The following is a 115,343-nucleotide window of genomic DNA, read 5'->3' on the forward strand; positions in this document are numbered from 1 at the left end:
GAAATTCGTCGCGATTCCGACCACGTCGGGTACAGGGTCCGAAGTGACTTCTTTCGCGGTCATTACGGATAAGCGGGGCGGCAATACGAAATACCCGTTGGCCGATTACGAGCTCACCCCGGACGTGGCCATTATCGATCCGGAGTTCGTCTACAGCTTGCCCAAGCATGCGGTCGCGGACACCGGCATGGACGTGTTGACGCATGCGATCGAAGCGTACGTCTCGGTTATGGCGAACGATTATACGGACGGCCTTGCGATCAAGGCGATCCAGCTCGTGTTCGAGTACTTGCGGCCGTCTTACGAATCCGCGAACCCGCTCGCCCGGGAGAAGATGCACAACGCATCGACGATCGCCGGCATGGCGTTCGCCAACGCCTTCCTCGGCATCAACCACAGCCTCGCGCACAAGTGGGGCGGGGAATTCCATACGGCGCACGGCCGGACGAACGCGATCTTGATGCCGCACGTCATTCGGTACAACGCGACGCTGCCGACGAAATTCGCCGGATTCCCGAAATACGACCATTACGTCGCCGACAAGCGTTACGCCGATATCGCTCGCGTTCTCGGACTGCCGGCCCGTACGACGCAGGAGGGCGTCAACAGCTTGATCGATGCGATTCGCAAGCTGAACCAGGCGCTCGGCATCCCGGAGAAGTTCCAAGATCTCGGCGTCGTGGAGCCGGTCGTCTTCGAATCGCGGGTCGACGCGTTGGCGGATCGCGCTTTCGAAGACCAGTGCACGACGGCGAACCCGAAGCTGCCGCTCGTCTCGGAGCTCGCGGACGTGTATCGGAACGCGTATTACGGAAATTTCTAATGGATATAGACGCCCCGCAGCCGAAAGCTGCGGGGCGTCGCTCGTCTAGACGTATCTCTCGGCGATCGCATCGATCTCCCGACGGATGCGTTCCCGCGCCGAATCGACGACCGAGAAATTCATCGCTTGCCCGTAGATGCGTTCCAATTCGTCGTGAAGCGACTTCGCCGTCGCCAAGTGCCCGATCGACTCCTTCATCTTAGAGGAATATCGTTGCTTCAAGTCGCGTATAGCGTCCGCGTGCGCTTCGTCCGTTCCGGGCTTGATGCAGCGCGCGTACATATCCAGGATTTCATCGGATTCCCGTTCGGGAAAATACTCGTGCGGCGCCGTGCTGTCGAAGATGGCGAAGCCGAGCTCCCGGACGATGACCATGTCCAAGCTGTTCGGGTCGAAGCCGCAATGGTAGATTTCTACATCGTAACCTCGCTCCGTCGCGGCCGCCGCGACCTTCTTCAGCAGGGTCGACTTGCCGGAGCCGGGTCTCCCCTTGATGAGTATTCTACGCTTCAGCCCTTCGGTCAAGTTCGGTACGAAGTCGACCGCGCCGGACGGAGTGGCAGCCCCCAAAAACCGGCGGTCGACGCGGCTTTTCTTCCCGGTTCCGCTGTTCGGGAACAATGAACCGATGTATTCCCGGGTCAGCCGATCCGCTTCCTCGAAATCCATATTTTCGATATAAATCTTTTCCCAGTCGTCATGGATTCGCAGCGCTTCCGCAAAGCCGGCATACGCGCGGTCGTACGCCAGTTTGATCTGATCGTTCAACGCTTCGATTTCGCTTCTCCGGTCGGCCAGCGCGGACGCGTCCCAGGCTTCCCCGAGATTCACGTACTGCTCGACCGCACCGGGAAGCCGGGGTTCGACGACATGAGGCGACGTGCCGTCGACGATGCCGACGCCAAGCCCGGGCGCGACGACGCCGTCGAGCGAATCGTTATCCGACGCGCAGTGGATGTACCAGACGTCGTGACCGGAACGAACCATGGCGTCGCCGACGGCGCGGATGACGCCGGATTTTCCCGTACCGGGGCCGCCTTTCAGAATATACAGACGCCGAAGGTCTTGCAGCGACGAGTCGAATAAGTTGGCGAAGCCCTTGGCGGTATTGCCGCCGCAATAAAAATGCAAAATGTTCCCTGACATCGCGAACATCACACCTCTCCTATAGGCAAATGTAATGCTGACATAGCACATCGTATTGCGAGCGCTGCCAATTGGTGCCCAATTTTCACGAAACGAACATAAATTCCATACTTTCATTACACTCGCCGGAAGCGTTCATATCGTTCACACTCCGATTACAATAATCTCTGAACGTTTACAATATTTAGCACTTAGAACACAGACAAACGACTGCCTTCTGCTGTACGATAATTTCGCAAACAACAAAAATCGTCAAGAAACGAGGTTTCTAGCAGAGGGAAGTGAACGATGAAAAAGATGTCGAAGAAACTTTCGCTGTTGGCCTTGATCGGCACGGTCGCGGCGGCCGCGACGGCCTATTCGTTCTGGCCGCCGACGGCCAAAGTCGAAAGCGCCGAAATCGAAGAAGGCGTCCGCGCGAAGTTTCGAGCCGAAGGCTCGCAGATCGAAGTATACGCCGATCAAGCTTGGCAGCCTTACTTCGCGAAGGGGGTCAACCTCGGCGCGACTACGCCCGGACATTTCCCCGGAGAACTCGCCGTCACGAAAGAAGAGTACATGCGATGGTTCGGCATGATTCAAGAGATGGGAGCGAACGTGATCCGTGTTTATACGATTCTAAAGCCGGAATTTTACGAGGCATTGGTCGCATACAACGCGAAGCGCGACGGAGATCCGTTGTTCTTCATCCAGGGCGTGTGGAGCCCGGAGGAACAGTTGATCGAGGGTCAGGACGCGTTCGAGCCGGACGTGAAGCGGCAATTCGAGCAAGAAATCAGGGACGCGGTAGGAGCCGTATACGGCAAGGCGAAGCTCGAGCCCGATCCGCATTCGGGGAAGGCGAGCGGCACGTATATTTTTAACGCGGGACCGTATTTGATGGGATGGATTCTGGGCACTGAATGGGATCCCAAGATGGTGGATCGGACGAACCGGCTGCATCCCGACGTCCCCGCGTACGAAGGCGTACACTTCCGAAGCAAACCCGAAGCCAGCCCCTTCGAACGTTGGTTGGCCGAGATGGTCGATATCGCGGCGCAATCCGAGCGGGAGCACGGGTGGCAGCATCCGATCGCCTTTTCCAATTGGGTGACGACCGATCCGCTGGAGCATCCCGGCGAGCCGTTATTCGAAGAAGATCTCGTCTCCGTCGACCCGCTCCATGTCGAAGCCGTCGATTGGGGGGCCGGATATTTCGCTTCCTACCACGTATATCCGTACTATCCGGATTTCTTCGCGTTCGACGCTACGTATCAGACGATGACCAACGACGAAGGAGAGATCGATAGCTACCTGGCGTACATACATCGGCTGAAGCAGCATCACCGAGAGCTCCCGATCATGATTACCGAGTTCGGCGTTCCGGCGTCGCAGGGCGTCGCGCATACGGGTCTGCTGGGGCGCGACCAGGGCGGTCATAACGAAGCGCGCCAAGGCGAGATCGATCGCGAGTTGTTTCGGCACATTCACTCCGAAGGCTATTCCGGGGCGATTCTGTTTACGTGGCAGGACGAGTGGTTCAAGAAAACGTGGAACACGCTGCAGTACGACGTTCCCGACCGCAGAGCATATTGGTACAACGCGCTGACGAACGAAGCGTTCTTCGGCGTGCTCGGGATGTACCCGAGCAAGGCGGAGACGATCCTGATCGACGGAGACCCGTCGGATTGGGAACGATTGAAGGACGGAGAATGGAAGAGTTTAGAGATGGAAGCGGCCGGGTTCGAGGACATCCGGGTTTCCCACGACGAAGGGTACCTGTACCTTCTGCTTCGATTGTCCGAGCCGTTCGATCCCGCGAGACAGACCGTCTATATCGGATCGGATACGCTCCCCGGCGGCAACCGGCACGCGGAGGAGCTGCGAGGTTTGACGCTGGACGAAGGGTTGGAGACGGTCGTGGAGCTGTCGGGAGAAGAGGCGGGACGCATTCGAATCGCTTCCAATTACGATTTCCATACGCGGCTCTATCGCCACGCCGGGATGGAGCCGGTCGATCCGCAGGCGCTTCGGGACGACTCGGGGCTGTTCCATCCATGGCGTCTCGTGGTGAGCTACAAGCTGGAATATCCCGATTCCCGATTCGAGCATCCGTTCAAGGACGTCGACGTCGGCGAACTGATCCGGGGGACGAGCGACCCGGAAGATCCGGACTACGATTCCAAGGCGATGTGGCAAACCGACGGAGAGGTCGTCGAGCTCCGAATCCCTTGGATGCTGCTCGGGTTCGCCGATCCCAGCTCGCTGCAGGCGATCAACTACGAAGACGTCAAGAACGGCAAGCTGGGAACCAGCTTCGTCGACGGCGTGCTGTTGTTCCCTTGGATCGCGGACAATACGACGGGCGAGCTCATCGGCATGCCTTCAGGCTCGAACGCGGAGCCGTATCCCGTTTCGACGCTCCCCCTTTATAAGTGGGAGGGGTGGGAGGACGTCGACGTGAAGTATGTGGAACGGCCGAAACAAAGCTATTACCTCATGCAGGAAGCTATGAAGGAAGTGAATACCCCCGTTACGGAAGGAGCTCCATAGGTGTATACGAATTTGAATGCAGCCGTCTATTTCTTATATGGCTTAATCGCCGTCAACCTCGTCCTTGCTTTGGTCCTGTACTGCGTGAAGCTGCATCACATTCGAATCCGCAAGACGCGGGAGAGGTTCCACAGGAAGTTCCGGGATTATCTCGTTTACATTCAAACGAATGTTGCGGGCGGCGAACGGCTGCGCACCCCGCCGATGAAGATGAGCGCCGTCGAGTCGAACGCGCTGCAGGATCGGTTGAACGACATGATCGAGGCGCTGTCGGGCGAACCGAGAGATCAGCTGATCGAGTTATGCGAACGATTGGGCTTCGTCCGCGCTCACTTGAACCGGCTGCGCGGGCGAAGTTATCGCGAGCGGGTGGACGCCGCGTATCATCTAGGCTGCATGAGGGCGAAGGAGGCGGTTCCGGCGTTGTTGGAGATGCTGCGGCATCATCGACTCGACTCGACGTTGTTCGTCATCGCTCGCGCCGTCGCGAAGTGCGCGCAAGACGCGAAGGATGTGAAAGAGATGTTACGGATCATGACGACGAAGGGGAAGAGCTTCCCCGATCTGCTCGCGGATATCGTCGAGGAAGCGCGGATCGACCGAACGGCCTTGTTCGCCGAATTGCTGCAAGAGCCGCATCCGTCGCTCGTTCGCATCGCCTTCGCCGGTTTGAACGGCGCGTCGAACCCGAACCTCGCGGCGGCCGTCTACCGCTGCATCGACTCCGAGCACGCGGACATTCAGGAGAAAGCGATCGAGCTGTATCTGAAATCGTCCGCGATGCTGCCGAAGCACGTCGTCGCGCGATTGCTCGAACATCCGAGCGCGAACGTACGACTCCTGACGGCCGGCGCCTTGCGCGATCTGTCGCAGCCGACGTATGCGGACGCGATGCGTTCCTGCCTCCTGGACACGGATCCGCGCGTCGTAGCCGCCGGAGCGGAAGGGCTGCTCGGGCTCGGGTTACCCGGCATGGAGCTGTTCTGCGCTTCCGCCTGGGAACAGCGGGAGAGAGGAGAAGGCACCGCCTTGCAAGATCGAATCGAGGAGGAGCTCGCCGCGTTGTCGGAGCGGCTCGATACGCTCGACGGCCTGACCCGGTACAACGCATTGCTGTACGCATACGAGAAGACGTTCGGCAGAAACAAAAGAATCTATCGCGTCGTGTAGTCCAGTCGTCCGAGGAAAAGAGGGGAAAATACCAACGTGTGGAACGATCTATTTCGCATCATCGAATACTATTTGCAGCAGAGCGCATGGTTGAACGGATTGCGAGATTTCTTATTCGCCTACAGCGTCTTCGCGGTCCTATACGTTATCGTTATTACCGCGATTTACTTTCTCATTTTCGGCCTGTCGATTCGCAATATGTTCGCGCTGAAGCGAGGAATCCGCTATAACCGGGTGAAGAAGCTGTCCGGTTCGGGGCATGTGCCCGCCGTTTCTTTGTTGGTTCCCGCTTACAACGAGGAGCTGACGATTATCGAAAACGTCCGATCGCTCTTATCCCTCGATTATCCGGAATACGAGGTGATCGTCATTAACGACGGCTCGAACGACGACACCTTCCGGACCATGATCGAGCAGTTCCGGCTGGAGCGCATTCGCCCGATGCTGAACCATCGAATCAAAACGGCGGACATTCGAGGCGTCTATCACAATCCCGAGTACCCGTTCTTGTATTTCATCGATAAAGAGAACGGAGGCAAGGCCGATTCGCTCAATGCCGGTATCAATCTATCCCATTACGACTTGATCTCTACGATCGACGCGGACTCGCTGCTCGAGAAGGACGCCTTGACTCGCATCGCCAGGGTGTACATGGAAAATCCCGAGGATACCGTCGCGGTCGGCGGGAACGTGCGCATCGTCAACAGCTGCACGGTCGAGGGCGGCATCGTGAAGAACATTCGATTCCCGAAGCGGCTGCTTCCCGCGCTGCAGAACGTCGAATATTTGAAGGCATTCTTAGGCGGAAGAATCGGGTGGAGCGCCATTAACGGCTTGATCATCGTATCCGGCGCCTTCGGCGTGTTCCAGAAGGACAAGGTGATCGCGGTCGGCGGCTATCGGGGGGGCTATCCCGGCGAGGATATGAACATCGTCATCAAGCTGCACCGGTACTGCCTCGAGAACGACATCCCGTATCGGGTCGCCTTCTGTCCGGACGCGGTCTGCTGGACGCAAGCGCCGGATTCGTACCGCATTCTGAGCAGCCAACGGAAGCGTTGGGGCCGAGGAAACTTGAAAAATATGATCGAGGAAGGCGTCCACATGGCTTTTCGTCCGAGGTACAAGGTGTTCGGTCTGTTGACGTTGCCTTATAACATCCTCTTCGAGACGTTAAATCCGTATATTCGCATTTCCGGACTGCTGGCGATCGTAGGGTATACGCTCTTAAGCATGACGGATTGGACGACGCTGGCGATCTTCGCCCTCGTGAACTTCTTCTGCTGCTTCCTGCTCAGCCTCGGCGCGCTGCTGATCGAGGAGACGACCTTCAGCCGGTATCCGACCGTCGGCGACCTGAACAAGATGCTCTTATACTCGTTCTTCATGTTTCTGGGGTACCGACAGATCGGCGTGTGGTGGAGGCTCATGGGGCACATCGACTTCTTCCGCAACAACAACTCGTGGGGAACGATGGTGCGAACGAACTTTAATAAATCCTGATCCGTGGAAGGTAGTGACATCGTATGACCGTGATGGTTCAAGATTCCGTTCATCAATTTAGCCGGCAGCTGTATCGCCTGACCCGAGAAGGGTACGCCAAGAACGAAGCGTGCGGGGTGATGCTGGCCGCATGCACGAATTCAAATCCAAGATTTCTAGTCCAGCTGCAGTCGTATTTGGCCAAGCACGAGCCGGAGCTGTCCACCGAATGTTATTACGACGAACCATCCCGAGTGCTGGGCGTCGTATTGGAAGGGCGGAGCTTGGCAAGCACGCATTACTTATCCTTAGTGTGCAAGGAGTTTCTCGAGCATCACCGCCTGTTGGACGGGCATCTCCTCGTCGCCGCCTTCCCGGAAGCCGGCGAACCGGAGGAGTCGATCGTGTCGCAGCTCGTGGCGGCGGCGACCCAGACGAGAGGGAGAAGCAGGGAAATCCGAATTTTTCTCGAGCAGCCGGCGAACCGGAGCGCTTCGTCGATTCTGCTCGCGGACACGGAGGAGACGAGCCGGGAGTTCATTAAGCTGCGCCTGGAGCTGAAAGGGTATGAAGTATACGAAGCTAGGGACGGCTCGGAAGCGTTGGAAAAGTTCTCGATGTTCGCGCCCGACGTCGTCATTACCGAGCTTAATTTGCCGGTGCTCGACGGGTATCAGCTCATCGGCCGGATTCAAGAGGAGACGGACAAAGACGGCAAAGTGATCGTACTGACGGATAAGCAGACGACGAAAGACATGAACCGCGCCTTCGAGATGGGGGCTTCGGATTACGTCACGAAGCCGTTCTCGATCTCCGAATTGGAGTGGAGGATCCGAAAGCTGCAATTTTCGTAATCTTAACGTTACTATTCTAACGAATCGAAAGGTGGAACTTCTATGATGTATTTCAACCGTTTGAAGGACCGACTGCAAAATAAAACCGCCAAGGTCGGCGTCGTCGGACTCGGCTACGTCGGGCTGCCGCTGAGCATGGAGATGGTGAAGGGCGGGTTCATCGTCTTCGGCATCGACACGGACGAACGCAAGGTGGACTCGCTGCGACGGGGGAAGTCGTACATCCAAGACGTGCCCGACGCGGCGGTGGCCGACGCGGTGAACGCCGGGATGTTCTTCCCGACGTCGGCGTACGACGTCATGAAGGAGCTCGACATGATCAGCATTTGCGTGCCGACGCCGCTGAGCGAAAATCAAGACCCGGATACATCGTTCATCAAGAGCGTCGTTCACGAAATCAAGAAGCATATGCAAAAAGGGACTTTAATCGTGTTGGAAAGTACGACGTACCCCGGCACGACGGAGGAGCTGATCCAATTCGAGCTGGAGGCGCAAGGCCTTACGGCGGGCAAGGATTTCTTCCTGTGCTTCTCGCCGGAGCGGGTAGATCCCGGAAATCGCAATTACAACACTTATAACACCCCGAAGGTGATCGGCGGCACCACGGAGGCGTGCAAGGAGCTCGGCGTCCTGCTGTACGGACACGTCGTGAAGACGGTCGTTCCGGTGTCGAGCCCGAAGGTCGCGGAGATGTCGAAGCTGCTGGAAAACACGTTCCGAAGCGTCAACATCGCCTTCGTCAACGAGCTGGCGATGATGTGCGACCGGATGGAGATCGACGTCTGGGAAGTCATTCGCGCCGCCTCGACGAAGCCGTTCGGATTTATGCCGTTCCACCCCGGCCCGGGCATCGGCGGCCATTGCATCCCGCTCGATCCGATGTACTTGTCGTGGAAGGCGAAGGAATATCGATTCTACAGCAAGTTTATCGAGCTGGCGCAATCGATCAACGACAATATGCCCGAGTACGTACTCACCAAGACCGCGCAGGTGCTTAATAAGTACGCCAAGTCGATTCGAAATTCGAAGGTGCTCATCCTCGGCATGGCGTATAAGCCTGACGTAGACGATCTGCGCGAGTCGCCCGGTCTCGAGGTGTACGAGCTGTTCCGAGGTAGCGGAGCCTTCGTTGACTACTACGACCCTTACGCCACCTCCTTCAAGGACGAGCGCGGCGCCGTCGTAACCTCCGTCGCGTACGATCCGGCGGCGTTCGCCCGGTACGACTGCATGGTGTTCATCACGAATCACCGTTGCTTCAGCTACCATGAGCTCGCCGCGCTGGGCGTGCCGATCATCGATACGCGCAACGCCTTCGCCGGCATTCAATCGGACAACATCTACAAATTAGGCACGGGCATCAAGTCGTCGGAAGCGAAGCTGGCCGTCGGCGTCTGATCCTAAGATAGAGACATAACGGAGAGGAGAACCAAAATTTATATGTGCGGAATCGTAGGTTACATCGGAAAGAGGGACGTGCAGCCGATTCTAGTGAACGGGCTGAGCAAGCTGGAATATCGCGGATACGACTCCGCGGGCATCGCGGTACTGGAGCCCGGGGGCTTGGAGGTTCGAAAGGCGGAAGGAAGGCTTGCGAATTTGGACGGCAAGCTGAAGACGATGCCCGTGAGGGGAACGATCGGCATCGGCCATACGCGGTGGGCGACGCACGGGGGACCGTCGGACGCGAATTCGCATCCGCATACCGATATGTCGGGAGCTTTCTCCATCGTACATAACGGCATTATCGAAAATTATCTCGAGATCAAGGAGGAGCTCGTGCGCAAGGGCGTCTCGTTCGCCTCCGAGACCGATACGGAAGTGATCGTCCACTTGATCGCCGATTTGTATGACGGCCAACTCGTCTCTACCGTTCGTCGGGTCATTCGCAAGCTTCAAGGCGCGTACTCCTTAGGCGTCATCACGCAGCACGAGCCCGACAAGCTGGTAGCCGTCCGGCAGGCGAGCCCGCTCGTCATCGGCGCCGGCGCAGGAGAAAACTTCATCGCCTCGGATATCTCCGCCATTCTCGAGCATACGAAGGATGTGTATATCCTTGAGGACGGCGACGTAGCGACGCTGACGCTAGACCGCATCGACATCGTGAAGGGCGACACCGGAGAACCGGTCGACCGGAAGCTCCATCGAATCGATTGGGACGAAGAGCAGGTGCAAAAGGGTCCGTACGAGCATTACATGCTGAAGGAAATTCACGAGCAGCCGTTGACGCTGCGAAATACGATGGCCGGCCGCATCGACGGCGGGAATCGGATCGTCTTGCCGGAGATCCCGTTAACGGAACAAGAGCTTCAGAGAATCGAGAAAATGTACATCGTCGCCTGCGGGACCGCTTATCACGCGGGGCTCGTCGGCAAGTTCGCGATCGAGTCGCTCACCCGGATCCCCGTCGAGATCGACATCGCATCCGAATTTCGCTACCGAGACCCGATCGTGTCGGACAACACGCTCGTGATCGTCGTCAGCCAATCCGGCGAGACGGCGGATACGATCGCCGCGCTGCAGGAGAGTCAACGCCGCGGAGCGAAGGTGCTCGCCGTCACGAACGTCGCCGGCAGCACGATCGCGCGCCAAGCGGATTACGTCCTCGCCACGAAGGCGGGACCCGAGATCGCGGTCGCTTCCACGAAGGCGTATACCGCTCAGCTGCTGGCGTTCGAATTGCTGGCGCTGTACTTCGCGCAGACGCTTCGCACGCTGGACGACGAGACGCGGTCGTCTTTGGTCGACGGCATAAAGCAGCTGCCGCACCAGGTGGAGAAGCTGCTTGCGAACGCAGACGAGATCAAGTGGTTCGCGGAGTCGATCCTGGATCGGCGCAGCGTATTTTTCATCGGGCGAGGACTGGATTATGCGGTGGCGCTGGAAGCATCGTTGAAGCTGAAGGAAATTTCGTACATTCATTCCGAAGCGTATGCGGCGGGGGAATTGAAGCACGGCAGCCTCGCGCTGGTCGAGGAGGGAACGCCGGTCATCGCGCTCGTCACGCATCAACAGCTGTTCGAGAAGACGGTCAGCAATATTAAGGAAGCGAAGGCTCGCGGGGCGCGCGTCATGGGCGTGACGGTCGACGGCAACGTGGAGCTGCTCGACAGCGTGGACGAAGCGTGCTTCATTCCTCGGACGCATCAACTGTTCGCGCCGATTCTGGCCGTCGTTCCGATGCAGCTGCTGTCGTATTACACTTCGTTAGCGTTAGGCAACGACATCGATAAGCCAAGAAATTTAGCGAAGAGCGTCACCGTCGAATAACGGCGAGCTCGGTGAATTTCCGTACGTTCGTTCGAAAACGACGTTTCGCGCTTGGCTTACTCGTTGCCGCCGTTTCGCTCGCTTCGCTGATCGCCGCGTTCGTCTCGAACGGGGACCGGCGCCCTCCCCTGCAGAAGGGGACTTGGATCTGGGACGCGGCGTCCGTCGTCGAGCAAGCGGAAGACATCTTGCATTTTTCGAAACGAAACGGCGTCACCCACATCTACTTGTACGTCGACCGGGAGAACGTTTCGCCGGGCGAGTACGCTCGGTTCATTGCCCAAGCAGGGAAACAAGGCATCCGAGTGGAGGCGTTGGCCGGCGATCCGTCCTGGGGATGGAGGGAGAAGCGGGAGCACCTTCAATCGTTCCTGGAATGGGTCGCCCGCTATAACACCGACGTCGACGAGGAAGCCCGCTTCAGCGGCATTCACTTGGACATCGAACCGTACTTATTGCCCGAATGGGAGACGGACGCGCCGCGCCTCCTCGAGGAATGGCTCGCCAATCTGGATTACGCCGCTCGGGAGGCTCGCCGGATCGGGGGCTTGGAGGCGTCGGTGGACGTACCGTTTTGGATTCATGAAATCGAAGTCCCGGGATACGAACGATTTTCCGTCGGCGCCTGGATGTTCAAGCGGTTCGACACGGTCGTGCTGATGGACTACCGAGATCGCGCGGAAGGGTCCGACGGCATCGTAGCCCACGCGTCCGCGATGGTGGACGAAGCGACGTCGGCGGACAAGGCGGTCGTCGTCGGCGTGGAGGTCGCGCCGAACGACGAGGCCGAGAAGACGACGTTCCATGAAGAAGGAATCGAGACGATGGAACGGGAGCTGGAGAAGACGCGGCGACATTTCCAGAATTACCGCGGCTTCCGGGGAACCGCGGTTCACGGCTTTCCGGAATGGATGTCCCGCGAACGAAAAGGAGAATGAGGATGAGAACGTATGCGATTGTTTTGGCGGCCGGCAAAGGGACCCGGATGCAATCCGATCTTCCGAAGGTGCTTCACCGCGTCGGCGGCAAACCGATGATCGAACATCTGGTCGATAAGCTGGAACACATGAACGTAGACGACATCTTCGTCGTCGTCGGCTACCGCGGAGAGCTCGTGAAGGCGCAGCTCGGCAGCCGAGTCACGTACGTCGAACAACGCGAGCAGCTCGGAACCGCGCACGCCGTCCGGCAAGCGGCGCCGTTGTTGAAAGGCAAGCAAGGACAGACTCTCGTCCTCTTGGGCGACACGCCGTTGCTCAAGCCTTCGACGATGGAACGATTGATGAAGCTGCAGCGTTATACGCGCTGCCCCGGCGTCGTCTTGACCGCGCTCGTCGACGATCCGACCGGATACGGACGAATCGTCCGCGATCCGTTCACGGGCCATGTCGCCTCGATCGTGGAGGATCGCGACGCGCTTCCCGAGCAGCGCCGGATTCGCGAGGTCAACACCGGCAATTTCTGCTTCGACAATCAGAGTTTATTCCGCGCGCTGCCGGGCATCCGCAATCGGAACGCGCAGCAGGAGTATTACTTAACGGATATCGTCGCCGCCCTGCGGAGGACGGGAGCCGCGAACGAACGGCCGCCGCTCGAGTCGTTGACGTTGATCGACCCGACGGAAGCGATCGGAATCAATACCCGCGCCCAATTGGCGGAAGCGGAACAAGCGCTGGGCGGTCTGATGCAGGCGGTCGTCTAACGAAGGAGGAGGAGAGGTATGGGAACTTATTTCGGAACGGACGGAATCAGAGGCGCGGCGAATACGGAGCTCAGTCCGGAGCTGGCGTTCCGCGTCGGCCGATTCGGCGGGTACGTCCTGACGCGGGAGAAGCAGGACGGACGGCCCAGGATCGTAATCGGTAAAGACACCCGCATCTCGGGCGACATGCTCGAAGCCGCGCTCGTCGCCGGCTTGCTGTCGATCGGCGCGGACGTGCTGCAGGCCGGCGTCATCCCGACGCCGGGGGTCGCGTACTTAACCAAGACGTACCATGCGGACGCGGGCATTATGATTTCCGCATCCCACAATCCGCTCGGGGATAACGGGATCAAGTTGTTCGGCCCGGACGGCTTTAAGCTATCGGATCGGCTCGAGGCCGAGATCGAAGCGTTCCTCGCGGCGGATTCGGAAGCCGATCGGGCCATCGGACTCGCGCCTCGCCCGGTCGGGGGCGACATCGGCACGCTGCTGTCCTTCCCGGAGGGCGCGCAGCAGTATATCTCGCATCTCCGGTCGACGGCTCGGCATCGGCTCGACGGGCTGCGCGTCGTGCTCGATTGCGCGAACGGCGCGGCTTCGGCGCTGGCGCCGCGGTTGTTCGAATCGTTGGGCGCGGAAACGATCCCGTTGGCGAACGAGCCGAACGGCTTAAACATTAACGAGGGCTGCGGGTCTACGCATCCCGAATTCATTCGGAACGCCGTATTGGAGCGGAAGGCGCATCTGGGTCTCTCCTTCGACGGGGATGCCGATCGGTTGATCGCCGTCGACGAGAACGGCGGCATCGTGGACGGCGACCGCATCTTATACGCGCTGGCTCAGTCGATGGGGAGCTCCGGCCGATTGCGCGGGAATACGGTCGTAACGACCGAGATGAGCAATTTCGGGTTCGGGAAGGCGTTGCAGGACCGGGGCATCGACGTGGTCAAGTGCAAGGTGGGCGACCGGTACGTTATGGAACGGATGCTCGGCGGCGGCTACAATCTCGGCGGCGAACCGTCCGGTCATATGATCTTGCTCGATTACGCGACGACCGGAGACGGCATGCTGGCGGCGGTGCAGCTGTTGGATGTCATGGCGTCCGAAGGCAAGCCGTTATCCGAGCTGGCCGCAGGCATGACCGCGTACCCGCAGCTGCTGTTGAACGTCCCGGTGCAGCAGAAGCGCAAGCTCGCGGACAACGAAAACATTCGGAAGGCGATCCGGGAGACGGAGCGCCGGCTGGGCGGCGCCGGGAGAGTGTTGGTCCGTCCTTCGGGCACCGAGCCGCTCGTTCGGATCATGGTCGAAGGACCCGACGAACGGGAGCTGTCGGCGCACGCGGAGCGCATCGCGGAGACGATCCGGCGCGAACTGGCCTACAGCGCGGTGTAGCGGATATGAAACTACATATTATCGCGGGAACGCTGTTGGTCGGGCTCGTCGCCGGAATCGCCGGAGGCATCGTCTACGCCTCCGAAAGTCGCGACGGGGGCGGTGGCGCCGCGGCGCCCTTCGTCGAGTCGCCGCTGCCGGGCGGGGGGCTGCAGGTGCCGCATAACGAGAGGTTCCATCTGTCTACCGATCAGAAATGGGTGTATTCCGAAGGTCATCTGTCGGATTTGATTCGTCTGCAATGGACGGAGGACCGCGCGAAGCCCGCGCTCGCCTGGGCCGACGAGAAAGGAATGGACAAGGCGGCCATCGTCGCGCATGCGAAGGCGAACGACCCGAACCAGGCGGATCACAATCATATTTCGATCGAAACGACAATGTCGCCGGACGGCGAACAGGCGAATCAGCTGTTCACCCGTTTCGAAATTCCGTTCGATCAGGATGTGGCGGACATTCGGACGCATTCCTCGAACTTCAACGTCGTCGACGGTATTCTCCGCGTCGCCGGCTCGGAAGGCGTGACGCGCGACTTCCAGTTCGCGAAAACCGAGAAGGGCAACGTGACGACGCCCCGATGGGCGATCCGCTCCGATGCGACGGAGGAGAGCGGGGCGGACGCCGGCTCGAATTTCCATATCGTCCGCTATTCGGACGCGGGGGAGGCGCTGGATACGCCGTTGTTCATCGCTCGGGACGCCGGGAACGTCGGCATCGGAAATACCGACCCCGCGTCGAAGCTGGACGTGGACGGAGACAGCATTCGCATCCGCCGAGCCAAGACGCCCGCATCCTCTTCCGCGGAGGGGAAGGTCGGGGAATTGGCTTGGGATAACGGATATTTATACATTTGCGTCGCGGAAAACACGTGGAAGCGGGCCGCGTTGGAATCTTGGTAATCCGGAACGGAAAACGGTCTACGGCGGGTATCTCGCCGTAGACCGTTTTCGTCGTTCATTCGCGTCGCTTCAGTCGATACGTCTCATAGGCCAGCTCGACCAACTCTTCGCGAGCCATCTCGTACCGGTACCCGGGCCGTCGGTCTTCGTAGCCGGCGTTCGCCATCGCTCCGATCCACCCCTGCGCCCAATCGGAAGCGCCCGGCACGGCCGCGTTCCGATCTTCCGCGAGACCGATCGTCTTCGCCATGACGCTGAACGCTTCTTCGACCGTGATCATGCCGTTCGGTTCGAACGTTCGATCGCCTCTTCCTTGAACGGCCCCGATCCGGCGGGCGGATTCCACCCAACCGTAGAACCATTGCCGCGGCGATACGTCGCGGAAGGCGGCCTCCGCCGGCCTTTCCAACGTCGCTTCCGTATACCCGGCGATTCTGGCGGCGATCGCGGCTACCTCCGCGCGCGTCGTCGGCTTTCCGAAGCCGGTCGTGCCGTCGGGATAACCGGTCATGATGCCCGCATCCCGCAGTTCGCGGAACTGCCGTTCCATCGTTTCTTCCTCTTGCTGCAGCATGGCTTGGTAAGAATCATAAGTATGAACGGCGACGCCCCCGAAGCCGGGATGGTCCGCATAATGCCGGCGGATCGCTTCCAGCTGAACGTTCATGTAATGGACGTTCTTCCCGCTGTACGTGACGAATTCCGGAATCCGCTCGCCGTCGGGCGGCAGCGTTTCGGCTCCGACGTAAGCAAGCTTACCGACCTTGCCGGCGTATTCGACGTCGATCGAGGACAGCTCGATTTGCGCGTCCGCGGTATCGCGGTAGGCCATTATGGAAACGGAGTCGACGAGGTCCAGAATATGATGGCTTAACGGCTTCTCGACGCCGTTATAGTCGACCGTTCTCGGCCGATGACTCGAGGCGTACCAGAACGGAATCGCCGCGTTCAGTTCCATCTCGGCCGGAACCAATTGTCCGGCCGTATCCAATAGACGCAACAGCTGCGCGCCGATGCCGGCCGGATCGTCGGCATATTTCGGCAGCGTATAAGGTTCGACGTCGAGCTGGATGCCGTCGAACGGAGTAGACGGGTGACGCGCGTTGAAGTCGAGCACCTGCGAGATGTGCCGAATCGCGGCGGGATGATGTTCCGTAAGCGCCCATGCGGACTCGCCGGCAAGCGCGAACACGCGGATGCCCTGCGCATGGGCGCGTTGGATTAGGTCGGCGTATTTCGGTTCGGCCCCGGCCAGCGTCGTTCTAGTGCCGACGAACAGGACGTTCGCGTCGACTTGCCGGGAGAAGCGGAGAAGCCGTTCCCTTCGTTCCTGCGTCGAGACGGACGCGTTATAGTCCCACGCCCACATCGCCGTGACGGCGTCGGGCTCCGCTTGGGTCGGACGGACGAACATCGTCGCCGCCATCAGTACGGCGACGGACAGAATCATTGTCGGTTTCATGACTTCCCTCATTTTCACGAAATATAGGCCTATTCTTAGGACGAAATCGGCGGCCAAAGGTTGCGCTGCATGAGCAAACTATCCCGCGAGCGCGGGCGCTCGCCCCTTTCCTCCGCCGAAGCGGCAATCGGGCCATTGCCGGTTGCGGGACAGCGGCCGCAACAATACCATTGTAGGGAGAATACAACGGGAGTCGTCTTCGAGGGGAGTGGTCGACATGTCCAACGACAACGCGCGCGAACTGATTCGCTCCGGATCGCTCAAGTTTCGCAGCGGCGATTACGAGCAAGCGCTCAAGCTGTTCCAACAAGCTGCGCGATCCGACCCCGACAGCGCGGAGGCGCATGCTTGGCTGGCCGCGGTCCACGGGCGCCGGATCGAAGCCGCGGTCAGCATGACGGAGAAGATTAAGCTGCTCTCGTTATTGGAAGACGAGCTTGCCGTCGCTCTCCGACTCGATTCGACGCTGCCTCTCGCCAGAAGAATGAACGGCGCCATGCTGCTGAACACGCCCGACATGCTCGGCGGGGACCCCGCAGCGGCCGTCGACGAGTTCCGCTATTGCATCGATCGCGGCATGGACGATGCGGACATCTGGGTGTCGCTCGCCGAATGTTATGCGAAGACGGGTTTCCCGGAGCAAGCGGTCGAGGCGTTGGAAACGGCGTTGAAGCGCGAGCCTGGCCATGAACGGGCGACGGCGTTATTGAACCGCGCGAGAGGCGGTTCGGCATGAGAGAACGGATTCCGGACGGCATCTACGAATCGCTGTGGAGCTGGGTCGAAGCGTCGCGTTCGATGAAGCTTCCCGGCTATGAGCTGCAGGACGTCATCTACGGGGAAGACACGGTTCGCCTCGATCGGGCGATCGGATTGGACGCGCACCGCCATCCCAACTTCGACGTCGACGCCGTTACCGCCGAGAAGGCGTTCGTCGGGGTATTGCCCGGCGGGCGGTATTGGGTGTCAGACGAGGGGACGATCGCCGTCATCTCCCCCGACAATAAGCTGATCTGGGATGTGTCGATGCAATATCGTCTGCCGCGGAGCAGACATCCGATTTTCCAAAAGCCCGATTTGCCCCCGGCCGCTTCTTCGGCGGACACCGTGGCCGTCTTAACATATGCGTTCTACGACAATTATTACCATTGGCTGGCCGAAGTATTGGCCCGCATCCATCTTCTCGATCAAAGCGGCGTTCGCGTCGACAAGTATATATTCAACGACTTCGGAACCGCCGGATTCCACGCGGAGACGCTGGCGGCGCTCGGGATCGGCGAGGACCGGATCATCCGGAGCCGGAGCGGCATGCACTTGAAGGCCGAGCGCCTGATCGTCCCTTCGTTGGAGATGTATTCGCTGCTGCCTTACGTTCCGAATTTTCCGCCGAAGTGGGCGGTTCGGTATTTGCGATCCAAGCTGATGGAGCCGGGTCCCGTCGACCCGGTCGGTTCGAACGGACGCGAACGGCTCTATATCAGCAGAGAGGACGCCCGAATTCGCAACGTCGCGAACGAGGCGGAGGTCGTTGAGATGCTGGGGTCTTACGGCTTCAAGGCCGTTACCCTCGGACGCATGACCGTAGCGGAACAGGTCCGGGCGTTCGCGTCGGCCGAAACGATCGTCGCGCCGCATGGAGCGGGTCTTGCGAATCTCGTCTTTAGCCGGCCGGGCATCCGTCTGCTTGAGTTGTACTCCCCGAACTATGTGAACCCGTTGTATTGGTACCTAAGCAACCAGGTAGGGGTCCGATATTTTTACTTGATCGGCGAAGGCGAGCGATTGCCGATCGGATCGGGGGCGGTGGACGTCGGGTACCGCGTCGAATCGATAACGGTAAATCTAGCAGCGCTGGAAGCGATGTTGAAACGTATGTGCTTATAAGGGGAACGCCGTTAGGCGTCTATCGGATCGTTCGGAGCTTCGGAGGCTCTGTTCGAAGCCGCCTTGACGAATCGTCTCGGCGGTTTTTTCTTGCTTTCTGGCAGGAATCGACCGCCGCGGCGCAGAAGAACGCAATGAAGGTATCGGACAAATGAAGGACTCGCGAAAGCGGAAAGAAGGCGAAGCGGATATGAAAATCGTCGTATTGGACGGATATACGTTAAATCCCGGAGACTTGGATTGGAGCGGACTCCATGCGTTGGGCGAGGTGACGGTCTACGACCGTACTCCGGCGGAGCTGGTCGTCGAGCGCGCCCGCGACGCCGACCTGGTGTTAACCAATAAGACGCCGCTGCGCGCGGAGTCGCTCGAACGGCTGCCGAAGCTGACATACATCGGCGTGCTCGCGACCGGCTACGACGTCGTCGATGTCAGCGCCGCGGAGTCGCTGGGCATGACGGTGACGAACGTCCCGAATTACGGCACGGATTCCGTCGCTCAGTTCGTCTTCGCCCTCATTCTCGAGTTGACGAACCGGGTCGGATTACATAACGATTCCGTTCATGGCGGAGCGTGGAGCGCAAGCCCGGACTTTTGTTATTGGCGGTCGCCGTTAACGGAGTTGGCGGGGAAGACGCTCGGAATTATCGGCGTCGGGCGGATCGGGAGCCGTACGGCGGAGATCGCCGCCGCTTTCGGCATGAAGGTGAAGGGGTACGTCCCGCGGACGAAGACGTTGCCCGCGGGGTCGCCGATCGAGCTCGCCGATATGGACGAGGTGCTGCAATCGTCCGACTTCCTCAGCCTGCACTGCCCGTTGACCGACGACACCCGGGAGCTCGTCAACCGAGCGACGATCGCGAAGATGAAGCCGACCGCGTTCGTCATTAATACGGCTAGGGGAGCGCTCATCCGCGAAGTCGACTTGGCCGACGCCTTGCGCGAAGGCCGACTCGCCGGCGCCGCGCTCGACGTCTTGACTCGGGAGCCGCCGGAGGCGTCTCCGCTGTTCGGGCTGTCGAATTGCGTCATCACGCCGCATATCGCTTGGGCGAGTCGGGAAGCGCGAGCGAGGCTGCTTCGCCAAGCCGTGGACAACGTACGCGGCTTCTTGGACGGAGCTCCGACGAATGTCGTTCGGCCGGCCGGCGCGAAATAGCGACTTCACGAAGGTGCGGGACCCCCATAAACCGCCCTCTTCCTACGAATCGTATAGGAAGAGGAGAGGTTGCATGTTTAAGAGATTCGAGAAAGTGTACGGCATCGACTTAGGCACGTCGAATACGGTCATCTTCGAAAGAGGAAGAGGCGTCGTGCTGAACGAACCGTCCGTAGTCGCATACCGGGAGAATAGCGGGGAAGTGTTGGCCGTCGGCGCCGAAGCCCAAGCGATGATCGGTCGGGCGCCTCCGCAGGTGACGATCGACTATCCGCTGAGGAACGGCGTCATCGCCAACTTCGACATGACCGGAAGCATGCTGAAACATTTCATGAACAAGATCCAGGGACGCTCTTCGTTATGGCGCGGATCCCAGGTATACATATCCGTTCCTTGCGGCATTACGAACGTGCAGAAGCGCGCGGTCGAAGAGACGATCGTGCACAAAGGGGCGAGGAAGGCAAGCGTCGTGGAGGAGCCGCTCGCGGCGGCGATCGGCGCGGGACTTCCGATTCACGAACCGCTCGGCCACCTCGTGCTCAACATCGGAGGAGGCACCTGCCAAGTCGCGATTCTGTCGCTGGGCGGCATCGTAGCCAGCCATACGATGCGCCGCGCGAGCATGTCGCTCGACAGAGACATTATGGATTACGTCAAACGCAAGCATAACCTGGAAATCGGCGAACGAACGGCGGAGGACGTCAAAATCCGAATCGGAACGGCCGCCCCGGACGGGGAGGAGCGTTCGTTGGAAATTCGCGGTCGCGACGCGATCGACGGGATGCCTCGTTCGGTTCGCTTAGTCTCGGGCGAAATTCATGCGCTCGTCGAGGATTTCGCGGAAACGCTCGTCGATGCGATCCGTTCGACGATGGAACAATGCCCTCCCGAGCTCGCCGGGGATGTCGTTGAACAAGGGATCTTGCTGTGCGGCGGCGGCGCATTGTTAGAAGGTATCGATCAACGGATTCGGGAAGAAACGGGCATTCCGGTTTATGTCGCGGATCGCCCGCTGGAGTGTACCGCGATCGGCACGGGCCAGCTGTACCCGTACGAAAAATAAAGTTTTCGAACGAAATAGGAGCCGCCCCCGGTCATGAACGACTTCGGGGCGGCTCCTTCTTTTACGCTTGATGCGCCAGCGGTTTCGGCGATCGGCGTTTCTTCTCTCCGTTCGCGACGAAGACGCCGGTTACAATCAGCATTCCGCCGACGATTTGCGAGGCGCGGATCGCATCGCCCAAGACGAAGTACGCGACCACGATGGCGACGAACGGCGGAATGTTCATAAACATCGAGCTTGCGGAGGCGCCGACCGCGGAGATGCCTTGATTCCACCAGAAGCCGGCCAAGCCTTGCCCGAAGATAGCGACCAACGACAAGACGATCCACATGGAGGCATGGAGGCTGACATGCAGGTGACCTTGGCTGGCTTCCCATACCGCGGCCGGGGTCATGAGCAGCGTGCCGATCACCGTCGCCAAGATGGTGATGTCATAAGAGGGCATCGTAAGCGACAGCTTCCGAATGAACAATAAGCTCACCGATAACGCCAACATGGCTAGAAGCAGGATGAGATCGCCGCTCGAAACCCCGAACGCGCCGCCTTCGCCGAGCAGCACGATGAAGACGACCCCCGTCAGCGCGAGTCCCGCGCCGGTCAGCTTCCGAGCGGTAACGGCTTCCCCGAGGAACAGCCTCGCCAGAAACGTCGTGGCGATGGGGGAGAGCGCGATAATGAGGGACGCGTTGCCCGCCGTCGAGGATTGCAAACCGATAAAGTAGAAAAATTGATTGAATAACGTGCCGAATAAACCGGCGAACAACAATACCAGCCATTCTCCCTTGGTGGGGCGACGCATCTTCCGATGGATCATCGCGATCGACAGCAGAAATAAAGATGTCAGCACCAATCTGGAGTAGGACAAGAAGATCGGGGAGAAATCCCGTAACAAATAAGCGCTCGCCACGTAATTACAACCCCACAAGAGCGAAACCGCGAACAACTTCAAAAATACGATCCGGTTGGACACGAAACCAAGTCCTTTCTTGACGCGATACCCCTAAGGGCACACGCAACCGCCTCATCGTCCTCAATCGAGGGGCAATGCCACTCCTATATATTACCTGATCCATTCGGAAGGGCAATAGCTTAAAAAATGTACATTACCTTCGAAAGATACGTCAACTTTCCCTTCGCGGATATTGCTATAGTAGGGATGTGAAACGACGCAGCGGAACGAAAGGAGCCGAATCGGCGATGATGGACAGGGTAGGCGTGTTGACGGACGAAGTGTCCGACCGCTTGGAGGAAGCGCTGGATTGGGCTAGGGAGCAAGGGCTTGCTCATGTGGAAATTCGGGTCGTGAACGGGCGCAACGCCGCGAATCTTACCGACGAAGAGGCGAGAGCGATTCGCCGGGAGGTCGAGGCCAGGGGCTTGTTCGTCTCGGCGTTGGCGTCGCCGTTGTTCAAGTGCGCATTGGATCCGGGAAGACCCGTAGCGGCGGGAGATACGTTCGGCAATGCGGAAGAGGACGTGGAGGCCCACTTCAAGAAGCTGAACCGCGTGATCGAGATCGCGAAGCTGCTGGGCACGAGGCGAATCCGCATCTTCTCCTTCTGGAGAGAGGAGCATCCGGAGCGCCATACGGAGGAGATCGTCCGCCATCTGAGGCGGGCGGCAGGCGTCGCGGGGGAAGCGGGCGTAGAACTCTTATTGGAAAACGAACCATCCTGCAACGGCGGCGTCGCCGCGGAAGTGGCCGCGCTCGTCCGTTCGGTCGATTCCCCGGCGCTGCGCGCGCTGTGGGATCCGGGCAACGAGGCGTACGCCCAGAGAGAAGCCTATCCGGCAGGGTATGCGTCGGTCAAGGATTGTCTCGGCCATGTGCATTTGAAGGACGCTTACGTCGGACCGGAGGGGACATCGCGCTGCGTTCCGTTGGGCTCCGGAAACGTGCGGGTCGTCGCGCAGCTGAAAGCGCTCGCGGCGGACGGATACGACGGCTTGTTTACGATCGAGACGCATTTCGTCCCCGACGGCGGGAGCCGCATGACGGGCACGCGGATGACGTTGGACGCGCTGAAGGCGCTGCTGAAGGAGGTGTAGACCGATGGCGCAATGGCGGTTCGGGCTCATCGGCTGCGGCGGCGTGGCCGACATGCATATGGAAGCCATTCGACAGATCGAGGACGCCGTCCTCGCCGTCGTGTCGAGCCGATCCGAGAGCAAGGCGAAATCCGCCGCGGAGAAGGCCCGCTGCGACTGGACGACCGATTATCGCGAGCTGCTTCGCCGAACCGACGTCGACATCGTATGCGTGACGACGTCGAGCGGAAGCCACGCCGCGATCGGACACGAGGTGCTTGCGGCGGGCAAGCATCTCGTGCTGGAGAAGCCGATCGCCATGACCGCGAAGGACGCGCGCGCGCTGGCGGAAGACGCCGAGTCGCGCGGACTGACCTTGTCGGTCATCTCCCAGCGAAGGTTCGAAGCGAACAACCAGCTGATTAAGCGCGTGCTGGATGAAGGCGCCTTGGGCAGACTGCTGCTGGCGGAGGTGACGCTTCCGTTCTATCGGAGCCAAGCGTATTACGACAGCGCCGATTGGCGGGGGACGATCGCGGAGGACGGCGGCGTACTGATGAATCAGGCGATTCACTGCTTGGACTTGCTGCTCTGGTTCGCCGGCGACGTCCGCACCGTGTACGGGAAGACGGCCACGATGACCCACCGGATGGAAGCCGAGGATATGGGACTCGCGATCTTGACGTTCGAGAGCGGCGCCTTCGGCACGGTGATGGCTTCGACGAGCATTCGGCCCGGGTACGCCGCGGCGATCTCTCTCTACGGCGAGGAGGGCACGATTAAGCTGGAAGGCACCTCGATCGTGCGGTGGTCCGTCCCCGGCTGGGACGAACCGAACTGGACGCGGGAAGAATCGTACGGGGGCGTGTCCGATCCCCGGAGCATCGTCTCGGATTATCATCAAAGTCAGCTGATCGACGTGATGACGTCGATCGAGACGGGCATGAAGCCGTTGATTACCGGATGGGACGGATGGCGCGCCGTGCGCCTGGTCGAAGCGATCTACGAAAGCGCCGCGGCCGGCGCGGAAATCGATATCGGGAAGGAAGGCGGTAGCAGATGATGAAATTCGCGGCGTTCAGCGGCGTGCTCATCGAGCACAGCATTCAGGAAGCGATGCAGCTGACCAAGAAGCTTGGGATGGACGGTATCGAAATCGCGGTACGGGAACCGCATCTCTCGGCGGGAACCAGCTTGCCGAGAGTGAAGGAGATTCAGGCGCTCTCTCGAAGCTTGGATTTGGAAATCCCCGTGTTGGCGGGTTACGTCGGAGGCTTCTCGGATGCAAGCGACAGCGAAGCCCGGAAGAGCTTCGACGAGTTCAAGCGGCTGCTCGACATCGCCGATCATCTCGACGCCGGCATGATCCGCATCTTCCCCGGCGGGCCGAACGCGTTCCTGGCGAACGAGTATCATTACGCCAAGGCGGCCCATTGGGTGAGCTTATGCGCGGAGGAAGCAAGGAAACATCAAGTGCGGGTGCTCATGGAAATCCATAACGATTCGCTGGTCGAAACCGCGGAGAGCAGCCTGCGGCTGCTTCGCATGATCGAGAGCGACAACGTCGGCATGATCCATGACGCGGGCAATATGTACATCACGGATACCGATTACGGGCGGGATTCGGTACTGCAGCTGGGGCGCTACTTATTCCACGTGCACGTGAAGGATGAACTTCGCGTCGCGGAGGTCGGGGCGCCCGGGACGTTCACGAGCACGACCCGCCACGGCCAGGAGAAGTTCTTGCAGAGCCGGATGGGGGAAGGCGGAGCCGATCACCGGCCGCTCTTCGAGGCGCTGGTCGAAACCGGCTATTCCGGTTGGGTGACGCTCGAATGTCACGCGCCGTTCCCTCCGTACGAACGATTGGAGCATGATTTTCAATTCGTCCGCGGGCTGTTGTCGTCTTTGCGAGTCGCCCCGTAAACTTCTTGCCGGAGCGTTCCGGCTATGCTAGTTTACAAGAAAGGCGATCGATAGGCGGTGCGGAGAAGCGATGGACGAGAAGAAGGGAATCTTGTATTTTCAAACCCGAAGCCAATTGAACCATGAGTTTCCTTTCAAAATTTTCCGTTACTCCAGTCATTTGTTAAAGCAGTCGCTGCATATGCACGATTACGTCCAGCTCGCTTACGTACGCAAGGGGATGTGCCATCATCGGATGATGAGCAAGTCGCTCACGGTGAGCCAAGGCGAGCTGTTTATCATTACGCCCGGCACGGAACACAGCTTCAGCGCCATCGAGGAGAAAGACTTCGAATTAGTGCTGATCGACTTCGCGCCGAGCGTGCTGGACGGCTTGCTCGGACCGATGAAGGACGCCTTGGAGCCGTATTTGACTCCCGGCGGCGCTTCCGCCGCGCATTCCTGGCTGCACGTCGGCAAGACCAAGCAAACGCTCGTTCTTCAGCTGCTGCAAGAGATGCAAGAGGAATACGAAGCGAAGGAGCCGGGGTTCGAATATTCGATTCGGCTGTCGCTGGTCAAGCTGCTGATGGTCGTCGAGCGCGAGTACCGCAAGATCGGCCGGCGGCCGCCGAACCGGATGGCCGCGGCGGCGGACCGGCAGCCGATCGAAGAGGTGCGCCGATACATCCACGATAACTACAGCCAGGACATTCCGCTCGAGCATGGCGCATATCTCGCGAATATGGCGCCGGCCTATTTCAGTCATGTGTTTAAGAAGGAGACGGGCCAATCGTTCATCGATTACGTGAACGAGGTCCGGATCGAGCGCGCGATGGAGCTCATCCGCCGCGATTCGCTCACGATTACGCAAATCGGCTTTCAAGTCGGATATCGGCACTTGAGCCACTTCATACGAACGTTTAAGAAGCGAACGGGAATTACCCCGACGGAATACAAGAAAACTTTCGGAAGCTTGACCCCATCCAATTAAGAAAGAGGGAATCCTCCATGACTTCCACTCCGATTCGCGTCGGCATTATCGGCCAAGGCCGCAGCGGCCGCGACATTCACGGCAAGCTTCTCGTGCAGCTGCCGGAGCAGTACCGCATCGCGGCGATCGCGGACTCCCTTCCGGACCGCCAAGCGCGCGCGAGAGAAGAGTTCGGCTGCAATCCATACGCGACTTGGGAGGAGATGATCGAGCGCGAGCCGTTGGATTTGATCGTGAACGCGTCTCCGAGCCATCTTCATTTTCCGATTACCCTCGAGTTGTTGAACCGCGGCTTCAACGTGCTGTGCGAGAAGCCGCTGGCGAAATCGCCGGAAGAAGTCGACGAGCTCATCGCGGCGTCCAAGCGTTCGGGCAAGCTGTTGGCCGTGTTCCAGCAATCCCGGTACCACCCGGCGTTCCAACAGATTCGGAAGGTGATTGATTCCGGCGTGTTGGGCCGCATCGTCCAGATCGACTTCAGCTTGAACGGCTTCGCTCGCCGATGGGACTGGCAGACGCTGCAAAGCAACAACGGCGGCAACTTGATGAATACGGGACCTCATCCCGTGGATCAGGCGCTTCAGCTGTTCGGAACGGATGCGATGCCGCAGATTACTTGTATCATGGACCGCGCCAATACGTTCGGCGATGCGGAGGACTACGTCAAGCTCCTGATGCGAGGGCAGGGACGGCCGACGATTGACATCGAAATTTCGTCGTGCTGCGCGTATCCGCAGGATTCCTTCAATATTCAAGGCACGAACGGCGGATTGCACGGCACCGCGGATCGCTTGGAATGGAAATATTTCAAGCCCGAGGAAGCGCCGCCGCAGCAATTGATTCGGGAGCCGCTCATTTCGGCCTCCGGACTGCCCGCGTATTGCAGCGAGACGCTGACCTGGCACGAAGGCGACTGGACGATGTCGCTTCCGGAAGGGCAGAGCTTGTTCGGATACATGACCGAGCGGCTGTACTTGATGCTTCATGGCGCGCTGACGGCGGGCGCCGAGCTGGAAATTACGCCGGAGCAGGTGCGCCAGCAGATGCGGGTCATGGAAGAATGCAGACGCCAAAACCCGCACATTTACAGCGCCTGACCGATGACGATCAACATGCGCAGCGCGTTATTAATCGGCACCGGCGGATTCGGGAACGTTCATTTGCGCGAGCTGACCCGTCTCGAGGACGAAGGCGTCCTCCGGCTGGCCGCCGCGAGCGACGTGCGCGTTCCGGAACAATCGGCGAAGCTGATCGCGGATCGCGGCCTACGGGTGTATAGCGATTACCGGGAGATGCTGGCCGCGGAAACCGGCGCGGACTTCGTCATCGTCTCTACTCCGATCCAGCTCCACGCCCCGATGTGCTGCGACGCGATGGAGGCGGGCTACCACGTGCTGCTCGAGAAGCCGCCGGGCGCCACGATCCAAGACGTCGACGCCATCGCGGAGACGGCACGACGGACCGGCAAGCTGTGCGCGGTCAACTTCTTCGCTCCGTCCCGTTCGGCGCTCGAGCGGATCGTAACGATCGCGGCGTCCGGCGACGTCGGCCGGATTCATAGCATCAAGGGGCTCTCGCTCTTGACGAGAACGCATGCGTACTTCAACCGCACCCCGTGGGCCGGGAAGCTCCGAGCGAACGGCGCCGTCGTATTGGACGGCGCGTTCCACAATCCGGCCGCGCACTTGCTCTACAGCATGCTGAAGTTGGCGGAGCTCGTATCGGGTCCGGACGGAACGGGGAGCGGCGCCGATCCGCTCCGCGTCGCGGCGGAGATGTATCACGCCAATGCGATCGAGAGCGACGACACGACCTCGATGCGCATCGAGCTTCGCGACGGAACGACGCTTTGCTTCTACGTTACGTTGTGCGCCCGCCGAGCCGAAACGCAGCGCATTCGGCTGGAGGGAACCGAAGGCGCGATCGAGTGGGATTACCAGGATCAAGTGACGGTATGGAGCAAGGGGGAAACGCGGAGCTTCGATTGCGGCGAAGGAAGCGTCCTCGAGCGTCGGTACCGGAACTTGATGCGGGCGATCGAAGGGGTGGACGACCGCTTGGACGTCTCGATCGAATCCGCCCGCCGATTTACGCTAGCCGCGAACGGCGCCTTCGAATCGGCTGGGCGCATCCGAACGGTGCCGCCGGCATTCGTGGTTCGGTCGACGGACGCCGATCAGCCGGGTTCGTACATTGAAGGGATCGAAGCGACGTTGAAGGAGGCTTTCGCCGCCGGGAAGCTGCTTTCGGAGACGGGGGCGCCGTGGGCGGAGCCGTCGACGCCATTCGACGTAAGCGATTACCGGCATTTTCCTCAGCGCTTTCGTTTTTCCGAATAACGACGATTCAAGGTCTGCTGCCGACGCGCGGCAGGCCTCTTTCCTATACCGTTCCTTAGGAAATGGAGGATGAAGAAATATGAAATTTTACGTCAGCGTGGATATGGAAGGCATCGCGGGGATCGCCCTGCGAGAACAGACGATGCGAGGGGAACCGTTCTACCAGGAAGGGCGGCATCTATTGACGGAGGAAGTGAATATCGTCGTAGAAGCGCTGGTTCAATCGGGCGCGACCGAAATTATCGTGAAGGACGCCCATGCGACGGGCTTTAACTTCTTGTACGATCGGCTGCACCCCGCCGCCTCCTACGTCCTCGGCCCGGTTCCGATGTCGAACCGATTCGCGGGGGTCGACGAGACGTTCGCCGGGGCGCTGCTGCTCGGCTATCACGGGATGGCGGGAACGCCGGGAGCGATACTCGACCATACGTACAGCACGGCGGACGTGTACGGGTTGGAACTGAACGGCGCCCCGATCGGGGAGATCGGCGTCGACGCGCTGTTGTTCGGGCTGCGCGGCGTGCCGGTGGTGTTCGTCTCCGGCGACGATAAAACCTGCGCCGAGGCGGAACGCCAATTGGGTACGGTCCGAACGTACGAAACGAAGAAGGGGTTGGGCCGGCATTCGGGCTTGTTGAAGGCGCCGAGAAGGGTGCACGAAGAGATCGGCGACGCCGTGAAAGAAGCGGTCGTCCGCAGAGCGGCCTGCAAGCCTTATACGATTCAAGGACCGTACGAGATGAAAGTCGAATATACGAGCACCCGTCTCGCGGACGGCCGGTATTGCGACGAGATCGACACGTTCCGCGCGGACGGCCGGTCGGTGCTGCTTCGCGACGACGACCTGCTCCGACTGCTGTCGAGAACGTTCGGATAAGGCGGTCCCAGGCGTTCCGCAACGCTCCTTAGAAGGATAATAGTTTCCCAGTAAAGTTTAGCATTGCCCCGTATATCCCCGGCGTCGTTCGATCTACCATTAGAGAAGATCGCGAACAGGCAGACGAAGCGACAGATCGATCGGGAGGGGAACGATGGCACCACATCAGACGCTGTACATCAAGCTGCAGGAGCGTTGGAAAATCAAAGCGTTCGACCGGGCGGAAGACATCCCCGGCGCCGTCCACGAAGCCGGCTTCGAGGAATCGGGCTGGTTGGAAGCGGCAGTGCCGGGGGACGTGCATTCTACGCTGCTTACCCACGGCGTTATCGAAGATCCTTATTATTCGACCAACGACCAGGCTTGTCGATGGATCGAACGGAAAATTTGGGTATACCGGTTGGAATTCGATGCGCCGGATCATCGGGACTTCAGCAGTACGCTCCTTCGCTTCGACGGTCTCGACACGCTGGCCGAGGTGTTCGTTAACGGGCAATCCGCGACGGTGTGCGAAAACATGTTCGTCCCCGCCGTCGCCGAGCTGACCGGAAAGCTGAAGGATCGCGGCAACGTCGTCGTCGTTCGCTTCGACTCGGTCGTCGCGTATGCCGAGAAGCAGGACGTGTCCCGATTCTGGTCCAAGGTCAATTACGAGCGGATTTGGCTGCGCAAGTGCGCGTGCAACTTCTCGTGGGATTGGAGCCCGCGCGTCGTGACGGTCGGCATCTGGAAGGACGCATGGTTGCAGCAGATCCGCAAGGCGAAGATCGAGCACCTGTTCTTCCGGACGCTGTCGATCGGGCCCGACGTGGCGGAGGTGGCGGTCGATGTTGAGGTCGGCCGGTTCGATAACGGGGAGTCCCGTCTTACCGCTGAAATTCTGCTCGAAGGCTGCGATCGGCCGGACCGTTACGAGGTCGAGGTCGTCGACGAACGAGCGACCCTCCGATTCCGCGTGGATGAGCCCGAGCTTTGGTGGACGTTCGATCATGGAAATCCGTTCTTGTATGAGCTTACCGTCCGATTGAAGGCGGATGGGCGGATCGTCGACACGGCCGTCGAAGAGGTCGGCATTCGCACGATCGAAGTCGCGCTCCGCTCCGAGACCGGAAGTCCCCGGTTTACGTTCGTCTTGAACGGCAAGCCGATCTACGCGAAGGGCGCGAACTGGATCCCCGCCCACAACTTCATCGGCGCGATCCGGGACGAGCGGTACGCGGATCTGATCGCGCTCTCCCGCGAAGCGAACATGAATATGCTTCGGGTGTGGGGCGGCGGGGTATACGAGAAGGCGGCGTTTTACCGCGAATGTTCGCGGCAGGGATTGCTCGTCTGGCAGGACTTTATGTTTTCCTGCAGCGAGGTGCCCGATTACGACGCGGGGTTCATGGCGAACGTCCGCGAGGAGATCGTCGCGAACGTGAAGATGCTGCGCAGCTATCCGTGCGTCGCGATCTGGGCGGGCAACAACGAAAACCAAGCGATTCACAGCGAGAAGATGTATTACCGCGGCGACTACCGGTTTTACGGAGAGAAAATTTTCCACGAGCTCATCCCGGAACTTCTGGAGTCGTTGGACGCGACGCGATTGTATTGGCCGAGTTCTCCTTGGGGCGGCAACGACGCGAACAGCTTCGACGAAGGGGATACGCACAATTGGGCCGTATGGGCCGGCGACGTGTACCCGCGGAAATACGGCGAACCGTCGAAGATGGACGTGTCGCCGTACGGCATCTCCTATCGCCGGTACGCCGAGGACACGTCGAAATTCAGCAGCGAATTCGGCATTCACGGAAGCACGGTGAAGGAGACGCTTCGCCGGAACATCCCGGAATCCGAATTGTATTACGGCAGCTTCGAATTGGATTACCGGAACAAGGATTACGAGCCGGAGAAGGCGGACATCACGATGGCCGGCTACTCGGGACTGCCGACCGACTTGGATCAATATATCGACTTTTCCATGCTGTGCCAAGCCGAAGGGTTGAAATTCGGCGTCGAGCATTTCCGCCGGAGAAAACCGGAAAACAGCGGCTCGCTCATCTGGCAGCTGAACGATTGCTGGCCGGGGATCAGCTGGAGCTTGATCGACTATTACTTATTTCCGAAAGCGTCCTATTATTATGCTCGAAGGTTTTACCAGCCGATCCTGCTCTCCTTCAAGGAGGAGGAGGGGCGAATTTCCGTTTGGGCGACGAACGACAGCTACGAACCTTACGAGGATACCGTGACCCTGAGCGTGCAAAATTGCTTCGGCAACGCGACATATGAGTGCGCTTACTCGGTCCGCGTCGAACCGAACGGCTCGAAGTCGATCGTCGAGTTCGCTCCTGAGGAGATCGAATGGCGGTTCGGCGTCATCGACAAACGCAGCCACTTCATCGCGATTCGCAGCGCGAGAGACGACGTATACGACAACCACTTCTTCTTCGCCGAGCAGAAGCAGCTGCGCTTCGCCCCTTGCCGGCTGAAGGTGTCGATGGAAGAGCGGCCGGGAGAGATCCGGATTACCGTCGCGACGGATCGATTCGCCCGCTTCGTGAAGCTGGAGTGCGGAATCGATCATACGATGTTTTCCGACAATTACTTCAATCTGGCGCCTGGCGAGAAGAAGACGATCTTCGCGGCCAATCGCAAGGGAACGCCCGTCGCTCCCTCGGATATTCGCGTCGGCGCATTGAACGGAAGCAAAGCTCGCTAAGGGCTTGCCCAATATGACGATAAGGAGCCGTGTCATGAGCAACAGTTTCTTGATTCACGATATGATCCGGATCTGTCCGCAAACCGGCGAGGCGTTGGAGGAACAATCGACGCCTGCGGTGGGCCGAGAGCAGTCGATCGGCCTTGTCTCGCCTCGGAACGGGTACGTATCCTTCCAAATCATCGTAGGGCTCGACGGCGCTACGGACGCCGACATTCGAATCTCGGCCGAGCCGTTGAAGGGCGAATTCGGCGAGATCGAAGCCGAAGAATTCGTCTATTACGCCGAATGGTATCACCGCGTGAAGGGGAAGTATTATCCCGATGCGCTCGTGCCGCTGGAGGAAGGCGCCTCTTCGCCGCGAACGTTCTCCGCGATCGTGAAGAAGAACGATGTGCAAGATCAAGCGTATGCCGCCTGCTGGGTAGATCTGTTCGTTCCTTCGGATATTCAACCGGGCGAATACCGCGGGGCGATCCATGTGACGACGGCGGCGGGGACCGGTACGCTCGATATTCGCCTTACGGCGCTTACGACGGTCGTGCCGAACGAATCGTATATCGTCGCCGATCTGAATAGCTACGCGGACAATATTTCCAAGCGGATGGATTACTTGCGAAACAACGAGCATCGATACGAGGACGGCACGTATAACGAGGTGGAACGCCGCTTTTTCCGAATGGCTCACGAGCACCGCTGCTTGCTGCATTACTTGCCGTACCAGCATTCCGGGAAAATTCCGTCCGCGTTCATTCCGGAGGTGGAAGGACGAGGCAAGAACATTCGGGTGAAGGACTGGTCGCGGTTCGACGAACACTTCGGCTCGTATTTCGACGGGTCCGCGTTCGAAGGAACGAAACGAGGACCGATCCCGCTGCCGTACAGCTATTTGCCGTTTAATTTCCATTGGCCCGCGGATTACGTCAAGTTCGGGACGAAAGGGTACAAGACGGAATTCGCGACGATCCTGGAAGAGTTCCATCGGCACTTCACCGAGAAGGGTTGGCTCGGAACGAAGTTCGAATTGTTCCTGAACCATAAGAAGCGTTATAAACTGTTCCCGTACGACGGCGACGAGACGAGATTTATGTGGGACGAGAAAATCAACGATATTTTCTACGATCTTGCGAAGGACGTGTTAGAGAGGAAGGACGGGGCGCAGTTTATTTTCCGAACCGATTCCAGTTGGAGTTATGGTCACCATTATGAAAAATACGCCGATTTGATCAAGTTGTGGGTCGTCAATCAGCAAATTTTCTCTTGGTTTCCGGAAGGCCTGGGCGTGCTTCGCGAGGCCGGCTGCGAGGTGTGGACGTACGGTACCGCCGCATCCATCCATGAACCGCTGCTCGCGTCCGCGATCGCCCCGCTTACCGCCGTGGCCAGGGGAGTGGACGGGTTCGTGTATTGGGAGAGTACGTTATGGGGCGACCGTTGGTACGAGACGCCCGATTCGAACGGGAGCACCGCGCTGTTTTACCCGGGGGACCGGTTATTCGGGCTGTTAGGTCCGATGCCGTCGATCCGCCTCAAGACGCTCCGCAACAGCGGGCAGGTCGCGGATTGCGCGGAGCGGTGGATCCGCGAGCAGCCGGAGGTTCGCAGGAATGCGATTAGGGACGCGTTCGCCGACGCGTTCGACGTCGAGCCGGACGCCTGGTGGCCGGGCCGGCCGGCGTTCGCGACGCTGCCTCCGCACCAATGGGAGGACCAGATGTTCAGCGATGCCCCGAAGGCCGTGCTCCACAAGGGGAAGGCCCCGGACGCGTTCGACGACATGAAGCGAAAGCTGTGGGGAATCTTAGGATAAGGGGAATCGAGCCATGAAGCGAAGCACGTATTCTTTACTGGAAATCGCAAGGATCGGGGCATTGTTTCTTCAAGGGGATCAGCTGGAAGACGTGATGCCGCCCGAACGCCGCGAATACCCGCTTCGGGTCGCGAATTCGCCGAATCCGTTCGCCGTCGGCGACGAGATCGACTTCGTGGAAGATCACTTTAACGCTTTGAAGAGAGTGCTGCTGCTGACCGAACGAATCGATCCCCGTCGCTCGCCGCTGACGGCGCTTTGGATTCGCCGTCCGGAACAGCCGACGCACGGCGAGGTCATGGTCGCCGGATCCGGCTTACCGCGGGAAGGGTCGCATATTCAGGAGCTATGGCCGGAAATCTTGCGCGCCTTCTCCGGGCTTCCGACTCGTTGGGACCGCGAAGGCGGGACGACGGTGTATTATCCGATTCGCAATTCGGATGAAGACCTCGTCGGCGTATTGGAAGTTTCGGATAACGTTCCGGAGTTTTTCGTTTAGTCCGAACATAATCAGCGATCTATTATCGGAAAACGTCGAGCGATGGTAGGCTCGGCGTTTTTTCGTTGTGCCGAGAGGACGCCTAAGACCCGGCGTCGAATAGGTAGAACATCGGAAAGAAGATAAGAATCCCATGGATAGTTTACATTTACCGCATAGCGGCGGAGGGACGACAATAAGCAAAATGGATGGAAGGGATCAGCTTCGATTCATGCCGAACGTATGAGAAACCGACAGGAGCGTGAGACGATGGTTCGGGTACTGGTCGTTGACGACGAAAAGGAAATTCGCAAGGGTCTGGTCACGCAGCTCCCGTGGGCGGAGTGGGGCGTCGACGAGGTGTCGGACGCCGACGACGGGGATACGGCGCTTGAGCTTGCGAGACGCTGCCGACCCGATCTTATCGTCACCGACATCCGGATGCCGCGCATGAGCGGTCTTCAATTGATCGAGGAACTGGTGCGCGCCGGCTACGACGGAAGCTTGATCGTCATTAGCGGCTATGACGACTTCCACTACGCGAAGGACGCTTTCAAGATGGGGGTGTCGGATTACTTGCTGAAGCCGATCAGCAAGGACGAATTGTCCAAGGCCGTGGCGTTCGCGCTCCAACGGATGCGCGAACGGCAAGCCCTCGAGCAGAACCGCAGCATGGTTCAGCAAGGGTATGAATCGGCGATACCGAAAATCCGGGAAGAACTGCTTCGCGAATTGACCGAACAGCCTTACCGCGACAGCCAAGCGCTGCGCATCGAGCATAAGCTCGAGCAGTTGAAGCTGAGCTGGCTGCTCCAATCCCGGCTGCGGCCGGTCGTCTTCGGCATCGATAGTTTGAAGGCGATTGCAGGGACCGAATCGCCGTCGGATAAGGACGCTCTGCTTGCGGCCATGGGCGAGCGGTTAGAACTCATTTTCCAAGAGAAGTCGCCGATACGTTACGTTCTGTTTCGGTCCCGAACGGACGATTGGATCGCGTTGTTCGGAGAAGACGAAGGGAACGGCTTCGCGGACGTCGACGCGTTATCCGCGGAGGCCTGCGCGAAGGTGAGCGAGATGCTTCACATTCGGATCAGCCGAGGCTGCGCCGACGAATCCGGCACCGTTCGGGAGCTGTACGAGGTGTGCCGCAGAGCCGTAGAGCGATTGGCGCACTACAAAGTGCGCGGCATTTCGGCAGGTTCGGACGAGGAGGAGCCGGACGGCGACGAACGGCTCGGCGATCCGCTCTCGAGCGCGAAGGGGATCGTGGAGCTGATGAAATACGGTACGCAGCAGGACGTGCGCGAGGCGCTCGGAGGCTTTCCGAAGCTGGTCAAGTCCTGGAATGTCCGCCATCCGAAGGATCTACAGCAGCGAACGTTCGAGTGGCTGCTCGACGTATTCCGAACCGCGCAGCGAACGGCCGGTTGGCGGGAGAACGCGTGGGAGAGAAATCCGATCGTGCTCTGGGAGCATCTGGAACGGTTCGATACGCTGGAATCGCTGCAGCAGCAGGTGATCGATCAGCTGCTGAAAGCTTCGGAGAGCATTAAGGTGCAATCCGATTCAAGAAGTCAGATCGTACATGAAGCGATGCGAATTATTAAGCAGCGATTTCAGGAAAATTTGACGCTGCAGACGGTGGCCGAGCAAGTGCATGTGACGCCGGTGTGGCTCAGCAAGCTGTTCAAGAAAGAAACCGAGATGAACTTCTTGGAATTCATCACTGACGTTCGGATGCAGAAGGCGGCGGAGCTGTTATCCGACCTGACCTATAAGGTATATCAAATCAGCTTCCTCGTCGGCTACCAAGACCCGGTCCATTTCTCCAAACTGTTCAAGCGGAAATACGGTTGTACGCCGCAGGAGTACCGAAACAGCAGGGGGAATCAGCATGCCTAAGGCTCCCCTTCTCGATCTGGGTCGATTCTCGATCCGGTATCAGGTGATCCTCTTGTTTTTCTTGATCATCGCGCTTCCTTTTATATTTATCGGTTATTTCTCTTATTCCAAATCGGTCCAGGCGATCCAGAACGTCAGCTCCCTGATTTCTAAGGAAATGATGGACAAGAACGCGAACAATTTGGATAACTATCTCGATTTAGTAGACCGCGCGCAGAACGACATTATGTATTCGCCGGACATGCAGCATTTGCTCAGCATCGAACCGGCCGACAGCTTGGAGGAGATGGAAATCGCTTCCAAGCTGATCCAATATTCCACGGATCTGAGCAGCAACGCGCATGCGTACTCGATTCGCATCTTCCCGATCGAGCCTTCCCGGTATCCGACCTTCACGCATTCGATCTATCAGAATGTCGACGTGGAGAAGGAAGAGTGGTTTCGGGACGGGGGCGCGATGAAGTCCCCGTTCTGGCAGCTGTTCCTGCCGAGCGACAACCCTTACCTGTACAAGGAGCCTATTCTTTCCTTAATCAAGCAAATTTACGGTTTAAATAAGACGCAACCGCTCGGCTTCGTCGCGGCCGACATTAAGGTCAGCACGCTTAGCGACTATCTGGCTCCCGTCATCATGATGGATCAACAGCAGGTTATGCTGATCGACGAGCAGGGGACGATCGTCTACCATCAGGACCAAACGCTCATCGGTACGTCCGTCGCTTCGTCCGCGTTGAGCGAATATCTCCGGAAGAGACCGGGAAGCGACGTCACGATCGCGATCGACGGCGACGAATATATGGTGACGTCCGCGACGCTGGCGCACAACGGGTGGAAGCTCGTCAGTCTGCTCCCCGTATCGTTGTTAACCCGGCCGATCTCGGGCATCGAACAAATCAGCTTCCTGTTTCTCTTCTTTTATTTCGGACTTTCCGTCTTTACGGTCGCTTATTTGACCTCCCGCTTCACGAACCCGATCCAAAAGCTCGTACAGGCGATGCGCATGGTAGAGCGGGGGGATTTGCTTCCCAGACTTCCGCAAGTGAAGCGGATGGACGAAATCGGTTGGCTGTACCATGGGTTCGATAACTTGGTACAGCGCATCGATCAGCTGGTGCAGAACGCGGAGAAAGCGGCGAAAGATAAGAAAGAACTGGAGTTTCAAGTGCTCACGCACCAAATTAATCCGCACTTCCTATACAACACGTTGGAGGCGATCCGCTGGAAAGCGGAAAGCCGGAAGTCCGACGACATCAGCGAGATGGTCCGGTCGCTCGGCAATTTGCTCCGGTTAAGCTTGAACGACGGCCGCGAGATGTCGACGGTGGAACGGGAGATCGAGCATGTAAAAGCATACGTGAGCCTCCAAACCGCTAGGCAGGATACGTCGATCCGCATCGTCTACCTGATCGACGAAGAAATCCTCCAGCTGCCTTGCTTGCGATTGTTGTTTCAGCCCCTGGTGGAAAACGCGATCAAGCACGGCACACGCTTCGCGGGTGAAGGGGAGACGGTGAAAGTCGTCATAACTGGTCGCATGGAATCGTCCGTGCTTCGATTCGAAATTATCGACAACGGTCCGGGCATTCCCAAGGAGGTGCGGGCCGCATTGCTATCGCCGGAAAACGAGACGTCTTCGCAGCGGAAGGGCGTCGGCCTGCGCAACGTTCACGAGCGGTTGACGATCTATTTCGGCGAAAGATACGGCCTGCGCATTCGGAACGGCGACGAAGGCGGTACCGTCATCGAGCTGACGCATCCGGTTCTAAACGGCGAGTCGACCGCTTCCGAAGCATCGGCATAACGAGTAAGGCACCCGAACATCGTTCCGGGTGCCTTCTTTATTTTATGTTTAAGAATCACCTAGTAAAAAACAACAATGCGTCGTACAAAGCAACGAGGGCTAGACGATATAATGGCAACAAATAGGACGGAGGAGAATCGGATTGAAAACTAATGCACTTGCGGACATCGAAACCGTACCATCCATTGACCCTGGACGCAAAGTCCGTAAAAATTCCTTCTGGACGAAAGTAAAAAAACAACATGTTTTATTGTGGATGTCCGTTCCGATCATGGTTCATCTTGCCGTCTTCCAATTCGTTCCGTTATGGGGCTGGTTGATGGCCTTCAAGGATTACAAGATCGGCAGGAGCATCTGGAGCGCGGAATGGGTAGGATTGAAGCATTTCGAAATATTGCTTCAGCACGATCAATTTTTGCAAGCGCTTCGAAATAACTTCGCCATGAACGTCATGCAGCTGGTCGCCGGCACCGTCTGCGCCGTCGGATTGGCCGTCGTGCTGAGCGAGCTGAGGAGCAAGTGGTTCGTCCGCGTCGTGCAGACGATGACTTACTTGCCGCACTTCGTCTCGATGGTCGTCGTCGCCAACATCTTCGTCATGCTGCTCTCTCCCGATCGAGGGTTGCTCAACGACTTGCTGGTGAAGCTGGACTGGATCGACGAGCCGATCTTCTTCTTCGGCCAGGCGACATGGTTCTGGGTGCTGCACACGATCATTCTCACCTGGAAGGGCTTCGGCTGGAGCGCAATCATCTACTTAGCGTCGATCGCCGGCATTGATCCAAGCTTGTACGACGCGGCTCACGTGGACGGAGCGAACCGGTGGCAACGCGTCAAATATATCGTCATTCCGTGCATCATTCCGACGCTCGTCCTGCTGACGATCCTCAGCATCGGCAACTTGCTCACCGGCGGATTCGAATCGCAATTCCTGCTCGGCAACGTCATCACCGCGGAATATTCCGAAGTCATCTCGATCGTGGCGCTGCGTCTCGGCCTTAATCAAGGCGACTTCTCCTTCGGTACCGCCGTCGGCATCTTTAACTCCCTCGTCAGTCTTACGATGGTGTTGATCGTGAACGCCATCGCCAGAAAATATCAAACCAACCTCTTTTAAACGATTGGAGCGAATGCATCTATGCCAATTCATCGGACTAGGGGAGAACTGGCCGTCGACGTATTGTTCTACGTTTTCCTAAGCGTCGCCGCCTTTACTACCGTTTATCCTTTCATTTACTTGCTCGTCATTTCGCTGAACGAGACGCAGGATGCGCTTCGAGGCGGATTGTACTTCTGGCCGAGGAAATTTACTTTTGAAAACTATCTCTATGTCTTCGAAAACCAGAGACTCGCCAGAGCTTCGTTAAACTCCGTCCTTAGAACCGTCATCCAAACCGTCTTGTCCGTCTTCGCCTGCGGGATGCTCGCCTACGTGCTCAGCCGCAAGACGTTCATGTTTCGGAAGGCGTTCAGCCTCACGCTTGTCGTTACGATGTACGTGAGCGGCGGGCTCATTCCGACGTACCTCTTGATCAAGAATCTCCACTTGTTGAACACGTTCGCCGTATACATCGTGCCCGGCCTCGTCAGCGCATTCTACATTTTCATTATGCGTACGTTCTTCGAACAGCTGCCTGACGGTCTCGTCGAATCGGCCTATATCGACGGCGCGAACGACTTCAGCATATTCACCCGAATCATTATGCCGATCAGTCTTCCGGTCCTCGCGACGGTCGCGCTCTACGTCGCGGTAAGCGAATGGAACGCATGGTTTGACAATTACTTGTATAACAGCCGGAACGAAAATCTTGCGGTCTTGCAATACGAGCTGCAGAAAATGATCCAGGTCGTCGAGAACACGACGTCGGGGGAAGAAGGCGAGCCCACGTCGCGGGTCATCTCGCCGCTGACGATCAAGTCTACGCTCACGATTCTAGTCACCGTTCCGATCCTGCTCATCTACCCGTTCCTGCAAAAATATTTCGTCAAGGGCTTGACGCTCGGCGCGATGAAAGATTGATTTCACAGCCGTTTCCGTCTAGCATGGTACGGAAGCTGCTTTGAGATAAATACTATAATCATTCGGAGGTCGCAAACGTATGAGGAAAAGAAGCAGGTTCAATGTACTAACCGCTCTAACGCTGGCTGGCATCCTGTTGGCCACGGCGTGCTCCAACGGAAATTCCGGCGAAGAACCGGCAACCCCGGAGCCCGAGAAGCAAGCGGAGCAGCCCGCGCCGACGACGCAGGAGCCGGCGAAGGAAGAAGAACCCGCAAGAGAGCCCTTCACCTTCACGATGAACATGGACAATCCGAACATCAACTGGGATAACGAAGTCGCCGCGGAAATTACGAAGCGCACCGGCGCGACGATCAAGTGGGATATCATTACCGGCGACTTCCGCGAGAAGATGAACGTATGGCTCGCGGCCGGCGACTACCCCGAAGTGATCAACATTCACGACAACACGCTGCAAATGTATATCGAAGCCGGCGCCGTTCTCGACCTGACCGATTTGATCAAGGAGCACGCGCCGAACATTCAGAAAGCCTTCAATAACGACCTCTCGATCCTGCAGCATCCGGACGGTAAAATCTACGGCTTGCTGCAGCCGCCGACGCAGGAGGTCAGAAGACTCAATGATAAAGGTTGGATCGCGATTCAAGCCGCTGCATTGAAGGAAGCGGGTTATCCGGAAATCAAGACGCTCGAAGACGTCAGGAAGGTCGTCGTCGACTATATCGCGAAATATCCGGAAATCGACGGCGGCAAGACGATCGGCTTCTCCAACTACGGCGCGGCCAACCAGCTGTATAACATCTTCGACACCGCAGCGCGCAGCTATGCCGGCTTCCCGACGACGGCGCAATACTTCGTCGACGATCAGAACAACGCTCGCCTGCGCTTCTTCGAGCCGGGCTACACGGACTTGTTCAAATTCTTCAACCGAATTAACAAAGAAGGCTTGTTCGATCCGGAGTCGCTCGTTCAGACGCAAGAGCAATTCACGACGAAGTGCTCGCAAGGCCGCGTCGTCGTTATCTTCGGCGGCGGCGGCGATTGCAACGGCACGCTGGAAGCGAACGGCATGGAAGACCGTTCTTACGTATACTTCGATATCGTTGCGCCGGGCAAGACGAAGCTTCAGAACGAATTTTCCAAAAATCCGAGCGTCGGCGGCGACATGTGGCTGTCGATCACGAAGAACGCCAAAGATCCGGTACGCCTGATTCAATTCTATGACGACATGTATAAGCTGGAAAATCAAATTTTGGTCGGTTGGGGTATCGAAGGAAAGTACTATACGGTAGAAAACGGGAAGCGCACGGTCACGGACTGGTTCATCCAGTATACGAAAGATAACCCGAGCACGTTCTATGAGGATCTCGGCATCGGCTACGCGCGCCCGCTGTCCACGAACTACGCATCCGGCTTCACGCTCTCCGACGGCGACTTCGCGATGTACTCGAGTTCGGAAAGCTGGGTTTCGAAGCGCACGAGTCAGACCGTTAACGACACGTATGCGAAGTACGGCGCGAAGACGGCTGCCGACTTGTTAATTAAGGGTCAACAGAAGGCGTACAATTTCGCGACCTCGAAGTGGACGGACGAAATCAAGACGTTCAACACGGAAGCGATCGCGGAGTGGGGCAAGGCGCTCCCGAAATTCATCCTCGAGAAGGATGAGTCGAAGCTGGACGGCATCTGGGCGGAGCTCGAAGCGACGCTGAAGGGCAAAGGTCTCGACAACCAAAACGCGGAAGTGACGAGAATCTACCAAGAGCACTTGGCGACGCTGAAATAATCGCAATTGGAAGGGGCTGTTCCGGCACGATCCGGAACAGCCCCTTCGCTTCCTTATTCGCCTTCCGGGAGCCAGTGATGGTGCGTCGGCAGCGCGCAGCCGACGAACTCGTTGTCTTCGAGAAGGAGATCCCGCGTATGTTCTTCCATGCAGATGCCGATCGTTCGATCCCGCGGCGCCTTCTCGAACGAAATCCGGTTCGCGACAAGCTCGACATGATGCGTATGACCGCGAATGCGGATGCCGACATAGCCCATCGCTTCCGAGCCGTTGTCCTCGATCGTGTTCCATTCGACGCGATTGTAATTAGCCGCCATCGGGTCCCCTTCGTTGCGGAAGAAGATTCCGTAGTAGCCGTTGTGCGAAAGCCGGTTGTACCGAATCACGTTCCGAACGTCTTTATGGCCGATCGAAAGACCGTTCGAGCGGTTGCCGACCGCTTCGTTGTGCTCGACGACGCTGTCTTGGACTCTCCAACAGAGGAAGATGCCGTCCATGCCGTTCTCGTTAAAGACGCTGTCCCGGATCAGCGTATCGACCGTGCCGCTCCCGGGATGAATCCCCTTGCCGCCGTTGCGGACGCATTCGCAAGCGAGCACGCGAACCCCCGAACAGTGCTGATAGCTGATCCCGTCCCCGTTATAGTCCTTAACCGTGCAACCTTCAATCACGACGTTACGGGAACCGTACAGGTAGATCCCCGCGTTGCGGCACCCATCCGCGAGCGTGTTGCTCGTGTTCCCCTCCACGATCAGGTTCCGAATTTCGATCTGCTCGCAACCGTTCGCGCCGATGACCGAGGTTTGCGTCGTCGCGATGCCGCCGTGCGCCAACAGGACGGTGGAATTGATTTCGCGGTCGAGATGAAGCGTATTCCCTTCCTTCGCCGTGACGACGGCGACCGTATCTCCGAAGCCCATGCTTGCGGCGGCTTTGCGAATCGTAATCGTCTGGCCGACCTGGAATGCATCCGGGCGCTCCACCGTTATTTGCCGTTCGTGCAAATCGGCGTCGGCCGCGAGCGGCGAGACCCGTTCTTCGGATTGACGCAGCACCGTCTCGCCCGGAATGCCCTCCAGCTTCACATGAGAGCGCAGATGGATCGCGGTTTCGATCTGGAACGCGCCCCTCCCGATCCGAACCGTGCCTCCGCCAAGGTAAGACACATAGTCGATCGCGGCTTGGATGTCCCGGTTGGCCTTCCCCGGAGGGCTGTCCGGCGACTCGACGACCGTTACGATGATTTTCTCCATAACGTTCCCCTCGCTTCGTTATACAAGTTCTTATGCCATGTTCAGTCTATCATCGACGGATTTCCCATAGCGATGAGGCAATTCCAACGTTTACTATGAGGATTTTATACATTATGTATTGGATAAAAGTCGCTTAGTATAAATTAAAATCGGCTTGTAGGAGGGGGAGAACGATTCGCTATACCATGGAGATGTTCTCGTAATGCCCGGCGATCTAATATACAATTCAGATAGGGGAGTGAAAGCGATGAAAAAATTAGTTATCAACGGTAAAATGTACACGAAACGCGGGATTCTCGATAACGGAAACCTGTTGATCGACGAAGAAGGTCGGATCGAAGCGGTCGGCGGACCGGAGGTAGCCGCAGGCTGCGGCGAAGCGTCGATCCTGGATGCTCAAGGAATGACCGTTCTTCCAGGCTTCGTCGACGTCCATGTTCACGGCGGAGCCGGGTTCCATACGATGAAAGGAACTTATGAAGATCTGAACGGGATGAGTCGGTTTCATGCGGCCCACGGCACGACGTCGTTCCTCGCGACCACGAACACGGATTCGAAAGAAACGATCGTACGGGCGCTGCGAAATTGCGCCGTCTCGGCCGAGCGGGGGCTGGCAGGGGCAGACCTGCTCGGAATCCATTTGGAGGGTCCATATTTAAGCGCCGCCCGCGCCGGAGCCCAAAACAAGTCTCAATTATGCGCTCCGAACGTGGAAGAGCTTCAACGTTTCATCGATGCGTCGCAAGGTCTGATTCGTCTCGCGACGCTCGCTCCGGAACTCGACGGCGGCATGGAAGCGGTGGAGATGCTGTCGAAGGCGGGGATAACGGTATCGATCGGACACTCCGACGCGACGTACGCACAAGTGTTGGACGCTATTGGGAGAGGAGCTTCGCAAACGACTCACCATTTCAACGGCATGAGCCCGTTGCATCATCGGGAGCCCGGCGTCGCCGGCGCCGGACTCCTCTGCCGGGAGCTGACGACGGAGCTGATCGCCGACGGGATTCACGTGCACCCCGCGGTCGTAAAGCTTCTGTTCGAAACCAAGGGCCCGGATCGCGTATGCATGATTACGGATGCGGTGTCCAGCGCGGGATTGCCCGACGGCGACTACGGCGACAGAACGATGAAGGACGGTCAAATCTGGTTGAAGGACGGCTCGAGCCTCGCCGGAAGCTCGCTGACGATGATCGCGGCGTTGAAGAACGCCCTTCGGTTCACCGGATACCCGCTCGAACGACTGTTGCCTTCCTTCACGGCGGTTCCGGCGCGGCAAGCCGGCGTCTCTCACCGGAAAGGGGCGCTTGAGGCCGGGAAGGATGCGGACTTTTTGATCCTGGATGAAGCTCTCTCTCTCGTGTCGACGTTCGTCAAAGGCAATGAGGTCTATAAAGCAACTAACGCGTGAAATACATAAGGAGTTCATCATTTCTTACGGAAAGGCGTGATTGTCATGTCGGTCGGCGTATTAGCTCATCTGTTCGGAAGCTTGCCTATAAGACAACTGGCCACGGAGGTGTCCGAGGCCGGATTCTCCCATGTACAGCTTGCGTTGTGGAAGGCGATCAGCGACGTCGATTTCTCCGAACCGGGGAAGCTGAGCCCTGGGTTAGCCTCGTACATCGGAGAAGAGTTCGCCAAGCGAGGCGTCTCGATCTCCGTGTTGGGATGCTATTTGCACCTGTACGACCGCGACGTCGAACGGCGGCGCGCAAATCTCGCGCGGTTTAAGGAGCTGCTTCGGTATGCTCGTTCGTTCGGCTGCAGCATCGTTGCCGCCGAGTCGGGAACGCTGCCGGGGGGCGATTACAACGAACAGGATTGGAAAGCGATGCGGCACGCGCTGGAGGAGCTCGCCGAGGAGGCGGAACGGTGGGGCGTCTTCGTCGGCATGGAGCCGGCGAACGGCCATCTGATCGGAACGGCTTCCGAATTGAACCAATTGCTCGAGGAGGTGCCGTCGCCGAACGTCGGCGTCGTGATCGATCCGGGAAACCTGTTGACGGAGGACAACTTCGCGGCGCAGGACGACGTAATCCGGGAAGCCTTCGATTTGCTGGGAGATCGGATCGTCGCGGCCCACGCGAAGGATCGGTTCCTGTCCGAAGACGGCAAGCTGCTTACGGCGTCCCCGGGATACGGACGGATGAATTACGAATTATATTTGGAACTGCTTCATCGATATAAGCCTTACGCGCATATCGTCATGGAGCAGGCGACTCGAGACGAGATGGCCGATTCCAAACAATATATCGAACGAATCCGCGCGGGTTACGAGAAACCGATAACGAAATAAACCATCTTGGGCTGCTCCCGCGTTACGTCGATGGAGGCAGCCCTTTATTCGTTCATACGGGATAAGGCGGACGCATATTCCGGACGGCGGTCTCATAAAGAGACAATACAATCCCGAGAGGAGGTTCCAAGATGAGCGCGAAACCCTCGAACGGCCGTACTGCGCTCGTTACGGGCGCAAGCCGAGGCATCGGCAGGGGCATCGCTTTCTCCCTTGCCGAAAGCGGATACGACCTTGTCATCACTCATCTGAATGAACCGGAGGAAGCCGACCGAGCGGCCAGCGAAATCCAAACGGTGCACGGCAGGAAATGCACCGTACTCCAATCCGATCTATCTTTGCCGGGCGCGCCGGATGCGCTCGCCGACCGAGCGATCCGATCCGCGGGACGAATCCATGTTCTCGTCAATAATGCGGGCGTTACGATGTTGTCGAAGCTCGTCGAGATGGAGACGGAGAAGCTGGACTATCTCATAAACTTAAATTTGAGAGCCCCGCTGTTGATGATGAAGGCGATCGGCCGGCACATGAAAGACCAAGGCATCCGCGGGAACATCGTCAACATCGCCTCGACTCGGGGCGAACGCGCCTATCCGCTGGACGCGGTGTACGGCGCGACGAAGGCGGCCTTGCTGCGGGCTACCCAGTCGGTCGCCTTGGAGCTGTCGACCCATGGCATTCGAGCGAATACCATCGCGCCCGGGGCGATTCAAGTCCGTGAAGGAATCCATGCGCGTAACGAGCGGCTGGCCCGGAACATTCCGCTGCAGCGCATGGGCACGCCGGACGATATCGGAAAGGCGGTCGCATGGCTCGTGTCCGACGAAGCTTCCTATATGACCGGCGCAACGCTGCGGATCGACGGCGGCTTGATCTTGCCCGGAATGCCGGAAACCGGGAGCGCCGCGGACGGCGGATGGGGGAGAGTCGATTAGCGACCTTAATTATTAAGGAGGGAAATTCATGTCCTTAACAATAACGGACGTACGAACGATCGTCACGGCGCCGGACGGGATCAATCTTGTCGTCGTGAAAATCGAAACGTCCGAGCCCGGGCTGTACGGACTCGGCTGCGCCACGTTCACCCAACGTTACCTCTCCGTAAAATCGGCGGTAGACGATTATATGAAGCCGTTCCTGATCGGGAAGGACCCGCAGCGCATCGAAGATGTATGGCAGTCCGCGATGGTCAGCTCGTACTGGCGCAACGGCCCTGTATTGAATAACGCGTTGTCCGGCGTCGATATGGCGCTCTGGGACATTAAAGGCAAACTGGCGGGCATGCCCGTGTACCAATTGCTCGGAGGGAAATGCAGAGAAGCCGCGGCCGTGTATCGTCATGCGGACGGACGGGACGAGAAAGAAGTCGAGGAGAACGTAAGGCGGTATATGGCGGAAGGGTATCGATATATCCGTTGCCAGATGGGCTCGTACGGAGGGAAAGACCATAAGATCGTCTCCCCCGAAGGCGCGCTCCCCGGCGCGTACTTCGACCCGGACGCATACGCGCGTTCGATCCCGCGGATGTTCGAGCATCTGCGGCGCGAGCTCGGCGACGAAATCGAACTGCTCCACGACATTCACGAGCGAGTCGCTCCGATCGAGGCGATCCGCATGGCTAAGCGGCTGGAACCGTACCGGTTGTTCTTTTTGGAAGACGCCTTGCCTCCCGAGCATCTCGATTGGTTCCGCAGCATTCGAGCGCAATGCGCCACGCCGCTGGCGATGGGGGAGCTGTTCGTACACCCGCAGGAGTGGACGCCGCTCATCGTCAACCAACTGATCGACTTCATTCGATGCCATATCAGCGCTATCGGCGGGTTGACTCCCGCGAGAAAACTTGCGGCGCTGTGCGAGGCGTTCGGCGTACGCACCGCCTGGCACGGTCCGGGCGACGTGTCCCCGATCGGTCACGCCGCCAACGTGCATCTCGATCTCGCGACGCCGAACTTCGGAATACAGGAGTGGAGCGGCTTCTCGGAACGGATGAAGGAAGTGTTCCCGGGTTGTCCTGAGGTTCGCAACGGATACGCCTACGCGAATGAATGCGCGGGGTTCGGCATCGAGCTCGACGAAGCGTTGGCGGCTCGATACCCTTGCCGTAACGTATTGCCCGCGTGGACGTTGGCCCGAACGCCGGACGGTACGTCCGTGAGACCGTAAATTACTTAATGCCGCTAAGGAAAGGCGACCGCCTCGTTTTGGTTAAGCTAGATAAGACACTAGACCCAGAGGCGGCGAAGAGGATGGAACGGTATCGTTTCCTGGCAAAAGACACGGTAGAAGCGGCGGAGCGGCTGCTGGGATGGGAATTAGTCCGCAGGACGGAACGCGGCGTCATTCGGATCCGCATCACGGAGACGGAAGCGTACAAAGGCGGCGACGACCCGGCCAGCCATGCAAGCCGGGGAGTAACCGCGCGGAATCGGCTCATGTTCGGGGACGTCGGTTACTTATATGTATATCTCATCTACGGGATGCATCATTGCATGAACATCGTCGCCCACGAACCCGGAGAAGTCGGCGCCGTCTTGCTTCGGGGAGGAACCGCCCTGGAAGGAATCGATCTGATTCGTAGGAATCGACCGGGCGTCTCGGATAGGCTACTATTAGACGGTCCGGGGAAGCTTGCCCAAGGGTTGGGCATCGATCTGAGCTGGAACGGTTATTTCCTGCTCGAACCCGGCGCGTCCGCCGCCGACGGCTTGCGACTCGAACCGGGGCAGGCGGAAGGATCGATTAGCAGAACGCCGCGAATCGGCATTACGAAAGCCAAGGAGCTTCCGTGGCGTTTCGTACTCGAACCTTCGGAATCCCGATAGACGGTAAAACCCCTGTATGGGCCGCGGCTCGTATAGGGGTTTTTATTAACTTCGTCAATGAAATCGAATCGCCTTTTCCATCCGGCTGCCGGAATGAATTATAATAGTGAAAATAGAGGCTGAGGAAAAGGCGGAGGTACCATGGGATTTCGCGGGAAAGCAAGCACGGGGCTGCCGGGCTTCGATCAGGTGATCGACATGCTTCGCTTGGGCGACAACGTGGTGTGGCAAGTCGATTCGACCGAAGACTACCAACGGCTGGTCGCTCCTTACATCGAGCAGTCGCTCAGAGACGAGCGCCGGCTCGTCTACGTTCGCTTCGGCAAGCATGAACCGGTTATCGGGGAGCATCCGGAAGTAGAGACGTATGAGATCGATCCGACGCGGGGCTTCGAACGATTCACGGCCGAAGTGTACGCGTTGATCGAACGCCGGGGGAAACAAGCCTTCTACGTATTCGACAGCTTAACCGAGCTGTTGGAACAGTGGAAATCGGACTTGATGATCGGCAACTTCTTCAAGATTGTATGTCCCTACCTGTACGAGCTCGATACGATCGCCTACTTCGCGCTGATTCGCAGCGCGCACACGTACAGCACGATCGCGGGCATTCGCGAGACGACGCAGCTGCTGTTGGATGTGTACCGCGTCAACGGAAATGTGTATATTCATCCGCTAAAGGTGTGGAACCGCTATTCGCCGACGATGTTTTTCCCGCACCTGATCCGCGGAGACGAAGCGGTGTCCATCACCGCGAGCACCGAGACGGCGGAGCTGTTCTCGGCCATTCGGCGGGGAGCGGAGCGGTTGGATTACTGGGACGTCCTCCTTCAACAAGCGCAGGACGCGCTGCAATCGGATGCGGTGCGGCAGGAGCAGGTCAAGCGAACCTTGATCGCGATGATGCTCGGCGGCGACGCCGGCCGGATGACCGAGCTGTGCGAGCGGTACTTCACGCTGTCGGATTTGCTCCTCGTCGCCTCGCGCGAGATCGGCACAGGCTTCATCGGAGGGAAGAGCGTCGGCATGCTGCTGGCGCGCAAGATCCTCGATTGCGAAGGAAGGCAAAGGTTCGCCGACTGCATAGAGCCGCACGACTCGTACTACATCGGCTCGGATGTGTATTACACTTATATCGTACAGAACGGGTGGTGGGGACTGCGGGCGAAGCAGCGAACGGAAGAAGGGTATTTCGAGTACGGCAAAGAGCTGAAGACGAAGCTGCTGCAAGGGAAATTCCCGCCGAATATCCGCGAACGCCTGATGCAGATGCTGGAATATTTCGGCCAGTCGCCGATCATCGTCCGTTCGAGCTCCTTGCTCGAGGATAATTTCGGCAACGCGTTCGCCGGCAAATACGAGAGCGTCTTCTGCGCGAATCAGGGGACGCCCGAGGAACGATACGAAGCGCTCGAGCAAGCGATCCGCGTCGTCTATGCCAGCTCGATGGACGAAGATGCGCTGCAGTATCGGTTGAACCGCGGCTTGTTCGACCGCGACGAACAGATGGCCATTCTCGTTCAACGCGTCTCGGGCGATCATTACCGGGATCACTTCTTTCCGCACGTGGCCGGCGTCGGGTTTTCCATGAACCTCTATGTATGGGAGCAAGGCATCGATATGAACGCGGGGATGCTGCGTCTCGTCTTCGGACTCGGCACGCGCGCGGTAGATCGGACGGAAGGGGACTACACCCGTCTGGTCGCGCTGGACGATCCGTCGCGGCTGCCGCCGATGTATGCGGAGGACGAGCGAAAGTATTCGCAGCACGACGTCGACGTGCTGTCGCTCGGCGAGAACAGGCTGACGACCCGGAAGGCCGACGAGGTGCTGCAGCTCGACTTGAAGACCGACCGCGGCTGGTTCGCGACGCCGGATTACGAGACGGAGCGCCGAATGCGAGAATTGGGCATGCATTCGTCGCCGACCCCGCAGCTGCTTCACTTCCGCAGGCTCCTGCGGGAGAGCGAGTTCCCCGCAACGATGAGGGACATGTTAGCGCAACTCGAGAGGGTGTACGATTATCCGGTCGATCTGGAATTTACGGCGAACTTCGGCGCAGACGGACGGTTCAAGATCAACGTGCTGCAATGCCGTCCGATGCAAACCCGAGGACTCGGCGGTCAGGGCGCCGTGAAGCTGCCCGAGCTCGGTCCGGACGCGGCGGAACGACTCTTCTTCGCCGGGCGGGGGAACTTCATGGGCGGAAACGCGCGATTGCCGGTCGAACGCGTCGTCTATGTTCGACCCGAGGCGTATGCGCAGCTTACCGACCGAGAGAAATATTCGATCGCCCGTACGATCGGGAAGTTGAATGCGCAGTTCAAGGGGAAGCATGCGCTATTGATCGGTCCAGGGCGCTGGGGCACGACGATCCCGTCGCTCGGCGTGCCGCTGCGATTCTCGGAGCTGTGCCACATGACCGCCTTATTCGAGGTCGCCGTACCGAGCGAGGGCTTCATGCCGGAGCTCAGTTATGGAAGTCACTTTTTTCAGGACCTTGTGGAAAGCGACATTTTCTATGGGGCGCTCTTCGTCGGCCGGGAGGACGTCGCCTTCCGTCCGGACGTCGTTCTCCGCAGGCCCAATCGCCTGGAGGAATGGCTGCCGGAGCACGCCGGTTTCGCGCACGCGATTCATGCGGCGGAGACGCCGGGGATGACGTTGTACGCGGACGTCGTGAATCAGAAGATGCTGTGTATGGAATGAAAGGCAAAGGGTTACAACGGTCCGGCGATTGTGTTACAGTACAGGGAGACGCCTATGTTTTGAGCGTATTCGATCAAACGTAAGGAGGTCCCGATGGATCCAAGAAGGAAGCCGAAGCGGAAGCAAGCGCTGGCAGGTTTGACCGCCCTGTTCTTGTTCGCCGCAACGCCGTTATCCGCCGCTGCCGATGAGACGATGATCTTAGAGAATGCAAGCGTTACGATCGACGGGAAAGAAGTGCTTCTGGACGACCCGGTTCGGATGACGGATGGAAGGTTGTTCTTGCCGGTCACGGCTCTAGCGAGCTTGTTCGGCGCGACGGTGGAGTGGGACGGCGACAACGAAGCCGCGACCATCCATACCTCGGAGAACGAGAAAATCGTGATGAGGAACGGCGTGCCCGTCGTTCAAGTGAACGAGCGGCGGTACCTTATGGACGTGTCGCCATTCCTGGCGGACGGAAGAACGTATCTCCCCTTCCGGTATGCGGCCGAGCTCATGGATGCAAGCGTGGAATGGAACGACACCGAGAAGACGGCCGAGCTAACGTCGACGGCGGAGGAACCGCCCGCGCTGCAAGCGGCCGACCCGTACGCCGAGGAAGACATGCAGCTGCTCGCGAAGATTGTCCAGGTCGAGGCCGGATCCGAATCGTACGAAGGGCAGTTAGCCATCGCGAATATTATTTTGAACCGCGTGAAGGATTCGCGATTTCCGAATACGATTCGCGACGTCATTTATTCGGGCCGCCAATTTCCTCCCGCCCATAACGGCTTGCTGGATCGGAGCGAGCCGAACGACAGCGTGCTTCGTGCGACGAGGGACGCCTTGGACGGGAAAAACAATATCGAAGACGCGGTGTATTTTTATAATCCCGACGTAACCGGCGGGGCGTTCTGGGACCGGCTCGAAGTGGTGGCCGAAATCGGGAATCATGCGTACGCCAGACCATGACAGGAACATGCGCAAGAGCAAAGGCGGAGCCCTCGGGCTTCGTCTTTTTTGTTGCGACCGGGAACCTATTGATGGATGGAAGGACCCGTGATATCGTTGTCCGTAATATCCGCTGCGGAAAGGAACGAACGCCATGAAGCGACAGCGTCTCTCCACCAGATGGTTGGCTTTCCTTACCTTGAAGCGCCGCATTATCCTCATTTTCATGATCACCTTCTTACTCCCGTTCGCGGGAATTACCGCGCTGTCCTATTACACGATCAATTCGATGCTCACCAACAAAATCCACTCGACGATTCGAAACAACATGGGACAAGTGCGCTTATCGCTCGAGAACGCGTTCTCCAATATGAACCACGTCTCGCAGCAGCTCGCGTTTCAGGGAAGCGTCGGTCCGAAGCTCGGGCAATTTCTCGAGGCGACCGAACCGTACCGGCAAGCGGAGCTGATCGACGAAATTAACGCCGACCTCGATACGATCACTTATACGAACCCGAACATCGGCTTGACGTTGTATTATTTCGCGAACGACGGCACTTATAAATTCGAAAATCTGAACGCCGCGAGAAACTTCGATCCGTTGCGGCTGCCGACGCTGGCCGAGCAATACCGCGTGACGTATAAGGGACCGCACCTGAGTCAAGACCAGTTCAACAATCAATACGTGCTGTCCGTGCTTCGGAAGGTGGACTTGCCGGAGCGGGACGACGTGTACGTGTATATCGAGTCCGGCTTCAAGCTGACGCAGAACATTCTGGAAAATAATCGGTTCAGTCCGAACACCAGGCACCTCATTCTCGACGTCGACGGGGACGTCGTCTATTCGGAGCTGCCCGGCGCATTCCCGCAGGGCACCGCCTTCGCCGACGGCGACGCCGCCGCGGAATCGGGTTTCCATAGCGGGTACTATTGGTTCCGGGGGACAAGCAATCAGGGATGGAGCATCGTGTCCGCGATCCCGAAGGCGGAATATATGCAAGAGCGCGATTTGTGGCTCGTGCAAATCGCCGTCTTCTGCCTGCTGTTCCTCGCGGTGACGTTAGGGCTGGCCTGGCTGCTCTGGAAGATGGTGTATCGCCCGCTGAACGACTTCAACCGCGAAATTCGGCGAATGTCCAAGAGCAATCTGGAGCCGATCACGACGGCGTCCAATATCCCGGAGTTCAGCTACTTGTTAAAGCAGATGAACGGCATGAAAGGAGAAATTCGCCGGCTGTTCCGGGAGGTCGAGGCTTCGGCGCAGCGGCGGGCGGATTTGGAAATCGAGAAGCTGCGGTACCAGATCAATCCTCATTTCCTGATGAATACGCTGGACACGGCGCATTGGCTCGCGGTGATGAAAGGTCAAGGCGAGATCGACAAGCTGATCGTGTCGTTGAATAAACTTCTGTACTACAACTTAGGGAAGACCGGCGAACGGACGACGGTCCGGGAAGAGCTCGATGCGTTGGAGCAATACTTGACGCTGCAGAAAATTCGGTACGACTTCGACTTCAACGTCGAAGTGGAGACGGACGAGCGGGTGCTCAACCTCGAGATTCCGCGATTCATCCTGCAGCCGCTCGTCGAGAACGCGCTGTATCATGGACTGCAGGACGACGGCCGCATCCTCGTGCGCGTATGGTTCGACGACGCGCTCCGGATTGCAGTGTCGGACAACGGCGCGGGCATGAGCGAAGAGACGCTGATGCAGGTGCTGCATCGCGAGAGCCAAGGCAAGGAGAAGGTGGGCATGGGCATCGGCATGAATTATGTGAAGCGGACGATCGAATCGTTCTATGAAGGACGAGCCGTTATGGACATCCGAAGCGAGGTCGGCCATGGAACGACCGTTACGCTGACGCTACCTGCGGGAACGAACGGAGAGGAGCGGGTCTCATGATCAAAGTGCTGGTCGTCGACGATGATAAGCTGGTTCGGCAAGGATTAATTTCCGCCATGCCGTGGGCGGACTTCGAGATGGAGGTCGTCGGCGAGGCGAACAACGGGGAGAAGGCGTTAGAGTTTCTGGATCGGCACGAGGTCGATCTCCTGCTTACCGACTTGGCGATGCCGGTCATGTCGGGCATCGAGCTGATGCGCGCCGCGCGGGCGAGATTTCCTTCGCTGTATATCGTCGTATTGACGCTGCATCAGGATTTCGATTACATCCAAGAGGCGCTGCGGCTCGGGGCGATCGATTATATCGCGAAGGTGCAGCTCGAACGGGAACGGTTCGACGAAGTGCTCGGCCGCGTCTACCAGCGGATGCAAGAAGAGCGTCGCGTCCGTTCCGCCGCCATGCCGGACGTCTATGCCGTCGGGCTCGGCTACGCGTTGTTCGCGGGAGAGGGAGAAGCCGTCTACGCGTCGGACCCGCTTCTCCGCGAGACGCCGTTCGCGGACGCGGACGTCGAGGAGGTCGAGGACGGCCTCTGGTTGTGGACGTGCGCGGAACAAGCCGCTCCGGACGACGCGGCGCTCGACGCGTGGCTGCGGCGGCTTGGCGAGCGGGAAGGCTGGCTGCTCCTGCGCGTCGCGTCGCTGACGGGCAAGCGGCGCGGGACGGTCCACCGCGGGCTGCGCGCGTATCGTTCGCGCGAGTATTTCTATGCGTACGAGCCCGACCATCGCTTCGTCGATACGACGGCGGATCGGTTGGTGTCCCCTCCGGCGGAGGCGGCCGAAGCGGTCGCTCTGCAGCTGCGGGACGAATGGTTGTCGCTCGAGTGGCTGCGGGAAGAAGAAGCCGCCTTCGCCGACCGATTGCGGCGGCTGCGCGAGGCGCGGCTGCCCGCGGCGAGACTCGAGACGATTCTGTTCGTCGTCGAGAGCGAATGGAGCCGCGTGTTCTCGGCGGTTGCGGGGGAACGGCCGCCGCTGCCGGAACGGCTTGAGCATTGGAACGTCGCGGAAGAGTGGTTCCGGGACGTCCGGCGATGGACGGCGGAGGCGACGGGCGCTTCGCTGTATTCGGCCGACGTCGCCGCCGCGGTCATGAAGGCGATCGCGATCGTGAAGGACGAGTGGAACGGACCGCTGCTCGCCGCCGACGTCGCAAAGCGCGTCAATATGAGCCGGAGCTACTTCAGCCAATGCTTCCGCGACATCGGCGGCAAACCGTTCAACGAATACGTCCGGACGCTCCGCATGGAGAAAGCGAAGGAATATTTGCTCCATACCGCGAAGCCGATCCAGTGGATCGCCGAACAGACCGGGTACCAGGACGAGAAATATTTCAGTCGGCTGTTCCGCGAATACGCGGGGTACTTGCCCAGCGAGTTCCGATCGAGGTCGTCAAGGTAGAGAAATGTCCGGCGAATGGGGGAGATTTGTTTCGGCGGCGCAGCATCCCGAGTCATTCCTCGACCGAACGTCGAACGACCGTCTAACCGTGAAGCGCTTACATCCATGCTATCCTTAGCATGTAAGGAAAACCGATCGAAAGAAGGGGAAATCATGATAGCTTCAAGCAAAGGACTGTCCATCTTATTGGCGGCGGTATTGCTGACGTTGACGGCGTGCGGCACGGGGGAGCCGACTTCGAATTCGAGCGGGAATGCAAACGAGAAGACGAGCGAGACCGCGGCGAACGCAGACGCTCCCGCGGCGCCGGCCGACCCGTTCGGCAAATACGAAAGCCCGGTCACGATCAACGTCGGGCAAGCGATCGATCCGACCGACACGAGCTTGCCGGCCGGCGATACGCCGGAGAATAACCAATATACGAGACATATTAAGGAGCAGCTGAACGTCGAGACGAAGATTATCTGGCAAACCGCGACGGGCAAAGATTACGACCAGAAGGTCAACCTTGCGATCGCGAGCAACGACCTGCCGGATCTCGTCGTCGTGAACGACGCGCAGCTGCGCCAGATGGTCAAGGCGAATCAGATCGCGGACCTGACGGAAGTGTTCGAGCAATATGCGTCTCCGGCCATTAAGGGCATTATCGAGAAGACGGAAGGCCGCGCGATGAAAGCCGTCACGTTCGACGGGAAGATGATGGCGCTGCCGAACGTCACCGCCCGCGGCGACGCGGTACACACGATGTGGATTCGCAAAGACTGGCTCGACAAGCTCGGTCTCGAGGTGCCGAAGACGGTCGAGGACCTTCGCGCGGTCGCGAAGGCGTTCGTCGAGAACGATCCGGACGGCAACGGTCAGAAGGACACGATCGGCATCTCCGGTCCGCAGGCGGGAGGCAAGCTGCACGCGAACTTCATCGCCTCGAGCAACAATACGTTCGGCCTCGACCCGATCTTCTCCGCGTTCCTGGCGTACCCTGGATTCTGGCTCGAAGGCGACGACGGGAAGCCGCAGTACGGCTCCATCCAGCCGCAGGTGAAGGATGCGCTCGCGACGCTGCGCGACATGTACGCGGAGGGGCTCATCGACCAAGAGATGAGCATTCGCAAGGACGCGGCGGAGCCGGTCGTCGGCGGCAAGTCCGGCATCTTCTTCGGCCCGTTCTGGATGGGCTACTGGCCGCTGCCGGACGCGATCAAGAACGATCCGACGGCGAACTGGCAGGCGTACGCGCTGCCGCTGGACGTCAACGGCGAATACAGCCCGCATATGGCGACGCCGTCCAATACGTTCCTCGCCGTGCGCAAAGATTACGAGCACCCCGAAGTGGCGCTCAAGCTGATGAACTTGCTCGTCCGCGACGAAGCGACGTTCGACGTCAGCGTCAGCCTGAACCATTATCCGGTACGGATCGTCTATGCGCCGGTCGACGAGATCGAGTTCTCCGTAGAGATGCTGAAGGAAGTGCTCGCCGGCACGAAGACGCCGGAAGAGCTCGACATTCCGGGCTACAAGCTGCTCGCAAGCGATGCCATGAATGTCAAGAAGGCGAAGCTGGAGCCTTACGACAAGTACGACATTCAGTATTGGAGCACGGAAGACATGGGCATCTGGAGTCGGCAGTATTCGATGTTTGTCGGCGGGGCGCCGCTGCTCGAGCCGCGCAACGAAGTATACAGCTTGACCTATTCGCAAACGAAGACGATGGAAAGCCGCTGGGCGAACCTCGAGAAGCTCGAGAACGAGACGTTCCTCAAGATCATCATGGGCGCGGCTCCGATCGACACGTTCGACTCGTTCGTCGAAGAGTGGAAGAAGCTGGGCGGAGACAAAATTACCGAAGAAGTCGCGGAAGCGATTCAAGAATAACAGGCTCGGCGGACGGGCGCCGGATTCCAACGTCCGGCGTCTCGCCGTACCGGGAGACGGGAGTAACGCATGAAGACGAGAGCGTTCGAGAAGCATTATTATCTCATGCTGCTGCCGGGCCTCATCTGGCTCGTTCTGTTCAACATGGTGCCGATGGTCGGCATCGTCATGGCGTTCCAAGATTTCAATCCGGGATTGGGCATCTTCGGCTCGGAATGGATCGGTCTCGAAAATTTCGAGTTCATGTTCCTGCTCGGCGACAGCAAAACCGTCTTGTATAATACCGTATTTATCGCGGTGCTGAAGATCGCGGGGAATTTGCTCGTGCCGCTCGTCTTCGCGCTGATGCTGAACGAGCTGCGGCTGCAAGTCGTGAAGCGTTGGGTGCAGACGGTCGTGTACTTGCCTCATTTTCTATCTTGGGTCATCTTGTCCGGCATCCTTCTCGACGTGTTCGCGTTGAAGGGGCCCGTCAATCAGCTGTTATCCGCGTTCGGCGTCGAGCCGATTTTATTTTTCGCGAGGGCGGAGCTGTTCCCATACATTATCGTCGGCAGCGACGTGTGGAAGGAATTCGGCTTCAATACGATTATTTACTTGGCCGCGCTTACGGCGATCAATCCTTCGCTGTACGAAGCCGCGGCGATGGACGGCGCTAGGCGGCTGCAACGGCTGTGGCACGTAACGCTGCCCGGCATCTCGACGACGGTCGTCTTGCTCGCGGTGCTCAGCCTCGGCAACGTCCTGAACGCCGGGTTCGATCAGGTGTTCAACCTGTATAACCCGCTCGTGTATTCGACGGGCGACATTATCGATACGTGGGTGTACCGCGCGGGCCTCGTGAATTTGCAGTTCAGCCTCGCGACGGCGATGGGGCTGCTGAAGTCCGTCGTCAGCTTCGTCTTGATCGTGATTTCCTACATGTTGGCTTCCAAATTCGCAAATTATCGCATTTTCTAATAGAGGAGCGGACTACGCCATGGTAAGAGAAGGGACGTTCGGCTCCCGCATGTTCGACGTCATTCTGCTCGCGACTCTCATCGGCATCGCGCTCGTGTGCGTGCTTCCGATCTGGTATACGCTCGCGTTGAGCTTAAGCGACAAGGCGGCGGCCGCGGCGGGCGACGTCAGCTTATGGCCGATCGGGTTCACGACGCAGTCGTACGACACGATCATGACGGATGCGCGATTCATCAACTCGTTCGGCATCTCGCTCTTGCGCGTCGCGCTCGGCGCCACGATCAACTTCGTCGTCATCGTGCTGATGGCGTACCCGTTGTCGAAGACGACGAAAGACTTCCGGCCCCGTAACGTATTCATGTGGCTGCTCGTCTTCTGCATGCTGTTCAACGGCGGTTTGATCCCTTGGTATATGACGATCAAGGCGTACGGGTTGATGAACACGATCTGGGCGCTTGTTCTGGCGGGCGGCGTGCAAGTGTTCCACGTCATTCTCGTCGTCAACTTCTTTCGCAATTTGCCGAAGGAGCTCGAAGAGGCGGCGCTCGTCGACGGGGCGGGCCCATGGTACATGCTGCTCCAAATTTTCGCGCCGCTCGCGGTGCCGGTGCTGGCGACGATCACGTTGTTCAGCATCGTCTATCATTGGAACGAATTTTTCCACGGATTGGTGCTCATGTCGTCGGCGGAGATGTACCCGTTGCAGACGTACATTCAGCAGCTCGTCGTGGTCATCGATACGACCACGATGACCGAAGACGAATACAAGAAATTAAGCGAGTTGTCGAACCAGACGTTGAACGCGGCCAAAATTTTCATCGCCATGATTCCTGTACTGGTCATTTATCCGTTTTTGCAGCGTTTCTTCATCCACGGCATCACGCTCGGTTCCGTGAAGGAGTAGCCGGACCCGCCCGGCGAGAAGCACTTGATCCGATGAAGATCGAGTGCTTCTATCATTTTCTATGGTAAACTAGGAAAATATCTACTTCGTAGGAGCGGATTCGCAAGTGGTCTGGATATCCATCGATCGGTCGCGAAAGACATCGCTGAAGGAACAAATCATCTCGCAGCTGCGCGCAAGCATCTTGAACGGCGAGCGGAAGGCCGGCGAACCGCTGCCGTCCACGCGGCAGCTGGCGCTCGATCTGCAAGTGTCGAGGAACATCTTGTTGGAGGCGTACGATCAACTGACGGCGGAAGGGTATTTAGAAGGAAAGCGGGGGAGGGGCACGTTCGTCGCGGAAGGCGCGCTTCTCGCCCGATCCGAAACTCCGGCCGCGCCGATAGCGCCGCTCGTCGAGACGAAGAAGCCCGATATCATTAATTTCCGATCCGGGGTACCCGCATTAGACTTGTTCCCCAGACGGAAATGGTCGCAGCTTGCGCAGCAAGTGTTGGCATATACGCCCAGCCGGGATTTCGGATACGATTCGCCCGAAGGCAGGTTCGAGTTACGAAGCGCCATCGCCAAATACGTCTATCGGGTCCGCGGCGTTCGATGCTCCCCGGAGCAGGTGCTGATCACTTCGGGGGCGACCCAAGCGATCACGCTCGTCGCCAAGCTATGCGCGCGAACCGGGGAACCGTTCGTCCTCGAGGATCCGATCACGAACGATATCCAGACGATCTTCGCCGCGCACGGCGCTCGGCTCGTCCCGCTCCCCGTCGACGAAGCCGGAATCGATCCGAGCGAGCTGACGCGGGGCGGCGATTGCGGCAGCGTCTATGTCACGCCGTCGCATCAGTACCCTCTCGGCTCCATCCTGCCGATTCAACGACGAGTTCAGCTGATCGAATATGCCCGAAGGACAAGCAACTATATTATCGAAGACGATTACGACAGCGAATTCCGCTATGAAGGCGACCCGATTCCTTCGTTGCAGGGGCTGGATCCGAATGTCGTCATCTACCTTGGAACGTTCAGCAAGATTTTGTCGCCGGCGTTACGGATCGGATATATGATCTTGCCGTTGCCGCTCATCGAGCGCTGCCGGCAGCTGAAGTGGTTCAGCGACCTGCATACGCCTTCCTTGGAGCAGCTCATTCTCGCCCGCTTCTTGGAGGAGGGCCATCTCGAACGCCACATCCGACAAATGAAGAAAGTGTATAAGCGGAGGAGGGACGCGGTAAGAGGATTGTTCACCCGCACATTCGAGGATGACGTTAGGATCTCGGGCGATTCTACAGGACTCCATCTGATCGCGGAATTCGTCGATACCGAATTCACCGATTCGATCATCCGGCGATTGTATGACGCCGGCGTCTTCGTCCAACCGGTGCGCATTCATTCGGCGGACGGGCGAGGGCATGGGAATAAGCTGATCATCGGGTACGGCAACTTGCAGGAGCAGGAGCTGGCCGAAGGGATCGACCGGATCCGGAGCGTTCTCGCCGATATTCGTCGACAACGGCAAACCCGCTAATTCCGCGGGTTTGTCCCCATAACATCTTGCGAAGATTCGCACCCCTCTTCCCGAGCGACGTCATGCTCATCCGCTATCGTCCCCAGACCCCCAGAAATCAACACGCACGCCGCAATGACCCCCAGCGTTAACGCTCCGACAACGATTCGATCGTTCCGATGTTCGATTCGCATTTCTATCTCCTTCCGTCGCGGCGATACCGCCGCTCTGTCTACGTCAACCGTATCATGCGGACCGAGAAATCAGGAGAGCCACTTCCTTGGAAAACGAATGGTGCCACCGTGACCGGACTCACTCCTTAGCATTTGTAGGATTCTGTCTCGAGTGCCCAACGTCACAGAGACGAGGGCGCCTTTTCGAATAGGATGGAAAGGAGAAATCGGAGGGAGTCCATTGATCGAAATCCGTCATGTACATAAAACGTTCCTCGTTGGAGCAGCCCCGTTCGAAGCGCTGCGGGATATCGATCTCTCCGTTAAGCGGGGAGAAATCTTCGGCATCATCGGCCATTCGGGCGCCGGGAAGAGCACGCTGCTGCGCTGCATCAACGGACTGGAGAAGCCGAGCGCCGGTACGGTCGCCGTACAGGGCATCGTTCTTTCCGATTGCGCCCCGAAGCGGCTGCAAGTCGAACGGCGGAAGATCGGGATGATCTTCCAGCATTTCCACTTACTCTCCTCGGCGACGGTGTTCGAAAACATCGCGTTCCCGATGAGACTGGCGAAAGCGCCTAAAGCGGCCGTCGAAGCGAGAGTCCGCGACCTGGCTTCGTTGGTCGGGTTGGAATCGCATCTGGCGTATTATCCCGCTCAATTGTCGGGCGGCCAAAAACAACGCGTCGGCATAGCCCGAGCCTTAGCGAACGATCCCCTCGTTCTGCTGTGCGACGAGGCGACCTCCGCGCTCGATCCGCAGACGACCGACTCGATCCTGCAACTGCTCCTCGAGATCAACGAGAAGCTAGGGTTGACGATCGTGCTGATCACGCACGAGATGCACGTCATCCGAGCGATCTGCGACCGCGTAGCGGTCATCGACGGCGGCCGGATCGTGGAGTGCGGCGATGTCGTAGACGTATTCCTGCGTCCGCAGCATCCGACCACGCGGCAATTCGTTCGCCAAGGGAACGGAGACGGCGAGCTTGCTTCGTTCCGCTCCGCCGCCGGCACGATGCTGCGCATTACGTTCCAAGGCGAACAGACGTATGAGCCTTTATTGTTCGACACGGTTCGAGCGACGGGGATGTCCTTCAGCATCCTGCAAGGTTCCATCTCCCGCATGAAGCGCATTCCGTACGGTCAATTGATCGTCGAGCTGCACGGGGCGGAGGAGGCCGCGCGCCGGACCGTCGATTCGCTCCGAGGCCGCGGGCTGGACGTGGAGGTGATGCCATGCTGACGAAGCCGATTCCTTGGGCGGACGTCATGCGGGCCTCGTTCGACACCGCCGTCATGCTTGGCGTCTCCACGTTGTTTACCGCCGTTATCGGCTTAATCCTTGGCGTGTTAGTGTTTCTATGTTCCGGCGGCCAGCTGCTGGCGAATCGTCCGTTGTATTTGACGCTGTCTGCGGTTATTAACGTCTTGAGGTCGGTTCCGTTCGTCATCTTGATGATCGCGTTGATTCCCTTCACCCGACTCATCGTCGGCACTTCCATCGGCGCGGCAGGAACGATTCCGCCGCTCGTCGTCGCGGCGGCTCCGTTCTTCGCGAGAATCGTCGAACAGTCGCTGAGGGAAGTCGACCGCGGGGTGATCGAAGCCGCGCAAGCGATGGGCGCCTCCCCTTGGCAGATCGTCGCGAAGGTGCTGCTCCCCGAAGCCCGGCCCGGTCTCATCGGCGGGATAACCATTACCTCTATCGCTCTGGTCGCCTATACGGCTATGTCCGGCATGATCGGCGGGGGCGGGCTGGGGGATTTGGCGATCCGCTACGGGTACCAGCGGTTTCATCCAGGGGTCATGGCGGTTACCGTCTTCCTGTTGTTAGCGCTCGTGGTTACTCTTCAAACGGCCGGCGACCGCCTGGTCGATCGATTCAAGCGGAAGTAAGTCATACGAACATCGGAGGAAAGATACATGAAGAGAGGGTTCGTCGTCATCGCATCGATCGCGCTGACGGTCGCCTCCGCCTTATCGGGTTGCGGAGGAGGAGGCGCTCGGACTTCGGGCGAAGGTGAGATTGCGCTGCGCATCGGCGCCACCGCCGTCCCGCATGCGGAAATACTGAACGCCGCGCGTCCGTTGTTGTCGGAACAAGGCATCGCGCTGGAAGTGGTCGAGTTCACCGATTACATTCAACCGAACGTGCAAGTGTACGAAAAGCAGCTGGACGCGAACTTCTTCCAGCATCAACCGTATCTCGACCAATTCAATCAAGATCACGGCATGGATTTGGCGTCCGTCGGTAGCGTGCACATCGAACCGTTCGGGGCGTATTCGGAAACATGGGACAGCGCCGAGGGGCTGCCGGACAAGGCGATCGTCGCGATTCCGAACGACCCGACGAACGCGGGGCGCGCGCTGGCGCTCCTGGAGAAGAACGGCCTATTAACGCTGAAGGAAGGCGCCGGCGTGAACGCCGCCGTCGCCGACATCGCGGCAAATCCCAAAGGACTGGAATTGAAAGAGCTAGAGGCGGCGATGCTTCCCCGCGTAATGGCAGACGTCGACCTGGCGTTGATTAATACGAACTATGCGCTCGAAGCGGGCTTCGTACCGACCGAAGACGCGCTCTTCCTGGAAGACGGCGATTCGCCGTACGTCAACGTTGTCGCCGTTCGTTCGGACCGGATACAGGACGCGTCGATCATGGCGTTGATGGAGGCGCTTCGTTCCGACGAGGTCAGAGACTTTATCCTTGAACAGTACGAAGGTTCCATTATTCCCGTAGATTAACCTGGAGTTAGGAGTGGACCGGAACATGAGGAAACTATGGTTGTCGGCGGCCGGACTGGCGATCGTCGCTCTCGCGGTATATTTCGTCGGAACGAACGATGGATCGAACGTCGCCTCGAAGAACATCGACGAACAAAGGTTGAAACAAATCGTGAGCGAATACAGCGCGGGCGTCCGAACGGCGGCATCCGCATCGATCTCCTCCGATCGGTTGACCGTCGTGTCCGGAGACGACGTAACGACCGAATACCCCTTGCCGAAGGATGAATTTTTCCTCTCCATCGCGCCTTATATCGAAAATACCCATCCTTGCGCCATTCACAGCTTAACCGGTTGCCGCGGAGAGTTGGCGAACATGTCGTTCGACGTGACGATCGAGGACAGCGACGGCCGGACGGTATTCGATCGCGCGGTGACCTCCCAACCGAACGGCTTCATCGACTTGTGGCTGCCCCGAGACGATAAGTATCGTGTCACGATCGAGCGGGACGGGTTGTCGACGACGTCGACCATCTCGACGTTCGAAGGCGATAATACCTGTATTGCGACCATGCGATTATCTTGAGGAACGCGAACATCCCGCCGGGGAGAGCAGCGGGACGTCTTCCGTTGGATTCAAGGCTCCGCGTCGTCAACGTACGCCGCTGCATAACGTACTCTCCATCGTACCAGACGTCGTGTTACAATGGGGGCATCATCCGAGGATCGCTCGACTTGTAGAACCCGCTGCTTGGGAAGGAGTGGATGTTATGCGATTACCGATTATCGTAGCCCCCATGTTTCTGGTATCCAGCCCCCGAATGGTGATCGAGAGCTGTCGAGCAGGCGTGATCGGGGCGATCCCGCTTCTGAACGCGCGTACGCCGGACATTTGCGCGGAATGGTTATCGGAAATCCAAGAAGCGTTGCCGACGGAGACGTGGGGCGTCAATATCATCTGCCACCGCGGAGAAAACCCTCGGTTCGACGACGACCTGGCCTTGATCGAAGCGTACCGGCCGCCTCTGGTCATTAGCTCGTTGGGCAACCCGGCGGCGATCGTCGAGACGGTGCATCGGTATGGCGGGAAGGTGTACGCCGACGTCATCTCCGAGAAGCATGCCCGGAAGGCGGCGAAGGCGGGCGTGGACGGCTTAATCCTGGTGTGCGCCGGTGCCGGAGGTCATGGGGGTCGATTGCATCCTTTCGCCTTCGTGCATGCGGTGAAGGCGTTCTACGAAGGAACGATCGTGCTCGCGGGCGCCGTCTCGACGGGAGCGGACATCGCTGCTGCGAGGGTCGTCGGAGCCGATTATGTGTACATGGGGACCCGGTTTCTCGCGGCCGACGAAGGGAGCGCTTCCGACGCGTTTAAGGAGATGGTGATGCAAAGCTCCATCGAAGACATCGTCTATACGGATGCGGTTACCGGCGTGCACGCGAACTTCTTGCTGCCCTCGCTGCAAGCGAGCAATATCGATATCGCCGCTCCGGGCCGGGGGAAAGCGGATATGGCGGGGATGACGGAACACAAAGCGTGGAAGGCGATCTTCTCCGCGGGCCAAGGCGTCGGGGCGGTTCGAGAACGGCAATCCGTCCGGGACATCGTCGCGCAATTGACGAGAGAATATGAGGAAGCGCGTCAGCGGATCTAGCCATCTCTAAGGTACGCGTCGTCGCCGACGCTCCAGCACGCACGAGCGTTTCATGCGGACGGCCGGGATATACCGCAATTGGTCCATCAGCAGTCTATGTAAACCGCGGACAGAGGGGGGAAGCCTCCTCTGTTTTTTTTTATGTTCGTTAGAATTCTCTAGACCGCTCCGCCATGACCCGAAGAGCACCCATCTGGGCACTTGTGCATACGATGCAAGTAGTAAAGGTGGTGAATCGCTTGAAGGCCGACAACAGCGAACATCGTCCGTCACCTATGGAACTCGAACAACTGGAATGGCGAAGAGCGGAACGAAGGCGAAGACATCAGCAGTGGTTGACCGTCTCGTCCCCGATCCTCATTTTGGCGCTCTGGGAGCTGCTATCGCGCACGTCGCTGATCGACCCTCGATTTTTCCCGCCGCCGACCAGCATCCTTCGGACGTTCTGGGACTTGACAGTCAACGGCGTACTGCTCGCCCATGTGGGCATCAGCTTAACGAGGATCGTTCTCGGATTTCTGGTTGGAACGATTCCCGGCGTCGTCATCGGCTTGCTCATGGGCATGTACCGGCCGTTCCGTTCGTTCTTCTCGCCGCTCCTGATGGCGCTGATGCCGATCCCGACCTTGGCGCTTATGCCGCTTATTCTGATCGTCTTCGGCATCGGCGAGATGTCGAAGGTGATGACGATCGCGGGGAGCGTCTTCTTTCCCGTCGTCATCAACACCGCCGCCGGCGTCGCGAATATCGACCGCGCCTATATCGACGTCGCCAACAACTATGGCGCCGGCCCCAAGGAATTCTTCCTCCGGATCGCCTTGCCGGGCGCGCTTCCCGTCATGTTGGAGGGCGTGCAGATGGGGCAGGCGATCGCGCTGCTGACCATCGTCGCGGCCGAAATGATCGGCGCGAACCAAGGGATCGGCTATCTGATCTGGAGCTCGTATAAAGTGTTCAATTTTAACCCGATGTACGTGGGCTTGATCCTGATCTCTTTCTTCGGCTTTACGTTCTCCATCTTGCTGCGCCGGCTTCAATCGAAGCTGGTGCCTTGGCAATAACGAGGGGGGATTACCTTGACGAAAGAGACGAAAATTACGGTTGACCGTCTGACGAAAGCCTTTTACAGGAAAGACCGGCACGTGACCGCGCTGGAAAACATCTCGATGGAAGTCGAAGACGGAGAGTTCGTCTGCCTCGTCGGTCCGAGCGGGTGCGGCAAGACGACGCTGCTGCGCATTCTCGCGGATTTGGAGACGCCGAGCGCGGGCAGTTATACGATTCGACGGACGGATCCGAATAAACCGCTGCAATCGATGGTGTTTCAGGAAAACGGGATCATCCCTTGGATGACCGTGTGGGACAATGTCGCCTTCGGCTTGCAGATGCGGCATCTGCCGAAGAAATGGATCGCCGAGCGAGTAGAGCACTATTTAGAAAAGGTTGGGCTGCGCCAGTTCTCGAAGCTGTATCCGAAGGAGCTGTCCGGCGGCATGAAGCAGCGAGTCAATATCGCGCGCGCCTTCGCCAACGATCCGGAAATTTTATTAATGGATGAACCGTTCGCCGCTCTCGACGAACAGAACAAATTTTTATTGCAGAAGGAATTGCTCAATATTTGGGAGGAGGACCGAAAGACCGTCCTCTTTATTACGCATAGCATCGATGAGGCGCTCATGTTGAGCGACCGCGTCATTTTACTATCGGCGCATCCGGGCAGGATCGCGGGGGAGATGCGAGTGGATCTCCCGCGCCCGCGGACGATGGAGCAAATTCGCTCTCATCCGCATATGTCGGATACGTTCGTTCACATATGGAATCACCTCCAACGCGAGGTACAAAGCACTAGAGCGCATTAGCGAAAGGAAAGATGACTATGAAACGATGGGCCATGATGTGCTTCGCCGCGACGCTTCTCCTCGTTGCCGTCCTGACGGGCTGCAGCCAAGAGCGCACGGCGCCGGTCGACGAGCCGGGCAGCCCCTCCGCCAGCGGCGACCTGGAGCCGCTTAAGGAGAAAACGAAAGTCGTTATCGCGGAAGACGGCGCCGCGTCCGGCGCGGGCTTCTATATCGCGGAAAGCAAAGGCTATTTCGCCGAGTATAACATCGAGGTCGAATTCGCGACGTTCGCGAACAGCGACGAGATGCTTCCGGCGCTGGCGATCGGGGAGATCGACGTGGCCGGCGGCGTCTCGACCGCGTCGTTCTTCAACTCGATCGCGCAAGGCATCGACGTCCGAATGATCGCCGACAAGGGGCATAACCGGAAAGGCGAATCGTACTTCACGTTCGTCGTCGACAAGGAGCAAGAGGGAACGATCAAGGATTATAAGGATCTTAAAGGAAAACGGGTTGCGGTCTCGTCGGAAAACGCGGTCGACGACTACATTTTCCAATCGATGCTCGATCATGCCGGACTAACCCGCGACGATGTCGAATTCGTGCTCATTCCCGACTTCGCCAACATGCTCGCCGGGATGGAGACGAACTCGCTCGATGCGGCGCTGCAGATCGAACCGCTCATTACGCGTGGCGCCGCGGAAGGCATTCATGCGAAGTTCCTGGACGCGACCGATTTCGCTCCGGAGGCGCAGATCGCCATGGTGCTCGCCTCGCCGGAGTTCGTCACGGAGAAGCGGGACGTAGCGATACGATTCATGCTTGCTTACCTGAAAGGATTGCGCGATTATAACGATGCGTTCGTGAAGGACGTCGGCGACAAGGAAGGCGTCATCCGCATTATGACGGAATACACCGCGCTGAAGGACGCCGCGCTCTGGGAGCGGGTGAACGTGACGGGGCTGAACCCGAACGGCGCTATGTTCGTCGACGATATCAAAGCGCAATACGAGTGGTACAAAGAAAGAGGCGCGTTAATCAAGGACATCGACGTGGATGCGGCCATCGACGCGACTTTGGCGGAAGAAGCGGTCGAGATCCTGGGGGAATATCGATAAGCATGAGGAAAAGCATCCGGAAGGGTGCTTTTTTCGTTTTCGCAAAATTCATACTATGGTCGGATTTTTTCATTTTCCGCCCACGATCCGCGTGGATTTGGAATATATCGACAAACAATATCATATTCTTCTCAGACAAAGTGACAAGCTTCTCGAGAACGTTTGTGTACAATCTTATTAATTCAAATCCGAACGAATCCAAAAGGTGGGTGGGACAATGCGCAATCAAGTGAAACATTACTCGATAAAGGGGATTCTCTGCTTGACGCTGCTCTTCACGATGGGTCTGGATTTCGGAATCTCGAATTATAATCCGACGGACGCCGCTTCGGTACCGTCCGCGGTCGGCGATACATCGATTTCGGCGATAGACGACCAACCCCCGTACACTCCGCGGCAGCTTCCTCCTCTCGAATTAACCGGCGGACAAGCCGCCCCTCCCGCCTCCCATAACGTCGCTCAGCCGAAGGATGAAATCGAACCTGTTCCTTCGATCGAACCGGCGGCCGTCTATGAAGTCACCGCGTATTTCCTCAACGTACGAGCCGCTGCCGCGAATACGTCCGAGATTCTGGACGTCGTGTCGCAAGGCACCGCGCTCGAAGTCGTCCGGCCGACCGATAATGGATGGCTGGAGCTGAAGAGCGGGGGATACGTCCATGGGAAGTACGCGAAAGCGATCGCGGCTTCCGGAGAAACGAAGAAGTCTTCCGAGGTGTCGATTCTTTCGGCCGAACCGAGCGCATCGAAAGCGGTCGCAGCCGAGCCTTCCCCCGAGCCGAAGAAGCCGGAGGACAGCCCTGAGAAACCGACGTCTTCCGTCACGTCCGATTCGGGGCTGACGGAATCGCATATCGCCGAATTATTCGAAGGCACTCCCCTGGAAGGGCAGGGCCTGGAGAAAGCTGTCTTAGCGGTAGAGGAGGAGTACGGCATCAACTCCTACTTCATCATTGCCGTCATGAAGCTGGAGAGCGGCCACGGGAAGAGCAAGATCGCAAAGAACAAGAACAATCTGTTCGGCCTCAATGCCACTGGGAAAAATCCGTATAAAAACGCCTTAAGCTTCGAAACCAAGGGCGAAAGCGTCGAGAAATTCGGACAAATCATCGCCGACTTTTACGTCGACAAGGGTTTAACCAGCATCGAGAAGGTCGCGCGCAAATACTGTCCGGCGAATTCCAAATGGCCTTCCTTGGTGAAAAATATTATGAACCGCGACTATAAAAAGATCGCTTAGCGCGACGCCTGCATTATCTTGTGCAGGTAAAGCGCTTCTGCAAGCGTATGGACGAGTAAGTAGCTGCGCTTTTGCAGGCGAGGAGGCGATAGTTCTTTTGGGAATAGATGCATATGCTCGAACGTCAGGAACGCCGCGAGGCGTTTTTTTTCATGACTTCGTCGCCTTCGTAATACTTTCGCCATGTTCGTCGACCGCGAAATGAGCGAAGATCATACATGTAAGACAGAGGAAACGGAGGCAAGCGAAACATGGATCGATTAACGAAAACGCACGGGAACAACCACTACGAGGTCGGATTGGAGCACGGCGCATTGCATGTGTTCGCGAATGCCGAGGTCATGGGCAGCTTCGAGGACAAAGTTTTCGAGATGGCGGACAACAACCTGCGGATTCCCCGCAACCAATATATGAGCTACACCCCGGATGCGCATATCGGGATCGGAACGTGCATCGGCACGACGGCCGTCTGGAGCATGAAGGACGGCTTCGTCTCTCCGTCGATCGTCGGCGTCGACATCGGCTGCGGCATGCGAGTGCACACGACGAAACTGCATAAGCGAGACCTGCAGGACAAAGCCGTCCGGCGCCGCCTCATCCAGGCGATCGAGCGGTACGTCCCCACGAACGAACGGACGAATTCGCATTACGCGGACATCGATACGATGGACGTCGTTCGATATGGATTGAAGGGATTGCCGGAGCGGTACGTTCCGAACGAACGTTGGGTCTCGCATGTGGAGCGGTCGACGTTCGCATTCGACCACGAGTACCTCGGGAAGCTGCCGGACAACATTCGAAAATACGCCCACGGCCAGCTCGGGACGCTTGGCGGCGGAAACCATTTCATCGAACTTCAATACTTGGAAATTCCCGATGAAGCGACGGATACCGCGACGGCGTGGGGATTGTTCGACGGGCAAGTCGTCGTCATGATCCACTCGGGGTCGCGGGCGTGGGGCGCGATGCTCGGGCAGTCGTATACGAAAATATTCCGCGAAGCGATGTTCGCATGGGGCGTGACGAATCCGGACCGGAATTTGTTATACGCGCCGATCGGAAGCGACGTCGGACAGACGTACCTCCACCTGATGCACTCCGCTCTGAACTTCGCCGTCAGCAACCGGCACATGATCGCTTACGGCGTGCAACAAGCGTTCTGCGACGTGTTCGGAGCGGAGACGGAGCTTCCCGCGTTGTACGATCTGATGCATAACTACGCGCTCAAGGAGTTCCACCGGAACGAACCGATGCTCGTACACCGCAAGGGCGCTACTCGCGCCTTGCCGCCGGGCCACTTCTTGAACGCGGCTGCGTACAAGGAAACCGGGCACCCGGCTTTGATCCCGGGCTCGATGGGAACGGCGTCGTACCTTATGCGCGGCCGGGCGGAAGGGGAGAAGAATTTCTACTCCATCTGTCACGGCGCGGGGCGCGCCCGGTCGCGGAAGGCGACGAAGGAGCTCGTCACCGTCGATCAATTCGAAGCGTCGATGAAGGTCGGGACCGACGACGAGATCTTGGTCAACCACCGTTCGCTGAAGTCGATCCTCGACGAGTGCCCGCAAGCGTACAAGGATGTGGATTCGATCGTCGACAGCGTCGTCGGCGCGCGGCTCGCGGACGTCATCGCGAAATGTAAGCCGATGGCGGCGATCAAAGGCGTGTAACACAGGTTATTTACGCATAGTTGACGGACGTCGGAAGACGTTTGATCATATATGGCTCTTGCTCGGACGGTTCGTAACGAGGCTGGGATTTCCGTATGGTCCCGCAGTGCCGCCGCTCGTTCGGTTGGCGGTATCCTGTACGGCCGCTCCGGCAGAAGCCCCTGAACGGGGTTCGATTCCCCAATCGCTCAAGAGCGATCGCCTGGCGTGCATTCTCGACTTTCCATCGAGGGTAATGAGGAAGAAGACCAAGAGCATTGGAATCCCTAGGCGGCTTCAATATGCGCCGCTGCGGCTAGGCTTTGCAATCCCGCGGATCCCGAACAGGCGCCGCCGGGCGCGCATGCCGAGGGAAGAAGAGATGGAGGAGGGCTGATTTCGGGTCTTTGCTCCGCTCGGAACTCGAAGCTTGCTTCGCCCGGAGATCGCCGGTTCTCAACCGGGATTCCGCCCGCGCCGCAGCGGGATTCCACGCTTAGGTCGCATCATTCGAAGGAGGTTCTAGACATGTTTACGAAAATAACGATACAAACGGATGAGCGCGGGTTGCTCTTTCATAAAGGCAGTTACGTCCGCATGCTGCTCCCGGGGACGTACCGGTTCGCGCCGTGGTCGCAGCATTCCGTGACGGCGTTGAAGGTGACGAAGCCGTTCGCCGTAGAGGGGAAGGAACTGGCGTTGTTCCTGCATGACGAGACGCTTACGCGGCAGCTCGATGTCGTCCGAGTGGCGGATCACGAGGTCGTCTTGCATTACGAGGACGGGCAATTCGAGCAGCTTCTGAAGCCTGGCGTCTATGCATTCTGGAACGTACTGAAGCGGCACGCGTTCGTGCGGGCGGACATTCGGGATCCGGAGCTCCCGGCCGAGGTGGATCGCGCGCTGCTGACGAAGCTGACCACGCACGTACAATCGTATGAGATCGAGAGCTTCGAAGCCGGCTTTCTGTTCTACAACCATGTGCTGCAGCGGCAGCTGGCGCCGGGGAAATATTACTTCTGGCGAGGTCCGACGGCGATACTCGTGAAGACGGTCGATCTGCGCCAGCAGCAGATGGACCTGCTCGGCCAAGAAATGATGACGGAAGATAAAGTGACGCTGCGGTTGAACTTCGTCTGCCAATATAAGATTGTTCGCCCGGATCGCGCACTCGAGCTGAAGGCGTTCGACGAGCAGATTCATATCCAGCTGCAGTTGGCGCTCCGGGAGTACGTCGGATCGCTGAAACTGGACGATCTGCTGCGGCGCAAGCAAGAAGCGGCTTCGTTCGCGCTGTCGCGCTTGCGCGAGAAGAGCGAGGAGTTCGGGGTTTCGTTCCTGGGTGCGGGCGTCAAGGATATCATTTTGCCGGGGGACATGAAAGAAATCTTGAACACGGTACTGCTTGCCGAAAAGAAGGCGCAGGCGAACCTCATCACGCGCCGAGAGGAGACGGCCTCGACCCGCAGCTTGCTGAACACGGCGAAGCTGATGGACGAGAACGAGACGTTGTTCCGTCTCAAAGAGCTCGAATTCCTCGAGAAAATTTGCGAGAAGATCGGCTCCGTCTCGCTTACGGGCGGCGGGGATTTATTGGAGCGGCTGCAAATGTTGATCGGCGAGAAGAAGCCTGCGGGGAGAGGAAGGGCGTAGATGCGGGAACGGATCGCGTCTCAGCTAGATTCGATCGAGAAGGCGCATGAGTTGAAAGTGTTGTTCGCCGTCGAGTCGGGGAGCCGCGCCTGGGGGTTCCCCTCGGTCGACAGCGATTACGATGTGCGGTTCGTCTACGTGAAGCGGCCGGCCTGGTACTTGTCGATCGACGAGAAGCGGGACGTCGTCGAGGTGCCCATCAACGACATGCTGGATATTAACGGGTGGGATCTGCGCAAAGCGCTGCGTCTGTTCCGCAAATCCAACCCGCCGCTCATGGAGTGGCTGACGTCGGAGCTCGTATACGCGGACAACCTCGGGTTTCGGGACGAATTGCTGCGGCTGCGGAACCGCGTCTTCTCGCCCAAGGCGTCGATGCACCATTATTTGAGTATGGCGAAGCGGAACTTCCGGGAATATCTGCAAGGGGATCAAGTGAAAATCAAGAAGTACTTCTACGTTCTGCGTCCGGTGCTCGCGTGCTTGTGGATCGAGAAGTACGATACCGTGCCGCCGATCCGGTTTCAAACCTTGGCGGAAGACCTGCTCCCGGCTTCTCCCCTGAAGCGGGAAGTGGAACAACTGCTCCGACGCAAGCTCGCCGGCGAAGAGATGGGTCTGGAAAATCGGTTAGATGCGATTAACGCATTCGTCGAGGCGGAGCTGGAACGTCTGCTCGAGTCGGCTTCCGTCTATGCGACTACCGGCGAGGATCCCACGCCGTTGTTGGACGACGTGTTTCGGAAGTTCCTTGGAGCCGCGTGGAAGTCTTGAGAAATAATATACACAAATTGTCATAATAATCTATTCATTTTCTAAGTCAGGCCCTTTATTCTTTAGAAGTGCTTGTCAAAGGAATAGAAACGGGGAGGAATGTTCATGGCTAGATGGACCAGTCGGGGGCGCCGCCGATGACGAAGACGCGTCGACTTGCTTATGTGAATCCGCTGCAGGGGACGGCGTCGACGTTCTCGTACTCCAACGGCAATACGCTGCCGATCGTCGGCCGTCCGTTCGGCATGGCGTCTTGGAGTCCGCAAACCGACGAGGCGGGAGGGGGCTGGTTTTTTCATCCGTCCCATCGGCACTTGCAAGGCATCCGTCTTACGCATCAGCCGAGCCCCTGGATCGGCGATTACGGGCATCTCGTCCTGCTTCCTCAGACCGGACCGCTCTGCCTCGAACCGGGCAAGCGCGCCTCGTCGTTCAAGCCGGAGGCGATGACGATCCGGCCGGACTTGTTCCGCGCGGAGCTGCTCCGGTACCGTACGACGCTCGAGCTGACGCCGACGATGCGATGCGCCGGACTTCGGCTCCGTTTCCCTCCGGGGGAGGAGGCGCGCCTGCTGCTTTCGCTGATCGACGGCGCGGCCCGCGTGGACGTCGATCCGTCCGAGCGGCGCGTCACGGGCTTCACCCGGGCGAATCGGGGCGGAGCTCCCGACTCGTTCGCCATGTACTTCGTCATGGAGTTCGATTGCGAGTTGGTCGCGGAGCGGAGCGGGACGTGGAACGACGGATACGCGACGTCGCCGGAGCCGCGCATGGAAGGGAACGGCATCGGCGCCTTCATCGGTTTGGTCCCCGGCGCGGACGGCGTCGCGAACGTGCGCATCGGCACGTCGTTCGTCAGCGGCGATCAAGCGGCTTACAACCTGCGGTCGGAGGTCGGTGGGAAAGACTTCGAGGCGCTGCGGTCGGAGGCCGCCGCCGAGTGGGAGGATACGCTCGACCGGATCGACGTCGAGGATGACGACGAAAACCGGAAGCGGACGTTCTACTCTTGCTTCTACCGACTCTGCTTGTTCCCAAGGACGTGGCACGAGATCGATCCGCAGGGCCGAACGATTCACTACAGCCCTTATAACGGTACGGTATGCGAAGGACCGATGTATTCGGATCAAGGCTTCTGGGACGTCTACCGAACGGCGTACCCGCTGTTCAGCCTCCTGTTCCCCACGCTGCTCGGCGACATTCTGCAGGGCTGGGTATCGGCTTATCGCGAAGGGGGCTGGCTGCCGAAGTGGGCATCCCCGGGGGAACGAAGCGTCATGCCGGGCACGCTCGCCGACGCTGTCTTCGCGGACGCGGCGGCGAAGGGCATCGGCGGCTTCGACTTGGCGACGGCATACGAAGGGCTGGTCAAGCATGCGACCGAACCTTCCGATCAACCCGGAATCGGACGCAAAGGGCTGCGGGATTACCTCGAATACGGGTATTTGCCCCATGACCGGTACCCGAAGGAAAGCGTAAGCTCCACGCTTGATTACGCGTACGGAGACTTCTGTATCGCGCAAGTCGCCCGCCGCCTCGGGAAAGCGGAGGAGGCGCAGGCCTTCGAGGAACGGGCAGGCAATTACAAGCATCTGTTCGATCCCGCCGTCGGCTTCATGCGAGGGCGGCATGCGGACGGCAGCTGGCTTGAGCCCTTCGATCCGTTCGAATGGGGCGGGCCGTACTGCGAAGGGGGGCCATGGCAGTGCAGTTGGGCGGTGCAGCACGACGTCCCGGGCTTGGCGGCGCTGATGGGCGGGAAGGAGCGGATGCTCGAGCGTCTGCGGGAGCTGTTGATGCAGCCGGCTTACTTCAAGCCAGGCTCCTACGGCTTCGAGATTCACGAGATGTCCGAGATGGCCGCGTCCGAACTCGGTCAGCTCGCGATCAGCAATCAGCCGAGCTTCCACATCCCGTACTTATTCGCGGCGCTCGGCTCGCCGGCGGAGACGCAGCGTTTAGTACGCAAGACGTTGGACGTCGCTTTCGGGCCGGGAACCGACGGCTTCCCGGGCGACGAAGACAACGGCAGCACGGCGGCCTGGTTCATGCTGAGCGCCATGGGGCTGTACCCGCTCTGTCCGGGCGTGCCGGAATATACGCTAGGGAGCCCGTTGTTCGACAAGGTGACGATTCGCTTGGAGGACGGCGGCGAGCTCGTCGTCGCGGCGGAAGGGAATGCGCCGGATCGCCCCTACGTGAGCCGGTTGCTTGTGAATGGCCGCGAGCACCGGGTTTCGACGGTATCGCATGCGACGCTCGCCGCGGGCGCGGAGCTCCGCTTCGCCATGACGGATCGTCCCGTCTCCGCGACGCAGCAGTGCTAAACGGGAGACATCCGCGCAGGGAGTTATTTAATGCTTCCCGGAAGGGTTTTCCTCGTCTGCATCGAATCCTTCCTCTATAGGCATGGAGGAGGCGCATTCCGTATGAACATCGATTTATCCGGGAAGACCGCTCTGATCACGGGAGCGACGGGTCAGCTTGGGAGGGTGATGGCTCGAACGTTGGCGAACTGCGGGGCCGATATCGTCATTCACTACCATAGCAACGAAGAGAAAGCCGCGCAGCTGAAGCAAGAAATCGAAGCATTGGGCAGATCCGCGTTCGCGGTTCAAGCCGATATCACCGATTTCGCTTCCGTGCTCCGAATGAAAGACGCGATAGCGAATCGCGTCGACATCGTCGTTGCCAACGCCGTCGTCCAGTATCAATGGACGACCGTTCTGGAACAACCGTTGGAGGATTACGCGAGCCAATTCGATTCGTGCGTCCTGCAGAGCGTTCATTTGGCGAAAGCGTTCGTTCCGGGGATGATTGCGAACAAATACGGCCGCATGATCGGCATCAACACGGAGTGCGCGATGCAGAACTTCCCGGGGCAATCCGCTTATGTGGCCGGGAAACGGGGAATGGACGGGATTTACCGGGTGTTGGCGAAAGAAGTCGGCGAGCACCGAATAACCGTGAACCAGGTGGCGCCGGGCTGGACGATCAGCGACCGGGACCGAGAGAATCGCACGGAGCGCAACGAATCGTACGAGAAGGGCGTTCCGTTACGAAGACGCGGAACCGATCAGGAAATCGCGAATGCGGTGGCGTTCTTGGCATCCGATCTAGCTAGCTTTATTACAGGGGCTTATGTTCCGGTGAACGGCGGCAACGTGATGCCGACGATCTGAATACAACAGCGCTTCGCAAGGCATGGGTTCGGCAATTCGCCGAACCCATGCCTTTATCATTTTTCGCCTTATTAAGGGATGAAAGAGACTAAGTTGAGAGAAGCGTGAGAGTATTTTCGAATTACAATAGGGATGCGATCCCCCCAGAAACGAAGCAAAGGAGGAATGTCGTGAGTTTTCGGACTATCAGAAAGAACCTTGCGGCGCTGATCGTCGCGGGAATGCTCGCCGGTTCGACCGTGCCTGCCGGCTCGGCGGCGGGCGCTTCCAGGGATCCCGACGAATCGATCCCGGCTTGGGCCGAGAGGGAGATTCATGCGTTGTTGGCCGAGGGCGTGTTGACGGGGTACGAGGACGGAACGATCCGACCGGAGCAGCCGATCGCAAGGGCGGAATTCGCTGCGATGCTGAACCGAATGATACCGCAAAGCGAGGGCGCGAGGGCCGGCCATCCGTCGCCGTATCGGGACGTCCGCGAACAATGGTTCGCGGGCGACGTCGCGCGCGGGACGGCGAGGGGCATCTTAACCGGATACGAGGACGGGACGTTCCGCCCGCTGGCGCCGGTAACGAGATTCGAAGCGGCTTCGATGCTGAACCGTTGGCTCTCGCTGCCGGGAAGCGGCAGCGTTGCTTTCGCGGATCGCGCCGATATTCCGAGTTGGGCGGCGGAAGCCGTAAGCGCATTAGCAGAGCATGGAATCCTGCTAGGTTACGAAGACGTGAACTATCGCGGGGACCGACAAGTCACCCGCGCGGAAGCGGCGGTTATACTGCATCGCATTCGCGAGAGGGAGCCCGCGAAACAAGAGCTGACCGTGCGCGTCATCGATCCGGGCGGAGCGCCGCTTGCGGGCGCTGAGGTATCCGTGCATGCCAAGGGCAAGCGATTCCCGATGGAATGGGGCGTAACGAACGAGGAAGGGGAATGGACCGCAGCCGTTCGGAGCGGAGCGTACGACATCGCCGTGCAGCACGAGGACGGATGGGCCGCGTATCGTAGCGCACAGGTCGAGAAGCGGCCGGCGAACGTCGACGTCAAGGCGGAGAAGGCCGCGGTCTTTACGGGAACGATCGTTCACGAGGACGGCTCGGCTTATGCGGGGGCATGGCTTTCGATAACGACGAACCCGACGTTCCTTGGTAGCTCGAAACAGGACGGCAGCTTCGCCGTCTATGTCCTCCCGGAGCGAACGTACCGCCTGTCGGTCTTGAGCGGACTCGATGGGGCCCCCTCTTTTCCGGGGCAGGTGCCGGCCGGGCTTTCCCTATTCGACGACGACGCGGCGAACGTTCCTTGCGACGGCTGCGAAGTCGATCTGTTGGAGCGGCCGCTCGCGGCGCCGAACGCCGGAAGCAAGGTCGATCTCGGCAAGCTGATCGCTACGGACCTCAACCGGGAGGCGGTTCGAGCCGGGGGCGGAGGCGCAGGCGGGAGCGTCGGAGGAGGCGGGAGCGGCGGCGTAGGCGGATCCGAGGACCGCACGCCGCCTTCCGTTCCGACCGGGCTCGAGGCGACGGCATACGCGGATCGGATCGAGCTGCGTTGGAACGCGGTAACGGATCGCGACGCAGCGAGGTATAACGTGTATCGTTCTTCGGGTCCGGAGGCGGCCTGGCAGCTTGCGAAAGGCGGCATCGTCGGAACGACTTACACCGCAACAGGATTGACGGAAGGAACGGAGTATCGATTCGCCGTGTCCGCCGTCGACGCGGCCGGCAACGAATCGTCCCGTTCGGCATCCGTCTCGGCAACGCCGGGAGGCGCGGCGAATCCCGGTGCGCCGAATCCATTGCGCATCGCCCCGACGTTCGCCGAAGAACATTCCGTTCGCCAGAGCGTATACGGCGAAGGCGGAACGTTGGAAACGACGGACGCCCGCGGGATCGTATATCGATTGACGATACCTACGGGAGCGTTGGAAGACGACGCGGAGATCGCGATGACTCCGATCTTGCCCGACGGCGACTTCCCGATGAGCGGCGGCATGACGGCCGGCGTTCGACTGCAGCCTGACGGCCTATTTTTAAGCAAGCCGGCCGTATTGACGATCTCGCTTCCCCGCGCGGTGTCGCAGGCGGACGGGCAGTCGTTAACCGGATTCGCTTTCGAAGGCGTCGGCGAGGAAACCACTTTATACCCCATTGCCGCTAGCGGCGGCGACATTACGATCCGCGTATTTCACTTCAGCGGTTACGGAGCCGGCATGGCGACGGAAGCCGACGCGAACGCGATCGTCGATCATACGCCTTCGGCCCCGCAATCCCGCATCGCCAACGCGATCGCCGAAGCGATCCGGAGCGAAGCCGGGGGGGATTCGTTGGCGACGCTGTTCGAGCAGCTGTTTATCGCGGAAGTCGCGCCGGCGCTCGACGCCGCGATCGCGAATCCGGACACGCTGCCGACCGCGCTGCAAGCTTATTTTTTCTGGGGGCATTGGGCTTCGTTAATGGGATTGGAGGAATTGGTCGGGGAGAAAGCGAGTTCGGCGGCTGCGAAAGTGGAGCAAGCGCTCGCCGCTGCGTTAGAACTGGCGAGTGTCCGATGCTACGTGGAGAAAGATCCGTCTCAAGTACTCGGAATGCTCCAGCTCGCTCGACTTGCGACCTTATTAGGTATTGAGCTGGATAGCCGTTTGAATTCCTACATCGCATTGTGTTTGACGTTCAAGGTCGATTTCGTCGCGGAAACCGGAGCGACCGCAAGCGGATCGTATCCGTACTCGACTCCCGGTCAGTTCGATATCATGACGATGAATGCGCGATTCGAAGGAACCGGCAAGTTCTCTATCGATATGACGGATCGGGAAGCTGGGAGCGCGGTAACCATGACCGTTCCCTCGTTCGCTCACAGCGGCAAATACTACGATTGGACCGGGGAGTTTCCCAATTACGAGTTAATCGGTCCTATGGCGGTAGAGCATGGGATCCAGCAACCGTTGGAAAACGGGATCGTCTTCGTCGACTACGATGCGAACTATATCGCCGCTCCGTTCGACCCGTCCAGACTGAAAGCCTCGGTCGAATTCCAGGTCGCCTTTACGGCTCCGGATGTCGGCGGCGGCGCGAAGCTTGGCGATCGAGGCGGAGTGAACGGGATTTCCAGTTGGAAAACGTATTCCGTCCGGGTGAACGGCTTCTCGCCGGGTACGGGGGACGCGTATGCCGTAGCGAACCGAACCGTCGCGCTGCCGGTCGGATCCGCGAACCTATTCTTTAACGCGAATGCGGCCACGACGATTTCGGGAACGGAAACGCAGCATTGGCGTATTCGCCTTTACCATGAGCCTATTGACCCTGAAGGCTAAAACAGTTTTATCTTGTTGACGGTATCGCCGAGACGGCGATGCCGTTTTTTCATTTTCCATGTAGAAACAAGTAAAATCGGGTTGACAGAATGTGGGATACTGAGGAATAATGATTCGAAAGACCACATGACACCACATACTCTTGTTGCTTTTTGGGGGAAACAACCTTTGCTTCGGATCGTTCGATTTTATCTGCCGCTTACCGCGTCGGCGCTGTTGGCATCCCTTACGCATGTGATAATTAATGGGGTGTTGGCTCGCTCTCCGAATCCCGACTTAACCATCAGCGGATATGCGGTGGCGCTTAGCTTGTCTTTCATCCTGGAGCAAGCGATCGCGCCGCTGCGCCAAACGAGCGCGAAGTACGTAAGAGACCGTCATACGTTCCGACAAATGATTCGAATGATCGCGGTCATTCTTTCTTTCATCGCCTTCTTCAATGTGTTGATCGCTTGGACGCCGCTCGGTACGTATTTCTTTCGGTACGTGTACGGGGCGGACGTCAACCTGCTGGACTCGACCGTGCACGCATATCAGATCTTAATGTTCGTTAACGTCTTTTCCGCAGCCCGCAGCCTCTACCAAGGCATTATCATTCAACAGTTGCAGACGAGATGGATGACGATCGGGATCGTCATCCGTCTGCTGACGATGGCCGTTCTCTCTTGGATCATGGTGGAACAAGGATGGACCGACGATAGTCGGTACGGCGCGCTCTTGTTTCTGACGGGCATGGCGATCGAAACGATCATTGCTTGCTGGGAGGGGCAGACGCTGGCGTCCCGATTGCCGGAGAAGCTTCCCGAGCAACCGGTCCGACATTGGAAGCCGGATATTTTTCCGTTCTACATGCCTCTGCTGTACGGATCCCTCGTATCCATCGTAGTCGGTCCCGCCACGCAAACGGCCATGAACCATAGCGTGCAGCCGGTGCTGGCGATCGCGGCCTTCGCCGTCGCATCCAATCTGACAGGTCTCATTTCGGGATTGGCGACCTTCCTTCATCAAGCTGTTTTAAGCTTTCACGAGGAAGAGCCCCGGCGGGTGAAGCAGCTGACCGCTTCCGTCAGTATTGTATCCGTTCTCATCCAAGGGTTTCTCGCATGGACGCCGCCGGGCCATTTCATTTTGGAAAGAGGGCTGCATCTGGAAGGGGCGTTGCTCCACGCAACGTTGCTCATTCTAAACGCGCTGCTCGTACGAACGGCGCTGTTTCCTTGGATCGACTATGTGAACGGACGGGCCATGCTTCACGGGGTCAGCAAATCGATCGCCTACAGTAAAATCGGGAGCGTCATCGTTATGCTTAGCCTCTTGTACACACTCGTCGTTCTTCGACCGGAATGGAACGGTATAATCCCGGCGATCGCGGGTTCGGTCGTGACCGGGTTTGAATTGGCGATGAACCTCTATTTGTACCGTAATGCGGTCCGGAGGAAAGGAGGCGATCGTTCGCGAGTTCATGTTCATCGGCAAAAGCGAATATAAAGAGAAGTCGAACAATCATTCGGGAGAGGGTCGAATCCATGTTTCTGCGTTGGTCCGTACAAAAAAAGCTGATCGCTTGTTTCTCCTTTGTCTTGCTCCTGATGTGCATCCTCGGGTCGGTTGCGGTGAACCGTATGAATGCGATGAAGCAAAATACCGAAACGATTACGACGGAATGGATGCCCGGCGTCGAGGCCGTGAACCGAATGACCTACTTGATGGAGCATGTCGTTACGCTTACGTTCCGGCACATTCACGCCGAGGATGAAAGCCAACAAGATTACGTAGCGGGCGAAATTCAATCGACCTACGCTTCGATCGACGAGCTCTTCGTCTCCTACGAAGCGATGGCCGATGATCCGGAGGAACGCGAAAGCTTCGAGAAGCTGAAGCAATATTGGGCTATTTTCAAAACCGATAATCAATCGATATTAGAAAACAGCGCGAAAGGCGCCGAATACAATACGTTGGCTAGGAAGACGTTAATCGAAAAGCTGACGCAATTCATTACGCTTCAATCCTATCTGGACCAATTGGTCGTGTATAACCATAACGGGGCGATTCATTCCGAGCGCGACGCGGCGGACGCCTTCGAAACGGCGTTACGTTTCACGATAGGGATGATCGTCATTTCCGTTATTCTCGCGAGCGTACTTGCGTTCGTTATTACTCGTATGCTTTCGGCCCCGTTGAAAAAGGTAACGAGCGCCATCGCTCGAGTAGCGAAAGGCGACCTCGCCGTCGAGCCGCTCGCGATCGCCAACAAAGACGAAATCGGCGATCTGGCTGCCGCGACGAACGAGATGGTTCAACGATTGCGCGAGCTCGTCAGTCATGTCGCCAAGACCGCGCACCAAGTCGCCGCCTCGTCGGCGGAGCTCTCCTCGAATGCCGAAACGACGGCAACCATGGTGACCCAAGCCGTGGGTGTCGTGCAAACGATGGCGGAGAGCGCGCTCACGCAACATCGAGGAGCGGAAGACAGTTCCAGAGCGATGGAGGAAATGAGCCGCGGCATTCAACGGATCGCGGGGGCTACGACGGATGCGGCGGACGCTTCGAGTCGAACGGACAACATGGTAAAGAAGGGGGATGTCCTCGTGCGGGACGCCGTCGCCCATATGGACGCCATCCATGCGGCGGTCGGCAGCATGGCGGCGGAAATTCGGAAAATGGAAACCTGCTCGGCTGAAATCCAACAATTCATCGGCGTCATCTCCGGGATCGCCCAACAGACGAATTTGTTGTCGTTGAACGCGTCGATCGAAGCTGCGCGGGCAGGGGAACACGGGCTCGGATTTGCGGTCGTCGCGACGGAGGTCAAGAAGTTATCGGCGCAATCGGAGGCCGCGGCTATGCAGGTCTCCGAGCTTGTGAACGAAATCCAGAGAATTACGCTCGCCGCGGCGGGAGCGATGGAGAACGGCGTGTCGCAAGTAGAGACCGGCATGAGCTCCGTCCATGAGACCGGGCGCACGTTCGCCGAGATCGCGCTTGCCGTAAATCATGTGGATGAGCAAATTCAAGAGATTTCGGCCATCGCCGAACAGTTGTCCGCCGGGTCTCAGGAAGTCGCGGCGACGGCGATTTCGGCGGCGGAGCTGGCGCAGCATACTTCTTCCTTAGCCCAAGTATTGGCGAGCGGAACCGACGAGCAAAGCGCCGCCATCGAGGAGGTATCCGCTTCGGCGATCATCTTATCGGAGGCGGCCAAGGAATTGGAGGCGCTGGTCCGCCGGTTTACTTTGTAAATTAAAAACTATGAAATGTGCAAAAAAGATAGACAATTGCGAGAGGACAGGATGTAACTCCCGGCATAAGATTTAATATCTTCGACCGGGAGGTGATGCGAAATGGCATGGAGAGGGAGACCGAAGAGAGCAACTCCTGTAAAAAAGAGTGTCGCTCCGGTGAGAAAGAAGACCTATAAGATCAGGCAAGAAGACGACCTCGAAGACGCGCTGGAAAGTTTGGAAGACGCGCGTCGGAACATCAGGAGTGCACGACGTTCCGTTCGGAGAGCGCTGCGCGATTTGGATTGACCCCGCGGAAGGCTGCCATGAGCGAAGGATGGCAGCCTTCCGTTTCATTTCGCGCCCGGAGAGGTCGCTTGAACCACATGAATGGAGGCAAGCCGACTCGGCGTAAGGGACGGGGCGAAGGCTTGGCTGCCGCGGCGCACCTTTCGGACCCGACCCGCTCCGCCTCTTCGTGCCACTCTCGTTCGGAACGCCTGCATCGCCCACTCCACCGGGAAAGCCACTGAAATCCTGCCGTCGTCCGTCCCTGCGAAATTGACGGCTGCGGCATAACGGTCCGATCGCCGGAGCCAGACGGAGCCGGAATCGCCGGGAAGGGAAATCGGGCGCGTTCCTCTTACGATCGTTTGATCTTCGAATAGAAGTAACCCTTCCTTCCCGTAATCGATGAGCACATCCGTATTCACGGACTCTACGATGCCGTATCGTAACCCGGTCGTCTGTCCCACCTTCATGAACCGGTCCCCGACTCGATAGGATGTAACGTGCCCCGGGATCGTTCCGACTTGCGCGTAGCGGGGGCTCAAGATCGTATTGCTCCAGGGGGCGGAGATCGCTGCATCGATATAGTTGGCGCGGCGACGCTGTAACTTTGCGAATCGCTCCAACGTACCGACCCGGTCCCGACGCAACCGTCCGTCATCCTGCCCGCCGGGCTGCAGGGTCGCGACGCGCATGGTTCCGTTCAACGGATCCGTAAGCACATGATTGTTGCTAAACATATACCGCTGCGATGGATCAAGAACATCCGATAGGATCAAACCTAACGTCCCCGAAACCGAACGGGTCCCGATACTGTAACCCGCCATTACGGGACGAATCCGGCTGGAATACAGGCAATTGGCGCGGAGCTTCGCCGTTCTGACGAACCGGATCGGGACGCCGCCTCCGACTTTGGAAATCTTCTTGCGAATGCCGAGGGAGACGGGGGAGAATCCGACCGCATAGACGAGGATAGCGGCTCCCTTCCGAGGACGCTTCGGATCGCGGTACCCGATCCCGACCGCTTGGACCTTCGAATGCTTCAACAAGGATCGAGCGATGCGTCTCTTCACATCGCATGCTTCCGCGAACGTAATCATGGCAGGTTCCACCTAGATTCGTTGTTTTTACGTTAGTGTATAGCGAACGACTCGGCCATGATTGGGCGGGTTCAGACACAAATCGTCGATGCCCGTCGAATACTATTAGTAGATTTACAAAGAGACGACTTAGGAGTGTATCCATGGACAACGAAATCGAGCTTGCGGTAGAAAAAATCGAGCAGCTGAATACGAGAAATCAAAGAGCGATGATGGAGTTAGTCCGGAAAAGCTTGAAGATGAACGACGACGAGTTCAATAAAGAACTGCTGTTAGCCTATGCCCACCAAAACCCGGTACATATTTTGGAGATCGCCATCGCGCTAAAATACGAGGAGATTATCAAGGCTTTGCCGAGTCACTTCCATCCGCAGCCTTAATTCGAAATCCGAGCCTGAGTCGGAAGCAGGTTCGATAACCCGAATCGACGAACAGGATTTCGTAAACTTGTATCGAACTCATATATTGTCTAACGTTGGAAATCTACGTCCGAAAGGGAGATAAGCATGTCGGTACACGCATTCGAAGCAGTAAACGCCGAAGGGCAAGACATCCGGCTCGAACAGTACAAAGGCCGCGTTCTGTTAATCGTAAACACGGCAAGCCAATGCGGCCTGACCCCTCAATACGAAGGACTTCAACAGCTGTTCCAAACCTATGCCGACGAAGGGTTCGCGGTATTAGGCTTCCCCTGCAATCAATTCGGAGGCCAGGAACCGGGAACCGACGAAGAAATTAAAGACTTCTGTACATTGAATTACCGAGTAACGTTTCCGATGTTTCGCAAAGTCGAGGTGAACGGACCCGAGGCGCATCCCTTGTTTCGATACTTGCGGGAGCAGGCGCCGGAGGATGCGGACGCGGATCCGAACAGCGGGCTATACGGGCACCTTCGCGCGAAATTCCCTGAGCTTCTGGAGGGATCGAACATTCGATGGAACTTTACGAAATTCCTGATCGATCGGGAAGGCAACGTTGTCAAACGGTATTCGCCAACGACGGGCGCCGGCGCGATCGAAACGGATGTTCGAACGTTGCTATCGAAGACAACGTCATAAGGTTTTTGATTTTCCAACAAGAGAGGCGCCTGCGAGGAGTTGAAAGATCCTTGCAGGCGGCTCTTTCGTTTTTTTCTCCGAATCCGTTCGTTTACTGTCTTTTTGAATCAACCGCATATATACTGGAACTATCTGGTTTTCTTAAGCCTATAATTCACGACGGGCGGTGAAGCTGTGCATACCTTTACTTCCATCTCAAGAAAACAATCGACCAAACCTGTTCAAGATTCCGGTTCCCGCGCACGGCAGCGCCTGTTTGCGGAGCGGGCGGTCCCGCACGCGTCTTCGCTGGTCGCGCAATTGCAGAAATCGATCGGAAACCGCTCGGTCGTACAGCTGCTGCAAACGCGGGCGCAACGCACCGCGCCGGTTCAAAGGAAGAGCAACCGTACCGGAATGCCGGACGCGCTGAAAGACGGGATCGAGAGCCTATCCGGCAGCTCGCTCGATGACGTTAAGGTACACTATAACTCTTCTAAGCCGGAGCAGCTGCAGGCATTAGCTTATGCGCAAGGCAGCGAGATTCATGTCGGTCCCGGACAAGAAGCGCACCTGCCTCACGAAGCCTGGCACGTCGTCCAGCAGCGGCAAGGAAGAGTAAGGCCGACGCTCTCCGCGAACGGCGTACCCGTGAACGACGATGCGCATCTCGAGCATGAAGCGGATGTCATGGGGGCGAAAGCGCTGCAGCAAGGCGGTCAGCTGCAGATGAAAGCGTCGAACCGGGAACCGTCGGAGGCGGCCGGCGCCGGAGGCCAAGTCGGAACGGTGCAGAAGGTGGCCGTCGCGCTCTTCGACGGGTTGGATAAGGACAAACCGAGTACGTATGACGTAGGCGGCGGGCATTCTTATGCCGATCATGGCGCCCATACGACGGAAGAACAGCAACGGGAACGACTGAAGAGCGGCACCGCCCCTTCCGGGCGCGTAAGCAAAGTGCCGACGGGCAAGGCGGCCAGCAAATTCGCTTCGGACGACAAGCACAAAGCGGCTTTCTCTGCGGCCTACAGTCAACTGGTCGCAAAGAATGCGCCTAAGAAAAATCTGGTCGGCATGGGCGGCACTCTCAGCGTTCCCGGAGCGGGGATCGGTTATCTTCGGGACGGCACGTCGGTCAATTGCGACAAGGTGCAGTTGGACATTCAGCCCACGGGAGACAAACTAAGAATCAATACGATGTTCCCGGTAAACTAGGAGGGGTAACGATGACTGAAAGCGAAAGCGGCAGGCTCCGCTCGCTGCTTCGTCAATTGGCGGAGAAGCTGGGCGGCCAAGAGCCGGATGACGCGCAAGAGATGCGGATCGCCGACCTAATGGAAAGAAATGAGTTCGACGGCGACGCCGAAGTCCCGGCTTGGTTGCTAGACCTGTTGTCCAGCGTAAATAATCGGGACATCACCGGGGTTTGGGTCGATTACGAGCGCGGCGAAGGCGACGACTCGAATTTGTATAATTTGATTCGCGAGCTGAACGAAGCGCTGCCGATCGAATACGAGAACAACGAGGAAAGCTGGCTGCTGACCTTCCCACAGCTGCAGGTAGAAGCGTGCATCTCTTGGGAAGGCGCTTGCTACAAGGTAAGTCGAATCGGCGAAACATGGGAATTCGAAGAAGAACAGTAAGACGCGGGAATTACTAAGCCTGTAGACAAAGCTCCGAACGGGGCGGGGTCTGGAGGCTTTCTTTTTTAGACACGCTCGTTCTATCGGAACGGGCGTTTTTTTATGTCTTTCGCCTGCGGAAAGCAAATATATTACTCATGAATAACATTACATGTAATTAAAAATGCGACATTACATTGAAAAATTAGAATTTTGTGATTGTGCAAGTCATATTACATAACATATAATTTGAATCAATCAAAGAAATTGAGCAATGATCAATGACTTTTTATAAATTGATGTAACCATATATTACGCAAGGCGGTGTCCATTATGCGAATGACGGTGGAGCAGGCGCTGTCGATCTACCCCCTCTCCGAAGGGAAGCTTGTGGCCGGCGCGGCAGGGAAGCATCGCATCGTGCGGTCGATCAACGTCATGGATGCGCCCGATATTTCCGATTGGATCAAGGAAGGGGAGATGGTGTTCACGACCGCTTATCTGATCAAGGATCAACCGATGGCCGCTTCGCAGCTGCTGCGCAAGTTGAACGAGAGGGGGTCGTCGGGCCTCGGCGTCAAGTTGGGGCGATTCTGGAGTTCTATTCCGGAGAGTCTCGTCGAGGAGGCCGATGCGTTAGGCTTTCCGATCATCGAACTTCCGTACGAATTTACGTTCTCCGATCAAATGATCGCCTTATTCCGAGCGGAAATCAAGCGTAGTACGGAGGCGCTCCGAAGCGTCATGGAAAAGCAACGGCGGTTGATGCGATTCGCATTGCGATCCGACCCGATCGTACAGTTGTTCGATGCGGTGGCCGAAATGATCGATTGCAAAATCGCCGTACTGAACGCGCGCGGGAAGATCGTCTTTAACAATAGTCCGATTCCGGATTGGGAGCTGAGTCCGGACGCGACGGAATGCCGCGTGCAGAGGAAAGACTGGCAAGCGTACCGCGCGCCGATCGCGGGGCGGAACCGAACGGCGGGCTGCGTCTTCTTCTTCGTCGAGGATCCGAGCAGGATGGCGGCGGAAGAGGGGTTATACATGCAGGCTGCGGAGCTCCTCGGCTTCCATATGGACGCGAACTTTCAGGACTTCTACGAACTCATCGGGATTTCGGATCGCTCGTCAAGCGCTGCTTGCGGCAAGGAATGCCGGTCGAAGAGTTGGCGGATTGCGCCCGCAAGGTCGGTATCGGAGTGTTCGAAGGCGCGTTCCGATGCGCGTTAACCGATGTGCCGGCCGAGGATGGCGAGACGAGGCAGGCGAAGCTTCAACTGCTGAAGCAGGAATACCTCGGACGCCCCGCGCTCGTAGAGCTGCAAGGCGTGCATGTCCTAATGGAGGAAGGGTTGTTATCGGTGTTTCCGGACGATGGTTTGCCGTCGACCGCACTCGCGGAACTGATTGCGGGCAGCTTGATCGGCTTGGGGACGGAGGATCGCGATGGCCCGAAAGCGGCCGTCAGCTCAAGGAAACAAAAGATCGGCCAACTCCGGGAAGCGTTCGAGGAGGCGAAGGAAACGCTTCGGACCGCGATGCGTTGGGGCGTCCGGGAGCAGGTGGTCGGGTACCGGACGGTGGAGCTAACGTTCCTGTTCGAGCGAGTGCCGAAAGAACGTATGGAGACATATACGAATGCGATTTTAGGCGAGTTGTTGGCCAAAGAGCCGGAGTACGCTCAAGAGATGCTTAAGACGCTAGAAGCTTATATCGAGTGCGACGGCCAAATGAACGAAACGGCGAAACGGTTATTCATTCACCGAAACACGGCGACGTACCGGATCGAGAAATTGAGCGAGCTGCTTGAGATCGATTTGAAAAAAATGAACGATCTGCTGCGGCTGAAGCTGGTATTTTTGTTCCGAAAGATGCTTCATAGCGACGGGGAACGCAAAGGCGGGCGGCAAGGGGTTGTCTGAAACGATTCATTGGCAAAGGAGGGGGGCGCATGGATCCGGAGCGGCTGTTATCGTTCGTCGGCGGATGGAACGGCGTAGCGGTGCTTGCGACGATCGTCGAAACGAAAGGGCATGCCTACCGCAAGAGCGGGGCTGCGATGCTGTTTTATGGCGAAGGGGGCGCCGGGCGGCTCGGGTCGATTAGCCCGGGGTGCCTGGAGGGCGACCTCGAGCTGCGCGCAGAAAGCGTCTGGAGGTCCGGGAAACCGGAGGTCGCGGAATACGATATGCTCCGCCAGGATGATTTGGGCTTCGGCGAAGCGGTAGGGTGCGGAGGGAAGATCACGGTACTATTGGAGCCTGTGCGCGGGGCATTCCGCAGCTTACTGCTCGAAGCGGACAAATATGTAAAGCAGGGCGAGACGGTGACGTTGCTGCGCGGAAGAGGCGAGGAGCGTCCGCGATACGAGTTGATTCGGGGGCTGGCCGTAACCGAAGATCCGAACGCGTTCGCCGTCGCCTTCGCGCCTCGACCTCGTCTCGTACTGTTCGGGGCGGGACTAGACGTCGTTCCGATCGCCTCGGTCGCAGAGCGGATCGGCTTCCGCATTGCGGTGATCGATTGGAGGAAAAACGCGGCCGTCGCATCCCGGTTCCCCCATGCGGAGCTCGTGGTCGGGACGCCGGAGGAAGCTGCGGCCCGGCTCGCGGTCGACGAGCGGGATTATGTCGTCGTATGCAGCCATTCCTTCCGCAGGGACCGCAGCTTCATCCGTGCGATGCTCGGCGCGAAGCCTCGTTATTTGGGCGTCGTCGGGTCGGCCGCAAGAATCCGGTCGCTCTTCGGCGACGAGGAACCGCCGGCTTTCGTTCGAGCGCCGGCCGGCTTGCCGATCGGGGCGGACGGCCCCGAGGAAATCGCCGTCGCGATCGCGGCGGAAATAATTCAGGCGCGAAGAGCCGGCGAATCAGCCCCGCGGAAGGGAGTGACGGGAAATGAAGGTGGCAGGGATTTATTTAGCGGCGGGACAGAGCAAGCGAATGGGGCGTCCGAAGCTTTCCCTGGAGCTTTCCTCAGGTAAGCGATTGGGCGGTGCGGCGCTGCTGCAGCTTGCGAATTGCGGGCTCGATCCGCTCGTCGTCGTCGTCCGAGCCGACGATGCGCTCGACTGGCTTCCGGAACCCCCGATGGGCATGTCCGGTTGGAGGACGGAAAGCTGCTTTACTTCGACCCTCGGGCTATCGTTTTCGCTTCGGTGCGGCTTGAACGCCGTCCTGCCCCAAAACCCGGACGCGGTGTTGGTAGCATTGGCGGATCAACCGTTCATCCGAGCGTCGGAGGTGCGGCGTCTCGTGGCTGCGTTGGAACGGGAGCCTGGGCTTCATTACGCGGCTAGCGGCAACCGAGGCGAAGCGATGCCGCCGTCGCTGTTTTCCAAGGCGGCGTTCCCGGCGCTCGAACAACTGGACGGGGATCGAGGAGCGAAGCGGATCTTCGATTCGCCAGAGTTCAAGGGCGTGGTTCTAGAAATGAGGGATCCGGACTATTTCTTGGACACGGACACGGAGGCGGATTTTCTGAAGACCCAAAGTCGATGGGCGGAAATAGATATATAACGCACATATTACATTATTTATTCATTACACGTCACGTAGTGCGTCGATCACAACGAAAAGGTCGAAATTCGGAATACGAACCAAACTTTACGTTATGTATATTGACGCTAATATGACCCGTGGATATAGTTGAGCTACACTACCGGTTGAGTCCATGGCGTAGTCGAGAGAAAGAGTAGACGTATAGGAGACAGGGGAGGAAGCGTATGAAGAAGAGAAGCAAGGGGTTCAGATCGGCATTAGCCTTGTTGGCGGTGCTCGGGATCGTAATCGCAGGATGCTCGAACGGTTCCGGCGAACCGGAACCGGAGGCGGATGCCTCCGCAGCGGAGACGGGAGCCCTCGAAGCGGAAGCTGCGCCCGAGCCGGAGCTTCCGAAAGTGGCGTTCGTGTATATCGGACCTCCGGGCGACGGAGGGTGGACGTTCGAGCATGACCGAGGCCGCCTGGAGATGGAGAAGGCGCTGGGCATAACGGCGACTTTCGTAGAGAACGTGCCGGAGAGCGCGGATGCGGAACGCGTCATTACAGAGCTGGCGCAGGACCATGACATCATCTTTACGACAAGCTTCGGCTATATGGACTATACGCTCAATGTCGCGAAGAAATTTCCAGACGTTACGTTCCTTCACACGGCCGGCTATAAGACTGCGGAGAATATGAGCAATTATTTCGGACGGAATTACGAAGCGAGCTATCTGTCCGGCATCGCGGCGGGAGCCGCGACGAAATCGAACATCATCGGATACGTCGGCGCCTTCCCGATCCCGGAGGTCATCTACAATATTAACGCCTACGCGCTCGGAATGCAGAGCGTGAACCCGGACGCCGTAGTGAAAGTGGTCTGGTCGAATACTTGGTACGACCCGGCGACGGAGCGGCAAGCGGCGATCTCCTTGCTCGACCAAGGCGCGGACGTATTGATGGCATACCAAGATTCCCCGGCTACGATCCAAGCGGCTGCCGAACGCGGCGGATTTGCAGGCGGCAACGACTCCGACATGACGCGGTTCGCGCCGGAGGCTTACTTGACGAACCCGATATGGAACTGGGGGCCGTACTACACGAAGACCGTTAAAGACATTATGGAAGGAACTTGGACGAACGAACCGTATCTCGGCGATATGGCGGACGGCATGGTCGACATCGCGCCGCTCGGCAACAGCGTGCCGGAGGACATTAAGAAGCTGATCGAGGATACGAAGGCCAAAATCATCGGCGGCGAGATGAATGTGTTTACCGGTCCGATCGTCGATGCGGAAGGCGCAGTGAGAGTGGAGGCAGGCCAAACCATGACCGACGAAGTCATCTACAGCACAGACTGGTTTGTTAAAGGAGTAGAAGGCACGATCCCGAAATAAGGGGTCCGGGTACATTCGTCTATAGGTCAGGTCGGCAACAATCCCTTTCGAACGCCGAAGGGATTGTTGCCGTATAGGGACTTTGTTCGGAAGGAGCGTGCAGGAGATGGCGAGAAGCCCGGCCGTAGAAATGAAGCAAATCGTAAAGCGCTTCGGCGACGTTACGGCGAACGACCATGTCGATTTTTCGGCGAGGCCGGGGGAGGTGCACGCGCTGCTCGGCGAGAACGGAGCGGGCAAGAGCACGGTGATGAGCCTCTTATCCGGCGTCTACCGGGCGAACGAAGGCGAAATTTACATCCACGGTCGTAAGGCCGCGATCCGTTCGCCGAAGGACGCGGCCGCGCTCGGCATCGGCATGGTGTTTCAAAATTTCAGGCTCGTCCAAACGCTGACGGCAACCGAAAACATTGTGCTCGGCGAAGGCGGATTTTGGCGTGGAAAGCGATGGCGCCTTCGCAAGCGGGAGGAAATCGCGGCGCTGTCGGAGCGATTCGGCTTGACGTTCCCGGTCGACCGGCCGATCTGGCAGCTGTCCGTCGGGGAGCAGCAGCGGGTGGAAATCGTGAAGACGCTGTACCGCGGGGCGGACATCGTCATTCTCGACGAGCCGACCTCGGTGCTGACGCCGGGGGAGGCGGAGTTGTTGTTCAGTACGCTGCTTCGGATGAAGCAGGAAGGGAAGACGGTCATTCTGACGACGCATAAGCTGAACGAGGTCATGGCCGTGTCGGACCGGATCTCCGTCATGCGCAAGGGGCGGATGATCGCCGCCGGGATCATCGCTTCGCTGACGAGCGAGCGCGCGTTGGCGCAGTTGATGGTCGGGCGTGAAGTGACGATCCGGAGACGAGAGCGTCCGCAGGCGGCCGACGCCGGCAAGACGCTGCTCGCGGTGGACCGGATCGACGTCGAGACGGAGCAGGGTCGGAACGCGCTTCGGCAGCTCAGCTTCTGCGTCCGCGAAGGCGAGATCGTCGGCGTCGCCGGCGTCGCCGGGAACGGGCAAAAGGAGCTGGCCGAGGTGTTGAACGGCCTCCTGCCTTGGAAGCGCGGAACGATTACGTTCGATGGACGGACGTGGAGGAGCCCTTCGGTGCGCGGAGCGATCGAAGCGGGGATCGCGCATGTGCCCGAGAACCGGATGAAGAGCGGTCTCGCCGGCAGCCTCGGGGCCGTCGACAATCTGCTTTTCAAGTCGTATCGCAAGCCCGAACGGTCCGTCCTCGGCTTCCTCCGGTCGAAGCGTAACCGCGCATGGGCTCGATCGCTCGTGGAGGACTTCGAGATCGTAACGCCGGGCGTGGACGCGCCGGTACGTCAGCTGTCGGGCGGCAACCAACAGAAACTGTTGTTCGCCCGCGAGATGGCGCAAGAGCCGAAGCTGATGGTGGCCGTGCACCCGACCCAGGGGCTTGACGTCGGGGCGACGGAAGGCGTTCATAAGCTGCTGATGGAGCTGCGGTCGCGCGGGAGCGGCGTACTGCTCATTTCGGAGGATCTGGACGAAGTGATGCTGCTCTCCGACCGCATTCTGGTCATGTACAACGGCCGAATCATCGGGGAATCGGCGTTCGACGAAGCGGATCGCGAACGTATCGGCATGTGGATGGCAGGCGTGAACGAGACGAAGGAGGCGACGGTATGAAACAATCTGTCGTCGAGCCGGCACCTCTGAAGGCGCGGTCGATGCGTTCCGCGTTCCGATTCGAGCTGGATGCGTCGGCGACCCGCAGCCCTTGGTGGGTCCCGGTCGCTTCCGTCGCTTTGGCGCTGGGCGTTTGCGCCATATTCATCGCGGCGAACGGCATGAACCCGATTACGGTGTATTCGAAAATGCTAAGAGGCGCTTTCGGCTCCGCCTACGGCCTCAACGAAACGCTCGTGAAGGCGGTCCCGCTGCTGCTCTGCGGTCTCGGGGTGTCGATCGCCTACCGAATCGCCGTATGGAACATCGGCGCCGAAGGCCAGTTCCTTGCCGGAACGATGGCGGCGACCGCCGTGACGATCTACTTGCCGGAGCTTCAGAACGGCTGGGCGATCGCGCTCATGCTCGTCGCGGGCATCGCGGCGGGCGGCGTTTGGGGCCTCTTGACGGCTATTCCCCGCACCCATTTTCAAGTCAACGAACTGATCACGTCTCTCATGCTCAATTATGTCGCTCTCCTGGCGCTCGATTATTTCGTGTTCGGTCCGTGGCGGGATCCGGCCGGCTTCAACTTCCCGGGTTCCCCGGTATTCACGCCGGCACAATCTCTGCCTGCGATCGGGGACACCCGGCTGCACCTCGGCCTCGCGTTCGCGCTGTCGGCGGTCGCCTTGTACTACGTGCTGATAAAGTTTACTCGCTGGGGCTACGAGCTGCGGCTGATCGGCGCGAACCCGACCGCCGCGAAGCACGCGGGCATCAATATCAATAAGCATATTTGGATCGTCATGATCGTCAGCGGCGGGCTCGCCGGTCTAGCGGGCATGGCCGAGGTGTCAGGCGTCACTCATAAGCTTATGCAAGGCATCTCACCCGGGTACGGGTACACGGCGATCATCGTCGCTTGGCTCGCGAAGCTGCACCCGGCCGGACTTATTGTCGCTTCCGTCCTATTCGGCGGGTTGATCGTCGGCGGTTACAGCGTCCAGACGATCGGAATGCCGTCATCGGTGACGGATATGATTCAAGGCGGGATCTTGTTTTTCCTGATCGCCGGCGACATGGTCGCCAAATTCCGGCTGCGGCGCCGCTGAGGGGAGAATACGGCCAATGGATTTAGCCATTCAATTGATCGCGGCCGCGATGTCCGCCGGAACGCCGCTGCTGCTGGCCGCGCTCGGCGGCATCTTAAGCGAACGCTCCGGCATCATTCAGCTCGGAGCGGAAGGTCTCATGCTTATGGGGGCGGTCGTCGCTTGCCTGACGTTCATCGGTTCGGAGAGCATCCCGTTAACGCTGCTCGCGGTCGTCGCCGTGACGGCGGCGCTGGGACTGCTGCACGCGTTCATGTGCGTGACGCTGCGGGCGAATCAAATTATGGCGGGCCTCGCGTTGACGTTGTTCGGCGGGGGATTGAGCGCCTACCTCGGGCGGTCGGTCAGCGGTCTGCCGCTCCCAGGCACGATGCCTCGCATCCATCTCGACTGGCTCGAGCCGGTGCCGGCGATCGGCCGGTTGTTCGCGCATCTGGATATCCTGACATGGTTCAGCTTCGCCCTTGTCGCCGCCCTGCATCTGTTAATCCATAAGACGTCTTGGGGGCTGCATCTGAAGGCGGTCGGGGACAATCCCGCGACGGCCGATGTCATGGGTATCCGCGTCCAAGCGCTTCGTTACGCGTACGTCGTCGCCGGGGCCGCGCTCATCGGTCTCGCAGGCGGCTACATGCTGTTGGTGTACACGCCGAGCTGGACGGAAGGCATGACGGCGGGCAAAGGCTGGATCGCGGTCGCGCTGATCATCTTCGCCCGGTGGAATCCGCTCCGAGCGCTGTTCTGCTCTTACTTCTTCGGGGCGCTCGACATGATCGGTTTTCGAATTCAGCTCATCGGAAGCGATATTCCGCCTTACTTCTTGAAGATGATTCCTTACGTCGTTACCGTTTTTGTGTTGATGTATCTCGGCTGGCGCAATCGCAACAAGCCGTCCGGCACGCCGGAGGCGCTGGGCATCCCGTATATCCGGGAACAGCGATTTTAGTTTCGAATAGAGGAGGCGATTCGAACATGGCCATCGGCGTCGAAGGGTTATCCGGTATGCCCGCCGTGCTGCAGCCCCGCGACGTTGCGGAGGCGTGGCGATGGAAGCGAACGCTCGGCGCGTCCGCCGCGTTCGTCTCGGGCGGCACGCTGCTGCGCACGCAGTGGGAGAACGGCCTCGCGCCCATGCCTCGGAGTCTGATCGATCTCCGAGGCTTGCCGGGGTTCTCCGGCATCGATGCGAGCGACGATCGAATCTCCATCGGGGCGCTTGTCACGCTTTCCGATTGCCGGAGAAGCCCGGCGCTTGCGCTCCGGGCGCCGGCCCTGACGGAGGCGGTTCGGGTCATCGGCGCCCCGTCGATCCGGAACCTCGGGACGATCGGCGGCAATGTCGTCTCGGGCATCGGAGACGTCTGGCCGGCGTTGCTCGTTCACGACGCGGAGCTCGAGTGGTTCGGGGACCGCGGCGGGATCAACGAACCGGCGGAGGCGTGGGTTCGGCGCTTCGGGACGGCGTCCGAACCCCGCGTGCTGACCGCGATTCGGCTGCCTTCCAGCTCGAACAGCGGCGGCGGCCCCTTCTTCGAAGCGTACCGCAAGGTGTGCCGGCGCGAAGGGTTCGCGCCTTCTCTCGTGACGGTCGCGCTGCGCGGCCGGCTCGACGAAGCCGGCCGATGGACGACGTGCCGCATCGCGGCGGGCGGCGGGACGGCAAATCCGAAGCGGCTTGCGGCGGCGGAAGCGCTGTGGAACGGCAAGACGTCCGAGGAGTTGAATTTCCAGTCGTTGTATCAGTCTGTCGAAGAGGAATACGAGGCCGCGTCGGATCCGTTCGCGGACGCGGGCTATCGGCGCAAGACGGCGGCGGGGCTCGTTGCCGCGGCGCTATGGGAAGCGTCAGGGCAAGGCTGAACGGAATCGACCGGGGGACCATGGGGAGGGATCGAGATGCTGCTGCATCGGACATCGAGCGGCGCGCGGTGGCGCGTCCGCCCGGACGGGAAAGAGAAGGTGACGGGGCGGCTCGCGTATTTGACGGATCTACAGGCGGAACGCATGCTGTACGGCCGCGTGCTGCGCAGCCCGTATCCCCATGCATGGGTATTGTCGATCCGCACGGAGGCGGCCGAACGGCTGCCCGGCGTGCGAGCAGTCGCGACGTGGAAGGACGTGCCGGGACTGAATAAGTTCGGTATCGCCTTTCCGCACCAGCCGGTATTTTGTCGGGATCGAGTCCTCTACGTCGGCGACGCGATCGCCGCGGTCGCGGCGGACAGCGACGAGATCGCGGAGCGGGCGCTGTCGCTCATTGAAGTCGATTACGAAGAACTCCCGCCGATCGACGATCCGGAGGCGGCGCTGCGGCCGGAGTCGCCGAAGCTGCATCCGGACGGCAATGTGCTGCACCGCACGGAGTACCGCATAGGCGATCCGGACGCCGCGTTCGAGCACTGCGCGGTCGTCGTAGAAGAGACGTACTATACACCGAGACAGATGCATACGTACATGGAAACGGAAGGCGGTCTGTTCGTACCGGAGCCGGACGGTCGCTTGACCTCGTATTCGGCGACCCAACACGGTCTTATGGACCTGATGCAGCTCTCCCGCATCCTCGCGATCCCGGAAGAGCGCATTCGCGTCGTCTCCAGTCCGATCGGCGGCAGCTTCGGCGGTAAGGACGAGTTGAACGTGCAGCCCTACGGCGCCATTCTCGCGCTGAAGACCGGACGGCCGGTCAAACTGCATAACTCCCGGACCGAGTCCGTGCGCGCGGGGTTGAAGCGACACCCGATGAAGATCGCGATGAAGACGGGCGTCGATGCCGACGGACGGCTCGTCGCTCACCGCGTGCGCATCGTCTCCGATACGGGGGCGTACGCGACGCTCGGCGCCGAGGTGCTGAATTTCGCCACCGAACACGTCGTCGGTCCGTACCGGATCGAGCATGTCGACGTCGAAGGGGTCGCGGTCTACACGAACAACGGCGTCTCCGGCGAATTTCGAGGCTTCGGGGGCAATCAAGCCATCTATGCGCTCGAAGGGCAGATGGACCGGCTCGCCGCCGCGCTCGGCATGGAGACTTGGACGTTCCGCAGCTTGAACCTGCGACAATACGGCGACCCGGGGCCGCTCGGACAGCGCATCGCCCAAACCCGCGGCGCCGAACAGGTGTGGGAGGCGTTGACGAAGAGCGAGCTGTATCGGAGCGGCTCCGGAACCCCTTCGGACGCAAGGCCATGGATTCGTACCGGCGTAGGGGCGGCCATCGCCATGCATGGCGCCGGGCTCGGCTTCGGCATTCCGGACCCGGGCGGCGGCGTGCTGCGATTGGCGGAGGACGGCAAGATCGAAGCGATCTTCGGCTACGAGGAGTTCGGGCAGGGGCTGCTCGCGACGCTCGAGCAGATGATGACGGAACAATTCGGCTTCGCCGCGGACGATCTGCGGCTTGTGATCGGCGACACGGACGTCGTGCCGAACAGCGGCTCGAGCACGGCTTCGCGGGCGACCAGCATGATGTGGATGGCGCTTCGGCGGCTGCGTCCCGTCTTCGAGGAGCGGCTGCTCGCCGAGGCGAGCGCCGCTGCGGGGCTCCCTGCGTCGGCGCTCCGCCTCGGCGCCGGCGGCGTTCGGGCGGCGGACGAGGAAGGCGCTATCGTAGTTTCCTACGAACGCCTCGCCCAAACCGTGCGGGAGCCGATCCGCTGCGAGACGAAGCTGCACTATCCGCTGACGCCCGACGAACGGGTCGGCGCCCACTTCTTGTATACGTACGCAGCGGCGGCCGTTAAGGTCGAGGTCGACACGTTGACCGGCCGCGTCCGGGTGCTGGACCAGTACCATGCGGTGGCCGCGGGACCTGTCGCCAATCCGCAGGGGTATCTCGGACAGATCGAAGGCGGCAGCGGCATGGCGATCGGTTTCACGATCATGGAAGACGCCGTTATGAGAGAAAGCCGGTACATGACGACGAATCTGGATACGTATTTGGTGCCGACGGTACTGGATATGAAAGGTTCGATCCAAGTGGAAGCGATCGAGGAGCTTCCGGAGGACGATGCCTACGGACCGCGCGGCATCGGAGAAATCGGGACGGTTGCGCTGGCGCCGGCGATTTGCGAAGCGGTCTATCAGGCGGTCGGCCGCCGCTTGGCGAAGCTGCCGATCGACCCGGCCGAGCTGCAGGAAATGCCGGCGTTCACCCGCGACAAGGGAGGAGGAACCGACCATGATGGATAAAGCGAACGACGCCGGCTTGTATCGGTTAGAGTGCGAGATCAACGAGACGCCGATCACGATCGACGTCCTCCCGTCGCGCCGGCTCCTCGGGGTGCTTCGCGATGAATTGGCGCTAACCGGCACGAAGCGGTCCTGCGAGCTCGGTCGCTGCGGCGCCTGCATGGTGCTGCTCGACGGCAAGCCCGTTAACGCATGCCTCGCGATGGCCTACCAATGCGCAGGCGCACGCATTACGACGATCGAGGGAATCGGCAATCCGGAGACGGGGCTCGACCCGGTGCAGCAAGCGTTCCTTGAGGAAGGCGGCTTCCAATGCGGGTACTGCACCCCCGGCATGGTCGTCTCGGCGAAGGCGCTCTTGGCGGAGAATCCGTCGCCGACCGACGCGGAGATCGAAGAAGCGTTATCCGGCAACATTTGCCGATGCACGGGGTACGCCAGCATCTTGAGGGCGATACGCCGCGCGATCGAATCGGGAAAGGGGAGACGGCATGACTGACGGATCGAGGGAGCAGACGCTCCGTTATTTACGTATGGCGGTCGAAGTGTCGCGGCGCGCCCGAGCCATGGGGAATACGCCGTTCGGGGCGATTCTGGTCGACAAGGACGGCAACGTCGTGCTTGAGCAGGGAAATATCGAAATTACGGAATCGAACTGCACGGGGCATGCGGAGACGACGTTGATGGAAGCCGCTTCGAAGCGGTACACGAAGGCGGAGCTGCGGACCATGACGATGTATACGACCGTCGAGCCGTGCGCGATGTGCGCCGGAGCGATGTATTGGGGGAATCTCGGGAAGGTCGTATACGGCGTATCGGAGAAGACGCTTCTGGCGCTTACCGGCGACGACGAGACGAACCCTACGTTCGACTTGCCATGTCGGGAAGTGTTCGCCCGTGGGCAGAAGCCGATCGTCGTGGAGGGTCCCGTTCCCGAGGTAGAATCGGACGTCCTGGCCGTGCATGAGGGGTATTGGTCATGAGCATACCGCTGGCCGCGCTCAACGCGATGGGCAAGGAGATGTTCGTCGAAACGCTGAAGGACGTCTTCGAGCATTCTCCGTGGGTGGCGGAAGGCGCGTACGCCGCGGCGCCGTTCGATTCGGTCGCTTCGCTGCGCAGCGCCATGATGGACGTCGTTCGGAACGCGGGGGAAGACAAGGTGCTCGGATTGTTTCGGGCGCATCCCGACCTCGCGACTCGTCTCGCGATCAGCGATTGGTCCGCGGCGGAACAGCAAGGCGCCGGGCTGGATCGTCTTTCCCCCGCGGAATTCGAAGCATTCTCCGAGCTGAACCGCGCGTACGTGGGGAAATTCGGATTTCCGTTCTTGTTCGCGGTCCGGGGAAAGACGAAGGAGGACATTGAAGAGGCGATGCGGATGCGGCTGCCGCGTTCGGCTTTCGAGGAGAGGGAGCAAGCGCTCCGGGAAATCGAGAAGATCGCCGGCTTTCGTCTGGTTGATTTAATAGAAGCTTAGAGGACGATCCAGGGGGAGGAAACCGCGTATGTTGGAACCCGTGAACGGACGCACCATGTATTACGGCAAGGGCGACGTCTTGGTCTATCGCACCTATGCGCGACCTTTGGCGGTGGCGGGCATTCCGGAGTCGGGATTCGCCGGCTGCGACAATGTCATTTTCGCGCATAACATTACATTCGCCGTGACGGGGGAGGCGTTCTTGCCTTCGTTCACGGAAGGGGACAACTCCATGGTCGTGGCGACGGATTCGATGAAAAACTTCATCCTGCGGCAGACGGCGGAATTCGAGGGCGGCACGACGGAGGCGCTGCTTGCGTTCTTGGCTCGGCGCTTCTTGGAAAAGTACCCTCACGCGACGAGCGTCGCGCTGACGGGCGACCGCCTGCCGTTCGACGGCGTGCCCGGCAGCGATCTTGTGTTCCGCCGTTCGCGCAACGATCGCGCTTCGGCGACGCTGACGGTGCGTCGGACCGGCGACGGCAGCTTAGGCATCTCGTCGCATGCGTGCGCGCTCAAGGACCTCCAGCTGATCAAGGTCAGCGGCAGCTCCTTCCACGGCTTCGTGCGGGACGAATATACGACGCTGCCGGACAGTTACGATCGTCCGCTGTTCATCTTCCTCGATATCGGTTGGATCTATGAGGATCCTTCGGACGCCATAGCGCCGGACCGGGGGCGGTACGTCGCCGCCGAACAGGTGCGCGACATCGCTCAGGCTTTGTTCCACGAACGCAACAGCCCGTCGATCCAATCTCTGATTTATCACATCGGCTTGCGCGTGCTGGAACGGTTCCCTCAGCTGCGCGAGGTGCGCTTCGAATCGAACAACCGCACGTGGGAGACGGTGGTAGACGCCGTCGACGGAGCCCGGGGCGGCGTCTTCACGGAGCCGCGTCCGCCGTACGGCTTCCAAGGCTTTTCCGTGACGAAAGCCGATCTGCCGGGGAGCGGACGATGAGCGGCCGGCTGACGACGCATGTGTTGGATACGGCGCATGGCCGCCCCGCCGCCGGCATGAGGCTGCAGCTGTGGCGGAGAGAGGCGGGGGCTCCGGCGCTGCTGGTGGCGGTTGCGGAGACGAACGCGGACGGCCGTCCTGACGCGCCGCTCCTCTCCGGCGCGTCGATGACGCGCGGTACGTATGAGCTCGTGTTTTTTGTCGGCTCGTATTATGCGCGGGTGTCTCCGGGGAGCAAGGCGTTCCTCGACGAGGTGCCGGTTCGGTTTACGATGGATGCGCCGGAAGAGCACTATCATGTGCCCTTGCTGGTCGCGCCGGGAGGCTACAGCACCTACCGCGGAAGTTAAGGAAGGAGGAGTCGGGATGGCGACTTACGAGCTAGTCGTTACCGGCGGATTCGTCGTCTGCGAGAGCGGCGGCGTGCGGGATATCGACATCGGCGTGAACGGCGGCAGGATCGCCGCCTTGGCTCCGTCGTTGTCGGGCGAATCGACGATCGACGCGGCCGGCTGTTACGTGCTGCCGGGGATGGTCGACGCGCACGTACATTTCAACGAGCCGAATTTCGGACACTGGGAGGGGTTCCGGACGGGTTCCGCCTCGCTGGCCGCCGGCGGGATCACGACGTATATCGACATGCCGCTGAACGGCAATCCCCCGACCGTGACGCCGGCGGCGTTGGCGGCGAAGGCAAGCCTTGCCGAGGGCGCTTCCGCGGTCGATTACGCTTTCTGGGGCGGTCTGGTACCGGGGCATCTGGACGAGATCGAAGCGATGGCGTCGCTCGGCGTCGTCGGGTTCAAGGCGTTCATGTCCAGCCCGGGCGGAGAGGGCGACGGCCGGTTCCGCGAGGTAGACGATGCGACCTTATTCGAAGGCATGCGGCGGATCGCCTCGATCGGCGGGCTGCTCGCGCTTCATGCGGAGAGCGATTCCATCACATCCCTCCTCGCGGCGGATGCGCTGGCGAGCGGCCGGACGAGCGCGCGCGACTTCGCGGCGTCGCGTCCGATCGCCGCGGAGACGGAGGCGGTGGGAAGGGCGCTCGTATTCGCGGAGCGCGCCGGGTGCCGGTTGCACTTCGTGCATATCAGCAGCGCCGACGCCGTCCGCCTGATCGACGCCGCGAAGCGGCGGGGTCAAGACGTCACCGTCGAGACCTGTCCGCATTACTTGACGTTGACCGAAGACGATATGGCGTCTCTTGGAGCCGTCGCGAAATGCGCGCCTCCGCTGCGGAGCGACTCCGAACGGCGGCAATTGTGGGAACAAACGGCGGCGGGCCGTATCGATCTGATCGCCTCGGACCATTCGCCCTGCCCGCCCGAGCTGAAGGAAGGTTCCTTTTTCTCGGCGTGGGGAGGGATATCGGGGGCGCAGAGCAGCTTGGAGCTGCTCTTCGACGAAGCGGTGCTGCGCCGCGGTTTGCCGCCGACGCTCGTCGCCGAGCTGACGGCGGCGGGGCCTGCCCGACGGTTCGGGCTCTCGGACCGCAAGGGCGCGATCGCGGTCGGCCTCGACGCGGATCTGGCCGTGCTCGACCCGAACCGAGCGTACACGCTGCAAGCGTCGGATTTACGGTACCGACACCGTCACAGCCCCTATCTCGGCAGGACGTTGGGCTGTAAGATTCGGGAGACCTTGCTTCGCGGGGAGAGCGTATATCAGGAGGAAACAGGGAACGTCGTCCCGGGCGGCGGACGTTTCCTCCGGAAATCTTGAGGAGGGGACGCGAATGGACACAGTAAATGTCTTACGAGCTGCGCCCTTAATGCACGACGTACTGCGCGACTTGGCGTCCTTCAGCGCGGACGGCCCCGGCGTCACCCGCCTGCTCTACAGCCGCGAATGGGGAGAGGCGCAGCAGTATTTGATGCGGCGCATGACGACGCTTGGCTTCGACGTTCGCTGCGACCGCGTCGGCAACGTGTACGGACGTGTAGAGGGAGCGCGCTACGGCGCTCCTGCCGTCCTGACCGGATCGCATGTGGATACGGTGCGATGCGGAGGCGTCTTCGACGGCGCTTACGGCATCGCGGCCGGTATCGCGGCGCTCGATTGGCTGCGCCGCACGTATGGACCTCCGATTCGACCGCTGGAGATCGTCTCCTTCTGCGAGGAGGAAGGGAGCCGGTTCCCGCTTTCCTATTGGGGCTCCGGCAATGTGACCGGTGCGTACGACCTTGCGGAAGCGCCTCGGCACATCGACTTCGCGGGGATCTCCATGCAGGAAGCTATGGTCGCGGCAGGCTACGGCCGAGAGGACCAGGCCTTGCCGAGGCGGACCGACATTGCCGCCTTCGTGGAGGCGCATATCGAACAGGGCGTGACGCTCGAACGCCTCGGGCACGACGTCGGTATCGTGACGGCCATCGTCGGGCAGAAGCGGTTTATTGTTAAGCTGACCGGGGAAGCGAACCACGCCGGCACGACGCCGATGACGATGCGGCGGGACCCGTGCGCGGGCGCCGCCGAGATCGTCGCCAAGCTGGAGCGAATGGCGCTTCAAGCCGGCGACCCGCTCGTCGCGACGGTCGGTCGATTGGAGCTGTCGCCGAATACGCCGAATGTCATTCCCGGCTCCGTCACGTTCACGATCGACGTGCGGCATGCGGAAGAAGCGACGTTATCCGCCTTCGGCGATGCGGTTTCGCGCCTGGTGCAGGAGGTTTCCGCGCGACGCGGATTGCAGGCGGAGACGTCCCTATGGGTCGACACCGCGCCGGCGCCGATGCATCCGGCGTTGTACGGTTCGATGGAGCGCATTAGCGCAGCTAAGGGGCTATCTCCCCGCCTGATGACGAGCGGCGCCGGACATGACGCGCAGATGCTGCAGACGATCTGCCCTTCGGCGATGGTGTTCGTGCCGAGCCGGCATGGCGTCAGTCATTCCCCGGAAGAATATTCGTCCCCCAAAGCGCTGGAAGACGGACTTGAGGTATTGATCGCCATGCTCTACGAATTGGCTTACGAGGAGCGGTTGCCATGAGACGGTTTGCCGATTTGTCCCCTTCCCCCCGAACCATTCTGACCCCCGGCCCCGTCGAGGTCGATCCCCGCGTGCTGCGGGCGATGTCGCATTCGATCCTCGGTCAGTTCGATCCCGAGTTTACCTCGCTTATGAACGAGACGATGCAGATGCTTCGCGAGACGTTCGTTACGGCGAATGTGTGGGCCTATCCGGTGGACGGTACGTCCCGTTCCGGCATCGAGGCGGTGCTCGTCTCGCTCATCTCTCCCGGGGATAGGGTGCTCGTTCCGATCTACGGGCGATTCGGGCATCTGCTGCATGAGATCGCCGACCGCTGCGGCGCGGAGGTCGCGACGATCGAGAAGGAATGGGGGTACGTATTCGATCCGGAGGAAGTGATCGCCGCCATCGACGACTTCCGACCGGCCTTCGTGGTTATGGTGCACGGAGAGACGTCGACGGGGCGGGCGCAGCCGCTTGCGGATATCGGCCGCGCGTGCCGGGAGCGGGGCGTCCTTCTTATCGTCGATGCCGTCGCGACGATCGGGGGCGTGCCGGTCGAGACGGACGGTTGGATGTTAGACGCGGTCGTCGGCGGCACGCAGAAGTGCTTATCCATTCCGGCCGGCATGGCGCCGATTACGTATAACGCCGCGGCGGAGCGCAAGGCGCTCGCCCGCAAGCGGATCGAGAAGGGGCTGCTCGGTGCGGCGGCCGAACCGGGGGACGTCCTGCGGCCGATTCGGAGCAATTACTTGGACCTCAGCCAACTGCAGGACTACTGGAGCCCGCTGCGGTTAAACCACCATACGGAAATGACGTCGATGCTGTACGCGCTCCGCGAGGGTCTTCGCTTGGTGCTGGAAGAAGGGCTGGAAGCCCGCTTCGTCCGCCATCGGCTCCACGAGCGGGCGCTGATGGCCGGACTTGAAGCGATGGGCATGCGACTGTACGGCGATCCTTCTTGCAAGCTGACCGTCGTCACCTGCGTACTCATTCCCGACGGGGTCGACGGCGAATCGGTCCGGTCCATGCTGCTCGAGGCGTTCGGCATCGAAATCGCGAGCTCCTTCGGTCCGCTGAGAGGGCGGATTTGGCGCATCGGCACAATGGGGTACAGCTGCAACCGGAAGAATGTGCTCCACTTGCTCGGCGCGTTCGAAGCGACGCTCGTTCGGCACGGCGTGACGCTTCCTGCCGGCGAGGCCGTTCAGGCGGCGCTGACGGTGTACGAGAGTGGAGAACAGCCATAGCGAAAAGTTACATCGAGGATTTCGTCACGCAGAAGGATTACCGCTTCTCCGGCAGCGGCGGCAATCCTTCGCCCGCCGCGATCCGGGCGACGCCTTCCTGACAGACGCCATACGGGAGCCATCGACAAGTCGCGCACATGCGCGGAATATCCTCTTCTTGCATATGCAGCTTCACGCTTGCAAGGATGTCCCGCCATTCCGCCTTATCCCCTCGCTTGTAGCCGAGCCGCCGCAGCACATCGTCGTCTCGCTCCCGGACGCTCGCCGCATCGCAATGATACGGCTTATCCTCGGGGTAACAAGCGCATAGGTCGTCGGGTCCCTGTACGATCTCGATTTCGGTGCGCGGTTCGCGGCGAAGCCGTTCATACACGTCCGCCATGTTCGCCGCGAAAGCGGGCGAGTACCCCATGCCTCGAAACCCTAATAAACATAAAAGATGATGTCCGCGCAACTTGACGCTCACAGCGATACCTCCTCTATAACGCGAATAACTAGAAGCAATGTAAACATCGATAGACCCGCCCAAACGATTTGCTTCTCTCGTCGCGCGTTTCCTTCCAAGCCCAAGACATACCGAGGGACGGACTTGAACCGGTTCGGTTGCATAAATCCTTTCATCTCCAGCGCGACGATAAGATCCTCGACGGCTTGAATCAATGCAATCAGCAGAGGGATGACGAAAACGGGGAGGTCGAGTAGATGGACTTGCCCCGGCTTCGCGCCTCGCTTGCCGCGCGTCATCGCGATTGCGGCGAATCGATCCGCCTCTTCGAGAATGAGCGGGATAAATCGGAGCACGAGAGACGCGCTTAGGGCCAGCACCTCCACGGGGAAGCCGATGCGCTTTAACGGACGAAGCCCGCGTTCGAGCCCGGTTTTCATGTCGGCTGTACTCGTCGATAAGGTGAAGACAAGACCGAATGCGGTAATCTCGAAAAATGCGAACAGCCTGCGGAACGTCTCGATCGCCGGCTCGAAGGAGAAGCCGAAGGGCGTTCCGAATCGAATGCCGGAGAAGGCGACGGCGAACGCCATAAGCCAAAAGAGAGGCTTGCAAAGGCGAAACAGCCGTTTCCGATCGACGGCCGTCAAGGCGGACATGCAGCCGAAAGCGAGCGGCAGCACGGCCGCTACGCCGGTCCAACCGGTCTGTAAGACGATGCCGACGGACACGAGCGTATATGCTAACCACTTCCGCAGAGCATCCGTGCGGTAAAGAAAGCCCCGTCGATCCCCCTCATCTCGGGACGATTCGGAATCGTGTTCCGCCGAAGACATCGCGGGAACCAGATTCGCATCGCCGCCGAGCGAACGCTTCGACGCCCCCCGCGCGTTTGCCGCGATCGCTTCGGCCATCCTCTCCGGCGTTAAGGCGCTCGGAGGGACGGGAACGCCCGCCCGGCAGAGCATCGATGCCGCGAACATCGCCTCCGGGAGACCGACCCCGCTAGACAGGAGCAGTTCAGGTTGCGCGGCTAACGTATCCGACGCGACATCCGCGACGAGTTCCCCGTCGCGGAGGACGACGACCCTATCGGCGATGGGCAGGAACGCATCCAAGTCATGCGTCGCAAGCACGATGCCGCAGCGGCTCTTCCACTCCGATAGCTCCGCGGTAAAGCGCGCGAGCGCGTGTCCGTCCAAACCGGCGGAAGGCTCGTCGAGGAACAACCAAGGCGTCCGCGTCGCCATGATCGTCGCCAACGCCACGCGCCGCTTCTGCCCGCCGCTTAACTGAAAGGGGGAGATGGACGTTATGGCGGGGGGAAGGTTGTGGCTCTCGAGCGCCGACGAGATGCGCTTGGCGCTTTCTTCGGCAGGCAGACGATAGGGCCGTAGGGAATAATCGAATTCGCCCTGCACGGTAGGCGCGAACAATTGATGCTCGGGAAATTGGAAGGCTAACGCGGTTTCCTGTAGGATCTTACGATCCGGACGGTTGCCGTTCCACAGCGGCCGTTCGTCGAACGTCACGTTCCCGACGGAAGGCGGCGTCAGACCGGCCATCGCTCGCAACAGCGTCGACTTACCGGAGCCTGACCGGCCGACGACAAGCGTGATCGCGCGGTCTTCCGCCGCGAAGGAGACATCGCGTACAATCATGCGATCCGGTAAGTCCGTACCCGCCACGGCTAGATTGTTTACCCGCAAGGTCATGCCGTCGTCACCGCCTCCGCAAGCGCTTCCGGACGCAACGGACGAGACGCGAGCGGGTAACCGAGCGCGAGAAGCGCCTTCGCCGTACGAACGACGAAAGGCGGCTCGAAGCCCAGCGACTTGCAGGGAGCCGCTTCGCCGTCTCCGTAGAAGAAAGTTTCGACGCCTCCGTCATAGACGATCCGTCCATGCTCCAGCACCAAGACGCGCTCCGCGGCCGCGACCTCTTCCATCCGATGCGTCGTCCATACGATCGTTCGACCGCTTCGATGCAGCGATACGGCCGCGTTCAGCACCGCTTGTCGGGAGGCGGGGTCGAGCATCGACGTGGCTTCGTCGAATACGATGCAATCCGCACCGGCGACCAGGCAGCCCGCTACGTTCAACAACTGCTTCTGTCCGCCGGACAGCCGCTTGACAAGCGCGTCAAGCGGGACCGTCAAGCCAAGCCCGCGCAGCAGTTCCTCCCAGCGGGAGCGGACGTGGTCCGGTGCCGAAGTTTCCAACTCCCGCGAAGCGCACAGAGCCAGTTCTTCGATCACCGTCTCGCCCAATATTTGCGTCTCCGGTTGCTGCAGCACCATGTGAACGGAGACGTCCTCGCCAACGCTTCTGCGTCCCTCCGAGAGCGGCGCGATCCCGGCCAGCGCTTTCGACAGCGTACTCTTACCGCCGCCGTTGCGACCGACGAGGGCGGTCCAAGACCCTCTATATAAATCTAGCGAAACGCGCTCCAACGCCGAAATCCTCGCCGACGATGCGCCGACGTAATGTACGGTCGCTTCGCGTAACGTAACTGCAATCTTTTCCATAGGGGCTATTCAATCCTTGCTTGATGTGATACAATCCATCTGCCAATTGTTAACCAATATTTCAATTCCGGGTTAACAATGATACTTTACCATACTCAAGGAGTGGGGTTCAATTGAAACAGTCGTTTTCTTTGCGAGGAGTGGCTTTTAGCGCCCTGTTCGCCGCGCTGGTCGTCGTATTCGGGTATATCAGCATTCCGCTCGGTTTTACGCCGGTGCCGATCACGCTGCAGACGCTTGCCGTGATGCTCGCCGGGGGATTGCTCGGAGCGCGTTACGGCTTTTTCAGCATGATGCTTATTGTCGTACTAACGGCGCTTGGACTTCCGTTGCTGGGTGGGAGGGGCGGGATCGCGGCGCTGCTCGGGCCGACTGGAGGGTACGTCGTTGCGTGGCCGTTCGCAGCGCTCTTGATCGGTTTCGTCGTCGGGAAGGTACGTTCCACGGGTTGGGCTGGATACGCTGTCGTCTTCCTCGCCATGGCGTGCTTCGGTTCGCTCCTTCTGTACGTGACCGGCGTGCCGTGGCTTGCTCATTCGCTCAATCTGCCGCTGTCGAAAGCGTTGGCAGGAGGGTTTTATCCATACATCCCAGGGGATTTGATTAAAGCTTTCGCGGCTACCGCGATTACCGTGGCGCTTCGGCGAGCGTTCCCGCAAGAGCGGCTGACCGGGCAAGGGAGTTACGTCGTTCGCGAGCAGGAGGCCCCGTCGTTACGCCGATAAATCGCGCGGTACTCGCCGATTGGATATCACCTTCATCGCAGGCGCCCGAACCGGGCGTCTTTTTTCATATCATCGGACGACGCGACGACTGTCGCGTTTCGTTGGGCATAAGCACATCTTACCCGCGACGCATATGGTGGTATGTACGGATGACGAAATCATCAACGATGGAACTTGGGGTGAGGCAATGTCGAGCTGCGTGGCCTATTTTTCCGCCGAATTCGGCATCGATGAAACGCTGCCGATTTATTCCGGCGGCCTTGGCGTGTTGGCGGGAGACCATATTAAGGCTGCTAACGATTTGGATCTCCCGCTAATCGGGGTCGGGATTTTTTATAGTCAGGGGTACTTCCAACAGCGAATTCGCGAAGACGGCGTGCAAGAACATCTCTTCCCCCGGATCGACCCGCTAACCTCTCCCGTTAAGCCGGTCCTTACATCGGACGGCCGCCCCTTATCGGTCGAGGTCCCGATCGCCGATCGCAAAGTCGTCTTGACCGCCTGGTCCGCGGTAGTCGGACGGGTGACGGTCTACTTATTAAGCTCCGATGTGGACCGAAATCAAGAGCAGGACCGACGATTAACCGATCATCTGTATCCGGGCGACCCGGACACTCGCATCAGTCAGGAAATCATTCTGGGCATCGGCGGCGTCAGATTGCTCCGCGCGTTAGGCATTCGCCCCGGAGTTTGGCATCTTAACGAGGGGCATTCCGCTTTCTTGGCATTGGAACGGATTCGAGAATTGTCGGCCGAGGGGACGTCATTCGATACGGCGCTGGAAGCAGTGAAGGCGAGTACGTTGTTTACCACGCACACTCCGGTTCCGGCCGGGCACGACGTATTCGGGTTGGAACTCATGGATCGTTATTTCGGGGATTATTATTGGCAGCTCGGCGCGGACCGGGAGAAGGTGTTGGCGCTGGGCCGCATCGGCGACGGTTTTAATATGACGCGCCTTGCCGTTACGGTATCTACGAAGGTGAACGGCGTGAGCAAACTTCACGAAGAGGCAACCAAAGAATTGCTTCATCGATGGATGCCGCATATTCCGAAGGAAGACATCCCGGTCGATTCGATTACGAACGGCATTCATCTCGGCACCTGGTTATCGCCGGGCATGAAAGCGTTGTTCGACGAGTATCTCGATAATTTATGGGAGAAAAAAATCGCGGATCCGAAAACTTGGCTTCCGATTCGATCGATACCGGCTTCCGCGTTATGGGAGCAGCATCTTCGGAACCGGTCCGGTATGATCGAACGGCTGGGTCTCCCGATCGCGGCTCCCTCCGTCGGGAAGACGTTGATCGTCGGCTTCGCGAGACGATTCGCAACGTATAAGAGAGCTAATCTGTTGTTTCACGATTTGGAACGTCTGGATCGCATCGTCAACGACCCGTCGCGTCCCGTATGCTTTATCTTTGCGGGTAAAGCCCATCCTTCCGACCGGCCGGGTCAAGAACTCATTAAGAAAATCGTAGAAGTCTCGCAATCCGAGCGATTCAAAGGGCGCATTTTCGTTGTGGAGAACTATGATATGGAAAAAGCGAAGGCGTTGGTCCAAGGGGTTGACGTCTGGCTGAATACGCCGGCGAAGCCGATGGAAGCAAGCGGAACGAGCGGTCAAAAAGCGGCTGTAAACGGCGTTCTGAACTGCAGCGTTCTTGACGGCTGGTGGTGCGAGGGGTATAACGGCCGAAACGGCTGGGCGATCGACGGAGCGACGGAAGGAAGCGATCAGGAACGAATTCGCGCGGACAGCGCGGCTTTATACGAGTTGTTCGAGAGCAGGATCGTCCCGTTGTACTACGACCGCGACGAACAGGGCATTCCGACGGAATGGGTCGCCATGATGAAAGAATCGATATGTTCGTTGGCACCGGTCTTCAATACGCAGCGAATGGTCGACGAATACTGGAAACAGTTGTATGCTCCTGTCATGACTCGAGGCAGGTATTTCGCCGCCGATGGCCTAGAGGTTGCTGCCAGGGTAGCTGCTTATAAGCGATTTATCCGCGACAACTGGCATGAAGTTCGGGTCGGCAGGACGGGCGTTTCGTCTCTACGGGTCACGAAAATCGGTCTCACCATGGTTCGCTTCGAGGCGGAGATCGCATTAGGACCGATCTGGCATAAAGACGTTAAAGTGGAAGCGGTCGGTTCTGGAAAGAACGGGATCTGGAAAACGAAGCTCACCTTAGCGAAGTCGTTGGATAATGGCATGTATCGTTACGAGGGCTCTCTGTTTATCGACTCTGACTCCTTGTGGCTGGCGAAGAGCAATATTCGGGTCATCCCCGTCAGTAAAGATTTCGGCAACGACTTCGAGATGGAGCTGACGGCCTGGGGTGACACATAATTCTGAGATATGCGACTCCTTATCGGCGGCATCCATACTCTCGGCGTATAGACCGCTGAGAGCATGGATGCCGCTTATCTATGATCGGAATAAGGGGGCATTCGACTTGCCGCAACGCCGACTCGATTTCGAAGCGCGCTGCTTGAGCTCGTTAGAAAAAGTTTTCGCGGACGAAGTCTTATCGTCAAGCGAGCGACTGACTGCCCGCTTGTCGGATTTCCCCCGGATCGACGCTTTGTCCGATTACGATTTTTACGAGAAGGGGCTCGTCCCGACGCCCGTTCCCGCGCTAGACCGCTTAGAGCCATTCTTGGCATGGAACAGCCGACCACGTTTACGGTTTATCCGCGCGGCACGGAATGGCTTCTCTCCAAGCGGGAGCAAATCAATCGCATGCTTCAACCGTAGAAGCAAGCAAGAAATCTATATTATGATAAATGGTTTATTGTCCGTTCCGAACCCGTGACCGTAAGATGGCCTTACCGAAGGAGGTGATTCGAGGCATTCCCATTCGGTTCTCGAATAGAGCGAGCCGATATTCTATCCTTGACAGGGAACGGAGGAAATTCATATGTGGAGCAAGCTTGGGAGAAGAGCCGCGCTTTCCTGCTTGGCGATTGCCCTGATGTTGTCTCTAACGCCGTTTCATGCTTCGAATACCGTTGTACAGGCGTCGACCGCGAATCTCATCCATGAGGATTTCAGTGTCGACGCGTCGCGCTTCGCGGCGGTCAGCGGAGGGACTTGGTCCGTCTCGGGCGGCAGGTACGCGTTAACGTCGGCCGCGAACGGCGTCCCGCTAGGGAATGTAAGCGTACACCAGACGGAGGTCGAGGGGGACTTTACGCTTTCGGCGCTCGGTCATGTCGCGGACGCGACCGCTTACGACGACTTCGCGATCGTCTTCGGCTATCAGGACGCCAATAACTATTACTACGTTTCGTTCAATGAATTCAACGACGCATCCACGCACGGCATATTCAAAGTCGCGGCCGGCACGAAGACGGAGCTGGCCGACCTCGGCGCCGTCATCGCCGCGGGGACGGACTACGGGATTGAAATCGAGCGAGCAGGGAGCGACATTGCGGTCTATCTCGACGGCACGTTGCGAGCGTTGGTTTCTGACACTGGAGCGCGTTACGGCCATCGGCGGCAGACACAATTATTCATTCGGCCGGTTTTACAGCGCCGGCAACGTCATATTCAACAGCGTCGGCAAGGATAGCAAACATGGTCCTTCGGATTTCCATATGTTTCTAAGCCCGGCCAACTTGATCGACGGCATGCATTTCGACGGGGATTACTTCGAGACGATGTACCGGCCTTGGGGAGATCCGATCCACGGACACACCTCGACGCAGACGGCCTTCTGGAATATAAGGGGGGACGCATACTACAACGATCGCTACTTCATCGTCGATTCGAGACAGTATCAGTACGGTTATGTGATCGGTACGAGCGGCCTTGCGAGCAAGATTCAGACGACGCCGACGGACGGCTGGTGGGAGTGGCATACGGATACGGCGCCGGAGGACTTCTACGAAGGCGTCGGCCAAGGGAAGGGATTGCAGCCGCAGTCTCTGTATCTCGATCAGAAGAGCAGAAGGCTCGGCGAGTAAAGAAGCGTTAATTAAAAGTGCCCTCAGGGGCACTTTTTCCCTCGTTCATCCGGGGCTTCGCATCTTGTCGTAGTTTCCATCCAATGGTAAAATGAACCCACTCCAGAGGACATGAGGTTCGGAGGGATTCTATGAAAAATAACTGGTTTAACCGACTTTTGCTTTCTTACTTACCGGTGTTTTTCATCGTCATCGCAGTCTTGATCGTCACCTTCTTCTTTACCGTCAGCGAGCTGGTCAAGCGCCAAGCGGAGCAGTCGAGCCGGGTGTTTTCCCAGAACATCCAGCAGACGGTTAACGATGCCTTGTTTTCGATAGACTTGATGCTTCGTAAGGAGCTGGAGAACAACGCAAAGATCAGGCAGTACTTCGCCGACGACATCCCGCTATCGAATCATTTCCAAATGTACGAGGTCATTCGCGAGTTGGATCACTTGAAGCTCATGCAGCCGATCATCGACAACATCTATTTGTACCGTAAGAGCGATGATCTTGTGTTGGGCACGCCGACCGTTCCGCTGGAGCAATTCGCCGATCGAGAATTTCTTAAAGCTTACATCGATCAGCCGGTTCCCTTCTCATGGACCAATGTCAGAAGCTTCAAACTCATGGAAACCGCGGACACGAGCACGAACGTCGTTACCTTGGTTCGGAAGGTGCCGTTGCTGACGGGGGAACTAGGGATCGCGGTCGTGAACGTCAAAGTGCAAACCTTGGCGCTCATGCTGGAGCCGATGCTTCGCTCGAATTTGAATTACACGATTCTTCTTGACGGTGTGGGGCAGACCGTATTCACGACGGAAGCCTCCCAGGGAGGAACGACTCACGCTCAGGTAGCCTTCTCTTCCGTTGTATCCGAATATACGAATTGGGAAGTCAGAAGCGGACTGCGGGACGGCTTCCTGTTTCAGTTCGTCTCGACTTTGGGATATATTTGGGTTGGCGTCGGGCTTATCACGGTCGCGGCGGGAACGATATGGCTTCTTTATGTGTCTCGAAGGAATTATAAACCGATCGAATCCTTGATGCATCGGTTGAACGACTATCTTGGGCAACGAAGCTCGCATCTTCTGAAGGGCGCCGACGCATTCAGCCTGATCGGATCGGCGATCGATGAATTGATCGAGGAGTCCAGCCTATTCGCGAAACAACAGAAGCAAAGCCAAACGTATCGGAGACGCGTCCTGATTCGCGAGCTCATCGAAGGCCGCGGCAACGTTAATAAAGAAGAATGGCTGGAAGCGTCGAAGGCGTTGCTCGGCGCGGAGCGGAACATTGCGGAAATTCGAGTCGTCGTGATCGAGATGGATAAATACCAAGAGTTTATTAAGGGATACTCCGACCGCGATCAGTATTTGCTGAAGTTCGTACTCAGCCGAGTCATGGAGGAAGCGGCAAGCCAGCTCGGAATGGTCGTGTGGAGCGATTGGAATCGTCCGGAGCAGCTCTCCGTCCTGTTGTTTCTTGAACAACCGCAGCCCCAATCGGTCTATGTCGACCTGTGCGAGACCGTTCGAGCGTGGGTTGACGAGCATGTCGACTACACGGTGACGATCGGTATCGGCTCCACCGCGGAGCGGCTCGGCGATGTCGTTCAGAGCCATCAAGAAGCCGTAGAGGCGCTAAACTATAAGTCGACGCTTGGCAACAACAAGGTAATCGGCTATTGGGACATCTGGTCGCGGCCGCACGGGGAAACCTTCGATCAGCTGCAGAAGATCCGCGCCCTCTCTCAATCGTTCCGCATGGGGGAGCGAAAGTGGGAACAGGAGCTGAATTCGTTATTTCGCGACCTGAAGTCAGGGGTATGGTCGCGCGACGAGATCGCGGATTTGATGAACTTCTTGCAGTTTAATCTGTATCGCGAAATCGTCGAGTTCTCAAGCGACCTGCAGGAGGATTGGCAGGAGTCGATTCAGCCGCAACTGATCGCGGCCGTCTCCGGTTTCGAATCGCTCGATGAGCTGCATGCCCGCTTCGAGATGCTTCTTCGGGAGACGGCAACGAAGATCAACGGCGTGCGCGAACGAAGGGGCAATCAACCGATGATCGATTCGATCAAAGCTTTCGTCGACGAGAATTATCATGACCCCTCCTTGTCGCTGCAGCAGCTGGGGGATGTATTTCAGTACAGCCCGGCCCACTTAAGCACCATGTTTAAGGAAGAAATCGGCGAGAAGTTTATCGATTACTTGGTTAAGATTCGGATTCGCGAAGCGCGCAGGCTGCTTGAAGGTTCGGCGGATCCCGTGCAAGTGATCGCCGCTAAGGTAGGGTACTTGCATTCTATTTCTTTCATTCGCGTATTCAAGAAGCTGGTAGGCAAGACGCCGGGCGATTATCGCAAGGAGCTGCTGATCGCCTCGAGCCAATAACCCGTTTTTCCTCTGCTGCCGCCGTCCTTCGGGACGGCGGTTTTTTCGCATTCATTTTCCAAGAAACGATCTATGCCTTCATGCGCACGAAATCTACGTTCGGAAAATGCGTTTATTGCCGCGTCCGATGAACGGTTCCTATACTTTACGCAGTGCGGACGGGAGGGACCTGACGTTTCGTTGCACACCA

The 115,343-nt window shown here is 58.9% G+C and carries 95 protein-coding genes (1 of these 95 running past the window's edge); 87 read left to right on the forward strand and 8 right to left on the reverse strand.

Annotation, left to right across the window (positions count from 1 at the left end):
• Positions 1-823: the 3' end of a bifunctional acetaldehyde-CoA/alcohol dehydrogenase gene (adhE, locus tag FE782_RS08530; RefSeq protein ID WP_138193656.1), read on the forward strand. The gene continues 1,787 nt to the left of window position 1, outside the view; 823 of the gene's 2,610 nt are visible here — the last part of the coding sequence; the start codon falls outside the window, past its left edge; the stop codon is at positions 821-823.
• Between the two features lie 45 nt (positions 824-868).
• Here adhE and FE782_RS08535 read toward each other — a convergent pair whose 3' ends face one another.
• A complete protein-coding gene (locus tag FE782_RS08535; RefSeq protein ID WP_138193657.1) occupies positions 869-1,969 on the reverse strand; it encodes a PRK06851 family protein in 1,101 nt (366 codons plus the stop codon).
• Between the two features lie 288 nt (positions 1,970-2,257).
• On the opposite strand from FE782_RS08535, the gene FE782_RS08540 reads away from it, so the two are divergent.
• The 10 genes from FE782_RS08540 (at position 2,258) to FE782_RS08585 (ending at position 15,270) form a co-directional block, all read left to right on the forward strand.
• A complete protein-coding gene (locus FE782_RS08540) occupies positions 2,258-4,501 on the forward strand; it encodes a hypothetical protein (protein WP_138193658.1) in 2,244 nt (747 codons plus the stop codon).
• Positions 4,502-5,671, forward strand: coding sequence for a HEAT repeat domain-containing protein (locus FE782_RS08545; protein ID WP_138193659.1), 1,170 nt, complete (start codon positions 4,502-4,504; stop codon positions 5,669-5,671).
• A 99-nt stretch (positions 5,672-5,770) separates the two neighbouring features.
• The gene (locus FE782_RS08550; RefSeq protein WP_138193837.1) at positions 5,771-7,174 is read left to right on the forward strand and encodes a glycosyltransferase family 2 protein; all 1,404 of its coding nucleotides are present in this window, start codon (positions 5,771-5,773) and stop codon (positions 7,172-7,174) included.
• A 23-nt stretch (positions 7,175-7,197) separates the two neighbouring features.
• Positions 7,198-8,007, forward strand: a complete 810-nt coding sequence (locus tag FE782_RS08555) for a response regulator transcription factor (protein ID WP_138193660.1) — start codon at positions 7,198-7,200, stop codon at positions 8,005-8,007.
• Positions 8,008-8,049: 42 nt separating this feature from the next.
• On the forward strand, positions 8,050-9,405 hold the full coding sequence (locus tag FE782_RS08560; protein ID WP_138193661.1) for a nucleotide sugar dehydrogenase: 1,356 nt from the start codon (positions 8,050-8,052) through the stop codon (positions 9,403-9,405).
• A gap of 42 nt (positions 9,406-9,447) precedes the next feature.
• Positions 9,448-11,277: a glutamine--fructose-6-phosphate transaminase (isomerizing) gene (gene glmS / locus FE782_RS08565; protein ID WP_138193662.1), complete on the forward strand. Its 1,830-nt coding sequence runs from the start codon at positions 9,448-9,450 to the stop codon at positions 11,275-11,277.
• Positions 11,278-11,288: 11 nt separating this feature from the next.
• On the forward strand, positions 11,289-12,215 hold the full coding sequence (locus tag FE782_RS08570; protein WP_138193663.1) for a copper amine oxidase N-terminal domain-containing protein: 927 nt from the start codon (positions 11,289-11,291) through the stop codon (positions 12,213-12,215).
• Positions 12,216-12,217: 2 nt separating this feature from the next.
• Positions 12,218-12,979, forward strand: a complete 762-nt coding sequence (locus FE782_RS08575) for an NTP transferase domain-containing protein (RefSeq protein ID WP_158299307.1) — start codon at positions 12,218-12,220, stop codon at positions 12,977-12,979.
• 18 nt (positions 12,980-12,997) lie between these two features.
• Positions 12,998-14,374: a phosphoglucosamine mutase gene (gene glmM / locus FE782_RS08580; protein ID WP_138193665.1), complete on the forward strand. Its 1,377-nt coding sequence runs from the start codon at positions 12,998-13,000 to the stop codon at positions 14,372-14,374.
• A gap of 5 nt (positions 14,375-14,379) precedes the next feature.
• A complete protein-coding gene (locus FE782_RS08585; protein WP_138193666.1) occupies positions 14,380-15,270 on the forward strand; it encodes a hypothetical protein in 891 nt (296 codons plus the stop codon).
• A gap of 55 nt (positions 15,271-15,325) precedes the next feature.
• Here the strand turns inward: FE782_RS08585 and FE782_RS08590 are convergent, their stop codons facing one another.
• On the reverse strand, positions 15,326-16,732 hold the full coding sequence (locus FE782_RS08590; protein ID WP_158299308.1) for an S-layer homology domain-containing protein: 1,407 nt from the start codon (positions 16,730-16,732) through the stop codon (positions 15,326-15,328).
• Positions 16,733-16,949: 217 nt separating this feature from the next.
• Between FE782_RS08590 and FE782_RS08595 the strand changes: the two genes are divergently transcribed.
• The 4 genes from FE782_RS08595 to FE782_RS08610 all read left to right on the forward strand — a co-directional run bounded on the left by FE782_RS08595 (position 16,950) and on the right by FE782_RS08610 (position 20,838).
• The gene (locus tag FE782_RS08595; RefSeq protein WP_138193668.1) at positions 16,950-17,468 is read left to right on the forward strand and encodes a tetratricopeptide repeat protein; all 519 of its coding nucleotides are present in this window, start codon (positions 16,950-16,952) and stop codon (positions 17,466-17,468) included.
• Positions 17,465-18,616 carry a glycosyltransferase family 61 protein gene (locus tag FE782_RS08600; protein ID WP_138193669.1) on the forward strand — a complete coding sequence of 384 codons (1,152 nt, stop codon included), beginning with the start codon at positions 17,465-17,467 and terminating at the stop codon, positions 18,614-18,616. Before FE782_RS08595 ends, FE782_RS08600 begins: the two co-directional genes overlap by 4 nt.
• Before the next feature lie 190 nt (positions 18,617-18,806).
• Positions 18,807-19,775 (forward strand): D-2-hydroxyacid dehydrogenase, encoded by a 969-nt coding sequence (locus FE782_RS08605; protein ID WP_138193670.1) that lies wholly within the window; start codon positions 18,807-18,809, stop codon positions 19,773-19,775.
• Between the two features lie 73 nt (positions 19,776-19,848).
• Positions 19,849-20,838: a rod shape-determining protein gene (locus FE782_RS08610; protein WP_138193671.1), complete on the forward strand. Its 990-nt coding sequence runs from the start codon at positions 19,849-19,851 to the stop codon at positions 20,836-20,838.
• Positions 20,839-20,899: 61 nt separating this feature from the next.
• Here the strand turns inward: FE782_RS08610 and FE782_RS08615 are convergent, their stop codons facing one another.
• The gene (locus tag FE782_RS08615; RefSeq protein ID WP_138193672.1) at positions 20,900-21,808 is read right to left on the reverse strand and encodes a DMT family transporter; all 909 of its coding nucleotides are present in this window, start codon (positions 21,806-21,808) and stop codon (positions 20,900-20,902) included.
• 227 nt (positions 21,809-22,035) lie between these two features.
• On the opposite strand from FE782_RS08615, the gene FE782_RS08620 reads away from it, so the two are divergent.
• The 15 genes from FE782_RS08620 to FE782_RS08690 all read left to right on the forward strand — a co-directional run bounded on the left by FE782_RS08620 (position 22,036) and on the right by FE782_RS08690 (position 41,479).
• Positions 22,036-22,887: a sugar phosphate isomerase/epimerase family protein gene (locus tag FE782_RS08620; protein WP_138193673.1), complete on the forward strand. Its 852-nt coding sequence runs from the start codon at positions 22,036-22,038 to the stop codon at positions 22,885-22,887.
• A 4-nt stretch (positions 22,888-22,891) separates the two neighbouring features.
• Positions 22,892-23,929, forward strand: a complete 1,038-nt coding sequence (locus FE782_RS08625) for a Gfo/Idh/MocA family protein (protein WP_138193674.1) — start codon at positions 22,892-22,894, stop codon at positions 23,927-23,929.
• Positions 23,926-24,792 carry a sugar phosphate isomerase/epimerase family protein gene (locus FE782_RS08630; protein ID WP_238392390.1) on the forward strand — a complete coding sequence of 289 codons (867 nt, stop codon included), beginning with the start codon at positions 23,926-23,928 and terminating at the stop codon, positions 24,790-24,792. Before FE782_RS08625 ends, FE782_RS08630 begins: the two co-directional genes overlap by 4 nt.
• Positions 24,793-24,862: 70 nt before the next feature.
• Entirely contained in the window at positions 24,863-25,765 is a 903-nt protein-coding gene (locus FE782_RS08635; protein WP_138193675.1) for an AraC family transcriptional regulator, read from the forward strand.
• Positions 25,766-25,782: 17 nt separating this feature from the next.
• Positions 25,783-26,862 carry a Gfo/Idh/MocA family protein gene (locus tag FE782_RS08640; RefSeq protein ID WP_138193676.1) on the forward strand — a complete coding sequence of 360 codons (1,080 nt, stop codon included), beginning with the start codon at positions 25,783-25,785 and terminating at the stop codon, positions 26,860-26,862.
• Between the two features lie 3 nt (positions 26,863-26,865).
• Positions 26,866-28,104 (forward strand): Gfo/Idh/MocA family protein, encoded by a 1,239-nt coding sequence (locus FE782_RS08645; RefSeq protein ID WP_138193677.1) that lies wholly within the window; start codon positions 26,866-26,868, stop codon positions 28,102-28,104.
• 79 nt (positions 28,105-28,183) lie between these two features.
• Positions 28,184-28,981, forward strand: a complete 798-nt coding sequence (locus FE782_RS08650) for a M55 family metallopeptidase (RefSeq protein WP_138193678.1) — start codon at positions 28,184-28,186, stop codon at positions 28,979-28,981.
• A gap of 154 nt (positions 28,982-29,135) precedes the next feature.
• Positions 29,136-31,682 (forward strand): beta-mannosidase, encoded by a 2,547-nt coding sequence (locus tag FE782_RS08655; protein WP_138193679.1) that lies wholly within the window; start codon positions 29,136-29,138, stop codon positions 31,680-31,682.
• A gap of 34 nt (positions 31,683-31,716) precedes the next feature.
• Positions 31,717-33,492: a glycoside hydrolase domain-containing protein gene (locus FE782_RS08660; RefSeq protein WP_158299309.1), complete on the forward strand. Its 1,776-nt coding sequence runs from the start codon at positions 31,717-31,719 to the stop codon at positions 33,490-33,492.
• A gap of 13 nt (positions 33,493-33,505) precedes the next feature.
• Positions 33,506-33,991 carry a hypothetical protein gene (locus tag FE782_RS08665; protein ID WP_138193681.1) on the forward strand — a complete coding sequence of 162 codons (486 nt, stop codon included), beginning with the start codon at positions 33,506-33,508 and terminating at the stop codon, positions 33,989-33,991.
• Positions 33,992-34,240: 249 nt separating this feature from the next.
• On the forward strand, positions 34,241-35,872 hold the full coding sequence (locus tag FE782_RS08670) for a response regulator (protein WP_158299310.1): 1,632 nt from the start codon (positions 34,241-34,243) through the stop codon (positions 35,870-35,872).
• On the forward strand, positions 35,865-37,673 hold the full coding sequence (locus tag FE782_RS08675) for a sensor histidine kinase (RefSeq protein ID WP_138193683.1): 1,809 nt from the start codon (positions 35,865-35,867) through the stop codon (positions 37,671-37,673). The genes FE782_RS08670 and FE782_RS08675 overlap by 8 nt, the downstream gene beginning before the upstream one ends.
• A gap of 271 nt (positions 37,674-37,944) precedes the next feature.
• Positions 37,945-38,790, forward strand: a complete 846-nt coding sequence (locus FE782_RS08680) for an ABC transporter permease (RefSeq protein WP_238392391.1) — start codon at positions 37,945-37,947, stop codon at positions 38,788-38,790.
• A gap of 21 nt (positions 38,791-38,811) precedes the next feature.
• On the forward strand, positions 38,812-39,693 hold the full coding sequence (locus FE782_RS08685; RefSeq protein ID WP_202914497.1) for a carbohydrate ABC transporter permease: 882 nt from the start codon (positions 38,812-38,814) through the stop codon (positions 39,691-39,693).
• 79 nt (positions 39,694-39,772) lie between these two features.
• Positions 39,773-41,479 carry a type 2 periplasmic-binding domain-containing protein gene (locus FE782_RS08690; RefSeq protein WP_138193685.1) on the forward strand — a complete coding sequence of 569 codons (1,707 nt, stop codon included), beginning with the start codon at positions 39,773-39,775 and terminating at the stop codon, positions 41,477-41,479.
• Positions 41,480-41,532: 53 nt separating this feature from the next.
• On the opposite strand, the gene FE782_RS08695 is transcribed toward FE782_RS08690, so the two are convergent.
• Entirely contained in the window at positions 41,533-42,732 is a 1,200-nt protein-coding gene (locus tag FE782_RS08695; protein WP_138193686.1) for a right-handed parallel beta-helix repeat-containing protein, read from the reverse strand.
• Between the two features lie 247 nt (positions 42,733-42,979).
• On the opposite strand from FE782_RS08695, the gene nagA reads away from it, so the two are divergent.
• The 30 genes from nagA (at position 42,980) to FE782_RS08845 (ending at position 82,594) form a co-directional block, all read left to right on the forward strand.
• Positions 42,980-44,143 (forward strand): N-acetylglucosamine-6-phosphate deacetylase, encoded by a 1,164-nt coding sequence (nagA, locus tag FE782_RS08700; RefSeq protein WP_158299311.1) that lies wholly within the window; start codon positions 42,980-42,982, stop codon positions 44,141-44,143.
• Positions 44,144-44,188: 45 nt separating this feature from the next.
• Complete coding sequence (locus FE782_RS08705) at positions 44,189-45,031, forward strand: sugar phosphate isomerase/epimerase family protein (RefSeq protein ID WP_138193688.1); 843 nt, start codon at positions 44,189-44,191, stop codon at positions 45,029-45,031.
• A gap of 131 nt (positions 45,032-45,162) precedes the next feature.
• Positions 45,163-45,966 (forward strand): SDR family NAD(P)-dependent oxidoreductase, encoded by an 804-nt coding sequence (locus FE782_RS08710; protein ID WP_138193689.1) that lies wholly within the window; start codon positions 45,163-45,165, stop codon positions 45,964-45,966.
• Positions 45,967-45,994: 28 nt separating this feature from the next.
• On the forward strand, positions 45,995-47,194 hold the full coding sequence (locus FE782_RS08715; RefSeq protein ID WP_138193690.1) for an enolase C-terminal domain-like protein: 1,200 nt from the start codon (positions 45,995-45,997) through the stop codon (positions 47,192-47,194).
• An 83-nt stretch (positions 47,195-47,277) separates the two neighbouring features.
• Positions 47,278-47,853, forward strand: a complete 576-nt coding sequence (locus FE782_RS08720; protein ID WP_138193691.1) for a DNA-3-methyladenine glycosylase — start codon at positions 47,278-47,280, stop codon at positions 47,851-47,853.
• Between the two features lie 141 nt (positions 47,854-47,994).
• Entirely contained in the window at positions 47,995-50,562 is a 2,568-nt protein-coding gene (locus tag FE782_RS08725; RefSeq protein ID WP_138193692.1) for a PEP/pyruvate-binding domain-containing protein, read from the forward strand.
• A gap of 93 nt (positions 50,563-50,655) precedes the next feature.
• Complete coding sequence (locus tag FE782_RS08730) at positions 50,656-51,516, forward strand: cell wall hydrolase (protein WP_138193693.1); 861 nt, start codon at positions 50,656-50,658, stop codon at positions 51,514-51,516.
• Positions 51,517-51,649: 133 nt separating this feature from the next.
• On the forward strand, positions 51,650-53,398 hold the full coding sequence (locus tag FE782_RS08735; RefSeq protein ID WP_138193694.1) for a sensor histidine kinase: 1,749 nt from the start codon (positions 51,650-51,652) through the stop codon (positions 53,396-53,398).
• Positions 53,395-54,801, forward strand: coding sequence for a response regulator (locus FE782_RS08740; RefSeq protein WP_138193695.1), 1,407 nt, complete (start codon positions 53,395-53,397; stop codon positions 54,799-54,801). Before FE782_RS08735 ends, FE782_RS08740 begins: the two co-directional genes overlap by 4 nt.
• Before the next feature lie 153 nt (positions 54,802-54,954).
• Entirely contained in the window at positions 54,955-56,673 is a 1,719-nt protein-coding gene (locus FE782_RS08745; RefSeq protein WP_138193696.1) for an extracellular solute-binding protein, read from the forward strand.
• 69 nt (positions 56,674-56,742) lie between these two features.
• A complete protein-coding gene (locus FE782_RS08750; protein ID WP_138193697.1) occupies positions 56,743-57,633 on the forward strand; it encodes an ABC transporter permease in 891 nt (296 codons plus the stop codon).
• Positions 57,634-57,652: 19 nt separating this feature from the next.
• Complete coding sequence (locus tag FE782_RS08755) at positions 57,653-58,537, forward strand: carbohydrate ABC transporter permease (protein WP_138193698.1); 885 nt, start codon at positions 57,653-57,655, stop codon at positions 58,535-58,537.
• A gap of 106 nt (positions 58,538-58,643) precedes the next feature.
• Positions 58,644-60,059, forward strand: a complete 1,416-nt coding sequence (pdxR, locus tag FE782_RS08760; RefSeq protein WP_138193699.1) for a MocR-like pyridoxine biosynthesis transcription factor PdxR — start codon at positions 58,644-58,646, stop codon at positions 60,057-60,059.
• 393 nt (positions 60,060-60,452) lie between these two features.
• Entirely contained in the window at positions 60,453-61,457 is a 1,005-nt protein-coding gene (locus FE782_RS08765) for a methionine ABC transporter ATP-binding protein (protein ID WP_138193700.1), read from the forward strand.
• Entirely contained in the window at positions 61,451-62,110 is a 660-nt protein-coding gene (locus tag FE782_RS08770; protein WP_138193701.1) for a methionine ABC transporter permease, read from the forward strand. The genes FE782_RS08765 and FE782_RS08770 overlap by 7 nt, the downstream gene beginning before the upstream one ends.
• Positions 62,111-62,137: 27 nt before the next feature.
• On the forward strand, positions 62,138-62,956 hold the full coding sequence (locus FE782_RS08775) for a MetQ/NlpA family ABC transporter substrate-binding protein (protein WP_138193702.1): 819 nt from the start codon (positions 62,138-62,140) through the stop codon (positions 62,954-62,956).
• 25 nt (positions 62,957-62,981) lie between these two features.
• Entirely contained in the window at positions 62,982-63,521 is a 540-nt protein-coding gene (locus tag FE782_RS08780; RefSeq protein WP_138193703.1) for a CueP family metal-binding protein, read from the forward strand.
• Positions 63,522-63,705: 184 nt separating this feature from the next.
• Positions 63,706-64,590 (forward strand): NAD(P)H-dependent flavin oxidoreductase, encoded by an 885-nt coding sequence (locus FE782_RS08785; RefSeq protein ID WP_138193704.1) that lies wholly within the window; start codon positions 63,706-63,708, stop codon positions 64,588-64,590.
• Between the two features lie 275 nt (positions 64,591-64,865).
• Positions 64,866-65,651, forward strand: coding sequence for an ABC transporter permease (locus tag FE782_RS08790; RefSeq protein ID WP_238392404.1), 786 nt, complete (start codon positions 64,866-64,868; stop codon positions 65,649-65,651).
• A 15-nt stretch (positions 65,652-65,666) separates the two neighbouring features.
• Positions 65,667-66,449 (forward strand): ABC transporter ATP-binding protein, encoded by a 783-nt coding sequence (locus FE782_RS08795; protein WP_138193706.1) that lies wholly within the window; start codon positions 65,667-65,669, stop codon positions 66,447-66,449.
• 17 nt (positions 66,450-66,466) lie between these two features.
• Entirely contained in the window at positions 66,467-67,549 is a 1,083-nt protein-coding gene (locus FE782_RS08800; protein ID WP_138193707.1) for an ABC transporter substrate-binding protein, read from the forward strand.
• Between the two features lie 217 nt (positions 67,550-67,766).
• Positions 67,767-68,789, forward strand: a complete 1,023-nt coding sequence (locus FE782_RS08805) for a glucosaminidase domain-containing protein (RefSeq protein WP_138193708.1) — start codon at positions 67,767-67,769, stop codon at positions 68,787-68,789.
• 251 nt (positions 68,790-69,040) lie between these two features.
• A complete protein-coding gene (locus FE782_RS08810; RefSeq protein WP_138193709.1) occupies positions 69,041-70,459 on the forward strand; it encodes an RtcB family protein in 1,419 nt (472 codons plus the stop codon).
• Positions 70,460-70,966: 507 nt separating this feature from the next.
• A complete protein-coding gene (locus FE782_RS08815; RefSeq protein ID WP_138193710.1) occupies positions 70,967-72,091 on the forward strand; it encodes a slipin family protein in 1,125 nt (374 codons plus the stop codon).
• Positions 72,092-72,865 carry a nucleotidyltransferase domain-containing protein gene (locus FE782_RS08820; protein ID WP_138193711.1) on the forward strand — a complete coding sequence of 258 codons (774 nt, stop codon included), beginning with the start codon at positions 72,092-72,094 and terminating at the stop codon, positions 72,863-72,865.
• Between the two features lie 137 nt (positions 72,866-73,002).
• Entirely contained in the window at positions 73,003-75,192 is a 2,190-nt protein-coding gene (locus tag FE782_RS08825) for a GH92 family glycosyl hydrolase (RefSeq protein WP_158299312.1), read from the forward strand.
• 102 nt (positions 75,193-75,294) lie between these two features.
• Positions 75,295-76,047 carry an SDR family NAD(P)-dependent oxidoreductase gene (locus FE782_RS08830; RefSeq protein WP_138193713.1) on the forward strand — a complete coding sequence of 251 codons (753 nt, stop codon included), beginning with the start codon at positions 75,295-75,297 and terminating at the stop codon, positions 76,045-76,047.
• A 170-nt stretch (positions 76,048-76,217) separates the two neighbouring features.
• Positions 76,218-79,355, forward strand: a complete 3,138-nt coding sequence (locus FE782_RS08835) for an S-layer homology domain-containing protein (RefSeq protein ID WP_138193714.1) — start codon at positions 76,218-76,220, stop codon at positions 79,353-79,355.
• Positions 79,356-79,523: 168 nt separating this feature from the next.
• Positions 79,524-80,843 carry a hypothetical protein gene (locus FE782_RS08840; protein WP_138193715.1) on the forward strand — a complete coding sequence of 440 codons (1,320 nt, stop codon included), beginning with the start codon at positions 79,524-79,526 and terminating at the stop codon, positions 80,841-80,843.
• A gap of 38 nt (positions 80,844-80,881) precedes the next feature.
• Entirely contained in the window at positions 80,882-82,594 is a 1,713-nt protein-coding gene (locus FE782_RS08845) for a methyl-accepting chemotaxis protein (protein WP_138193716.1), read from the forward strand.
• A 335-nt stretch (positions 82,595-82,929) separates the two neighbouring features.
• Here the strand turns inward: FE782_RS08845 and FE782_RS08850 are convergent, their stop codons facing one another.
• On the reverse strand, positions 82,930-83,964 hold the full coding sequence (locus FE782_RS08850) for a chymotrypsin family serine protease (protein WP_138193717.1): 1,035 nt from the start codon (positions 83,962-83,964) through the stop codon (positions 82,930-82,932).
• Positions 83,965-84,107: 143 nt separating this feature from the next.
• On the opposite strand from FE782_RS08850, the gene FE782_RS08855 reads away from it, so the two are divergent.
• The 22 genes from FE782_RS08855 (at position 84,108) to FE782_RS08955 (ending at position 105,103) form a co-directional block, all read left to right on the forward strand.
• Positions 84,108-84,344, forward strand: a complete 237-nt coding sequence (locus FE782_RS08855) for a hypothetical protein (RefSeq protein ID WP_138193718.1) — start codon at positions 84,108-84,110, stop codon at positions 84,342-84,344.
• A gap of 126 nt (positions 84,345-84,470) precedes the next feature.
• Positions 84,471-85,022, forward strand: coding sequence for a glutathione peroxidase (locus FE782_RS08860; protein ID WP_138193719.1), 552 nt, complete (start codon positions 84,471-84,473; stop codon positions 85,020-85,022).
• A gap of 174 nt (positions 85,023-85,196) precedes the next feature.
• Positions 85,197-86,216, forward strand: a complete 1,020-nt coding sequence (locus FE782_RS08865) for an eCIS core domain-containing protein (RefSeq protein ID WP_202914498.1) — start codon at positions 85,197-85,199, stop codon at positions 86,214-86,216.
• Positions 86,217-86,227: 11 nt separating this feature from the next.
• Complete coding sequence (locus FE782_RS08870; RefSeq protein ID WP_138193720.1) at positions 86,228-86,644, forward strand: hypothetical protein; 417 nt, start codon at positions 86,228-86,230, stop codon at positions 86,642-86,644.
• Between the two features lie 312 nt (positions 86,645-86,956).
• Positions 86,957-87,856 (forward strand): PucR family transcriptional regulator ligand-binding domain-containing protein, encoded by a 900-nt coding sequence (locus tag FE782_RS32750; RefSeq protein WP_238392392.1) that lies wholly within the window; start codon positions 86,957-86,959, stop codon positions 87,854-87,856.
• Positions 87,826-88,548, forward strand: coding sequence for a PucR family transcriptional regulator (locus FE782_RS32755; RefSeq protein WP_238392393.1), 723 nt, complete (start codon positions 87,826-87,828; stop codon positions 88,546-88,548). Before FE782_RS32750 ends, FE782_RS32755 begins: the two co-directional genes overlap by 31 nt.
• A gap of 29 nt (positions 88,549-88,577) precedes the next feature.
• Positions 88,578-89,609: an XdhC family protein gene (locus tag FE782_RS08880; RefSeq protein ID WP_138193721.1), complete on the forward strand. Its 1,032-nt coding sequence runs from the start codon at positions 88,578-88,580 to the stop codon at positions 89,607-89,609.
• Positions 89,524-90,144, forward strand: coding sequence for a nucleotidyltransferase family protein (locus FE782_RS08885; protein WP_138193722.1), 621 nt, complete (start codon positions 89,524-89,526; stop codon positions 90,142-90,144). Before FE782_RS08880 ends, FE782_RS08885 begins: the two co-directional genes overlap by 86 nt.
• A 206-nt stretch (positions 90,145-90,350) precedes the next feature.
• Positions 90,351-91,505, forward strand: a complete 1,155-nt coding sequence (locus tag FE782_RS08890; RefSeq protein WP_138193723.1) for a BMP family ABC transporter substrate-binding protein — start codon at positions 90,351-90,353, stop codon at positions 91,503-91,505.
• A 106-nt stretch (positions 91,506-91,611) separates the two neighbouring features.
• Complete coding sequence (locus FE782_RS08895; RefSeq protein ID WP_138193724.1) at positions 91,612-93,153, forward strand: ABC transporter ATP-binding protein; 1,542 nt, start codon at positions 91,612-91,614, stop codon at positions 93,151-93,153.
• A gap of 41 nt (positions 93,154-93,194) precedes the next feature.
• A complete protein-coding gene (locus FE782_RS08900; protein WP_439116428.1) occupies positions 93,195-94,247 on the forward strand; it encodes an ABC transporter permease in 1,053 nt (350 codons plus the stop codon).
• Positions 94,248-94,263: 16 nt separating this feature from the next.
• Positions 94,264-95,193 (forward strand): ABC transporter permease, encoded by a 930-nt coding sequence (locus FE782_RS08905; protein ID WP_138193726.1) that lies wholly within the window; start codon positions 94,264-94,266, stop codon positions 95,191-95,193.
• Positions 95,194-95,219: 26 nt separating this feature from the next.
• A complete protein-coding gene (locus FE782_RS08910) occupies positions 95,220-96,107 on the forward strand; it encodes an FAD binding domain-containing protein (RefSeq protein ID WP_138193727.1) in 888 nt (295 codons plus the stop codon).
• A 36-nt stretch (positions 96,108-96,143) separates the two neighbouring features.
• A complete protein-coding gene (gene pucD, locus FE782_RS08915; RefSeq protein ID WP_138193728.1) occupies positions 96,144-98,435 on the forward strand; it encodes a xanthine dehydrogenase subunit D in 2,292 nt (763 codons plus the stop codon).
• A complete protein-coding gene (locus FE782_RS08920) occupies positions 98,428-98,934 on the forward strand; it encodes a (2Fe-2S)-binding protein (protein WP_439116429.1) in 507 nt (168 codons plus the stop codon). Before pucD ends, FE782_RS08920 begins: the two co-directional genes overlap by 8 nt.
• On the forward strand, positions 98,927-99,418 hold the full coding sequence (locus tag FE782_RS08925) for a nucleoside deaminase (RefSeq protein ID WP_138193730.1): 492 nt from the start codon (positions 98,927-98,929) through the stop codon (positions 99,416-99,418). Before FE782_RS08920 ends, FE782_RS08925 begins: the two co-directional genes overlap by 8 nt.
• Positions 99,415-99,915 (forward strand): 2-oxo-4-hydroxy-4-carboxy-5-ureidoimidazoline decarboxylase, encoded by a 501-nt coding sequence (uraD, locus tag FE782_RS08930; RefSeq protein ID WP_202914499.1) that lies wholly within the window; start codon positions 99,415-99,417, stop codon positions 99,913-99,915. The genes FE782_RS08925 and uraD overlap by 4 nt, the downstream gene beginning before the upstream one ends.
• Positions 99,916-99,943: 28 nt before the next feature.
• Complete coding sequence (pucL, locus tag FE782_RS08935) at positions 99,944-100,876, forward strand: factor-independent urate hydroxylase (protein WP_138193731.1); 933 nt, start codon at positions 99,944-99,946, stop codon at positions 100,874-100,876.
• Positions 100,873-101,226 (forward strand): hydroxyisourate hydrolase, encoded by a 354-nt coding sequence (gene uraH, locus FE782_RS08940; protein WP_138193732.1) that lies wholly within the window; start codon positions 100,873-100,875, stop codon positions 101,224-101,226. Before pucL ends, uraH begins: the two co-directional genes overlap by 4 nt.
• A gap of 16 nt (positions 101,227-101,242) precedes the next feature.
• A complete protein-coding gene (allB, locus tag FE782_RS08945; RefSeq protein ID WP_138193733.1) occupies positions 101,243-102,601 on the forward strand; it encodes an allantoinase AllB in 1,359 nt (452 codons plus the stop codon).
• 13 nt (positions 102,602-102,614) lie between these two features.
• Entirely contained in the window at positions 102,615-103,868 is a 1,254-nt protein-coding gene (locus FE782_RS08950; protein ID WP_138193734.1) for a Zn-dependent hydrolase, read from the forward strand.
• Entirely contained in the window at positions 103,865-105,103 is a 1,239-nt protein-coding gene (locus FE782_RS08955) for a pyridoxal-phosphate-dependent aminotransferase family protein (RefSeq protein ID WP_138193735.1), read from the forward strand. The genes FE782_RS08950 and FE782_RS08955 overlap by 4 nt, the downstream gene beginning before the upstream one ends.
• Positions 105,104-105,140: 37 nt before the next feature.
• Here the strand turns inward: FE782_RS08955 and FE782_RS08960 are convergent, their stop codons facing one another.
• The 3 genes from FE782_RS08960 to FE782_RS08970 are packed head-to-tail and all read right to left on the reverse strand — an operon-like array spanning position 105,141 to position 108,075.
• Positions 105,141-105,569: a DUF1284 domain-containing protein gene (locus tag FE782_RS08960; protein ID WP_238392394.1), complete on the reverse strand. Its 429-nt coding sequence runs from the start codon at positions 105,567-105,569 to the stop codon at positions 105,141-105,143.
• Entirely contained in the window at positions 105,566-107,263 is a 1,698-nt protein-coding gene (locus tag FE782_RS08965) for an ATP-binding cassette domain-containing protein (protein ID WP_138193736.1), read from the reverse strand. The genes FE782_RS08960 and FE782_RS08965 overlap by 4 nt, the downstream gene beginning before the upstream one ends.
• The gene (locus tag FE782_RS08970; RefSeq protein WP_138193737.1) at positions 107,260-108,075 is read right to left on the reverse strand and encodes an ATP-binding cassette domain-containing protein; all 816 of its coding nucleotides are present in this window, start codon (positions 108,073-108,075) and stop codon (positions 107,260-107,262) included. Before FE782_RS08970 ends, FE782_RS08965 begins: the two co-directional genes overlap by 4 nt.
• A gap of 113 nt (positions 108,076-108,188) precedes the next feature.
• Here FE782_RS08970 and FE782_RS08975 point away from each other — a divergent pair, with 113 nt between their 5' ends.
• From FE782_RS08975 to FE782_RS09000, 5 genes are all read left to right on the forward strand, one after another.
• Positions 108,189-108,800, forward strand: coding sequence for a biotin transporter BioY (locus tag FE782_RS08975; RefSeq protein ID WP_138193738.1), 612 nt, complete (start codon positions 108,189-108,191; stop codon positions 108,798-108,800).
• A 187-nt stretch (positions 108,801-108,987) separates the two neighbouring features.
• Positions 108,988-111,159 (forward strand): alpha-glucan family phosphorylase, encoded by a 2,172-nt coding sequence (gene glgP / locus FE782_RS08980; protein WP_138193739.1) that lies wholly within the window; start codon positions 108,988-108,990, stop codon positions 111,157-111,159.
• 571 nt (positions 111,160-111,730) lie between these two features.
• The gene (locus FE782_RS08990) at positions 111,731-112,384 is read left to right on the forward strand and encodes a hypothetical protein (protein WP_138193741.1); all 654 of its coding nucleotides are present in this window, start codon (positions 111,731-111,733) and stop codon (positions 112,382-112,384) included.
• 25 nt (positions 112,385-112,409) lie between these two features.
• Positions 112,410-112,778, forward strand: a complete 369-nt coding sequence (locus FE782_RS08995; RefSeq protein WP_138193742.1) for a hypothetical protein — start codon at positions 112,410-112,412, stop codon at positions 112,776-112,778.
• A 131-nt stretch (positions 112,779-112,909) separates the two neighbouring features.
• A complete protein-coding gene (locus FE782_RS09000; RefSeq protein ID WP_138193743.1) occupies positions 112,910-115,153 on the forward strand; it encodes a helix-turn-helix domain-containing protein in 2,244 nt (747 codons plus the stop codon).
• The last annotated feature ends 190 nt before the right edge of the window (positions 115,154-115,343 follow it).

This window comes from Paenibacillus antri, assembly GCF_005765165.1.
Lineage (GTDB): Bacteria > Bacillota > Bacilli > Paenibacillales > YIM-B00363 > Paenibacillus_AE > Paenibacillus_AE antri.

Bases quoted from the DNA above. Each gene is read 5' to 3' on its own strand.
- FE782_RS08535 (WP_138193657.1), bottom strand. From the start codon at position 1,969: ATGTCAGGGAACATTTTGCATTTTTATTGCGGCGGCAATACCGCCAAG.
- FE782_RS08540 (WP_138193658.1), top strand. From the start codon at position 2,258: ATGAAAAAGATGTCGAAGAAACTTTCGCTGTTGGCCTTGATCGGCACG.
- FE782_RS08555 (WP_138193660.1), top strand. From the start codon at position 7,198: ATGACCGTGATGGTTCAAGATTCCGTTCATCAATTTAGCCGGCAGCTG.
- FE782_RS08560 (WP_138193661.1), top strand. From the start codon at position 8,050: ATGATGTATTTCAACCGTTTGAAGGACCGACTGCAAAATAAAACCGCC.
- glmS (WP_138193662.1), top strand. From the start codon at position 9,448: ATGTGCGGAATCGTAGGTTACATCGGAAAGAGGGACGTGCAGCCGATT.
- FE782_RS08575 (WP_158299307.1), top strand. From the start codon at position 12,218: ATGAGAACGTATGCGATTGTTTTGGCGGCCGGCAAAGGGACCCGGATG.
- glmM (WP_138193665.1), top strand. From the start codon at position 12,998: ATGGGAACTTATTTCGGAACGGACGGAATCAGAGGCGCGGCGAATACG.
- FE782_RS08585 (WP_138193666.1), top strand. From the start codon at position 14,380: ATGAAACTACATATTATCGCGGGAACGCTGTTGGTCGGGCTCGTCGCC.
- FE782_RS08590 (WP_158299308.1), bottom strand. From the start codon at position 16,732: ATGAAACCGACAATGATTCTGTCCGTCGCCGTACTGATGGCGGCGACG.
- FE782_RS08595 (WP_138193668.1), top strand. From the start codon at position 16,950: ATGTCCAACGACAACGCGCGCGAACTGATTCGCTCCGGATCGCTCAAG.
- FE782_RS08600 (WP_138193669.1), top strand. From the start codon at position 17,465: ATGAGAGAACGGATTCCGGACGGCATCTACGAATCGCTGTGGAGCTGG.
- FE782_RS08605 (WP_138193670.1), top strand. From the start codon at position 18,807: ATGAAAATCGTCGTATTGGACGGATATACGTTAAATCCCGGAGACTTG.
- FE782_RS08610 (WP_138193671.1), top strand. From the start codon at position 19,849: ATGTTTAAGAGATTCGAGAAAGTGTACGGCATCGACTTAGGCACGTCG.
- FE782_RS08620 (WP_138193673.1), top strand. From the start codon at position 22,036: ATGATGGACAGGGTAGGCGTGTTGACGGACGAAGTGTCCGACCGCTTG.
- FE782_RS08625 (WP_138193674.1), top strand. From the start codon at position 22,892: ATGGCGCAATGGCGGTTCGGGCTCATCGGCTGCGGCGGCGTGGCCGAC.
- FE782_RS08630 (WP_238392390.1), top strand. From the start codon at position 23,926: ATGATGAAATTCGCGGCGTTCAGCGGCGTGCTCATCGAGCACAGCATT.
- FE782_RS08635 (WP_138193675.1), top strand. From the start codon at position 24,863: ATGGACGAGAAGAAGGGAATCTTGTATTTTCAAACCCGAAGCCAATTG.
- FE782_RS08640 (WP_138193676.1), top strand. From the start codon at position 25,783: ATGACTTCCACTCCGATTCGCGTCGGCATTATCGGCCAAGGCCGCAGC.
- FE782_RS08645 (WP_138193677.1), top strand. From the start codon at position 26,866: ATGACGATCAACATGCGCAGCGCGTTATTAATCGGCACCGGCGGATTC.
- FE782_RS08650 (WP_138193678.1), top strand. From the start codon at position 28,184: ATGAAATTTTACGTCAGCGTGGATATGGAAGGCATCGCGGGGATCGCC.
- FE782_RS08655 (WP_138193679.1), top strand. From the start codon at position 29,136: ATGGCACCACATCAGACGCTGTACATCAAGCTGCAGGAGCGTTGGAAA.
- FE782_RS08660 (WP_158299309.1), top strand. From the start codon at position 31,717: ATGAGCAACAGTTTCTTGATTCACGATATGATCCGGATCTGTCCGCAA.
- FE782_RS08665 (WP_138193681.1), top strand. From the start codon at position 33,506: ATGAAGCGAAGCACGTATTCTTTACTGGAAATCGCAAGGATCGGGGCA.
- FE782_RS08670 (WP_158299310.1), top strand. From the start codon at position 34,241: ATGGTTCGGGTACTGGTCGTTGACGACGAAAAGGAAATTCGCAAGGGT.
- FE782_RS08675 (WP_138193683.1), top strand. From the start codon at position 35,865: ATGCCTAAGGCTCCCCTTCTCGATCTGGGTCGATTCTCGATCCGGTAT.
- FE782_RS08680 (WP_238392391.1), top strand. From the start codon at position 37,945: ATGGTTCATCTTGCCGTCTTCCAATTCGTTCCGTTATGGGGCTGGTTG.
- FE782_RS08685 (WP_202914497.1), top strand. From the start codon at position 38,812: ATGCCAATTCATCGGACTAGGGGAGAACTGGCCGTCGACGTATTGTTC.
- FE782_RS08690 (WP_138193685.1), top strand. From the start codon at position 39,773: ATGAGGAAAAGAAGCAGGTTCAATGTACTAACCGCTCTAACGCTGGCT.
- FE782_RS08695 (WP_138193686.1), bottom strand. From the start codon at position 42,732: ATGGAGAAAATCATCGTAACGGTCGTCGAGTCGCCGGACAGCCCTCCG.
- nagA (WP_158299311.1), top strand. From the start codon at position 42,980: ATGAAAAAATTAGTTATCAACGGTAAAATGTACACGAAACGCGGGATT.
- FE782_RS08705 (WP_138193688.1), top strand. From the start codon at position 44,189: ATGTCGGTCGGCGTATTAGCTCATCTGTTCGGAAGCTTGCCTATAAGA.
- FE782_RS08710 (WP_138193689.1), top strand. From the start codon at position 45,163: ATGAGCGCGAAACCCTCGAACGGCCGTACTGCGCTCGTTACGGGCGCA.
- FE782_RS08715 (WP_138193690.1), top strand. From the start codon at position 45,995: ATGTCCTTAACAATAACGGACGTACGAACGATCGTCACGGCGCCGGAC.
- FE782_RS08720 (WP_138193691.1), top strand. From the start codon at position 47,278: ATGGAACGGTATCGTTTCCTGGCAAAAGACACGGTAGAAGCGGCGGAG.
- FE782_RS08725 (WP_138193692.1), top strand. From the start codon at position 47,995: ATGGGATTTCGCGGGAAAGCAAGCACGGGGCTGCCGGGCTTCGATCAG.
- FE782_RS08730 (WP_138193693.1), top strand. From the start codon at position 50,656: ATGGATCCAAGAAGGAAGCCGAAGCGGAAGCAAGCGCTGGCAGGTTTG.
- FE782_RS08735 (WP_138193694.1), top strand. From the start codon at position 51,650: ATGAAGCGACAGCGTCTCTCCACCAGATGGTTGGCTTTCCTTACCTTG.
- FE782_RS08740 (WP_138193695.1), top strand. From the start codon at position 53,395: ATGATCAAAGTGCTGGTCGTCGACGATGATAAGCTGGTTCGGCAAGGA.
- FE782_RS08745 (WP_138193696.1), top strand. From the start codon at position 54,955: ATGATAGCTTCAAGCAAAGGACTGTCCATCTTATTGGCGGCGGTATTG.
- FE782_RS08750 (WP_138193697.1), top strand. From the start codon at position 56,743: ATGAAGACGAGAGCGTTCGAGAAGCATTATTATCTCATGCTGCTGCCG.
- FE782_RS08755 (WP_138193698.1), top strand. From the start codon at position 57,653: ATGGTAAGAGAAGGGACGTTCGGCTCCCGCATGTTCGACGTCATTCTG.
- FE782_RS08770 (WP_138193701.1), top strand. From the start codon at position 61,451: ATGCTGACGAAGCCGATTCCTTGGGCGGACGTCATGCGGGCCTCGTTC.
- FE782_RS08775 (WP_138193702.1), top strand. From the start codon at position 62,138: ATGAAGAGAGGGTTCGTCGTCATCGCATCGATCGCGCTGACGGTCGCC.
- FE782_RS08780 (WP_138193703.1), top strand. From the start codon at position 62,982: ATGAGGAAACTATGGTTGTCGGCGGCCGGACTGGCGATCGTCGCTCTC.
- FE782_RS08785 (WP_138193704.1), top strand. From the start codon at position 63,706: ATGCGATTACCGATTATCGTAGCCCCCATGTTTCTGGTATCCAGCCCC.
- FE782_RS08790 (WP_238392404.1), top strand. From the start codon at position 64,866: ATGGAACTCGAACAACTGGAATGGCGAAGAGCGGAACGAAGGCGAAGA.
- FE782_RS08800 (WP_138193707.1), top strand. From the start codon at position 66,467: ATGAAACGATGGGCCATGATGTGCTTCGCCGCGACGCTTCTCCTCGTT.
- FE782_RS08805 (WP_138193708.1), top strand. From the start codon at position 67,767: ATGCGCAATCAAGTGAAACATTACTCGATAAAGGGGATTCTCTGCTTG.
- FE782_RS08810 (WP_138193709.1), top strand. From the start codon at position 69,041: ATGGATCGATTAACGAAAACGCACGGGAACAACCACTACGAGGTCGGA.
- FE782_RS08815 (WP_138193710.1), top strand. From the start codon at position 70,967: ATGTTTACGAAAATAACGATACAAACGGATGAGCGCGGGTTGCTCTTT.
- FE782_RS08820 (WP_138193711.1), top strand. From the start codon at position 72,092: ATGCGGGAACGGATCGCGTCTCAGCTAGATTCGATCGAGAAGGCGCAT.
- FE782_RS08825 (WP_158299312.1), top strand. From the start codon at position 73,003: ATGACGAAGACGCGTCGACTTGCTTATGTGAATCCGCTGCAGGGGACG.
- FE782_RS08830 (WP_138193713.1), top strand. From the start codon at position 75,295: ATGAACATCGATTTATCCGGGAAGACCGCTCTGATCACGGGAGCGACG.
- FE782_RS08845 (WP_138193716.1), top strand. From the start codon at position 80,882: ATGTTTCTGCGTTGGTCCGTACAAAAAAAGCTGATCGCTTGTTTCTCC.
- FE782_RS08850 (WP_138193717.1), bottom strand. From the start codon at position 83,964: ATGATTACGTTCGCGGAAGCATGCGATGTGAAGAGACGCATCGCTCGA.
- FE782_RS08855 (WP_138193718.1), top strand. From the start codon at position 84,108: ATGGACAACGAAATCGAGCTTGCGGTAGAAAAAATCGAGCAGCTGAAT.
- FE782_RS08860 (WP_138193719.1), top strand. From the start codon at position 84,471: ATGTCGGTACACGCATTCGAAGCAGTAAACGCCGAAGGGCAAGACATC.
- FE782_RS08870 (WP_138193720.1), top strand. From the start codon at position 86,228: ATGACTGAAAGCGAAAGCGGCAGGCTCCGCTCGCTGCTTCGTCAATTG.
- FE782_RS32750 (WP_238392392.1), top strand. From the start codon at position 86,957: ATGCGAATGACGGTGGAGCAGGCGCTGTCGATCTACCCCCTCTCCGAA.
- FE782_RS08880 (WP_138193721.1), top strand. From the start codon at position 88,578: ATGGATCCGGAGCGGCTGTTATCGTTCGTCGGCGGATGGAACGGCGTA.
- FE782_RS08885 (WP_138193722.1), top strand. From the start codon at position 89,524: ATGAAGGTGGCAGGGATTTATTTAGCGGCGGGACAGAGCAAGCGAATG.
- FE782_RS08890 (WP_138193723.1), top strand. From the start codon at position 90,351: ATGAAGAAGAGAAGCAAGGGGTTCAGATCGGCATTAGCCTTGTTGGCG.
- FE782_RS08895 (WP_138193724.1), top strand. From the start codon at position 91,612: ATGGCGAGAAGCCCGGCCGTAGAAATGAAGCAAATCGTAAAGCGCTTC.
- FE782_RS08900 (WP_439116428.1), top strand. From the start codon at position 93,195: ATGCGTTCCGCGTTCCGATTCGAGCTGGATGCGTCGGCGACCCGCAGC.
- FE782_RS08905 (WP_138193726.1), top strand. From the start codon at position 94,264: ATGGATTTAGCCATTCAATTGATCGCGGCCGCGATGTCCGCCGGAACG.
- FE782_RS08910 (WP_138193727.1), top strand. From the start codon at position 95,220: ATGGCCATCGGCGTCGAAGGGTTATCCGGTATGCCCGCCGTGCTGCAG.
- pucD (WP_138193728.1), top strand. From the start codon at position 96,144: ATGCTGCTGCATCGGACATCGAGCGGCGCGCGGTGGCGCGTCCGCCCG.
- FE782_RS08920 (WP_439116429.1), top strand. From the start codon at position 98,428: ATGGATAAAGCGAACGACGCCGGCTTGTATCGGTTAGAGTGCGAGATC.
- FE782_RS08925 (WP_138193730.1), top strand. From the start codon at position 98,927: ATGACTGACGGATCGAGGGAGCAGACGCTCCGTTATTTACGTATGGCG.
- uraD (WP_202914499.1), top strand. From the start codon at position 99,415: ATGAGCATACCGCTGGCCGCGCTCAACGCGATGGGCAAGGAGATGTTC.
- pucL (WP_138193731.1), top strand. From the start codon at position 99,944: ATGTTGGAACCCGTGAACGGACGCACCATGTATTACGGCAAGGGCGAC.
- uraH (WP_138193732.1), top strand. From the start codon at position 100,873: ATGAGCGGCCGGCTGACGACGCATGTGTTGGATACGGCGCATGGCCGC.
- allB (WP_138193733.1), top strand. From the start codon at position 101,243: ATGGCGACTTACGAGCTAGTCGTTACCGGCGGATTCGTCGTCTGCGAG.
- FE782_RS08950 (WP_138193734.1), top strand. From the start codon at position 102,615: ATGGACACAGTAAATGTCTTACGAGCTGCGCCCTTAATGCACGACGTA.
- FE782_RS08955 (WP_138193735.1), top strand. From the start codon at position 103,865: ATGAGACGGTTTGCCGATTTGTCCCCTTCCCCCCGAACCATTCTGACC.
- FE782_RS08965 (WP_138193736.1), bottom strand. From the start codon at position 107,263: ATGACCTTGCGGGTAAACAATCTAGCCGTGGCGGGTACGGACTTACCG.
- FE782_RS08970 (WP_138193737.1), bottom strand. From the start codon at position 108,075: ATGGAAAAGATTGCAGTTACGTTACGCGAAGCGACCGTACATTACGTC.
- glgP (WP_138193739.1), top strand. From the start codon at position 108,988: ATGTCGAGCTGCGTGGCCTATTTTTCCGCCGAATTCGGCATCGATGAA.
- FE782_RS08990 (WP_138193741.1), top strand. From the start codon at position 111,731: ATGTGGAGCAAGCTTGGGAGAAGAGCCGCGCTTTCCTGCTTGGCGATT.
- FE782_RS08995 (WP_138193742.1), top strand. From the start codon at position 112,410: ATGTTTCTAAGCCCGGCCAACTTGATCGACGGCATGCATTTCGACGGG.
- FE782_RS09000 (WP_138193743.1), top strand. From the start codon at position 112,910: ATGAAAAATAACTGGTTTAACCGACTTTTGCTTTCTTACTTACCGGTG.